Origin of the sequence: Streptomyces sp. TP-A0356 (assembly GCF_001417775.1) — a bacterium.
Taxonomy (GTDB): domain Bacteria; phylum Actinomycetota; class Actinomycetes; order Streptomycetales; family Streptomycetaceae; genus Streptomyces.
Genome location: NZ_BBZJ01000013.1, coordinates 282,297 through 397,639, shown reverse-complemented (window position 1 = coordinate 397,639; position 115,343 = coordinate 282,297). Strand labels below are relative to the sequence as shown.

Below are 115,343 nucleotides of genomic sequence, written 5' to 3'. Positions count from 1 at the left end.
GCGCCGGTGACCGGTCGGCGGTGCACTGGTGACCGGCCGACGGTGCGCGGATGACCGGCCGGCGGTGCACTGGTGACCGGCCGGCGGCGGGGCCGCGTTGTCAGTGGCACATGGGATGCTTTCGGTGATGGCCAAGAAGACCGCGAATGACGACCCTCTCGCCCCCGTCACCCTTGCCGTGGGCCAGGAGGACCTCCTGCTCGACCGTGCCGTGCAGGAGGTGGTGGCCGCTGCCCGGGCCGCCGACGCCGACACGGACGTACGGGACCTGACCTCGGACCAGTTGCAGCCCGGCACGCTCGCCGAGCTGACGAGTCCGTCGCTGTTCGCCGAGCGCAAGGTCGTGGTCGTACGCAACGCGCAGGATCTGTCGGCGGACACGATCAAGGAACTGAAGGGCTACTTCGCCTCGCCCGCCGAGGAGATCACCCTCGTGCTGCTGCACGCGGGCGCCGCCAAGGGCAAGGGGCTGCTCGACGCCGCGCGCAAGGCGGGGGCGCGGGAGGTGGCCTGCCCCAAGATGACGAAGCCGGCGGACCGGCTGGCGTTCGTGCGCGGGGAGTTCCGGACCCGGGGCCGGTCGGCGACGCCGGAGGCGTGCCAGGCGCTGGTCGACGCGATCGGCAGCGATCTGCGGGAGCTGGCGTCCGCCGTGTCACAGCTCGTGGCGGACGTCGAGGGCACGATCGACGAGGCGGTGGTCGGGCGGTACTACACAGGGCGGGCCGAGGCGTCGAGCTTCACGGTCGCGGACCGGGCCGTCGAGGGACGGGCGGCGGAGGCGCTGGAGGCGCTCAGGTGGTCGCTGGCGACGGGGGTGGCGCCGGTGATGATCACGAGCGCTCTGGCGCAGGGCGTGCGGGCGATCGGGAAGCTGTCGTCGGCTCGTGGTGGGCGTCCCGCGGATCTCGCCCGGGAGCTGGGGATGCCGCCGTGGAAGATCGACCGGGTGCGGCAGCAGATGCGGGGCTGGACGCCGGACGGGGTGGCGGTCGCGCTGCGGGCGGTGGCCGAGGCCGACGCGGGCGTCAAGGGCGGCGGGGACGATCCCGGGTACGCCCTGGAGAAGGCCGTGGTGACCATCGCGCGGGCGGCACGATCGAGGGGGCGGGCGTAGCACGGGGTGCGCCCTGCGCGCACGCGTAGCACGGGGTGCGCCCTGCGCGCGCCGAAGGCCCCGCCGCTCGTCCTGGGGAAGGACGGAGGGCGAGGCCTTCGGTTCAAGCTCGTGGGCTCGTACCCGCGTGGCGAACGCAGGCCGCGTACGAACCCGGGGTGCCGGGTGGGAGCGGATGAGAGAGGGCCCGCTCGGTTCCCTCCGGCGTCAAATCAAGTGTCAGCCCTTGAGGGTCGCGACCTTGGTGGCCAGCGCCGACTTCTTGTTGGCGGCCTGGTTCTTGTGGATGACGCCCTTCGAGACGGCCTTGTCGAGCTGACGCGCGGCGGCGCGCTGGTACTCGGTGGCCTTCTCGACGTCACCCGCGGCAGCGGCCTCGCGAGCCTTGCGGATCGCGGTCTTGAGCGAGGACTTGACGGCCTTGTTGCGAAGGCGCGCCTTCTCGTTCGTCTTGTTCCGCTTGATCTGGGACTTGATGTTCGCCACGAATGAGCCTTTACAGGTTCAGGCACGCGAGACTGGTCGTCCCACGCGCCGGTGATTTCTTGAAGACGTGCCTCTGCTGAGAGGGCAGGAGACACAGCCACCCAGGCTACCAGCCGCCTTCCGGCCCGCCCAAACCGGTCGCAGCCTCCCGCGCGTGGGACCATGGAGGCTACGTATCGATCCGACCCGAGACCGCAGCGACTGCGGACGCCTCAAGAATCAGGACCCTGCGTGCCCGCGACCCCTAGCCATGTGCCCGAGCCGAGCCGTACCGCCCCGGCTCTGATCCGCAACTTCTGCATCATCGCGCACATCGACCACGGCAAGTCCACGCTCGCCGACCGGATGCTCCAGCTGACCGGCGTGGTCGAGCAGCGGCAGATGCGCGCTCAGTACCTCGACCGCATGGACATCGAGCGCGAGCGCGGCATCACGATCAAGTCCCAGGCGGTGCGTCTGCCGTGGGCTCCCACCCACGATCCGGGCAACACGCACATCCTCAACATGATCGACACCCCGGGGCACGTCGACTTCACCTACGAGGTCTCGCGGTCGCTCGCCGCCTGTGAGGGGACCATCCTCCTCGTCGACGCCGCCCAGGGCATCGAGGCGCAGACCCTCGCCAATCTGTACCTGGCGATGGAGAACGACCTCACCATCATCCCCGTGCTCAACAAGATCGATCTGCCGGCCGCGCAGCCCGAGAAGTTCTCCGAGGAGCTCGCCAACCTCATCGGGTGCGCGCCCGACGACGTGCTCAAGGTCTCCGCCAAGACGGGTCTGGGTGTCGAGGCGCTCCTCGACAAGGTCGTCGAGCAGATCCCGGCTCCGGTCGGTGTCGCCGACGCGCCCGCCCGCGCGATGATCTTCGACTCCGTGTACGACTCCTACCGGGGCGTCGTCACCTACGTCCGTGTCATCGACGGGCAGCTCAACAAGCGCGAGCGCATCAGGATGATGTCCACCGGCGCCACCCACGAGCTCCTGGAGATCGGCGTCAACTCCCCCGAGATGATCGCGGCCGACGGGCTCGGGGTCGGTGAGGTGGGCTATCTCATCACCGGTGTGAAGGACGTCCGGCAGTCCAAGGTCGGTGACACCATCACCAGCCAGGCCAAGGGCGCCCAGGAACCCCTGGGCGGGTACAAGGACCCCAAGCCCATGGTCTTCTCCGGGCTGTATCCGCTCGACGGCTCCGACTACCCCGACCTGCGCGAGGCCCTCGACAAGCTCCAGCTCAACGATGCCGCGCTCGTCTACGAGCCGGAGACCTCCGCCGCCCTCGGCTTCGGCTTCCGCGTCGGCTTCCTGGGGCTCCTGCACCTCGATGTGATCCGCGAGCGGCTGGAGCGCGAGTTCGGGCTCGACCTGATCGCCACCGCGCCCAACGTCGTCTACCGCGTGATCATGGAGGACGGCACCGAGCACACGGTCACCAACCCCAGTGAGTTCCCCGAGGGGAAGCTCCAGGAGGTGTACGAGCCGGTCGTACGGGCCACGATCCTCGCGCCCACCGAGTTCATCGGCGCGATCATGGAGCTGTGCCAGACCCGCCGCGGCACGCTGCTGGGCATGGACTACCTCTCCGAGGACCGGGTCGAGATCCGCTACACGCTGCCCCTGGCCGAGATCGTCTTCGACTTCTTCGACCAGCTGAAGTCCAAGACCCGCGGCTATGCGTCGCTGGACTACGAGCCCACCGGCGAGCAGAGCAGCTCCCTGGTCAAGGTGGACATCCTGCTGCACGGCGACAAGGTCGACGCCTTCTCGGCGATCACCCACAAGGACCAGGCGTACGCGTATGGTGTACGGCTCGTCGCCAAGCTGAAGGAGCTCATCCCGCGGCAGAACTTCGAGGTGCCGGTGCAGGCCGCCATCGGCTCCCGGGTGATCGCCCGCGAGACCATCCGCGCCATCCGCAAGGACGTCCTGGCCAAGTGCTACGGCGGTGACATCTCCCGTAAGCGGAAGCTGCTGGAGAAGCAGAAGGAGGGCAAGAAGCGGATGAAGATGGTGGGTTCCGTGGAAGTTCCGCAGGAGGCCTTCATCGCCGTGCTCTCCAGTGATGACAGCGCGGCGCCGGCCAAGGGCAAGAAGTAACCGCGGGTTACCCCGGCAAACCGGGTGGAACAGGGGCTCGTCGCACGAAAGCGCGATGGGCCCCTGTGCGTGCGGGTGGTCGCTCTCTGTAGGAAGCGACAGGCCGCCGCCCCTTACGAACCGGCCGGTCGGGCTCTACCCTGATCTCTGCTCGATAGTTACTCGCGAGTTAAACAACAGCTCGCCAGTGAGAACAGCCGCAATGAGCCAGCCGCAATGAGCCAGCCGCACCGTCGCGGGCCCCGGAGGATGTCGTGAGCGACACACAGACTTTGATCGAGAACCGTCCGCCGTCCGTGGCGGCCCTCTTTCTGGAGCGCGTGACGGCCACTCCGGATGCCGAGGCATACCGCTACCCCGTACCCCCCGCCTCGGGTCAGGGGCCGGACGACTGGAAGTCGCTGAGCTGGGCGCAGGCCGCCGAGCGGGTCTACGCGATCGCGGCCGGACTGATCGAGCTGGGGGTGCGGCCGGAGCAGCGGGTGGCGCTCGCCTCCTCGACGCGGGTCGAGTGGATCCTCGCCGACCTGGGCATCCTGTGCGCCGGCGCCGCCACGACGACCATCTACCCGCAGACGAACGCCGAAGAGTCCGCGTTCATCCTGTCGGACTCCAGCAGCAGGGTGCTGATCGCCGAGAACGCCGAGCAGCTCGCCAAGGCACGCGAGAAGCGTGACGAGCTGCCCGAGCTGACCCATGTCGTGGTGATCGACCCCAGGGGCGTCGAGACCGATGACCGGGTGCTCACCCTCGCCGAGCTGGAGACCCGCGGCGCCGCCCATCTGGACAAGCACCCCGAGCTGATCAAGGAGCGGGTCGGCGCGATCACCAGGGACCAGCTCGCCACCCTCATCTACACCTCGGGCACCACCGGCCGCCCCAAGGGTGTGCGCCTGCCGCACGACAACTGGGCGTACATGGCGAAGGCCATCGCGGCGACCGGGCTGGTCAGCGGCGAGGACGTGCAGTACCTGTGGCTGCCGCTCGCGCACGTCTTCGGCAAGGTGCTCACCTCCGGCCAGATCGAGGTGGGGCACGTCACCGCCGTCGACGGCCGCGTGGACAAGATCATCGAGAATCTGCCGGTCGTGCAGCCGACCTACATGGCGGCCGTGCCCCGTATCTTCGAGAAGGTCTACAACGGGGTCGCGGCCAAGGCACGGGCCGGCGGCGCGGCGAAGTACAAGATCTTCCAGTGGGCGGCCGGGGTCGCGCGCGAGTACGCCAAGGTCTCGCAGGACAACTTCCGCCGCACCGGCACCCACGCCGTGCCCTTCGGCCTCGCCGCCAAGCACAAGACCGCGGACGCGCTGGTGTTCGCGAAGATCCGCGAGGCGTTCGGCGGCAGGCTGCGTGCCTGCGTGTCCGGCTCCGCCGCCCTCGCCCCCGAGATCGGGTACTTCTTCGCGGGTGCCGGCATCCACATCCTGGAGGGCTACGGCCTCACGGAGTCCTCCGCGGCTTCCTTCGTGAATCCGGGCGAGGCGTACCGCACGGGCACGGTCGGCAAGCCGCTGCCCGGCACCGAGGTGCGTATCGCGGACGACGGCGAGATCCTGCTGCGCGGCCCCGGCATCATGGAGGGCTACCACGGGCTGCCGGAGAAGACCGCCGAGGTCCTGGAGGCGGACGGATGGTTCCACACCGGGGACATCGGCGAGCTGTCGCCCGACGGCTATCTGCGGATCACCGACCGCAAGAAGGACCTCATCAAGACATCCGGCGGCAAGTACATCGCGCCCGCCGAGGTCGAGGGCCAGTTCAAGGCGGTGTGCCCGTACGTCTCCAACATCCTGGTGCACGGCGCCGACCGTAACTTCTGCACGGCGCTCATCGCGCTGGACGAGGTCGCCATCCTGGAGTGGGCGAAGGAGAACGGGCTGGAGGGCAAGTCCTACGCGGAGGTCGTCGCCGCGCCCGCCACGGTGGAGATGGTCGACGGCTACGTCAAGCAGCTCAACCAGGGGCTTCAGCGCTGGCAGACCATCAAGAAGTTCCGGCTCCTGCCGCGGGACCTCGATGTGGAGCACGGTGAGATCACGCCGAGCCTGAAGTTGAAGCGGCCGGTGGTGGAGCGGGAGTACCAGCACCTCATCGACGAGATGTACGCCGGCTCGCGCGAGGCATAGGGGACCGTCGTGGGTGCGCCCCCCTCACGAGGCGCAGCCCCCCTCCACCCACTCCCTCAGCTCCCGGACCTGGACGCGCAGTTCCGCCAGGTCCGGGGGACCGTCCCCGGACAGCTGTTTCTCGAGAACCGCCAGACCCGTGCTCAGCCGGGCGCAGTGGGTGCGCTGCCGGGCCAGAGTCCGTTCCAGCTGCTGGGTCTTGCGGTGCAGATCGAGGAACACCGTCACCTTCGCGCGCAGCACCCACGGGTCGAAGGGCTTCGTCAGATAGTCGGCGGCCCCGGTCGCGTATCCGCGGAAGGCGTACCCCGCGTCGGCGTCCGAGCTGGTCAGGAAGATGATGGGGACGTCCTTGGTGTGGTCGAGCCGCTTGATGTGCGCGGCGGTCTCGAAACCGTCCATGCCCGGCATGCGGATGTCCAGCAGGACGACGGCGAAGCGCTGTTGGAGCAGCGCCTTCAGCGCCTCCTCGCCCGAACGCGCCCGCACCAACTGCTCGTTGAAGGACCCCAGGACGGCCTCCAACGCGATCAGGTTGTCCTCCATGTCGTCGACAAGGAGGATGCCGGCGCGGTCGTCGGTCGTTTCCTCAGTACGCATGGTGATGGTGCCTCACTCGGTGATCGGCTCAGCGGCGGGCTCGGCCGGAGCCCTCGTTCCGTCGGTGGCGGAGTCCGCCGTGTCCCGGCCCGCGTCGGCCGCCGTGCTCTTCGGGTCCAGGAGAGCGCAGACGACGGTCAGCAGCCGGTCGACGTCCACCGGCTTCGGTACGTAGTCGTTGGCGCCCCGGGCGATGGACTTCTCGCGGTCCCCCGGCATCGCCTTCGCGGTCAGCGCGACGATGGGCAGGCCCGCCCAGCGGGGCGTGCGGCGGATCGCGGAGATGGTCTCGTAGCCGTCCATCTCCGGCATCATGATGTCCATCAGGACGAGTTCGACATCCGGGTTGCGCTCCAGTGTCTCGATGCCCTCACGGCCGTTCTCCGCGTACAGGACGGGCATGCCGACGCGGCCCAGGACATGGGTGAGGGCGAAGACGTTGCGGATGTCGTCGTCGACGATCAGCACCCGCCGGCCGGGCAGCACCTGGCCGGCCCGCCCCGACTTCCACGCCTCCAGCTTGGCCGGCGCGGGCCAGGCCTCGTCCGTGTCGTGCCCGGTCGGGGGCTCGGTGGACACCTGCTCGGGCACCGGCGCCGGACGGTCCTGCGGTGTGGCCCCGGCCGCATGGTGCCCGGGTCTGACGACGGGCACGTACAGCGTGAACCTCGACCCCTTGCCGGGCACGCTCTCGGCGATGATCTTCCCGCCCAGCAGGCCCGCGATCTCCCGGCTGATGGACAGGCCGAGGCCCGTGCCGCCGTACTTGCGGTTGGTGGTGCCGTCGGCCTGCTGGAACGCCTCGAAGATCACCGGGAGCTTCTCGGCCGCGATGCCGATGCCCGTGTCGGAGACCGCGAACGCGATCATCTCGTCGGTGTCCTCGCGGCTGTGGCGGTGGTCGGGGTCCTTGACGAGGTCGACGGTCAGCTCCACCCCGCCGGTCGCGGTGAACTTGATGGCGTTGGAGAGCAGGTTGCGCAGGATCTGCTGCAGCCGCTGCTCGTCCGAGTACATCTCGCGCGGTACGTCCTTGCCGACCGTCACCTCGAAGGCGAGCCCGCGGTCCAGGGTGAGCGGGCGGAAGGTGGCGTGGACGTAGTCGAGCAGCTTGATCAGCGGCAGCCTCTTCGGGCGTACGTCCATCCGGCCGGCCTCGATCTTCGACAGGTCCAGGATGTCGTTGATCAGTTGCAGCAGGTCGGAGCCCGAGCGGTGGATCGTCGTCGCGAACTGCACCTCCTGGTCCGAGAGATGGCCGTCCGGGTTGTCGGAGAGCAGACGGGCCAGGATCAGCAGGGAGTTCAGCGGGGTGCGCAGCTCGTGCGACATGTTCGTCAGGAACTCCGACTTGTACTGGGAGCTGGTCGCGAGCAGTGCCGCCTTCTCCTCCAGCTCGGCGTTGGAGCGCCGCAGCTCCGCCTGCTGCTTCTGGAGTTCGTCCGAGCGCTCCTGGAGCTGCATGGCCAGCCGCTGGGACTCGCCGAGCAGGGACTCCGTGCGGGAGTTGGCGATGATGGTGTTGATCGCGACGCCGATGGTGTTCACGAACTGGTCGAAGAAGGCCAGGTGGACGTCGGAGAAGCGGGAGAAGGACGCCAGTTCGATGACGCCGAGCAGCTTGTCCTCGAAGAGGATCGGGATGATGACCACGCTGGTCGGGGCCGCCTCGCCCAGCCCGCTGCTGATCTTGATGTAGTCCGGCGGCGCCCCCTCGACGAGGATCCGCTTCTTCTCGCGTGCCGCCTGGCGGACCAGCCCGTGGACCGGGAGGCCGCCGGTCTCGACGGTCGTCTCCTGCGCCGAGCCGTACCCGGCGATGAAGGCGAGTCCCTTCGCGGGAGCGGTGGTGCGCACCGAGGCGCCGTCCTCGTCCTGATCGGCCAGGTAGAACGCCCCGTACTGCGCGTTCACCAGCGGGGTCAGCTCGCGCAGGATCAGGTCGGCGACCTCCATCAGGTCGCGGTGGCCCTGCATCAGCGCGGCGAGCCGGGCCAGGTTGGACTCCAGCCAGTCCTTCGCGCGGGTCGTCTCGCGGAGGTTGGCCACCATGAGGTTGATGTTGTCCTTCACTTCGGCGACCTCGCCGCGCGCCTCCACCGTGATGGAGCGGGACATGTCGCCCTGGGCGACGGCGGAGGCCACCTCGGCGATCGCGCGGACCTGGGTGGTGAGGTTGGACGCCAGCTCGTTCACGTTCGTCGTCAGGCGCTTCCAGGTGCCGTACACCCCCTCGACCCGCGCCTGGCCGCCCAGTTGGCCCTCGCTGCCCACCTCGCGGGCCACCCGGGTGACCTCGGAGGAGAAGGAGGAGAGCGTGTCGACCATCGTGTTGATGGTGGTCTTCAGCTCCAGGATCTCGCCGCGGGCGTCCACGTCGATCTTCTTGGAGAGGTCGCCCTGGGCCACCGCGGTCGCGACCTGGGCGATGTTGCGCACCTGTGAGGTCAGGTTGTCCGCCATGTAGTTGACGTTGTCCGTCAGATCGCGCCAGACGCCGGACACGCCCAGCATCTGGGCCCGGCCGCCGAGCCGGCCCTCGGTGCCGACCTCGCGGGCCACGCGCGTGACCTCGTCGGCGAACGCGGAGAGCTGGTCCACCATCGTGTTCACGGTGAGCTTCAGCTCCAGCAGTTCGCCGGTCGCCTCGACCGTCACCGTGCGGGTCAGGTCCCCGCGCGCCACCGCCGTCGTCACCAGGGCGATGTCCCGTACCTGGGCCGTCAGCCGGGAGGCCATGGTGTTGACCGCCTCGGTCACGTCCCGCCAACTGCCCGACAGACCCCGCACCTTGGCCCGGCCGCCGAGCCGTCCCTCCGTGCCGACCTCGCGCGCGACCCGGGTCACCTCGCCGGTGAACAGCGACAGCTGGTCGACCATCGTGTTCACCGCGCGGCCGAGGCGCCGCAGGTCGCCACGTAACTGGCGGCTGCCGTCGTGCAGATCGACCCGTTGGGTCAGGTCGCCGCCGGCCACCGCGTCCAGCACGCGCGTCGCGTTGGCCGCCGGGGCCACCAGGGCGTCCAGCACCTGGTTGACGTCGTCGACCCGGGAGGCCCAGGCGCCCTGGCCCGGGCTCGCGGAGACCCGTTCGTCGAGCCGGCCGTGCCGTACCAACTCCCGCTTCACACGCCGCAGTTCCGAGGTGAAGTGCGCACTGCGGTCCATGATCTGGTTGAACACAGCGCCCAGTTCGGCCACCGGGCCGTGGCCGGTCTCCGGCATCTTCGTGAAGTCGCCGTCCCGGGCCGCGGTCATCGCCGCGAGCAGAGGACGCAGATCCGATGCTTGAATCTGTCCGTCTTCGACCACATCTGTAGCGGTGTTCTCACTCATGACGGCCCACTTCGGTAACTCGGCGCTTATGGGCGGGGTCAGTCTGTCACTCTGTCCGCATCGTCAGAGGCGTATTCGTCCGAACTCCTCGGGGAGCTGTCCATGGGGGTCATTCCGACGCAACGGGAGACCTTGTCCCGTGCCCCTGGTATGCCTGCGCCCGACCGTGCGGTGGCGCGTACGACGCTGCCCGGAGGCCCGCTCGCGCCCGGCGCCGCCCGCCGGTTCGTGCGTGCCGCCCTCACCGAGTGGGCCCGGTCCGCCGGGCCCGACGCCTTCACCGAGCGGCTGGCCGACGATGCCCTGGTCGTCGTCAGCGAACTCGTCACCAACGCCGTGGTGCATGCGGGCACGGACGTCGACGTGGTCTGCCGGCTGGAGGACGCGGAGGACGAGCCGGCCGCGGTCGTCGTCGAGGTCTCCGACCACCACCCCTCGCGCGTGGTGAGGGACGACGGCACCGAGCGCCCCTACGGCATACCCGAGTACGGGCGCGGACTGCGGCTGGTCTCCACGCTCGCCACCGCCTGGGGGATCACCTACCGCACCGGCGCCAAGACCGTCTGGGCACTGCTGCCCCTGGACGGCGCCCTGGACGCCGAGGAGCAGATCGAGGCGTACGCCGCCGAGAGCGCCCTGCAGCGCGGGCTGAGCGCGGCCGAGATACTCGGGCCCGAACTCTCCGCCTTCGCCGAGTCCGGACGCGGCGCGCACGACCGTGACTGGCGGGGCCGCGGCGCTCTCTCGTTCCTGGCCGAGGCCTCCGACCTGCTCGCCGGGCAGCTCGACGAGGACCTGGTCGCCGCGCTCACCGGCCAGCTCCTGGTGCCGCGGCTCGCCGACTGGTGCGCGGTGTGGCTGGAGGACGAGGCGAGCGGCTGGCACGGGCCCGACTCGGTGATCGCCGCCGGGCCGCGCCTCGCCCGCGTCTGGCACGGCAGCGAGAACCGCATGGAGGAACTGCGCCGGGCACTGGAGAAGGACCCGCCCCGGCTGCCCGAGTCGGTGCGCTCCCGGGCTGTGCCCGTGCCCTGGCCCGGTGAGGCGCTGGGTACGCGCGGCGCGTCCGGGGCGGCGCTCGCCTACCGGCTGATCGCCGGCGGCCGGCCGCTTGGCACGCTCGTCATCGGGCGGGCGGGACTGCTGCGCTTCCCCGACGAGGTCACCGGGCTCGTCGAGGACCTCAGCCGCCGGGTGGCGCTGGCCATCGGGGCGGCCCGGCAGTACGCGCGCCAGGCCACCATCAGCCGGGTGCTGCAGCGCGGGCTGCTGCCCGGCGCGGTCGCCGAGATCCCCGGGGTGCGCAGCGCGCTCGTCTACGAGCCGTGCGACAAGGGCGGCCCGAGCGGCGACTTCTACGACCTCTTCCCGGCCGGCGACGGACGGTGGTGCTTCGCGCTCGGCGACGTCCAGGGCAAGGGCCCGGAGGCGGCGGTCGTGATCGGGCTCGCCCGGCCCTGGCTCAGGCTGCTGGCCCGCGAGGGCTACGCGGTCCCCGACGTCCTGGACCGCCTCAACCAGCTCCTCCTCGACGACGCCACGGAGGCCTCGGACGCCGCGGCGCGGGCGCTGATCGCGGCGGGCACGCCGGTACCGGTCGCCCACGACGGCCCCCACGCCCGCTTCCTCTCCCTCCTCTACGGCGAGCTGGTCCCCTTCGACGGCGGGGTGCGCTGCACGCTCGCCGCCGCCGGGCATCCGCTGCCGCTGCTGCTGGGCCCGGACGGCGACGTACGGGCCGTGGCGCAGCCGCAGACGCTCCTCGGGGTCGTCGAGGACGTGACGTACACGTGCGAGACCTTCGAGCTGCACCCCGGCGACACGCTCCTGTGCGTCACGGACGGGGTCACCGAGCGGCGCAGCGGGTCGCGCCAGTTCGACGACGGGGACGGGCTGGCGGCCGCGCTCGCCGGCTGCGCCGGGCTGAGCGCGCAGCTGATCGCGGAGCGGATCAGGACACTGGTGCACGAGTTCGGCGGGAGGCCGCCGGAGGACGATCTGGCGCTGCTGGTGCTGCAGGCGGAGTGAGCGGGGGAAACGCCGGAGTCCCGGCGGTACGGGACAATGGAGGACATGCCTTCCGCACTTCCCGACGGCGAGCCCGTCCCCGACGACGGGGCGCTGCCCACGCACGCCCTGGCCGGGGCCGCCGAGCGGCCCCTCGGGTTCTATCTCCACGTGCCCTACTGCGCCACACGCTGCGGCTACTGCGACTTCAACACCTACACGGCGACGGAGCTGCGCGGCACGGGCGGGGTGCTGGCGTCCCGCGACAACTACGCGGAGACCCTGATCGAGGAGGTCCGGCTGGCCCGCAAGGTGCTGGGCGACGACCCGCGCCCGGTGCGCACGGTCTTCGTCGGGGGCGGCACGCCGACGCTGCTGGCCGCCGGCGACCTCGTACGGATGCTGGCCTCGATCCGTGACGAGTTCGGTCTCGCGGACGACGCCGAGGTGACGACGGAGGCGAACCCGGAGTCGGTCGGCCCGGAGTATCTCGCCACCCTCCGCGCGGGCGGCTTCAACCGGATCTCCTTCGGCATGCAGAGCGCACGTCCGCACGTCCTGAGGATCCTGGACCGTACGCACACGCCCGGCCGCCCCGAGGCCTGTGTGGCGGAGGCGCGGGCGGCGGGCTTCGAGCATGTGAACCTGGACCTGATCTACGGCACCCCGGGGGAGTCGGACGACGACTGGCGGGCGTCGCTGGACGCGGCGCTGCGCGCGGGCCCCGACCATGTCTCGGCGTACGCGCTGATCGTGGAGGAGGGCACGCAGCTGGCCCGTCGCATCCGCCGGGGCGAGATCCCGATGACGGACGACGACGTCCACGCGGACCGCTACCTGATCGCGGACGAGGTGCTCGGATCGGCGGGCTACGACTGGTACGAGGTCTCGAACTGGGCCACGTCGGCCTCCGGTCGCTGCCTCCACAACGAGCTCTACTGGCGCGGCGCCGACTGGTGGGGCGCGGGCCCCGGCGCCCACAGCCATGTGGGCGGCGTGCGCTGGTGGAACGTGAAGCACCCGGGCGCCTACGCGGCGGCGCTGGCGGAAGGCCGCTCCCCGGGAGCCGGGCGGGAGGTCCTGTCCGAGGAGGACCGCCGGGTGGAGCGGATCCTGCTGGAACTGCGTCTGCGGGAGGGCGTGCCGCTGTCGCTGCTGCGGGAGGCGGGCCTCGCGGCCTCGCGTCGGGCGCTGGCGGACGGGCTGCTGGAGGAGGGGCCGTACCGGGAGGGGCGGGCCGTTCTGACGCTGCGGGGGCGGTTGCTGGCGGACGCCGTGGTGCGGGACCTGGTGGACTGATCATCCTCCCGCGGGTGAATGGGCGCGGAACGCCGGTTCGCTCCCCTGACCTGGTTCCTAGGCGGCCGCCGACAGTGCGCGGCGGATCTGGAGGGCATGGAGACGACCGCTGTGGACGCCGAGACGGCGAGCCCCACTCGACACCAGCGGGCTCGGCACTCTTCCGCCGCTCACGGCTGCGCCGTGACGAAGTCGATCAGTTCCTCCACCCGGCCCAGCAACTCCGGCTCCAGGTCCTTGTAGGAGCGCACCCGGGACAGGATCCGCTGCCACGCCTCGCCCGTGTTCTGCGGCCAGCCCAGTGCCCGGCAGACGCCCTTCTTCCAGTCCTGACCGCGCGGGACCCGGGGCCAGGACTCGATCCCCAGTGACGAGGGCTTCACCGCCTCCCAGATGTCGATGTACGGGTGGCCCACCACCAGGGCGTGCTCGCTCGTCACGGACTCCGCGATGCGCCACTCCTTCGTACCGGGGACCAGGTGGTCCACCAGGACGCCGAGACGCGCGTCGGGGCCGGGGGAGAAGGCCGAGACGATCGACGGCAGGTCGTCCACGCCCTCCAGGTACTCCACCACGACTCCCTCGACGCGCAGGTCGTCGCCCCACACCTTCTCGACCAGCTCCGCGTCGTGACGGCCCTCCACGTAGATCCGGCCGGCGCGGGCCACGCGCGCGCGTGCGCCGGGGACGGCCACCGAGCCGGATGCCGTACGGGTGGGCCGCGCCGGCGCCTTCGACGGGCGCACCAGCGTCACCACCCGCCCCTCAAGGAGGAAGCCCCGCGGCTCCAGGGGGAACACGCGGTGCTTGCCGAAGCGGTCCTCCAGGGTCACCGTGCCCGCCTCGCAGCGGATCACCGCGCCGCAGAAGCCGGTGCGCGGCTCCTCGACCACCAGACCGGGCTCGGCCGGTACCTCCGGCACGGGCTTGGGCTTCTTCCACGGCGGGGTCAGGTCCGGCGAGTACTGGCGCATTCGGATGACGATAGGAGAAGCCCGGCCGGCAAGGGCGTACGAACGCCTACGACACGCCGAATCGGGCCGCCAGTTCGTCGCGCTGGGACCGGACGAACGCCGCGTCGACCACCGCACCGTGCCCGGGCACGTACAGCGCGTCCTCGCCACCCAGCGCCAGCAGCCGGTCCAGGGCCGCGGGCCAGTGCGAGGGCACCGCGTCCGGGCCCGCCTGAGGCTCGCCGGACTCCTCCACCAGGTCCCCGCAGAACACCACCTCCCGCTCCCCGGGGACGAGGACCGCCAGGTCATGGGCGGTGTGGGCCGGGCCGACGTTGGCCAGCAGCACCGTCACCCCGCCCAGGTCCAGCGTCCACTCGCCCGCGACCTGGTGGTGCGGGTGGACGAGTACGTCCGCGGCCTCGGCCGCCACGGGCGGGTCCAGACCGTTGCGCACCGCGTCCGCGACCAGCTCGTCGCGCTCGTGGACGAACACCGCGTCCATGCCCACCGCCCCGAACACCTCCACGCCCGCGAACGCCGCCGCCCCGAGGACATGGTCGAAATGGGGGTGCGTGAGCGCGAGATGCGTCACACGCCGGTCCGCGCCCAGGGGTGCGAGCAACCGCCGCGCCTCGGTGCGCAACCGCGCTCCCTCGCCCAGGCCCGACCCCGCGTCGATCATCAGCGCCCCGCGCTCGCCCACGACCAGTCCGGCGGTGCAGTCCCAGCCCGGAAGCCGGGTCCGCCCCGCCCCCGGACCGAGCGCCTCCCACCCGGAGTCTTCCCACAAGACCGTCATACGAGCGACGCTATCCCCGGGCGGCCGTCATGGGCGACGACGCCGTCCCGGGCGGCCGGGCCGGCGGACACCCCGGGACAGGTCGGTACACCTCGCCACGGCGGCGGGGTCCGCCCTTGCCGGGGGCGTACCCCGCCGCCGTACACTGACTCGGGGATGCTGGCACTCACACGCGAAGAGTGCCAGGGGAAGCGCCAAGGGGACGTCGACCGCTGGAGGTGTGCGCGATGCTCAGTGAACGCAGGCTCGAAGTGCTGCGCGCCATCGTCCAGGACTACGTCGGCACCGAGGAGCCGGTGGGCTCCAAGGCGCTCACCGAGCGGCACAACCTCGGTGTCTCCCCGGCCACCGTCCGTAACGACATGGCCGCGCTGGAGGAGGAGGGCTACATCGCCCAGCCGCACACCAGCGCCGGACGCATCCCCACGGACAAGGGCTACCGCCTCTTCGTCGACAAGCTCGCGGCCGTCAAGCCGATGACCCCGCCCGAGCGCCGCGCGATCCACAACTTCCTGGAGGGCGCCGTCGACCTCGACGACGTGGTGGCGCGTACGGTACGACTGCTCGCCCAGCTCACCCGGCAGGTCGCCGTCGTGCAGTACCCGTCGCTGACGCGCTCGACCGTGCGGCACGTGGAGCTGTTGTCGATGGCGCCCGCGCGCCTGATGCTCGTGCTGATCACGGACACCGGCCGGGTCGAACAGCGCATGATCGACTGCCCGGCGCCGTTCGGAGAAACGTCTCTTGCGGATCTGCGCGCGCGGCTCAACAGCCGGGTCGCGGGCCGTCGCTTCGCGGACGTTCCGCAGCTTGTACAGGACCTGCCCGAGGCCTTCGAGGAACCGGAGGACCGCGGTACGGTCGCGACGGTGCTCTCCACCCTTCTGGAGACGCTCGTGGAGGAGACCGAGGAGCGGCTGATGATCGGCGGCACCGCCAATCTCACCCGTTTCGCGCATGACTTCCCTCTCACCATCCGCCCCGTCCTGGAGGCGCTCGAGGAGCAGGTCGTGCTCCTCAAGTTGCTGGGCGAGGCGAAGGATCCGGCCATGCGGGTGCGTATCGGCCATGAGAACGCCTATGAGGGACTCAACTCCACGTCCATCGTCTCCGTCGGCTACGGTTCGGGCGGCGAGGCAGTAGCCAAACTCGGCGTGGTCGGACCGACCCGCATGGATTACCCGGGAACGATGGGAGCGGTACGAGCGGTGGCACGGTACGTCGGACAGATCCTGGCGGAGTCGTAAGTGGCCACGGACTACTACGCCGTACTCGGCGTGCGCCGCGATGCGTCGCAGGAGGAGATCAAGAAGGCGTTCCGCAGGCTCGCCCGCGAGCTGCATCCGGACGTCAACCCCGATCCCAAGACGCAGGAGCGGTTCAAGGAGATCAACGCCGCGTACGAGGTTCTCTCGGACCCGCAGAAGAAGCAGGTCTACGATCTCGGCGGTGACCCGCTGTCCCAGGCGGGCGGCGCCGGCGCGGGCGGCTTCGGCGCGGGCGGCTTCGGGAACTTCTCCGACATCATGGACGCGTTCTTCGGTACGGCGTCGCAGCGCGGTCCGCGTTCGCGCACCCGCCGGGGCCAGGACGCCATGATCCGGCTGGAGGTCGAGCTCGACGAGGCGGCCTTCGGCACGACGAAGGACATCCAGGTCGACACGGCCATCGTCTGCAACACCTGCAACGGCGAGGGCGCCGCGCCCGGCACCACCGCGCAGACCTGTGACATGTGCCGCGGCCGTGGTGAGGTCTCGCAGGTCACGCGGTCCTTCCTGGGCCAGGTCATGACGTCCCGGCCGTGCCCGCAGTGCCAGGGCTTCGGCACGATCGTCCCGAACCCGTGCCCGGAGTGCGCGGGCGACGGGCGGGTGCGCTCCCGCAGGACGCTCACCGTCAAGATCCCCGCCGGTGTCGACAACGGCACGCGGATCCAGCTCGCGGGCGAGGGCGAGGTCGGCCCCGGCGGCGGGCCCGCCGGTGACCTGTACGTCGAGATCCACGAACTGCCGCATCCGACCTTCCAGCGCCGCGGCGACGACCTGCACTGCACGGTCACCATCCCGATGACGGCGGCGGCCCTGGGCACGAAGGTCCCGCTGGAGACACTGGACGGCCTGGAGGATGTCGACATCCGTCCCGGCACCCAGTCCGGGCAGTCGATCCCGCTGCACGGCCGCGGCGTCACACATCTGCGCGGTGGCGGCCGGGGCGATCTGGTCGTCCATGTCGAGGTGCAGACCCCTTCCAAGCTGGACCCGGAGCAGGAGCGGCTGCTGCGCGAGCTGGCGAAGCTGCGCGGCGAGGAACGGCCGCAGGGGCAGTTCCAGCCGGGGCAGCAGGGGTTGTTCTCGCGGCTGAAGGATGCGTTCAACGGGCGGTGACGTCTGTTGCGCGCGGGGTTGGGGTGGCACCCGGCGGGAAGCGGCTGTCGGGCTGTCTGGAATTCGCCGGTCGGGGGACCCTCCCACCGCCCTGACCCGCTGCCCCTTCCCCTGGCTCATGCCAGGGGAAGGCCGGATTCGGACTTGTTCGGAGGACGTGACAACATGCCGTCATGTCCTCCGCGCTGACCGATCTTTTCCGTCATCCGATCGTGCAGGCCCCCATGGCGGGCGGCGTCTCTGTGCCGCGGCTCGCGGCCGCCGTGTCCGAGGCCGGTGGCCTGGGATTCCTCGCCGCCGGGTACAAGACCGCCGACGGCATGTACCAGGAGATCAAGCAGCTCCGCGGGCTCACGGGCGCCCCCTTCGGCGTGAACCTGTTCATGCCGCAGCCCGACTACGCCGACCCCGCCGCGGTCGAGGTCTACGCCAACCAGCTCGCCGGTGAGGCCGCCTGGTACCACACCGAGCTCGGCGACCCCGACAGCGGCCGTGACGACGGTTACGACGCCAAGCTCGCGGTCCTCCTCGACAACCCGGTGCCGGTGGCCTCCTTCCACTTCGGCGTCCCGGCCCCGGACGTCCTGGACGCCCTGCGCCGGGCGGGCACCCTCACCCTGGTCACGGCGACCACCGCCGAGGAGGCCCTCGCCGTGCAGGACGCGGGCGCCGACGCGGTGATCGTGCAGGGCGTCGAGGCCGGCGGCCACCAGGGCAGCCATCGCGACATCGCCGAGAACGACGGCGCCGGCATCGGCCTGCTCTCGCTGGTCGCCCAGGTCCGCGAGACCGTCCGGATCCCCATCGTGGCGGCGGGCGGCCTCATGCGCGGCGGCCAGATCGCCGCGGTGCTCGCGGCGGGTGCGAGCGCGGCCCAGCTCGGCACCGCGTTCCTCGCCACGCCCGAGTCCGGCGCGAACCCGCTGCACAAGCAGGCGCTGACCGACCCCCGGTTCGTCCGGACCGAGCTGACGCGCGCGTTCTCCGGCCGCCCGGCGCGCGGTCTGGTCAACCGGTTCATGCGGGAGCACGGCCCCTACGCGGCCGCCGCCTACCCCGAGATCCACCACCTCACCTCGCCACTGCGCAAGGCGGCCGCTCAGGCCGGCGACCCCCAGGGCATGGCACTGTGGGCCGGGCAGGGCCACCGTATGGCCCGTGAACTGCCCGCCGGGCAGCTGGTGGAGGTGCTGGCGGCGGAACTCCGGGCGGCCATGACAGCGTTGTCGACGGGAGGTGCCGGGCGATGACGGCGCCTGTGTTCGTCGTCGACCAACTCGACGGAATCGGGCGGGAGTTCGTGCTCGACGGGCCCGAGGGCCGGCACGCCGTCTCGGTGAAGCGGCTGCGGCCGGGCGAGGACGTGGTCCTCACGGACGGCCGGGGGCGGTGGACCGAGGGCGTGGTGAAGGCCGCCGAGGGCAAGGACCGCCTGGTGGTCACGGACCTTGAGCCCCCGCACGAGGAGCCGCCGGCGTCCCCGCGCATCACCGTCGTCCAGGCCCTGCCCAAGGGCGACCGGGGCGAACTGGCCGTGGAGACCATGACCGAGGTGGGGGTCGACGCGATCGTCCCCTGGTCGGCCTCCCGGTGCATCACCCAGTGGAAGGGCGAGCGCGGGCCGAAGGCGCTCGGCAAGTGGCGGGCGACCGCACGGGAGGCGGGCAAGCAGTCCCGCCGTGTGCGCTTCCCGGAGGTCGCGGACGCGGCGACCACCAAGCAGGTTGCCGCACTTCTCGCCACAGCCGACTTCGCCGCGGTGCTGCACGAGAGCGGCGAGGGGCCCCTGGCCGCCGCGGAACTTCCCACCGAGGGCGAGATCGTGCTCGTCGTCGGGCCCGAAGGGGGCGTCGCGCCCGAGGAGTTGGCGGTGTTCGAGGAGGCGGGCGCGAAGGTGCTGCGGCTGGGGCGTACCGTCCTGCGTACATCGACCGCCGGAACCGCGGCGGCCGCGCTGCTGCTTGGTCGCACGGGCCGCTGGTCCTGACGCCCCGGGGGACGCCATGGAACTCGCCCAGGTACGGCTGCTGGTCTCGGACTTCGCGGCCTGCTACCGGTTCTACGCCGAGGTCCTCGGCCTCAGGCCCCAGTCGGGGGCCGTGGAGGGCCCGTACGAGAAGTTCAGTCCCGCCACCGGCTCGGCGGGCATCGCGCTGCAGGACCGGGCGGTGATGGCCCGGGTCCTGGGCGAGGTGGGCGACGCGGCAACCGGCCACCGTTCGCTGGTCGTACTGCGCGTGGACGACCTGGACGCCTACTGCGAGCGGATCACCTCCCGCGGCGCGACCCTGCTGCACGGCCCGGCCCCCATGACCGACCGCATGCGTGTCGCCCACCTCAAGGACCCCGAGGGCAACCTGGTGGAACTCCAGGAGTGGCTGCTGCTGCGCGGCTGACCGCCCCGCCCGTTGGCGATCCGGGGAGTGCGCCATGGCCGTATGCGCTCTACCGTCGTGGCCGGGAGAGTGGCACGCTGCCCTCCATGGGGGCATCGAGGCGGATTTGGTGGCGGCCGAAGGGGCCGCGGCTCGCGGCGGTGACCGTGCTCGTGGTGGTCTCCGTGGGCGGAGCGGTGGCGTGCCAACCCGGTGACATGAGTTCCGTGTCGGTGGCGTACACCACCGACCAGACCGCGACCCGCGAACTGGAACGGCAGCATGTGAACGTGGGTTGGCTCAGCTGCACGGGCAGCTACGGCAACGGCACCAGGACCGCCGCCTCCGGCAGGACGCCCACGCCGACCGAGACCACCGTCGTCGCCGTCGACTGCCAGGGGCGGACCAGCGACAACAAGGCGATCATCGTCAAGGGCCGGGTCACCCGCGCCGTGGACGGCAAGTGCGTCCGCGGGGACCTCAGGGGCACCGTGGGCGGCAAGGAGTTGTTCCACGTCAGCGGCCTCGGCAACTGCGACGCCGGTACGCCGGTGAACACACCGCCCGCCACGTACCGGCCGATCACCCCCGGGCAGCCCCGGCCCACCGTCACCGTGACGAAGACCATCTGGTGCCAGGGCGACCCCACCTGCTGGCCGGTCCAGGGCAAGTGACGTGTGCGCGGTAAGGGGCGAGTGGGAGAACCCTGGTCAGCGCACCTGCTTGCTGCTTAGGGTGACCTGGTGACTCAGTCCGCATCGCCCGCGTATCTCCGCTTCCCGCATCTGCACGGCGAGTTGGTCGCCTTCACCGCCGAGGACGACGTCTGGGTCGCCCCGCTCGACGGCGGCCGCGCCTGGCGGGTCAGCGCCGACAACGTCCCGGTGAACCATCCGCGCATCTCCCCGGACGGTACGACCGTCGCCTGGACCTCCACCGTCGACGGCGCTCCCGAGGTGTACATCGCCCCGATCGACGGCGGCCCCGCCAAGCGCCTGACGCACTGGGGCAGTTCGCGAACCCAGGTGCGCGGCTGGACCCCCGAGGGACATGTGCTCGCTCTCAGCACGGTCGGCCAGGCCTCGCTGCGCCGCACCTGGGCGCACGCCGTGCCACTCGACGGCGGACCCGCCACCACCCTGCCCCACGGGCCCGTCGGCGAGGTCGCGTACGGGCCGCGCACGGTGCTGCTGTCCGCGCCCATGGGCCGCGAGGCCGCCTGGTGGAAGCGGTACCGGGGCGGCACGGCGGGGAAGCTGTGGATCGAGGGGGACACCGGCGACGGGGAAGGGGCCGGGGCAGGACCCGCGGAGTTCGTACGCCTGCACGAGGACCTCGACGGCAACATCGAGTACCCGGTGTGGGTGGGGGTGGGCGCCCCCCAAGGCCGAGGGGAGCCGAGACCTGGGGGGAGGATCGCCTTCCTCTCCGACCACGAGGGCGTCGGCGCGCTGTACTCGTCGCTGCCCGACGGGTCGGATCTGCGGCGCCACACTCCGCTCGACGGTTTCTACGCCCGCCACGCGGCCACCGACGGCATCCGGGTCGTGTACTCCTCCGCCGGTGAACTGTGGCTCCTGGACGACCTCGACGGGGCCGAGCCCCGGCGGCTCGACATCCGGCTCGGCGGGCAGCGCGTCGACCTTCAGCCGTACCCGGTGAACGCGGCCCACTGGTTCGGGGCCGCCTCGCCCGACCACACCGGGCGGGGCAGCGCGATCTCCGTGCGCGGCGCCGTGCACTGGGTCACCCACCGCTCGGGTCCCGCCCGCGCCCTCGCCGCCGAGCCCGGCGTGCGCGCACGGCTGCCGCACACCTTCCGCGCGGACGGCGAGGAGTGGGTGGTGTGGGTGACGGACGCCGAGGGCGACGACGCGCTGGAGTTCGCGCCCGCCACCGGCGTCGCGCCCGGCGCCATCCCGCGGCGGCTCGCGGCCGGACAGCTCGGCCGGGTGCTCGGGCTCGCGGTGGCGCCCGACGGCAGCCGGGTCGCGGTCGCCGCGCACGACGGGCGGGTGCTGCTCGTGGAGCGGGACAGCGGCGAGGTGCGCGAGGTCGACCGCGGTGAGGACGGCGAGGCCAGCGGGCTGGTCTTCTCGCCGGACTCGGCATGGCTGGCCTGGTCCCACCCCGGCCCGCGCCCGCTGCGTCAGCTCAAGCTCGCCAACACGGCCGACCTGTCGGTGACGGAGGCCACACCGCTCCGCTTCCAGGACTACGCACCGGCGTTCACGCTGGACGGCAAGCACCTGGCGTTCCTCTCGGCGCGCTCCTTCGACCCGGTCTACGACGAACACGTCTTCGACCTGGCGTTCGTGGGCGGCTCCCGGCCGTACCTGATCACGCTCGCCGCGACCACCCCGTCGCCCTTCGGCCCCCAGCGGCACGGTCGCCCCTTGGAGGCGCCGGAGAAGGACGAGACGCCCGACAGCGAGGGCGCCCCCACGACCCGTATCGACCTGGACGGCCTCGCCGACCGGATCGTGCCCTTCCCGGTCGAGGCCGCGCGCTACTCCGGGCTGCGGGCCGCCAAGGACGGTGTGCTGTGGCTGCGGCATCCGGTGCGCGGTGTGCTCGGCGCGTCGCGTGCCACGCCCGACGACCCCGATCCCAAGACCGAGTTGGAGCGGTACGACCTCGTCCAGCAGCGCATCGAGCACCTCGCCGCGGACGCCGACCACTATTCGGTCACCGGCGACGGCAAGCGGGTGCTGCTGTGGACCGACGGCAAGCTCAAGGTCGTACCGAGCGACCGGCGCGCGCCGAAGGACGACGACAGCGACGCGAACATCACCGTGGATCTCTCGCGCGTACGGCAGACCGTCGACCCCGCGGCCGAGTGGCGGCAGATGTACGACGAGACCGGCCGCCTCATGCGGGACAACTTCTGGCGGCCCGACCTGGGCGGGGTCGACTGGGACGGCGTCCTGGACCGGTACCGGCCCGTGCTCGCGCGCGTCGCCACCCACGACGACCTCGTGGACCTCCTGTGGGAGGTGCAGGGGGAGCTGGGCACCTCGCACGCGTACGTCTCGCCGAGCGGTCACGGGCCGGACGCGGACCGGCGGCAGGGGCTGCTCGGGGCCGACATCTCCCGGGACGCGGACGGCAGCTGGCGCGTCGCCCGGGTGCTGCCCTCGGAGACCTCCGACCCCGCCGCGCACGCTCCGCTGGCCGCGCCCGGCGTCGCGGTACGGGCCGGGGACGCGATCGTCGCGGTGGGCGGACGGCCGGTGGATCCGGTGACGGGGCCCGGACCGCTGCTGGTCGGGACGGCGGGCAAGCCGGTGGAGCTGACGGTCTCTCCGGCGGGCGGGGGCGATCTGCGGCACGCCGTCGTGGTCCCGATCGCGGACGAGGAGCCGCTGCGGTACCACAAGTGGGTGGCCGACCGGCGGGCGTACGTGCACGAGAAGTCCGGCGGGCGGCTCGGGTATCTGCACGTGCCGGACATGGTGGGCTCCGGGTGGGCGCAGCTCCACCGCGACCTGCGGATCGAGGTCGCCCGGGAGGGGCTGGTCGTGGACGTCCGGGAGAACCGGGGAGGGCACACCTCCCAGCTGGTCGTGGAGAAGCTGGCGCGGCGGATCGTGGGATGGGACCTGCCGCGCGGGCTACGGCCCTACAGCTATCCGGAGGACGCGCCGCGCGGGCCCGTCGTCGCCGTCGCCAACGAGTTCTCCGGCTCGGACGGGGACATCGTGAACGCGGCGGTCAAGGCGCTCGGGATCGGGCCGGTGGTGGGCACGCGGACGTGGGGCGGGGTTGTCGGCATCGACAGCAAGTACCGGCTGGTCGACGGGACGCTGGTGACGCAGCCGAAGTACGCGTTCTGGCTGGAGGGGCCGGGCTGGGGCGTCGAGAACTACGGCGTCGATCCCGACGTGGAGGTCGTACAGGCACCGCAGGACTACGCGGCCGGGCGGGATGTGCAGCTGGACGAGGCGATCCGGCTGGCCCTGGCGGCGCTGGAGGAACACCCGGCCAAGCGCCCCCCGGAGCTGCCGCCGCTGTGAACCACCGCCGCCGAACCCCCCGCTCGGCGGCTACGCCAAGAGACAAGAGCGCACGCCGGGTCACCTGCTTCTGGCCGCCCGGCGCCGGCGGGCGCCCGCCGACGCTCCGCGCCGCGCCCGGTTTGTGTCCGGTGGCCGGGCGTCGGCGGGCTTGCCTGCCGTCCGTTCGCGCCGCGTGCGCCTGTCCTTCCCGCGCCCGGTTTGTGTCCGGTGGCCGGGCGTCCGCGCGCCGCTTGCCGTCCGTTCGCGTGCCGCGCGTGCTCGCCGTCTTCGGCGCCTTGTCGTCGGTCCGTTGTGTGCGGTGGCCGGGCGTCGGCGCGCCTGTTTGCTGTCCGTTCGCGCCCTGCGCGCCTGCTTGCCGTCTTCGGCGCCCTGCCGTCGGCCTGCTCGTTTCCGGTCGCCCGGCGTCGGCGCCTGTCTGTCGGTTCGTCCGTGCCGCGCGCGCCTGTCGGCCGTCAGTTCGCGTGCCGCGTGTCCGCTCGCCCGGCCGTTGCTCGTCCCTTCGGTTGGTGTCCGTCCGTTCAGGCGCCGCGCGCGCACGCTCGTCTGCCGTGCCCGTTCGGACGCGGCACCCTGGCCGTCGGTGTGTTCGCCCTTCAGGGCGGGCGGGTGGGGAAGGCCGATACCATGCCGACGTAGTGATCAGTCCGTGGGAGGAGACACGCACATGGCGGGAGAGCCGCAGGACGACTGTCTGTTCTGCAAGATCGTGGCGGGGCACATCCCGGCGACGATCGTCCGTGAGACCGACACCACCGTCGCCTTCCAGGACATCAACCCCCAGGCGCCGACCCATGTGCTGGTCATCCCCCGGGTCCACTACCCGGACGTCGCCGCCCTCGCCGCCGCCGAGCCGGCCATCGCCGCCGACGTGCTCCGCGAGGCCGGAGAGATCGCCGCCGAGCACAAGCTGGAGAGCTACCGCGTGGTGTTCAACACCGGCCCCGGCGCCGGCCAGACCGTCTTCCACGCCCATGCCCACCTCCTCGGCGGCCGCGGCCTGCAGTGGCCGCCCGGGTAAGGCGCCGTGTCCGTGCGTGAACTGGTGGTGCTCGGCACCGCCAGCCAGGTCCCGACCCGCCACCGCAACCACAACGGCTATCTGTTGCGGTGGGACGGCGACGGCATCCTCTTCGACCCCGGCGAGGGCACCCAGCGGCAGATGCTGCGCGCCGGAGTCGCCGCCCACGATCTGCGCCGCATCTGCGTCACGCACTTCCACGGGGACCACTCCCTCGGTCTCGCCGGTGTGATCCAGCGCATCAACCTCGACCAGGTGCCCCACAAGATCACCGCGCACTACCCGAAGTCGGGCCAGCGGTTCTTCGAGCGGCTGCGGTACGCGACGGCGTACCGCGAGACCGTCCGGCTGGCCGAGGCACCGGTCGAGGCCGACGGAATCCTCGCCGTCACCCCCGCGTACACCCTGGAGGCGCGCAGGCTCTCCCATCCCGTCGAGTCCTTCGGCTACCGGCTCGTCGAGCCCGACGGGCGCCGCATGCTGCCCGAGCGGCTGGCCGCGCACGGCATCGAGGGGCCCGACATCGGGCGGCTGCAGCGCGAGGGCTCCCTCGGCGGCGTCTCGCTCGACGACGTCAGCGAGGTGCGGCGCGGGCAGCGGTTCGCCTTCGTCATGGACACCCGGCTGTGCGACGGCGCGTACGCCCTCGCGGACGGCTGCGACATGCTCGTCATCGAGTCGACCTTCCTGGACGAGGATGCCCGACTCGCCGCCGATCACGGTCACTTGACGGCGGGGCAGGCGGGGCGCGTCGCCGCGGACGCCGGTGTGCGCCATCTCGTCCTCACCCACTTCAGCCAGCGCTACTCCGAGCCCGAGGAGTTCGAGCGGCAGGCGCGGGCGGCGGGGTTCGAGGGGGAGCTGACCGTCGCGCACGACCTGATGCGGGTGTCTCTGCCGAAGCGGCGGTGACGGCGGGGACGGCGGGGACGGCTGAGGGTGGCGGGAGAGAAAGCGATGCAGGCCCCCGTACGATGTTTCGATGCCCCTCCCCAAAGCTGAACTGCACCTGCACATCGAAGGCACCCTCGAACCCGAACTGGCCTTCGCGCTCGCCGAGCGCAACGGCGTCGAGCTGCCCTATGCCGACACGGAGCAGTTGCGCAGGGCGTACGCCTTCGAGGACCTGCAGTCCTTCCTGAACCTGTACTACGAGCTCATGGCCGTGCTGCGGACCGAGCAGGACTTCGAGGACCTCGCCAACGCGTATCTGGAGCGGGCCGCCGCGCAGGGCGTGCGGCACGCCGAGATCTTCTTCGATCCGCAGGCCCACATCGCCCGGGGGGTCGGTATGGGCACGGTCGTCGAGGGGCTGTGGCGGGCGCTCGGGCGCAGCGAGGAGAACCACGGCGTCTCCACCCAGCTGATCATGTGCTTCCTGCGCGACGAGTCCGCCGACTCGGCCCTGGAGACGCTGGAGGCCGCGAAGCCGTACCTCGACCGGATCGTCGGCGTCGGCCTGGACTCGGCCGAGGTCGGCCACCCGCCGGTCAAGTTCCGCGAGGTCTACGAGGCCGCCGCCGCCCTCGGGCTGCGCCGGGTCGCGCACGCCGGTGAGGAGGGGCCGCCGGAGTACATCACCGAGGCCCTCGATGTGCTCGGCGTGGAGCGCGTCGACCACGGACTGCGCTGCATGGAGGACCCGGCGCTCGTCGAGCGGCTGGTGCGCGAGAGGGTGCCGCTGACGCTCTGCCCGCTCTCCAACGTCCGGCTGCGCGCGGTGGACGTGCTGGCGGAGCACCCGCTGCCCGCGATGCTCGACGCCGGGCTGCTGTGCACCGTCAACTCCGACGACCCGGCGTACTTCGGTGGGTACGCGGGGGACAACTTCGATGCCGTGCGCTCCTCACTCGGCCTGAGCGAGGAGCGGCTGCGCGAGCTGGCCCGCAACTCCTTCCTCGCCTCCTTCCTGGAGCACGACGAGGAGCGGCGGGCACGCTATGTCGCCGAGGTGGAGGCGTACGAGTTCTCGTAGCGGCCTGGCGGCCTGGCGGCCTGGCGGCCTGGCGGCCTGGCGGCCTGGCGGCCTGGCGGCCTGGCGGCCTGGCGGCCTGGCGGCCTAGCGGTCCCCGGGCCCCGGTGCGGCGTTCGCCTGTCGCGGTCCCGCCGTGTCGTAGGCCTGCCGGGCCGCGACGGCCGCACCGTCGAGCGGGATCTCCACGACCGGCTGCTCCGGCGCGCCGACCGGCGGGACCGCCCCCGAGGGCGTGCCGGTCGCCGCAGCGACCACGGCGGCCGGGGCGCCACCACGGCGGCGCACCGCGCCCGGCAGGAGCGGCCGGCCGCCGGTGTGCAGGGCGACCGCGGTCAGCGGGAGCGCTATGGCGAGCAGGCCGGTGGCGAGGATGGCGCCCATCCCCGGGAAGCCCGCCTGGGCGGAGAGCACACTGCCGGTGAGGGGGCCCGCCGCCGTGCCGAGCGAGGACGCCGAGCCGACGAGGACCGCCCAGCGGCCGCGCTGGTCGAGGGAGGCGGCGAGGCCGATCAGATACGACAGCACGATCGGGTAGAGCGTGTTCCAGGCGATCTCGCCGGTCGCGAAGGTGCCGAGGCCGCTGGCGCGGGCGCTGAGCGCTATGCAGCCGGCGATCAGCGCGGTGCCCGCGCCGATCGGGAGCGCGCGGCCGAGGCGCGGGCCGAGCATGCCCGCGCCGATCACGCCGAGCAGCCCGGCGCCGAGCGCAGTCGCGAAGACCACGCCGACGGTGACCTCCGTGAGGTGCGCCTGGTTGAGGCCGATGCGTCCGCTCACGCCCCACAGGGAGTTCTGGGCGAGGGACCAGCACAGGATGCAGGAGGCCAGGACGAGGCCGGATCGCAGGTGAGGCAGGCGGCCGGTCCCGCGGGGAGTCGTGGCCGCCGGTGCGGCGGTGGAGAGGCGGCCGGTCGCGGGCCACACCAGCAGTGCGGTGAGCGCGATCGCGGCGAGCGGGAGACCGTGGCCGGGGCCGAGGTGGGGGACCGTCAGATAGACCACTCCCGCGAGCGCGGAGACGCCCAGCAGACCCAGTGTGGAGGCGCGGTGGGGGTCGCGCTGGGCGGCGATGCCGGTCGCGGCGACCGTGGTGACCGTACCGGATCCGAACCCGCCGGCGACCGCTCCCGCGACGACCACGGGGATGCTCTCGCTGAGGGCGGCCGTGCCGTATCCGGCGGCGGCCAGCAGGATGCCGGCGCGGGCGAGGCGGCGGGGGCCGACACGGTGGACCTGGGCGGCGAGCAGGAAGCCCGCAACGGCCGAACTCAGCAGCAGGGCGCTGCCGATGGAGCCGGCCTCGGTGGCGGTGAGCCCGAGGCCGGAGGTGAGCCTGCCGACGGTGGTGGGCAGGAGGTAGGCGGCGAGGTACCCGGCCGTGAAGAGGGCGACCAGGGGCCAGGGCGGGGCGGTGCGGGAGGACACGGGCGTTCCCAGGGCATGCGGAAGGGCGGCTCGGAAGAGGGGGGTTGGGGCGCCGTCCGTCGACCGACAGGAACGCGCGGGCAATTTGTATCAAGCACGCGGTTCGAGAAGAAGCGCGGGGTGTGTGATGTGAGTCACATAGAGGTTTGGTGCTGGTGAGGCCGGGTAGAAGGGCGCGCGCCTTTCGGGTGGCCGGTTCCCTTCCCGGGTCCGCCTCGGCGCCAGTGAGCGCCTCGTAGGGACCCTCCGGCAGCGCCTCGTACGGACCCTCCGGCAGCGCCTCGTACGGACCCTCCGGCAGTGCCTCGGCGGGCCGTCCCGCGGCGGCCATTGACGGGTCACTGTTCGCTTACCTAATCTCTGTCCTCATATGTGGATGGCGTCTATATGAGGAGATCAGTCATGGCGCAGGGGGCCGGGACCCGTGACCTGTCCATCGCCGAGGTACGGGTGACGCCGATCCTGGTCGCCGATCCGCCGCTGCTGAACACCCAGGGCGTCCACCAGCCGTACACGCCCCGGCTGATCGTGGAGGTGGTGACGGCCGACGGTGTCACCGGGGTCGGTGAGACGTACGGCGACACCAAGTACCTGGAACTCGCCCGGCCCTTCGCCGCCGAACTGACAGGGCGACAGGTCTCCGACGTCAACGGGCTGTTCACCATCGCCGACGAGCTCGCCGTGGACGGGTCGCGGGTCGAGGGCCGGGTCGACGTCGGCGGACTGCGCGGTGTCCAGACCGCCGACAAGCTGCGCCTGTCCGTCGTCTCCGCCTTCGAGGTCGCCTGCCTCGACGCCCTCGGCAAGGCGCTCGGCCTGCCCGTGCACGCGCTGCTCGGCGGCAAGGTGCGCGACGAGGTCGAATACAGCGCGTACCTCTTCTACAAGTGGGCCGACCATCCCGAGGGCGTGGTGTGCGAGAAGGACGACTGGGGCGCCGCCCTGGATCCGGCCGGGGTGGTCGCGCAGGCCCGGATGTTCAAGGAGCGGTACGGCTTCACGTCCTTCAAACTCAAGGGCGGGGTCTTCCCGCCCGGCGAGGAGGTCGCCGCGATCCGCGCCCTCGCCCAGGCCTTCCCCGGGCATCCGCTGCGCCTGGACCCGAACGGCGCCTGGTCCGTGGAGACCTCGCTGGAGGTGGCCCGGGAGCTGGGGGACGTCCTCGAATACCTGGAGGACCCCGCGCTCGGCACACCCGCCATGGCCGAGGTCGCCGCGGGCACCGATGTGCCGCTCGCCACCAACATGTGTGTGACCACGTTCGCCGAGATCGAGGAGGCGTTCACGCGCGGCGCCGTCCAGATCGTCCTCTCCGACCACCACTACTGGGGCGGGCTGCGCAACACACGCGAACTCGCCGCCGTCTGCCGCACCTTCGGGGTCGGGGTGTCCATGCACTCCAACACGCACCTCGGCATATCCCTGGCCGCGATGACCCACGTCGCCTCGACCGTGCCCGGCCTGCACCACGCCTGCGACACCCACTACCCCTGGCAGTCCGAGGACGTCATCACCGAGCGCCTCGCCTTCCGGGGCGGCAGGATCGCCGTACCGGACGCACCCGGCCTCGGCGTGACGCTGGACCGCGACAGGCTGGCCGCCCTGCACGAGCGCTGGCTCGCCGACGACGGCGCCCTGCGCGACCGCGACGACGACGCGGCGATGCGGGTCGCGGATCCCGAGTGGGTCACACCGGCCGTGCCCCGCTGGTAGCGGTCGCCCGCCGGCGGACCCCGCTCCGGGGCACATGGACGTACGGCGGTGGTCCGCGCTCCGGGCCCAACGGGCGTGCGGCGGTGGTCCGCGCTCCGGGCCCAACGGGCGTGCGGCGGTAGTTCGCGCTCCGGCGCCGGAAGCGTTCGGCGGCGGTCCCCGTTCCGGGGCACATGGGCGTGCGGCGGTGGTCCGCGCTCCGGGCCCAACGGGCGTGCGGCGGTGGTCCGCGCTCCGGCGCCGGAAGCGTATGGCGGTGGTCCGGGCGCCGGTGCTGGAAGCGTGCGGTGGCGGACCCGGCTCCGGGGCACATGGGCGTACGGCGGTGGTCCGGGCTCCGGTGCCGGAAGCGTGCGGCGGTGGTCCGCGCTCCGGGCCCAACGGGCGTGCGGCGGCGGACCCGGCTCCGGGGCACATGGGCGTGCGGCGACGATCCCCGCTCCGGGGCCGGAAGCGTTCGGCGGCGGTCCGCGCTCCGGCGCTGGAAGCGTGCGGCGGTAGTTCGCGCTCCGGCGCTGGAAGCGTTCGGCGGCGGTCCCCGTTCCGGGGGGGGGGACATGGGCGTGCGGCGGTGGTCCGGGCTCCGGTGCTGGAAGCGTTCGGCGGCGGTCCGCGCTCCGGCGCTGGAAGCGTACGGCGGTAGTTCGCGCTCCGGCGCTGGAAGCGCCCGGCGACGGTCCCCGCTCCGGGGCACACGGGCGTACGGCGGCGGCCCCCGCTCCGGTGCCGGAAGCGTTCGGCGGCGACTCCCGCGCCGGGAGGCCACGGCGGCTCCGGCGCGACCCGCGCACTGCGCAGGGACGGTTGGTGCACACTGGCTGAATCCGTACCATGCCAGGGAGCCACCGTGACCGCGCCCATCGGACAGGGACCGTACTGCCATCCCCATCTCGACCCGCTGTCAGCGCTGCGCGCGCCCGGAGACCCGCCCTGGGACGTCTACCTCACGGGGACGGTCTTCCTCGACATCGTCTTCACCGGGCTCGACTCCGCGCCGGTGCGCGGGACCGAGTCCTGGGCGCGCGGGATGGGGTCGAGCCCCGGCGGCGTCGCCAACATGGCCACCGCGCTGGCCCGCCTCGGCCTGAGGACCTCCCTGGCGGCGGCCTTCGGTGACGACCACTACGGCGAGTACTGCTGGGACGAGCTGGAACAGGGCGAGGGCATCGACCTCTCCGCGTCGCGCAGGGTCCGCGGCTGGCACTCCCCGGTCACCGTCTCCATGGCCTACGAGGGGGAGCGCACCATGGTCTCCCACGGCCATGAGCCGCCGCCGGAGGAGCCCGCTCCCGCCTGCCCGCCCCGTGCCCGGGCCGCCGTCGCCTCGCTGACCCCGGGTCGGCGCGCCCCCTGGATCGGCGAGGCCGCGGGACGCGGCACCCGTATCTTCGCCGACGTCGGCTGGGACGACACCGGAGCCTGGGACCTGGCGGCCCTCGCCGACCTCGAACACTGCGAGGCGTTCCTGCCGAACGCGCAGGAGGCCATGCGGTACACGGGCACCGACTGCCCGCGCGCCGCCGCGCACGCGCTGACCGAATACGTATCCCTGGCCGTCGTCACCCTCGGCTCGGACGGGGCGTACGCGGTGGACCGGCGGACCGGGGAGACCGCCAGTGTGCCGGCGATCGCCGTCGAGGCCCTGGATCCCACCGGCGCGGGTGACGTCTTCGTGGCCGGCTTCGTGACCGGCACGCTGGCCGAGTGGCCGCTGGCCGACCGCCTCGCCTTCGCGGGCCTGACGGCCGCCCTCTCCGTGCAGGAGTTCGGCGGGTCGCTCTCGGCGCCCGGCTGGTCCGAGGTCGCGGCGTGGTGGCGCAGGGTCCAGTCGTACGAGGACCAGGATCCCGCGGCGCTCAGCCGGTACGCGTTCCTTGAGGAACTCGTTCCGGAGGCGAGCGTCGAGCCGTGGCCGCGGCGCAGGGCCGTGCCGACCATCGGGTTCCGCCGGTCGGCCTGAACCAGGCGGCCCCCGCCCGCCCCCATCCCGTCCATGGGTCGGCCCGTCAACTTCCGGGACCCGAGCGACCGTTGGCCCCTGTCCGTAAACGTCCGCCGTATCCGCCCCCAAGCGGAACCCGGCATTGACAGGTGACAGTTCCTGCTCAATCATCGGCGGAATCAAGCACGATTGTGCACAGGACAGGTGCCACCGCACTCCCCGACCCATGGCTCCCTCCGTCGAAGGACATGCGTCGTGCGCAGACCATCTCGCGGCCGCAGAGCGCTGCTCGCCGCCTTCTCCCTGACCCTGGCCCTCCCCGTCGCCCTCACCTCGCAGGCGCAGGCCGTTCCCACGCCCCGCGCCGTCGACGTCACCCCGTCCGCCGGGGGACTGACCCTGACCGTCCCGCCCTCGGGGAACGCCCCCGGCTACTCCCTCGATGTGACGACCCATCAGCTCTCGCTCGCCACCCGCCGAACGGGCGGCACCCGCGTCCTGGCCACCGCGGGCGGCGGCACCGGCGCCCTGCGCTTCCGCGCCGCCGGGACCTGGCAGCACGCCACCGAGGTCACCGGTTGGACCTGGAGGCACGGCGTCCTCGGTCTCACCGCCGAGACGACCGCACCCGGTGTCACCGTCGAGGCCCGCGTCACGCCGTCCGCGGACCGTTACCGACTCGACTGGAACGTCCAGGGAGCCGCCCCCGACCGCCTCGGGCTCGCCTACGACCTGAGGTCCGCCGGGCACTGGTACGGGCACGGCGAGGCCGAGACCCCGCGGGGCGGCCCCGGCACCGACCAGCCCTGGCCGCTCGACAGCGGAGAGGTCGTGCACCCGGCCTTCGGCCCGGCCTCCTACAGCATGATCGACCCCTTCTGGTACACGTCGAGCGCCGCCGGGCTGCGCGTGGAGACCGGGCACGTCATGGACGTGGCGATCAACCAGGGCAAGGACGGCCTCGGCCGCTTCGACGTCGAGTCCGCCGACCCCTACCGGGCGACCGTCTTCGTGGAGTCCACCCCGCTCGACGTCTACCGCGACTACGTCGGCATCGTGGGCAGACCGGCGAAGAGCGACGCCACGTACGCGCAGTACGCACGGCCCGCATGGAACTCCTGGGCACAGTTCTACACCCACGTCGACCAGGCGAAACTCCTCGAGTACGCGCGGAAGCTGCACGACAACGGCCTCGACGGGCACACCCTCCAGCTCGACGACAAGTGGGAGTCCCACTACGGGAACATGACCTTCGACCCGAAGGCCTACCCCGACCCCAAGGCCATGTCCCGGACGATCCACACGCTCGGCTTCGACTTCGGCCTCTGGGTCACCCTGTGGATCAACCTCGACTCCGACCAGTACACGTACGCGGCCGGTCACGGCTACCTGCTCAGGGACGCGGCCGACACCTCCAAGCCGTGCACCGTCAGCTGGTGGAACGGGACCGCCGGGATCGTCGACCTCGCCAACCCCGACGCCAGGGCCTGGTACACCGGTCGGCTCAGGACGCTGATGAGCGACTACGGAGTTGACGGACTGAAGTTCGACACCCGTTTCTTCGACGACAAGTGCGCCCCGCACGACGGCTACAAGCCCACCGACTACCAGCGGCTCGGCGCCGAACTCGCCGACGGATTCGACCTCCAGGGCGTCGGCATCCGGGTGCACTGGGAGACGACGGCACACCGCGCGGGCTTCGTCACCCGGCAGATCGACAAGGGCACCGACTGGGGGTCGCTGCGCGCCTCGGTGACCCAGAACCTGGCGATCTCCACGATCGGCTACCCCTTCGTCGCCACCGACATGATCGGCGGCTCCGGCGGCCGGCCCGCCCCTGGCAAGCGGGTGCTGGTGCGCTGGGCGCAGTCCGCCGCCCTTCAGCCGCTGATGTACTCCTCCACGTCACCCGTCGACACCATCGACGTGACGACCGGGCGGAAGGTCGTCTACGACAAGGAGACCACCGACCTCTACCGCGCCGCGATCAAGCAGCACGAACGCCTCGCGCCCTACCTCTGGGACCAGGTGCAGCAGACCTTGAGGACCGGCGACCCGATCATGCGGCCCCTCTTCTTCGACTTCCCTCAGGACCGGGCGGGTTACACCATCACCGACGAGTGGATGCTGGGCCCCGCGGTCCTCGCCGCCCCTCAGCTCGGCGACCGCGCGACCCGTACGGTCCATCTGCCGCCGGGCGAGTGGTACGACGTCCGCCACGGCACCGTCATCCGCGGGCCCAGGACCCTCACGGGCTACGGCACACCCCTCGGCGTCGCACCCGACTTCGTGAACGTCCGGGCCAAGGGTGCCGACAAGGCCCTGCGCGCCCTGCGGCCCTGAGCGCGGGTCCGGGTCCGGGTTCCGGGCCCAAGTCCGGGCCCAAGTCCGGGCCCGGGTTCGGTTCCGGGCCCGGGTTCGGTCAGAAGCCCAGCCGACGCAGCTGCTTGGGGTCCCGCTGCCAGTCCTTCGCCACCTTCACATGGAGGTCGAGGAACACCGGGGTCCCGAGCAGCGCCTCGATGTGCCGGCGGGACTTGATGCCGACCTCCTTCAGCCTCTTGCCCTTCGGCCCGATGATGATGCCCTTCTGACTGGGCCGCTCGATGTAGACGTTCGCGTGGATGTCGAGCAGCGGCTTGTCCGCCGGGCGGTCCTCGCGGGGCAGCATCTCCTCCACGACCACCGCGATCGAGTGCGGCAGTTCGTCCCGCACGCCCTCCAGCGCCGCCTCCCGGATCAGCTCCGCGACCATGACCTGCTCGGGCTCGTCCGTCAGGTCGCCCTCGGGGTAGAGCGCGGGTCCCTCGGGCAGCAGCGGGATCAGCAGATCCGCCAGCAGCTCCACCTGCTTGTCGCCGACCGCCGACACGGGGACGATCTCCGCCCACTCGATCCCGAGCTCCTTGCCCAGCTGGTCGATCGCGATCAGCTGCTCGGCCAGGGCCTTGGGGTCCACGAGGTCTGTCTTCGTGACGATCGCGACCTTCGGGGTCTTCCTGATCCCCGCCAGTTCCTTGGCGATGAATCGGTCACCGGGGCCGAGCTTCTGGTCAGCGGGCAGACAGAAGCCGATCACGTCGACCTCGGCCCAGGTCGTCCGTACCACGTCGTTCAGCCGCTCGCCCAGCAGCGTGCGCGGCTTGTGCAGACCGGGGGTGTCGACCAGGATCAGCTGCGCGTCCGGCCGGTGCACGATGCCCCGTACCGTGTGCCGCGTCGTCTGCGGCCGGTTCGAGGTGATCGCCACCTTCTGCCCGACCAGAGCGTTCGTGAGGGTGGACTTGCCCGCGTTGGGACGGCCGACGAAACAGGCGAAGCCCGCCCGGTGGGCGGCCTCGGTCGGCTCGGATGACTGCTTGCGAACGCTCATGGCGCCCATTCTCCCTGATTCACGGAGCCGCACCGAACGGCCGGATCCGGTGAGGTTCCGGAAACTCCGGCGCAACACGAAACGTCATGGAAACACACCCGTACGCGACAGGAAACGCACGGCGGTGACCCTCTGACGAGCCCCGTACCCCGAGGAGACCCTTCCGTGGAGACCGTGTTCCTGGCCGCCGGAAAGACCCCTGCCCTCGACACCGGCGACACCGCCTGGCTGCTCGCCGCCACCGCCCTCGTCCTGCTGATGACCCCGGGCCTCGCCCTCTTCTACGGCGGCATGGTCCGCACGAAGAGCGTCCTCAACATGCTGATGATGAGCTTCGTGTCGATCGCCCTGGTGACGGTGGTGTGGCTGGCCGTCGGGTACTCGCTCGCCTTCGGCGACGACAGCGCGGGCGGGCTGATCGGTGGTCTGAAGTACACCGGCATGGCGGGACTCGGCCCCGGCAGCCTGCACGGCACGGTCCCCACCGTCCTCTTCGCCACCTTCCAGCTCACCTTCGCGATCATCACGGCCGCCCTCGTCAGCGGCGCGGTCGCGGACCGCGCGAAGTTCGGGGCGTGGCTGGTCTTCGTGCCCGTGTGGGCGCTGCTCGTATACGTTCCGGTCACCCACTGGGTGTGGGGCCCGGGCGGCTGGATCCTCGCCCGCCTCGGCGCCCTGGACTTCGCGGGCGGCCTTCCCGTCGAGATCACCTCCGGCGCCTCCGGCCTCGCCCTGTGCCTGGTGCTCGGCCCGCGCCTGGGCTTCAAGAAGGACGCCATGCGTCCGCACAACCTGCCGATGGTGATGCTGGGGGCCGGTCTCCTCTGGTTCGGCTGGTTCGGCTTCAACGCCGGCTCGGCCCTCGGCGCCAACGGACTGGCCGCCGCGGCGTTCCTCAACACCCTGGCGGCCGGCTGCACCGGCCTGCTCGGCTGGCTCTTCGTCGAGCAGAAGCGCGACGGCCACCCCACCACGCTCGGCGCGGCCTCCGGCGCGGTCGCGGGCCTGGTCGCCATCACCCCGTCCTGCGGCACGGTGTCCCTGCTCGGCGCGCTGGTCGTGGGTCTGGCCGCCGGTGTCGTCTGCTCGTACGCCGTGAGCTGGAAGTTCAAACTGAACTACGACGACTCGCTCGACGTCGTCGGCGTCCACCTCGTGGGCGGCATCATCGGGACACTGCTGATCGGCGTCTTCGCGGTCAGGGAGATGACCGGCGGAAGCGAGGGCCTGCTGTACGGCGGCGGGCTCGCCCAGCTCGGCAAGCAGCTGGTGGCCGTGGCAGCCGTCGGCGCCTACGCGTTCGCCGTGACGTACGGCATCGGCAGGCTGATCGACAGGGTGATGGGCTTCCGCGCGAGCGAGGAGCAGGAGGACACCGGCCTGGACCTTACGGTGCACGCCGAGACCGCCTACGATCACGGAGTCCTGGGCCATGGCGCCCCGGTCGCCCACTCCGTCCCCGCCACCACGCAGAAGGTCACCTCCCAGGCATGAAGCTCATCACCGCGATCGTCAAGCCGTTCCGCCTCGACGCGGTCAAGACGGCGCTGCAGGAACTCGGCGTGCACGGCCTGACCGTGACCGAGGCGAGCGGCTACGGCCGCCAGCGCGGCCACACCGAGGTGTACCGCGGCGCCGAGTACCGGGTCGACCTCGTGCCCAAGGTCCGGATCGAGGTCGTGGTCGAGGACGCGGACGCCGACGCGGTGATCGACGCGGTGGTGAAGGCCGCGCAGACGGGGAAGATCGGCGACGGCAAGGTGTGGGCGGTGCCGGTGGAGACGGTCGTACGGGTACGAACGGGCGAGCGCGGCCCCGGCGCGCTCTGAGCAGCGGGGCCGCGCCCGTCTCGGTCACGAGTCAAGGGTCCCGAAGCGGCCGAAGTCGTGCGGAGCTCTCAGCCTGCCGTCAGCGTTGCGCGCACCGTGCCGTCCGGCCCGGCCACCAGTACCGGCGTCTGCGGCCCCCCGAGGTCCCGTACCGCCGCCCGGTCCTCCGCGGACGCGGACTCGGCCTCGGTGACCACCGCAGCCGCCTCCAGCGACTTCGCGCCCGAGGCCACCGCCATCGCCACCGCGGTCCGCAGTGCGCTGAGCTTCAGGGAGTCCAGGGACACGGTCCCGGCCACATACGTACGGCCCGTCTCGTCCCGCACGGCGGCCCCCTCGGGCACCCCGTTGCGGGCCCGAGCCGAACGGGCCAGGGTGACGATCTTGCGGTCCTCGGGGTCGAGCGCGTTGCTGTCGGTCATGCCCCGAGCATACGAAGTACCGTCACCGCCGCCGGGTCAGGGTCGGTCGAGACGGAGCCGGTCGGCCCGCGGCAGTCCGGCGACGACCAGGTCGTAGGAGTCCTCGATGAGCTCCCGGACCAGGCGGTCCGGGAGCGCGCCGTCGACCGTGACGGTGTTCCAGTGGCGCTTGTTCATGTGCCAGCCGGGGACGATGAGGCCCTCGTGGTCGTCCCGGAGCCGCGCCGCGTCCTCCGGGTCGCACTTGAGGTTCACCTTCAGTGGCCGGGCGCCCAGGTTCGTCAGGGCGAACAGCTTGCCGCCCACCTTGAAGACGGACGTCTCGGGGTTGAACGGGAAGTCCTCCACCGCGGCGTTGAAGGACAGGCAGAAGGCGCGCAGCTGCTGAGGGGTCACTGCGGTTTCGTCCCCTCCTGCGGGGCTTCGACGGGGCCCACCGGCTCCACCAGCACGGTCACGATCTTGTTCCGGCGGCCGGCCGAGGCCTCCGCGGTCAGCCGCAGCTCGCGCCCGTCGGGCAGCTCGACGACCGACGACGCTCCCGCGATCGGCACCCGGCCGAGCGCCTTCGCGAGCAGTCCGCCGACCGTCTCCACGTCCTCGTCGTCGTACGCCTCCAGCCCGTACAGGTCGCCGAGGTCGCCGATGTCGAGGCGGGCGGTGACCCGGTAGCGGTCCCCGCCCAGTTCCTCCACCGGCGGCAGTTCGCGGTCGTACTCGTCGGTGATCTCGCCGACGATCTCCTCCAGGATGTCCTCGATCGTGACGATCCCGGCCGTGCCGCCGTACTCGTCGATGACGACGGCGACGTGGTTGCGCTCCTTCTGCATCTCGCGCAGCAGGTCGCCCGCGTTCTTGGTGTCGGGCACGAAGGTCGCGGGCCGCATCGCGGTGGACACCAGCTCGTTCTCGGCGTCCCGGCTGATGTGCGTCTTGCGCGCCAGGTCCTTCAGATACACGATGCCGACGATGTCGTCCTCGCTCTCGCCGGTGACCGGGATGCGTGAGAAGCCGGACCTGAGCGCCAGGGTGAGCGCCTGGCGGATGGTCTTGTGGCGCTCGATGACCACCAGGTCCGTCCTCGGGACCATCACCTCGCGCACGAGAGTGTCGCCCAGCTCGAAGATCGAGTGCACCATGCGGCGCTCCTCGGCCTCGATGAGGGACTCCTTCTCCGCGAGGTCGACGAGGGCGCGCAGCTCCGCCTCGGAGGCGAAGGGGCCGTGGCGGAAGCCCTTGCCGGGAGTGAGGGCGTTGCCGAGGAGGATGAGGAGGGAGGGGATCGGCCCCATCACCCGGGCCAGGGGCACCAGGGCGTAGGCCGCCACCGTCGCCGTGGTCAGCGGGTGCTGGCGGCCGATGGTGCGCGGGGAGACGCCGACGGCGACGTACGACACCAGGACCATGACCGCGATGGCGACCACGAGGGCCTTGACGGTGCCGTGGATGCCCTTGAGACAGGCGTAGGTGACGAGCGCGGCGGCGGCCATCTCGCAGGCGACGCGGACGAGCAGGGCCACGTTGAGATAGCGCGTCGGGTCCGCGGCGACCTGGGCGAGCTTGGCGCTGCCGCGCCGGCCGCCGCGCACGGCCTCCTCGGCGCGGAAGCTGGAGACGCGCGCCAGGCCCGCCTCCGCGCAGGCGGCGAGCCAGGCGACGACGATCAGGGCGATCGCCCCGACGATCAGTTGCGGGCTCATGACACGGTCGGGGCCGGGGACGGGCCGGTCAGGCCCTTCTCCGCCCGCCAGCCGTCCACGATGGCGGCCTGGAGGCCGAACATCTCGGCCTTCTCGTCGGGCTCCTCGTGGTCGTAGCCGAGCAGGTGCAGCACGCCGTGGACGGTCAGGAGCTGCAGCTCCTCGTCCATGGAGTGCTGCGTGGGTGCCTCGGCGCCCTGCCGGGCGGCGACCTCCGGGCACAGCACGATGTCACCGAGCAGGCCCTGCGGCGGCTCGTCGTCGTCCTTCGACGGGGGCCGCAGCTCGTCCATCGGGAAGGACATGACATCCGTCGGGCCCGGCAGGTCCATCCACTGGATGTGCAGCTGCTCCATGGCGTCGGCGTCCACGACGATCACCGAGAGCTCGGAGAGCGGGTGGATGCGCATCCGCGCGAGTGCGTAGCGGGCGATGTCGAGGATCGCCTGCTCGTCGACCTCGGTGCCGGATTCGTTGTTGACGTCGATCGACATGGTGGTGCTGTCTACTTCCCCTTGTGCGCGTGTCCGGCCTTGCCCCGGGCCCTCTGCGTGCCGTTCTCGGTGCCGTACTTGCTGTCGTACTTCTCGTAGGCGTCGACGATACGGCCGACGAGCTTGTGCCGTACGACATCGTGGGACGACAGCCGGGAGAAGTGGACGTCCTCGACGCCTTCCAGGATCTCCTGGACCTGGCGCAGGCCGGACTTCTGGCCGTTGGGCAGGTCCACCTGGGTCACGTCACCCGTGATCACGATCTTCGAGTCGAAGCCGAGGCGGGTGAGGAACATCTTCATCTGCTCGGGGCTCGTGTTCTGGGCCTCGTCGAGGATGATGAAGGCGTCGTTGAGCGTACGGCCGCGCATATAGGCGAGCGGGGCGACCTCTATCGTCCCGGCGGCCATGAGCCGCGGGATCGAGTCGGGGTCGAGCATGTCGTGCAGCGCGTCGTACAGCGGGCGCAGGTAGGGGTCGATCTTCTCGTACAGCGTGCCGGGCAGGAAGCCGAGGCGCTCGCCCGCCTCGACGGCCGGGCGGGTCAGGATGATGCGGTTGACCTGCTTGGACTGCAGCGCCTGCACGGCCTTGGCCATGGCGAGATAGGTCTTGCCGGTACCCGCGGGGCCGATGCCGAACACGATGGTGTGCTTGTCGATCGCGTCCACGTAGCGCTTCTGGTTGAGCGTCTTGGGGCGGATCGTCCGGCCGCGCGAGGACAGGATGTTCTGCGTGAGGACCTGGGCCGGCGTCTCCTCGGGACCCTCCCCGCCCTCGCTCGCCCGGAGCATGGCGATCGAGCGTTCCACTGCGTCCTCCGTCATCGGCTGTCCGGTGCGGAGCACCAGCATCATCTCGTCGAACAGTCGCTGGATCAGGGCTACTTCCCGGGGGCCGCCGACCGCGCTGATCTCATTGCCCCGGACATGGATGTCGGCCGCCGGGAAAGCCTTCTCTATCACGCGCAGGAGGGAGTCTCCGGACCCCAGCACGGTCACCATGGGGTGCTGGGCGGGGACGGTGAACTGCGCTCGTGCCTGTCCCTCCGCGGGGCTGTGCGCTGTGGGTGTCTGAGTCATGGGCCGGCTCTGTAGGCCTGCGATTCCTCCTCCGTAGGGCCGCGCAGCTGAGAGCGGCCTCGCGGTTTCAAGGGTACGACGAGGGGCTGACAGAGCCGTAGGGCTTTTCACCGTGCACTTGTACGACCTCCCCGCGCCGGCGCGACCTCCCGGGGCCTGCGCAGGCCCCGGCGGTGGCCGCACGTCCGGCCCGGGGTGTGGACCGGTCACTCCACGCCCCGGATCCGCCCCACCAGCACCGCCCCCGCCAGGCCGATCACCGCGGCCACCAGGTACAGCACGCGGTAGCCGCCCAGATGGGTCACGATCGGGGCGGCCAGGGCCGGCGCCGTGACCTGGGGGAGGGCATTGGCGACGTTGATGACCCCCAGGTCCTTCCCGCGGTCCAGCGCCTTCGGCAGCACGTCCGTCATCAGGGCGAAGTCGACCGAGGTGAAGACCCCGAAGCCCACGCCCAGCACCGCCGCCGCCAGGATCGCGCCGGGCCAGGTCTGCCATGCCGACAGGGCCGCCGTCGCCGCCGCCATCAGCACCCCCGACCAGAGCACGAACGGTTTGCGGCGGCCCACCCGGTCCGACCAGGCGCCGCCGACGACGACCGTGGCGAGGAGCGTCACGCCGTTGACCGCGGTGAGGACCAGCACGCCCTGCTCGGGATCGTGGTGGAGGACGCGGTCGCGCAGGTAGTACAGCAGGTACAGCAGCACCAGCGAGTTGCTGAGGTTGATCAGGAAGCGGGTCAGCCACGCCCAGCCCAGATCGGGATGGCGGCGCGGGCTCAGCCAGAACCCGGCGAGGAAGGCCCGCCAGGACCAGAGCGGCCGGGCCGGCACCGGCAGCCGCAGGTCCTCGTACGCCAGGACGTACGGCAGCACGCCCACCACCGTGAACACCGCGCACGCCGCATAGCCCGCCCCGACGCCCCCGGCCGCCGTGGCCAGGCCCGTCCCGCCGACCACGCCCAGGATCTGCGCCGCGCCCAGGCAGCCGCCCACCGAGCCCCGCTGCCCCCGCGGCACCCGGTCCGGCACCGCCGCCGTCACCGCGGCGAAGGCCGCGTTCAGCGTCAGCTGCACCAGGCACCAGCCCAGCGCCATGGTCCACGGGCCGCCCGCCCCGGCCAGCAGGAGGAGTGACAGCGCCCCGCCCGCCGTTCCCGCCACGATCCACGGTGTACGGCGGCCCCGGCGCGCCGTCGTACGGTCCGAGAGCGCGCCGAAGAGCGGGTTCGCGACCAGCGACACCACCGCGCCCGCGCCCGTGACCCAGGCCAGCATCGTCTCCTTGGACATCCCCGAGCCGGGCGCGAAGTCCTTCGCCTGCGAGGCGAGCAGGATCTGCAGCGGGCCGTACCAGCCCACCCAGATCGCCCCGTTGGCGAGCGAGAGGGCCGAGGTCCAGCCCCGGCCGACGCGTTCGACGGGCTCGGCGAGGGCCTCCGAGGGCCGCGGCAGCGGAGGGTCGGCCGCCGTCATCTCTGCGCCCGCAGCACGTCCCGCAGCCATGCGTACGACGCCTTCGGGGTCCGCTCCAGCGTGTCGTGGTCGATGTGCACGAGCCCGAAGCGGCGCGCGTACCCCTCTGCCCACTCGAAGTTGTCGAGGAGCGACCACACGAAGTAGCCGCGCACGTCGACGCCCGCCGCCACCGCCCGGTGCAGCGCCCGGATGTGGCCGTCGAGGTAGGCGATCCGGTCCTGGTCGTCGAGCCCCTCGTAGGAGCAGCCGTTCTCGGTGATCACGACCGGCGGGAGCCGGTCGCCGTACCGTTCGCGGAAGCCGGTCAGCAGCTCGGTCAGGGCCTCCGGCACCACCGGCCAGCCGAAGTCCGTCACCGGACGGTCCTCGATCTGCCGTACGGAGAAGGGCAGGTCCGCGGGCATGGTGATGCCGCCGAACTCGATCTCACTGCCCTGCGGTGCCCCCACCCTCGTCGGCGCGTAGTAGTTGATGCCGTACCAGTCGATCGGCTCCGCGATCACCTTGAGGTCGGACTCGATGTCCTCGGCGGCACCCGGCATCAGCTCGCCGATGCCTTCCGGGTAGTGGCCGAGGATCAGCGGCTCCGCGAACAGCCGGTTCAGCAGGATGTCGTAGAAGTCCGCCGCCTCCACGTCCTGCGGCCTCCGGGACGCCGGCCACGTCGGCCCGTGCGAGTTGGCGATCCCGATGTCACCGGCCCCGGCCGCGCGCAGCGCCCGTACGGCCAGACCGTGGGCCAGCAGCTGGTGGTGGGCCACCGGCAGCGCGTCGAACATCAGCCGTCCGCCCGGGGCGTGGACGCCGAGCGCATGGCCCAGCAGGGTGTGCTCGGCGGGCTCGTTGAGAGTGATCCACTTGGCGACGCGGTCACCGAGGCGCCCGGCGACGACCGACACGTACTCGGCGAACCGGGTCGCCGTGTCCCGCTCCAGCCAGTCCAGCCCGACCGGCAGGTCCCAGTGGAAGAGCGTCGCGACCGGCCGTACGCCCGCCGCGCACAGCTCGTCGACCAGGCGGTCGTAGAAGTCGAGGCCGCGGGTGGAGTTCACCCGGGGCCAGGAGACCGAGAAGCGGTACGCGTCCACGCCGAGGCCGGCCAGGAGCGCCACGTCCTCGCGGTAGCGGTGGTAGTGGTCGCAGGCCACCACGGCCGTCGAGCCGTCCTTCACCCGGCCCGGCTCGGCGGTGAACGCGTCCCACACGGAGGGTTCGCGCTCGTCGGCCGCCCCCTCGATCTGATGGGCCGAGGTCGACACGCCCCACAGGAAGCCGGCCGGGAACTGAGGTATCGGGTTCGTCGCCATGCGCCGGATCATCCTTACCGCCGGTAACGGAAGTCAACGGGCAGGCGCGAACTGCCCGTTGCGGCGCGGGAGGGCGGAAGGGCCCGGCTCCGGGAGGCGCTCAGGCTCCTTCCTTCAGCACTCTGGAGACCAGCATCCGCTGCTCCTCGGTCAGCCAGGGGTCCGCGCAGTACACGGTCCTGCCGTCCACGGAGATCTCGTAGCTGAAGCCGTCCGGCACACCCGCGGGCGGCGCGCCCCGGCCGGCGGCGAGTGCCCGCTCGGCAAGTGCGCGCCACTCCTGGGCGTCGGCCCGGCCCGAGGTCTCCACCTCGGCCCGGCGCTCGATGCCCGCGAACCCGCCCGTGCGCCTCACCCGAATACGCATGGGACCTGTCTAGTACGAGGGCGGCCCCCGGGGCTACGAGGTCGGCACCCCGACCTGCTCCCAGGCCTTGAGGACGGCGTCCCGCTCCTGGTGCCCGTCGTAGCGGGACCCGGCCGCCGCCACCGTCAGCTTCGCGAAGTCCGCGAAGGTCGCCTGCGGCTGCAGCCGCCCGCCGGTCAGCACGTCGTACCAGATCTGCCCGGCCCGCTCCCAGGCGTGCCCGCCGAGCGCGGTGGCGACCAGGTAGAACGCGTGGTTGGGGATGCCGGAGTTGATGTGCACGCCGCCGTTGTCCTGGCTCGTGCGCACATAGCCGTCCATGGTTCCCGGCTGCGGGTCCTTGCCGAGCACGTCGTCGTCGTACGCGCTGCCCGGCTGCTTCATCGAGCGCAGTGCCGTGCCGGTGACCCGCGGGGCGAGCAGCCCCGCGCCGATCAGCCAGTCGGCCTCGGTGGCGGTCTGGCCGAGCGCGTACTGCTTGATCAGCGAGCCGAAGACGTCCGAGACCGACTCGTTGAGGGCGCCGGACTGGCCGAAGTAGGCCAGGTTCGCCGTGTACTGGGTGACGCCGTGGGTGAGTTCGTGGCCGATGACGTCGACCGGGATGGTGAAGTCGAGGAAGATCTGGTCGTCCCCGTCGCCGAACACCATCTGCTCGCCGTTCCAGAAGGCGTTGTCGTAGTGCTCGCCGAAGTGCACGCTCGCGTCCAGCGGCAGCCCCTTGCCGTCGATGGAGTCGCGGCCGTACGCCTTCCGATACAGCTCGAAGGTGGCGCCGAGGCCCGCGTACGCCCGGTTGACCGTGGCGTCCCTGCCGGGACCGTCGCCCTCGCCGCGGACCTTGGTGCCGGGCAGGCTCTGCTGGTGCCCGGCGTCGTAGATGGTGCGGTGCGGCTGGTCGGCTGCGTCCCTGGGCGGTGTCGCCGTGGGAGCGCCGATGACCGTGGTCAGCCGGCGGCGGGTGCGCTCCAGGGCGTCGCGCTCCAGGGTGCGGCGCGCGGGAGTGGCGAGCGCGGTGTCCTCGTGCTGGGCGAGCTTGTCGAGGACATGCGGTGGCACGATGGTGCAGAAGACGGGCTCGTGGCCCCCGTTGCTGGTCATGACCGGCACCATTGCACTGCGTCACGAATCTGTCACTAGCTGCAATCATGATTGGTGAAATGCGGCGGGAGGGAGTCGTGGGTTCCGCGAGGAAGTGATATGAGGGCCTCCGGGCGTTTCCAAACGCCATGTGAGCTGAAGAACTCTTTGCCCAGAATGTCACCCCGGTCCCGCATACTGATACGGGCTCTCGCACCCGGCGTGGCTCGGCTAGCATGCGGAGCATCATGCGTTTCGGGCTGCTCCTCCTTAGCTGCCGCGGCGAGGGCCTGTAGTCGAGGCCGACCCCCTCCCCGCGGAGCTCGGCGTTGCGTCGTCGGCCGTCCTTCCGGACATCCTGAGGAGCCCACGCGATCATGGCGAACCGCCAGCAGCCCACGTCCATGCCGATCCACAAGTACCGCCCGTACGAGCAGGTCGACATCCCCGACCGCACCTGGCCGAACCAGCGGATCACCCAGGCCCCGCGCTGGCTCTCCACGGATCTGCGGGACGGCAACCAGTCACTGATCGACCCGATGTCGCCGGCGCGCAAGCGCGCGATGTTCGACCTGCTGGTGAAGATGGGCTACAAGGAGATCGAGATCGGCTTCCCGGCCTCCGGCCAGACCGACTTCGACTTCGTGCGCTCGATCATCGAGGAAGAGGGCGCGATCCCCGACGACGTGACGATCTCCGTGCTGACCCAGGCCCGCGAGGACCTGATCGAGCGGACCGTCGAGTCCCTGAAGGGCGCCAGGCGCGCGAACGTCCACCTCTACAACGCCACGGCCCCGGTCTTCCGCCGGGTCGTCTTCCGCGGCTCCAAGGACGAGATCAAGCAGATCGCCGTGGACGGCACGCGGCTGGTGGTGGAGTACGCGGAGAAGCTGCTGGGCCCCGAGACCGAGTTCGGCTACCAGTACAGCCCCGAGATCTTCACCGACACCGAGCTGGAGTTCGCGCTGGAGGTCTGCGAGGCGGTCATGGACGTCTGGCAGCCCGGCCCGGGCCGCGAGATCATCCTCAACCTGCCCGCCACCGTGGAGCGTTCGACACCCTCCACGCACGCGGACCGCTTCGAGTGGATGCACCGCAACCTCTCCCGGCGTGAGTACGTCTGTCTGTCGGCCCACCCGCACAACGACCGCGGCACGGCCGTCGCCGCCGCGGAGCTGGCCGTGATGGCCGGCGCCGACCGTGTCGAGGGCTGTCTGTTCGGCCAGGGCGAGCGCACGGGCAACGTGGACCTGGTGACGCTGGGCATGAACCTCTTCTCCCAGGGCGTCGATCCGCAGATCGACTTCTCCCACATCGACGAGATCCGCCGTACGTGGGAGTACTGCAACCAGATGGAGGTCCACCCCCGTCACCCGTACATCGGCGACCTCGTCTACACCTCCTTCTCCGGCTCCCACCAGGACGCCATCAAGAAGGGCTTCGACGCCATGGAGGCCGACGCGGCGGCCCACGGCAAGACGGTCGACGACATCGAGTGGGCGGTGCCGTACCTGCCGATCGACCCCAAGGACGTCGGCCGCTCCTACGAGGCGGTCATCCGTGTCAACTCGCAGTCCGGCAAGGGCGGCATCGCGTACGTCCTAAAGAACGACCACAAGCTGGACCTGCCGCGCCGGATGCAGATCGAGTTCTCGAAGATCATCCAGGCCAAGACGGACGCCGAGGGCGGCGAGGTCACGCCGACGGAGATCTGGAGCGTCTTCCAGGACGAGTACCTGCCGAACCCGGACAACCCGTGGGGCCGCATCCAGGTCAGGGCGGGCCAGACGACCACCGACAAGGACGGCGTCGACACCCTGACGGTCGAGGCCACGGTCGACGGCGAGGACACGGCCCTGACCGGCACCGGCAACGGACCGATCTCGGCGTTCTTCGACGCCCTGCAGTCCATCGGGATCGACGTACGCCTGCTGGACTACCAGGAGCACACGATGAGCGAGGGCGCCTCCGCGCAGGCCGCCTCGTACATCGAATGTGCGATCGACGGGAAGGTCCTGTGGGGGATCGGCATCGACGCGAATACGACACGTGCCTCTCTGAAGGCGGTCGTCTCCGCGGTCAACCGTTCCGCCCGCTGACCGTCTGACCGGCACGTTCACGGCCCCGTCCGCCCTTGGAGGCGGACGGGGCCGCGTCATGGACCGGCCATTTCGGCCGAAGATCACGGAGAGGTCTCGTCCGGGGTACTGACTCCGCATCAACAATGTGGCTAACATCACGCAAGCAGCGGCGATGTTGCCGCGGCGTGAGGAGGTGCGACGTGCTGCCAGGACGGGGACACAACGGCCGAGGAGTCCGCAAGGGCCGTGTATCGCAGGTCCTGGGCATCCGTACCGCGTGGACCGCCGTCGCCGACGGCGAGTTCTTCTGCCCCGGTTGCGGGGGCGACCGCAACTACCAGCGCCTGACCGGACGCCGCCGCCTCACCCTCGTCGGCGTCCCCCTCCTCGCGCGCGGCGAGACGGGCCCGGTCGTGGAATGCGCGGCCTGCCGCCACCACTACGGCACCGATGTCCTCGACCACCCCACCACCACCCGCTTCTCGGCGATGCTGCGCGACGCGGTCCACACGGTGGCCCTCGCGGTCCTCGCCGCGGGCGGCACCTGCTCCCGTACGTCCCTGGAGACGGCCGCCGCCACCGTCCGCTCCGCCGGCTTCGACGACTGCACGGGGGACGGGCTCAGCGCCCTGGTCGATGCGCTGGCCGCCGACACCGGACGCGTCTGCGGCGAACCCGGCGGCGCCAGCCTGGCCATAGAGCTCCACGAGGCCCTGGACCCCCTGGCGCCCCACCTCGCCCCCACGGGCCGTGAGTCGATCCTCCTCCAGGGCGCCCGCATCGCCCTGGCCGACGGCCCGTACACGCCCGCGGAACGCGACGTCCTGGCCACGGTGGGCGCGGCCCTGACCATCTGCTCGGACGACGTGACCCGGCTGCTGGCGGCGGCGCGCACGCCGTCGTAGTCACCCACACCGGTGAGGCGTTGGTGGCCCAGGGGTCAGCAGCGGCAGCAGTGGGGAGCATGTGACCGTCAACGGTCACCGTCCCACGAGGGACGAAACCCCATCAGGGAGAGGGATGACACCCCTGAGCCGTGCCCTCCTCGCCACCGCCGTGCTCCTCGCCCCGCTCGCGGTCACCACGCCCGCCGCCGCGTCCCCCGGCTGCACCTCCTCCGTGCCCTACACCGCCGGCCGGGACGGGTACGCCGCCTACCGGATCCCGGCCACGGTCACGACCAGGACGGGGACCGTGCTCGCCTTCGCGGAGGGGCGGCGGCGCGGCACGGGCGACACCGGGGACATCGACGTCGTGCTCAGACGCTCCTTCGACGGCGGTTGCACCTGGGACCCGCTGACGGTCGTCGCGGCGGGCAAGGGGGACACCCGGGGCAACCCGGCGCCCGTGGTGGACCCGCGGACCGGGCGGATCGTCCTGGTCACCTCCTACAACAGCGGTGCAGTGACCGAGGCGCAGATCATGCGCGGTGAGGTGACCCCCGCGCAGGGGCGTCGCGTCTTCGTGCAGACGAGCGGTGACGAGGGGCGGCACTTCACGGCCCCCCGGGAGATCACGGCGCGGGTGAAGCGCCCGGACTGGCGCTGGTACGCCACGGGTCCGGGCCATGCGGTCGCCCTCACCCGCGGGCCGCACGCCGGCCGCCTCGTCGTTCCCGCCAACCACTCCGCCGCGCCGCCCAAGGGCTCGTCCGACACCGGGCGGGAGGCCAAGTACTACGGCGGGCACGCGATCTACTCGGACGACGGCGGCCGGACCTGGCACCTCGGCTTCGTCGACGGCGCCTACGACGGACACGCCAACGCCAACGAGTCCAGTGCCGCCCAACTCCCCGACGGAACGCTCTACTTCAACGCCCGCAACCAGAACGGCACGAACCCGGGCCACCGCCTCGACAGCTACTCCGGCGACGGCGGCGAGACCCTGGACCGCCCGTACGCCGTGCAGCACACCCTGGACGACGTCCCGGTCGTCCAGGGCAGCGTCCTCCAACTCCACGGCCGCCACGCACCCTTGCTCTTCTCCGGGCCCTCCGTCCCCACCGCGCGCCGGGCGATGGCGATCTGGCGCAGCACGGACCGGGGGGCGACCTTCACCAAGGCGCTGACCCTGTCCCGGCAGCGGGCGGCCTACAGCGACGTGGTGCAGCTCGCCGACGGCCGGATCGGCGTCCTCTACGAGACCGGCACCACCGGGACGTACGACAGGATCGAGTTCCGCCGGATCCCGCTCCCGGACGTCGAGTGAGGGCTGGTGAATGCACCTAGTGCTGTGGCCGGAAAGGTTTGCCGGGAAGCTCGCGGCGTCCGGTGCGGTGCATCGCAAGGCTGAGCGTCGCCCGCGTACTGGATGTACTCGGGCGATGCGACAACGCGGCGAGGTGCCGTGCCGGGCGTCGCGAGCCGGTGAACCTTTCCGGTCGCAGCACTAGAGCAGTCCGGCCGCCGCCAGGAACTTGCCCACCCGTTCCGTCTCCGTCTCCGACAGCGGCACCTGGGGGTCGGCCGTCGCCGGGCAGGCGATCACACCCCGTAGGTGCAGCGCCGCCTTGAACGCGCCCAGGCTCGACGAACTCTGGCCCATCCGGGCCGGGTCGCCCACGCCGACCATGCCGTACAGCGCGCACAGCCGCTCCTGCTCGGCGCGGGCCGCGTCCCAGTCGCCCGCCCGGCACAGGCGGTACAGGCGGACGTAGCCTTCGGGGTCCACGTTGGCCAGCCCCGGTACCGCCCCGTCCGCGCCCAGCGCCAGTGCCGAGTCCACGATCAGCTCCGAACCCGTCAGCACACTGAAGCCCGTGATCGCGGGGTGCGAGCGGGCGCCCGTGACGATCGCGCGGAAGCCGGCCAGATCGCCGCTGGAGTCCTTCAGCCCGGCGAGGGTCCCGTCCGCGGCCAGTTCCAGGATCAGTTCCGGGTCCGGCTTGGTGTGGACGGCGGCGGGGATGTCGTAGGCGAGGACCGGCACGGGGGAGCGCTCGGCGATCAGGCGGTAGTGGCGGGCGATCTCCGCGGGGTGCGTGCGCGCGTAGAAGGGTGCCGTCACGACCACCGCGTCCGCTCCCGCACCCGTCGTGTACGCCACGTGGTCCAGCACCCGCGGGGTCGTCATGTCGATCGCCCCGGCCAGCACCGGGACCCGGCCCGCCGCATGGGCCACCACCGTCTCCACCACCAGCAGCCGCTGACGGTCCGTCAAGAAGGCTGCCTCCGAGGAGGACCCCAGCACGAACAGGGCGTCGACCCCGGCCGCGACCAGATGGTCCACGAGCCTGGTGAGCGAGGGGACGTCCACCTCGCGTTCCGGTGTCAGGGGGGTGCAGACGGGCGGGACGACACCGGTCAGCGGGGCGGGGATCTTCATCAGGGCTCCCGGGCGTGCTTCTGTTCGGGCAGGACGTCGGCCATGGCGGTGGCCGGGGAGGGCCGCGCCGCCTGGCGCACGAGGTCCCGTGTCGGCTCGCCCTCCTGCACAGGATGGTGACAGCGGAAGCGGTGCCCCGCCGCCGACGCGCCCGAGAAGTCCGGCATCGCCGCGGCGCACTCCTCGTCCGCCTTCCAGCAGCGGGTACGGAAGGGGCACCCGCTCGGTGGCCGTGTCGCCGACGGCACCGGGCCGGCCAGCGGGATCGGGTCGATCGGGTCCAGCAGACCGGGGGTGGCGGAGAAGAGGGCGCGGGTGTACGGGTGCCGGGCGTGGCCGGTGACCCGGTCGGCCGGAGCCTCCTCGACGATCCGGCCGAGGTACATCGTGATCACGCGGTCGCTCATCCGCCGTACGGTCTGGATGTCGTGCGAGACGAAGACCAGCGCCAGGCCCAGGCGTTCCCTCAGGTCCAGCAGCAGATTGAGGATCTGCGCGCGAACCGACACGTCCAGCGCGCTCGTCGGCTCGTCCGCCACCACCAGGTCCGGCTCCAGCGCCAGGGCCCGGGCGATGGCGACGCGCTGCCGCTGGCCTCCGGAGAGCTGACCGGGCAGCCCGTCGGCGAGGGCGCGGGGGAGGCCCACGAGGGACATCAACTCCGCCACGCGCGCCTCCCGTTCGGCCGGTGTGCCGCGCCGGTGCACGTCCAGGGGGTCCCGCAGGATCCGGCGCACGGTCAGCCGTCGGTTCAGAGCCGTCGACGGATCCTGGAAGACCATGCCGGTGCTGGAGCCGACCGCGGCCCGGCGTTCGGCGGGCGGCATCGACCACAGGTCCCGGCCCCGGAAGAGCACCGTGCCGGACGTGGGCCGTTCCACACCCACCAGCACCTTCGCCAAAGTCGACTTCCCACAGCCCGACTCGCCGACCACACCGACCGTCTCACCGGGCGCGACGGTCAGGTCCGCGCCGGTCAGGGCGTACACCCTGTCCCGGGTGAACAGGCCGCCGCTGCGGGCCCGGTGGACGACATGGGCGTCGGACAACCGCACGATCGCGTTCACTTGACCGCCTTGCTCTGCGTCGTCACCAGGTCGACCGCCGGATGGTGACAGGCTGCCGTGTGCGTCCGCGTCCCCACCGCAGCGGGCGCCGTCGTCCGGCACACCTCGCTCGCCAGCGGGCAGCGGTCCGCGAAGCGGCAGCCCGCGGGGAAGTCCGCGGGGGCGGGCACGACACCCTTGATCTGCGTCATCCGCTCGGCCGCCGACTCCAGTGACAGCACGCTGCCGAGCAGCCCGCGTGTGTAGTGATGGGCCGGTGCCTCCACCAGGTTCGCGGTCACGCCCGTCTCGACGATCTGCCCGCCGTACATCACGGCCACCCGGTCCGTGACGTCCGCGACCAGCGCCAGGTCGTGCGAGACGAGGATCAGCGCGAAGCCCAGCTCCTCCCGCAGCCCAAGCAGCAGGGAGATGATCTGTGCCTGCACCGTCACGTCGAGCGCGGTCGTCGGCTCGTCGGCGACGATCAGCTTGGGGTCGCGCGAGAGCGCCATGGCGATCAGGACGCGCTGACGCTGCCCGCCGGAGAGTTCGTGCGGGTAGCTGCGCAGGGTGCGCTCGGGGTCCAGTCCCACCAGGGTCAGCAGCTCGGCGGGGGCGCGCCGACCGCCCCGCCGTACGACCTGTTTGAGCTGCGCCCGGATCGTCATCGCCGGATTCAGCGACGACAGGGCGTCCTGGTAGATCATCGCCATCTCGTGGCCCAGCAGCCCCCTGCGCACCCGCATCGGTTCCCCCACCAACTGCCGCTGCCCGAACCGCACCTGGCCGCGCACCTGGGCACCCTTGGGCTCCAGGCCCATCACCGCGAGGGCCGTCAGCGACTTGCCGCAGCCCGACTCGCCCACCAGGCCGAGGACTTCGCCGGGGCGCACCTCGAAGCCGATACCGTCGACGACGTCCACGCCTCGGTGGCGCCCGGGGAAGGAGATGGCGAGGTTCTCCACCGCCAGCACCGGCCGGCCGCCGGGCAGGGGGCGGGCACGGGAGCGCAGCCGCCGCGCCGCCTCGGTCAGGCCGGGCAACGGCACCACCTCGCCGCTGCCGGGCTCCGGCGCCGCCAGGCGGTCGTCGCGCACGTCCACGTCCCGGGCCGGCGGAGCCGCCCACGCGTCCGAGACGCCCTCGGACAGGATGTTCAGCGAGAGGACCGTGATCAGCATCAGCAGCCCTGGGCAGACCGTCGCCCACCAGCCGCCGGTCAGGACCATGTTCTTGCCGTCCGCGATGACGCTGCCCCAGGACGGGTCCGGAGGGCGCACGCCCGCCCCGATGAAGGACAGCGACGCCTCGAACACGATGGCCTCGGCGACCTGGACCGTGCAGAACACCAGAACGGGCGCGGCGCAGTTGACCGCCACGTGCCGCAGCACGATGTGGGGCGTCCGGGCGCCGATGACGCGTTCCGCCGTCACATAGTCCTCGCCGTACTGGTCGAGGACGTTCGCCCGTACGACCCTGGCGACCGGCGGGGTGAACAGGAACGCGATCGCGCAGATCAGCACCGTGATGCCACCGCCGAAGACGGCGACGAGGACGGCCGCGAGCGCGATGCCGGGGAACGCCATGACGATGTCCAGGCAGCGCATCAGCGTCTCGTCGACCGCCTTGCGGGAGGTCGCCGCGACCGAGCCGAGCAGGGCGCCCACGACCAGGGCGAGGGCGGTCGCGCCGAGCCCGATGGCCAGGGACCAGCGGGCGCCGTACATCAGCCGGCTCAGGATGTCGCGGCCGAGGCTGTCCTGGCCCATCCAGTGGGCGGCGGACGGATGCCCGCTGCCGTCGACGGGTTCCTGCTGGTCGAGCGGGTCGTGCGGGGCGATCAGCTGCGCGAGCACCGCCACCAGGACGACGACCGCCAGGAAGCACACCGCGGCCTTCGACAGCGGCGGCAGCCGGCGCCATCCCCGCAGCCGGATGCCGGAACGGGAGAGGGCCTCGGTGAGGCTCTTGCGCCCGATCATCGGGCCGCATCCCTCAGTCGCGGATTGACCAGCAGATACAGGATGTCGATGACGAGGTTGACGACCACGAAGCCGGTCGCCGTGGTCAGCACCACGCCCTGCACGACGGCCGGATCGCCGTTCTGGACGGCGTCGATCATCAGCTTGCCCATCCCGGGCAGGGAGAAGATCGTCTCGATGACGACCGCGCCGCCCAGCAGATACCCCACGCGCAGCCCCAGCACCGTCAGGGGATTGATCAGGGCGTTGCGCAGGACGTTCCGCCCTACGACCACCCGCGGCGGCAGCCCGCTGCCGATCGCCGTCCGTACGTAGTCCTTGTCCAGCTCCTCCACCACGGCCGTCCGCACGATCCTGGTCAGCTGCGCCGCCACCGGCAGCGACAGCGCGAAGGCGGGCAGCGTCATCGTCCGCAGCCAGCCGGTGAGGGAGTCGGCGGGATTGACGTAGCCGCCGGTCGGGAACCAGCCCTGGTCCACGGCCAGGTACTGGATCATCAGCAGCGCCAGCCAGAAGCCGGGGGCGGCGACCCCGGTCAGGGACACCACCCGGATGATCTGGTCCGGCAGCCGGTCCCGATGGATCGCGGCCGTCACTCCGCCGAGCAGCGCCAGCACCACCGCGATGACGAGCCCCAGGAAGGTGAGCTGGAGGGTGAGCGGCAGGGCGGTGGTGACCTGGTCGACCACCGGCGCCCGGGTCAGCGCGCTGGTGCCCATGTCGCCGTGGAGCAGATCGCCCACGAAGTGCGCGTACCGCACCGGCAGCGGATCGAGCAGGCCGTTGCGCTGCCGGAAGTCGTGCAGTTGCCCCGGTGTCGGGTTGGCGCCCTGGAAGAACGCGGACGCCGGGTCCACGTCCGAGAACCGCATCACCAGGAACACGAACAGCACGATGCCCAGCAGCAGCGGCACCAGCAGGAGGACGCGGCGGGCCAGGATCCTGGCGATGGCGAGCACGGATGCAACTCCCCTGTCGCTAGACCCAGGAGGCCTGGAGGAGGTTGACGCCCGGGTAGGGCTGGGCCCTTGTCCCCGTGAGCTTCTTCGGGTCCCAGGCCGTCATCAGCTCGTTGTGGACGACGGGGTAGAGCACGGCCTGCTCGGCGACGACGTCGATGTAGTCCTGGATCATCGCCTTCTTCCTCTCCGGGTCCGACTCCCGGGTCGCCCGGTCCATGTCCTGGAAGAGCTTCCTCGCGACGGGGTCGTCGGCCCAGCGGGCGTACTGCATCCACAGGTTCTGCGGGCCGTAGTTGTAGTGCATGATCAGGTCGGCGTCGAGGCCGAACTGGTTGGGGTTCGAGGCGGCGGCGACGACCTGGTAGTCCTGCTTCTGGTCCATCTTGGTGAAGACGGCCGTGGTCTCCTGCGGCGACAGCGTCGTCTCCACGCCGATCGCGTCCCAGGACGCCTTGATGGTCGGCAGGCAGTCGACGATCCAGCTCACGTTCACGGCCAGGACGTCGATCTTCAGCCCGCTGACCCCGGCCTCCTTCAGGAGCCGCTTCGCCTTCTCGGGGTCGTGGTCGTAGACGGTCCTCGCCCGCCGGTAGCCCGGATTGCCCTCGTTCAGGAAGGAGCTCGAAGGCTTCCCGTGCCCCTTGAGGGCAACCTGGACCATCTTGCCGGTGTCGATCGCGTAGTGCAGTGCCTGCCGGACGCGGATGTCGTCGAAGGGCTTGTGCCGGGTGTTGAACATCAGGAACAGGTTGTTCATCCCGGCCCCGCCCTCGACCGTGAGACCACCCTTCCTGAGCTGTTCGATGTTGGCGTACGGGATGTTGTCCGCGATCTGCGCCCCCGCGTCGGTCCCGGAGATCCTGGCGACGCGGGACGCGGCATCGACGATCGTGAGCCAGTTCATCCTCTTGAAGGCGGGCCTGCGTGGCCCGTTGTAGTCGGCGAACGCCTCGAAGGTGGTGTTCGACTTGGGATGGTGTGCGGTCTGCCGGTACGGTCCGGAGCCGACCGCCTTGCCCTTGATCGCGTCGTCCCAGGCGCCGGGCCTGGAGAAGACGTGCTTCGGCATGATCTTCGCCAGCGTCAGCCGGGCGATCCCCTCAGGGAAGGGGAACTTGAGCACCAGTTCCACGTTCCGCTCGTCGATCCCGCGGACTTCCCTCAGCCAGCTCGCGAAGAACCCCTTGGCCAGGGTCTGGGTGTTCGGGTCCAGGATCCGGTCGAAGACGAAGACGACGTCGTCGGCCGTGACCGGCTGTCCGTCGTGGAACTTCGCCCCCGCCCGCAGAGTGAACCTCCAGGACGTGCCGCCGAGGTCCTTCGGCACCTCGGTGGCGAGCGCCGCGTACGGCTTCCGCGTGATCGGGTCGGTGTCGAGCAGGCCTTCGTAGATGTGGTTGTTGGCGGCCATGCAGAAGGCGGAGGCGGTCTGCGTGGGGTCCCAGCTGCCGTCGTTGCCGTAGCCGATGACCGCCGTCAGCGTCCGGTCGCCGCCGCCCCCGCTGCCGGTGTCGTTGGTCGACTCCGGGCCCGAGGAACAGGCGGCCAGCGACGAGGAGAGGGCGGCGGCCGCGCCCAGCGCGCCGGAGTACTTCAGGAACGCCCGGCGGGCCGGCGCCGGTACGTCGGGGGTCACGTCGCGCACGGTTCCTCCAGCAAAGGTGGTCCGAGGGAAGGCTTCGGACAGGGCTCGACGATGGCGGAGATACGACGTCCTACGTCATGGGCGGCAGCGTGACCATAGGAGGGGGCGCGGGGGCGGTCAAGGGCCCTTACACGAATGGCGTAGCCGCCAAAGGTACGACCAATGGAGCCGTGAAATCGGGGTAGTTGGCGGTATATCCGTCCCGGGGGCAGAGACGTCCGACAGCCGCGCGCGTACGATGCGGCGCATGTCTCAGGAGCCCGGGAACCGGCGCAGGACCGCGCGGCGTGTGAGCAGCCGGATTCAGCGTGAGGTCATGCAGCTCATCCTCGATCGCAAACTCCGGCCCGGTGCGCCGCTGCCCACCGAGTCGGAGTTGATGGAGGACCTCGGGGTGAGCCGCAACTCCGTCCGCGAGGCGCTCAAGGCCCTCCAGGCGCTCGACATCGTGGAGATCAGACACGGATACGGGACGTATGTGGGGCAGGCGTCGCTGACCCCGTTCGTCGATGGGCTCACCTTCCGCACGCTCACCCGGCCCGACGACGAGGTGGACGCCCTGAGCGAGATCCTCCAGGTGCGCGAGGTGCTGGAGGAGGGGTTGATCCGCAGGGTCGCCATGACGCTGTCCGAGCCGGAGCTGGACCGTCTGGATGCGGTGGTGGCCCGGATGGAGGCGGCGGGGCGCGAGGGCCGCTCGTTTCCCGAACTCGACCGGGAGTTCCACGAGTTGCTGTACGGCTCACTCGGGAACGCGCTGGTGCCGCAGCTGCTGGGCGCGTTCTGGACGGTGTTCAGACGGGTCGCCCGGGCCCGGGACTGGTCGGACGGCGCCACCCCGGTCCTGACGGCCCGCCGCCACCGCGACATCGTCACCGCGCTGCGGGCGCGGGACGTCGAGGGGGCGGAGCGGGCGATGACGGAGCACTTCCGGGGGATCGAGGCCCGAACGGCCCAGGAGTACGGGGAGCCTTCGGGCCTCTGAGCGGCACGGCACTCCGCTGTACGGCCGCCACGAGCTCAGCGTGTGACGTCACGGATGAACTGCGTCCAGGCCGCCGGACGGATGAGGAGCACGGGACCGCCGGGCACCTTGCTGTCACGGACGGGGACGACTCCGGGGACTCCGTCGGCGACCTCGACGCAGTCGCCTCCGTTGTCGTCGCTGTGGCTGCTCTTGCGCCAGCGGGCGTTGCTCAGGTCGTACCCGCGCATCGTCTGTGGTCCTCCGCCGCCGACTCGATCAGGGCCAGGGACGCCTTCAGCGGCAGCGCGGCGGCCCTGAGCAGATCGTATGCCCCCTGCACACGCTTCACCAGGGCCGGATCGTCGAGCAGGTTCCCCGAATACACCGCCTCCGTATAGGTGGTTGGGGGCGCGTCCTCGAACTCGAAGAGCCTGACCATCCGGCCCATGAGCGGGTACGCGCCCACACTCGTCGGCAGCACCTGCACCAGGACCCTCCGCTGCCGTGCCAGTTCCGCGATGTGGTCCAACTGGGCGGCCATCTTGGCCTCACCCCCGACCGGAATGCGCACCACGTGCTCGTGCAAGATCGCCCAATACACGGGCCGTGCAGCGTCGGCCAGGATCTGGGCCCGCTCCACGCGGGCCGTCACCTTCTCCTGGATGTACTCCTCGGTGACGAACGGGTTGCTCGCCAGCGTCACCGCCCGCGTGTACTCCGCGGTCTGCAACAGCCCCGGCACCAACGTCGGCGCGAACTCGCAGATCTTCGTGGCCAGCCGCTCAAGCTCGACCACCTCCGCGAAATGGTCCGCATACCGCTTGTCATCAATCAGCTTTCGCCACGTTCGCTCGAAAAAGCCCTCGGTTTGCAGGACCTCGTCGATCCGCTGGGCGACGTCCAACTGCGGCTTGCGAATTGCCTGTTCGAATTGGCCGATGTAGCCGCCGGAGACGAATACCCGGGCGCCCAGCTCCACTTGAGTGAATCCCGCGTTCTCCCGCCGTCGTTTCAGCTCCGCGCCGAAGAACTCCCACGCCGCCTGGCGTGCACCGTTGGCCATGGCCCAACGCCCCTCCGCTGCCACGCACTTGTAGAGCACAGACACCTGCCGAGTGTAGATGCAGAGCGTCACCATGGAGAGACGAAGCGTAAAAGTCGAAAGGGAAGGGGAGCACGGTGGCTGCAGTACACGTATCACTCGGGGGACGACACTCGGCGCGCTGCGTCGAAGAGGCGGAGGAAGCAGTGAAGGAATTACGGGCGGCGCTCGCGGACGCCGGAATCACGTTGCCGTCCCTCCGGCTCGACCCGGCGAGTCTGGCGCGCGAGGCTCCCTGTCCGCTGGTGGAATTGGGCGGCTGTTCCGTCGATGTCGCCGCACGGCTCACGGCGGCCCTGCGCCCGCAGCGGGCGAGGGAGGTGGGATGAAGCCGCCGATCGGGTCGTACGCCGTGGACATCCGGACCGGAAGGGTGGGCGTGGTGATGGGGCACGAGGGCCCGTACGTACAGCTGAGACCGTACGGCGGAGGCAAGGAGTGGGACGTGGAACCGGAGGCCGTGCGCGTCGCCACCCAGGCGGAACGCCTCAGGGCCGCCACCGCGTACGCCAACGCCCGCAGCCGCGGTGAGGTGCCTTGAAGGAGATGGAGGCGGGACCGAAAGGGGCCGGCCCGGCCCGGGGCGCGCCCGCCGTAGGCGAGAATGGCTCCCATGAGTCTGTTCCGCGACGACGGCATCGTGCTGCGCACCCAGAAGCTGGGTGAGGCGGACCGGATCATCACGCTGCTCACGCGCGGTCACGGACGCGTACGCGCCGTGGCCCGCGGCGTGCGCCGCACCAAGTCGAAGTTCGGGGCCCGGCTGGAGCCCTTCTCGCACGTGGACGTGCAGTTCTTCGCGCGCGGAAGTGAGCTGGTGGGGCGCGGGCTGCCGCTGTGCACGCAGAGCGAGACCATCGCCCCGTACGGCGGCGGGATCGTGACCGACTACGCGCGCTACACGGCCGGGACCGCCATGCTGGAGACCGCCGAGCGGTTCACCGATCACGAGGGCGAGCCGGCGGTCCAGCAGTATCTGCTGCTCGTCGGCGGGCTGCGCACCCTCGCCCGGGGCGAGCACGCGCCGCATCTCGTGCTGGACGCGTTCCTGCTGCGCTCCCTCGCGGTCAACGGCTACGCGCCCAGCTTCAGCGACTGCGCGAAGTGCGGCATGCCCGGTCCGAACCGGTTCTTCTCGGTCGCGTCCGGCGGGGCCGTCTGCGCCGACTGCCGGGTGCCCGGCAGCGTCGTGCCTTCACCGGGAGCCCTGGAACTGCTCGGCGCGCTGCTGACGGGAGACTGGGAGACCGCGGACGCGTGCGAGCCGCGGTACGTCCGGGAGGGCAGCGGACTGGTGTCGGCGTATCTGCACTGGCACCTGGAGCGCGGACTGCGCTCGCTTCGGTACGTGGAACAGTAGAGCGACAGCGGATCGCGACAGCACATCGAGGGAGACGAGAGCACATGGCCGTACGCGGGATCCTGGGGCGCCAGCGCCGCGAGTACAGGACGCCGGAGCCGCATCCGTCCGGTGCCCGCCCGCCCAAGCTGCCGGGCGAGCTGGTCCCGAAGCACGTCGCGATCGTCATGGACGGCAACGGCCGGTGGGCCAAGGAGCGGGGGCTGCCGCGCACCGAGGGTCACAAGGTGGGCGCCGAGCGTGTGCTGGACGTGCTCCAGGGCGCGATCGAGATGGGTGTCGGGAACATCTCCCTGTACGCCTTCTCCACCGAGAACTGGAAGCGCTCGCCGGACGAGGTCCGCTTCCTGATGAACTTCAACCGTGACTTCATCCGCAAGACCCGCGACCAGCTCGACGAACTGGGCATCCGGGTGCGCTGGGTCGGCCGTATGCCCAGGCTGTGGAAGTCGGTGGCCAAGGAGCTCCAGGTCGCCCAGGAGCAGACCAAGGGCAACGACCGGCTCACGCTGTACTTCTGCATGAACTACGGCGGCCGTGCCGAGATCGCGGACGCGGCGAAGGCCCTGGCGGAGGACGTGAAGGCGGGCAGGCTCGACCCGTCGAAGGTCGACGAGAAGACCCTCGCGCGGTACCTGTACTACCCGGACATGCCGGATGTGGACCTGTTCCTGCGGCCGAGCGGCGAGCAGCGCACCTCCAACTACCTGATCTGGCAGAGCGCCTACGCCGAGATGGTCTTCCAGGACGTCCTGTGGCCCGACTTCGACCGCCGCGACCTGTGGCGGGCGTGCGTGGAGTTCGCCTCCCGGGACCGCCGCTTCGGCGGGGCGATCCCGAACGAGGAGCTGCTGGCGATGGAGGGACGGCAGGAGGGCGACTGAGCCCTGCCGGGTCGGCGGCGGAGGGGTGTCGCCCCCTCCGCCCTTGGCCGGAAGTCCCGTCTGCGCCGGCCCCGGTGGTCAGTCGCCGGAGGCGGACGCGCACTCCGCGCACGTGCCGAAGATCTCCACGGTGTGGGCGACGTTGACGTAGCCGTGCTCCGCGGCGATCGCCTCCGCCCACTTCTCCACGGCCGGGCCCTCGACCTCGACCGCCTTGCCGCAGACGCGGCAGACCAGGTGGTGGTGGTGTTCGCCCGTCGAGCAGCGGCGGTACACCGACTCGCCGTCGGAGGTGCGCAGGACGTCGACCTCGCCCGCGTCGGCGAGGGACTGCAGCGTGCGGTAGACGGTCGTCAGACCCACCGAGTCGCCCTTGTGCTTGAGCATGTCGTGGAGCTCCTGGGCGCTGCGGAACTCGTCGACCTCGTCGAGCGCCGCCGCTACGGCGGCACGCTGGCGGGTGGATCGTCCCCGTACGGGCTGGCCGGCGGTCGTCACCGTTGCCTCCTCACGTCTGCGCCTTGCCGGGCCATTGTGCCAGCCCGGCCCGGGCGCAGTCAGATTCCGACCTGGTCGGTCGTCCCCCGGGTGGCTGGAATCGCGCACTCCACCGGGTCCCCGGTGCCCTGCGCGGCGGCCAGCGCGCGCGCCCGCCGTCGGGCCAGCGGCGTCGCCAGCGCGGTCAGTGCGATGAACGCGGCGATCGTCAGGAGCACGATCGTCGCGCCCGGCGGCACGTCCTGGTAGTACGACGTGATCGTGCCGCCGAGGGCCACGGCCACGCCGATGGCGACCGCGATCGCGAAGGTCGCCGCGAAGCTGCGGCCGAGCTGCTGCGCCGCCGCCACCGGGACCACCATCAGCGCGGAGACCAGGAGCAGACCGACCACCCGCATCGCGACCGTCACCGTCACCGCGGCGGTGACCGCCGTCAGCAGGTTCAGCGCGCGGACCGGCAGGCCGGTCACCCGCGCGAACTCCTCGTCCTGGCTGACCGCGAAGAGCTGACGGCGCAGGCCGAGGGTGACCAGGACGACGAAGGCCGCCAGCAGGCAGATCGCCAGGACGTCCGACTGGGAGACCGTCGACAGCGAGCCGAACAGGTACGACGTCAGGTTCGCGTTGGAGCCGCCCGGCGCGAGGTTGATGAACATCACGCCGCCGGCCATACCGCCGTAGAAGAGCATCGCGAGCGCGATGTCGCCGCGTGTCCTGCCGTACCAGCGGATCAGTTCCATCAGGACCGCGCCGAGGACCGAGACGGCCGTCGCCATCCACACCGGTGAGGTCGACAGCAGGAAGCCCAGGCCGACGCCCGTCATCGCCACATGGCCGATCCCGTCGCCCATCAGGGCCTGACGGCGCTGCACGAGGTAGATGCCGACGGCAGGCGCGGTGATGCCGACCAGGACGGCGGCGAGCAGCGCCCGCTGCATGAAGGCGTAGTTCAGGAAGTCCATCAGCTCAGCAGTCCCGTACGGCTCGGTTCGGCGCCCGCCGTCGCGTGCGGGTGTACATGGTCGTGGCCGGGCAGCGCATGCTGGCCCACGGCCTTCGGGGGCGGTCCGTCGTGCAGGACGCAGCCGTCGCGCAGGACGACCGCCCGGTCGATCAGCGGCTCCAGGGGGCCCAGTTCGTGCAGCACCAGCAGCACGGTGGCGCCCGTGGCCACCTGCTTCCGCAGCGTGCCCGCGAGCACCTCCTGGCTCGCCAGATCGACGCCCGCCATCGGCTCGTCCATGATCAGCAGTTCGGGCTCGGAGGCCAGGGCGCGGGCGATCAGCACGCGCTGGTGCTGGCCGCCGGAGAGCGCGTTGACGGAGTCCTTCGCCCGGTCGGCCATGCCGACGAGGTCCAGCGCCCGCCGTACGGCGTCGTGGTCCGCCTTGCGCAGGATGCCGAAGCGGGCCCGGGAGAGCCGACCGGAGGAGACCACTTCCGTCACCGTGGCGGGCACTCCGCCCGCGGCCGTCGTGCGCTGCGGCACGTATCCGACGCGCCGCCAGTCGCGGAAGCGGGCCAGCGGGGTGCCGAACATGTGGATCTCGCCGGCGCCGACCGGCACCTGTCCGATGATGCTGCGCACGGCGGTCGACTTGCCCGAGCCGTTCGCCCCCAGCAGCGCGACGACCTCACCGCGGTGCACGGTGAGGTCGATGCCGCGCAGGACGGGGCGCGAACCCAGGTCGGCGCGTACGCCGCGCAGGGATATGACGGGCTCGCCCATGGCGTCCTCCGTAATGATCACTTGGTTCCCAGGCCCGTCTGCAGCGCCTTGAGGTTGGCCTCCATGACCTGGAAGTAGTCGCTGCCGCGGGACTTGGACGTGATGCCCTCGATCGGGTCGAGGACGTCCGTCTTCAGGTTCGCGTCCTTGGCGATGGTCTTCGCGGTCTTGTCGCTGACGAGCGTCTCGTAGAACACCGTCGTGACGCCGTCGGCCTTCGCCATCCTCTCAAGGTCGCGCACCCGCGCGGCACTGGGCTCCGACTCCGGGTCCAGGCCGTTGATGGCATCCTCGGTGAGGCCGTAGCGCTCGGCGAGGTAGCCGAAGGCGGCGTGCGTGGTGATGAAGACCTTGCCCTTGGCGGTCTTCAGGCCGTCGGTGAACCGGGTGTTGAGCGCGTCGAGCTTCTTGACCAGCGCGTCCGTGTTCGCCTTGTACGCGTCCGCATGCCCCGGGTCCGCCTTCTCCAAGGCCTTGCCGACGCCCTTGGCGACCTCGGAGTACTTCACCGCGTCCAGCCAGATGTGGGGGTCCTTGCCGGACTCGCCCTTCTGCGTGTCGTGGGCGGCCGCGTGCCCGCCGACCTCGTTGCCGTGGTCCTCCAGGGAGGTCAGGGAGCCGGCGTCGACCTTCGTCTTGATCTCGGACTGGGCCACCGCGTCGTCGACGGAGGGCTGGAGGCCCTTGAGGTAGAGGACCGCGTCGGACTCCTGGAGCTGCGCGGTCTGCTTCGCGCTGATCTCCAGGTCGTGCGGTTCCTGGCCGGGCTGGGTGAGACTGGTGACGTGGACGTACTTGCCGCCGATCTGCTCGGCGAGGAAGGCCATCGGGTAGAACGACGCCACGACGTTGAACTTGCCTCCGCTGCCGCCCGCCGCGCTCGAGGAGGAGCAGGCGGAGGTCGCCGCGAGGGTCAGCGCGCTGACCCCGGTCAGGGCGGCCGTGGATATGAGGCGTCGTCGTACGTTCATGACAGTCATTTTCAACAAATATGGAAACCGTTGTCAACAAACCGGCTGGGAGGCCGGGGGCGGCACCGATTTGGTTGAGGGGGAGCCCCCGCCGGTACCCTGAAGCATTCGCTCTGAAGCATCTCGCTTCGTCGCCCGTCGTCGTAATGAAGAGAGCACCGTGGCCGCCGACAAGATCGACACCATCGTCAGCCTGAGCAAGCGCCGTGGCTTCGTATTCCCGTGCAGCGAGATCTACGGCGGTCAGCGTGCCGCCTGGGACTACGGACCGCTGGGTGTCGAGCTCAAGGAGAACATCAAGCGCCAGTGGTGGCGCTACATGGTGACGTCGCGCGAGGACGTCGTCGGTATCGACTCGTCGGTGATCCTGGCGACCGAGGTCTGGGTGGCCTCCGGTCACGTCGCCACCTTCACCGACCCGCTCACCGAGTGCACCTCCTGTCACAAGCGTTTCCGCGCCGACCACCTGGAAGAGGCGTACGAGGCCAAGCACGGCCGCCTGCCGGAGAACGGCCTCGCGGACATCAACTGCCCCAACTGCGGCAACAAGGGCCAGTTCACCGAGCCCAAGCAGTTCTCGGGTCTGCTCTCCACCCACCTCGGCCCGACCCAGGACAGCGGCTCGATCGCGTATCTGCGCCCCGAGACCGCGCAGGGCATCTTCACCAACTTCGCCCAGGTCCAGCAGACCTCGCGCCGCAAGCCGCCCTTCGGTATCGCGCAGATGGGCAAGTCGTTCCGCAACGAGATCACGCCGGGCAACTTCATCTTCCGCACCCGCGAGTTCGAGCAGATGGAGATGGAGTTCTTCGTCAAGCCGGGCGAGGACGAGAAGTGGCACGAGTACTGGATGCAGGAGCGCTGGAACTGGTACACGGGCCTCGGGCTGCGTGAAGAGAACATGCGCTGGTACGACCACCCCAAGGAGAAGCTCTCCCACTACTCCAAGCGCACGGCCGACATCGAGTACCGCTTCCAGTTCGGCGGCTCGGAGTGGGGCGAGCTGGAGGGTGTCGCCAACCGCACCGACTACGACCTCTCCGCGCACTCCAAGGCCTCCGGCCAGGACCTCTCCTACTTCGACCAGGAGGCGGGCGAGCGCTGGACCCCGTACGTCATCGAGCCCGCCGCGGGCGTGGGCCGCACCATGCTGGCCTTCCTGCTGGACGCCTACGTCGAGGACGAGGCGCCGAACGCCAAGGGCAAGATGGAGAAGCGCACGGTGCTGCGCCTGGACCACCGGCTCGCGCCCGTGAAGGTCGCGGTGCTGCCCCTGTCGCGCAACCCGGAGCTGTCCCCGAAGGCCAAGGGCCTGGCCCAGGCCCTGCGCCGGCACTGGAACATCGAGTTCGACGACGCGGGCGCCATCGGCCGTCGCTACCGCCGCCAGGACGAGATCGGCACGCCGTACTGCGTGACGGTCGACTTCGACACGCTGGACGACAACGCGGTGACGGTGCGTGAGCGCGACTCGATGAAGCAGGAGCGGGTGTCCCTCGACCAGATCGAGGGCTACCTCGCCGGGCGTCTCCTCGGCGCGTAGCCGGTCGCCTTTCGGAACGCCGGGTGGGCTGGAGCGATCCAGCCCACCCGGCGTTTCTGCGTCCGGCGGCGGCGATGCGTCCGACGGCGATGCGTCCGGCGGCGGCCATGCGTTCCCGCGCGATGTGCCTGACAGATGACAAGTGACAGATGTTGAATTCTGTCAGTCGCCATGCGAGGGTTGATACAGGCACGGCACATCCAGGAGTCATCTAGGAGTTCTCATGCGCACCCGCTCCCTCGGTACCACCGGCCCCCAGGTCTCCGCCCTCGGTCTCGGCTGCATGGGCATGTCCTCGTTGTACGGCGACGCGGACCGGACCGAGTCCATCGCCACTCTCCACGCCGCCCTGGAGGCGGGTGTGACCCTGATCGACACCGGCGACTTCTACGGCATGGGTCACAACGAGATGCTGATCGGCGAGGCCCTGCGCGCCGCCCCCGCCTCCCGTCGTGAACAGGCCCTGGTCAGCGTCAAGTTCGGCGCGCTGCGCGACCCGGTCGGTGGCTGGGGCGGTGTGGACGGCCGGCCCGCGGCCGTGAAGAACTTCGCCGCGTACTCGCTCCAGCGCCTCGGCGTCGACCACATCGACGTCTACCGCATCGCCCGTCTCGACCCCGATGTCCCGATCGAGGAGACGGTCGGAGCGATCTCCGAGCTGGTGGAGAAGGGGTACGTCCGGCACATCGGCCTGAGCGAGGTGGGCGCCGACACCATCCGCCGGGCCGCCGCGACCGCCCCGATCGCGGACCTCCAGATCGAGTACTCGATCATCACGCGCGGCATCGAGGACCGCATCCTGCCCACCACCCGCGAGCTGGGGATCGGCATCACGGCCTACGGCGTGCTGTCCCGCGGTCTGATCTCCGGCCACTTCACCCGCGACCGGCAGCTCGCCGCGAACGACTTCCGCTCCTTCTCGCCCCGCTTCCAGGGCGAGAACCTCGATCACAACCTCGGCCTGGTCGACGCGCTGCGGAAGATCGCCGAGCAGAAGGGCGTGAGCGTCGCGCAACTCGCGATCGCCTGGGTGCTGTCGCGGGGCGAGGACATCGTGCCGCTGGTCGGCGCCCGCACCCGGCAGCGGCTGTCGGAGGCCCTCGGCGCGCTGGAGGTGACCCTGGACGAGGCGGACCTGGCGGCCGTCGAGACGGCCGTACCGGCGGACGCGGCGGCCGGTGACCGCTACCCGCAGGCGCAGATGACCCACCTCGACAGCGAGCGCTGACCACACCGCCGGGTACGGTCTGGCCATGGCACCGACCAGCGAGACACTGACCGCCGAGCGCATCCTGGAGGCGACCGAGGAGGTGCTGCGCCGCCACGGCCCGGCCAAGGCCACCGTGGTGGACGTGGCCCGCGCGCTCGGCGTCAGCCATGGCAGCGTGTACCGCCACTTCCGTACGAAGACGGCGCTACGGGAGGCGGTCACCCAGCGGTGGCTGGACCGTACGGCGGCGGCGCTGGCCGGGTACGTCGGCGAGGGGCGGGATCCCGAGGCGCGGCTGCGGGACTGGCTGAGGGCGCTGTTCGAGGCCAAACGGCACAAGGCGGGCGACGACCCGGAACTGTTCGCCACCTTCAGCGTGCTGACCGGGGAGAGCAGCCGGGTCGTGGACCAGCACATCGCGGACCTCGCCGGTCAGCTCACGGCGATCGTCCGCGACGGCGTCGCGCGCGGCACCTTCGCGGCGACCCTGGACCCCGCGGTCACGGCCCGCGCGATCTTCCAGGCGACCGGGCGTTTCCACGACCCCGCGTACGCGGAGGAGTGGCGGCGGCCGGGCGTGGACGAGGAGTTCGAGGCCGTGGTGGATCTGCTGATGCGCGGCCTGCGGGCATCTGACGGCGGAGGCTCTCGCTAGCTCGGCCGGCACGCTTCAAGCCAAGTAATTTGATTCATTGACAACTTCCGGCGAAACTCTGCAAACCGGCTACCGGGTTCCCGCCGCCGCGCCCTATGGGCGGTGCGATGTAGTGTTGGTCATTGGGGGAGAAGAGCAGGGAAATCCGAAGAAATACGGTACTCGTAATGCTCGGAAAGAACGCTCATCGTCAAGGAATCAATCGGGGTGCTGGGCTGAGCGCTGCCACCGTGCTGGCTGTCGGCGCGCTCCTCGGCGGCGCCGGCACAGCGCTGGCGAGGCCGGCTTCGACCCCGTCAAGTGCCGTAACGGTAGGGGCTTTCCAGCGTATGCCGAGCCAAGGCGGCGGTGACTACGGCTGGGAAGACGGCTACAACAGCGGCACGAGGTGTGAGACTCTCTCTTCCACCGAGGGGGCTCCACTACCACCGGTCCTGGCCGAGAACGTCACGAAAGCCAGGGCTAGTAACGACCCAACTGCTATAAGGCTCGCGCAAGATGCGGCGTTGGCTTACAAGGTGAACTTCGATCGAGGGCATAAGGCAGGCGTGGCCAAGGTCGGTTGTCCGAAGACCGGCCCATCGAGCCCATCGAGTACACCCTCCACATCGTCTGCGCCGTCGACAGCGGTGACCACGCCGTCTGCGCCGTCGACACCGGCGACTACGCCGTCTGCGCCGTCGACACCGGCAACTACGCCGTCTGCGCCATCCACACCGGAGACCACAGTGCAGGCTCCGTCCACGACCAGTCCATCCGTCACGGCCCCGTCCGAGCCCTCGAACCCCGCCTGTGGTCCGCAGGTATGCGGCACCTCGACGACCCCGACGGAACCGCCCGTGGACACCTCGACGACCCCGACGGAACCGCCCGTGGACACCTCGACGACCCCGACGGAACCGCCCGTGGACACCTCGGCGGCGCCCATCGCCTGATGACGAGGGGACAGCCGAGTCAGGCCACGCAGAATTCGTTGCCCTCCGGGTCCCGCATGACCCACCAGTGTCCGGCCGGGCCCCTGTCCAACTCCTCGACGCGGGTCGCGCCCAAAGACTCCAGGCGTGCGACCGTCGCGTCACGGGAGTCGGGGCCCGCGTGGACGTCGATGTGCAGGCGGTTCTTGGCCGACTTCGGCTCGGGGACGTCCTGGAACAGGATGCGGCGGCCCCGCCCGATGCCCGTCTCCTCGTCGTACGGGTCGTCGGGGTGCCGGATAGCCGCGAAGCCCCGGAAGGTACGGGTGCCGTGGTGCTTGCGGACCGCCGCCTCCGGCAGCCGGCCGGCGGCCAGCAGGCCGTCGATCAGCGGGCTGTTGTCCTCCACCTCGTACCCCAGCGCCGCGGCCCAGAAGTCCGCGAGGACGGGCGCGTCGCGGGTGTCGACCACCAGCTTCCAGTTCAGTGCGGTCATGCCATCACTTATAGCCGGACCCGCCCGTCGAGCGGGCGGTCATGCGTCCGCCGGGTCCGCCGGGTCCACCGTGGCCTGATGGGCCTCGGCGAGGTGTTCCTCCGCCTTCAGCCAGGGCAGGAACTGCGCGTTCCTGCGCCAGCCGCACGTGTCGCAGCTGATCGTGCGCTGCACCCCCGCCCGCTGGACCCGCACGACATGTTCTCGGCCGTGCTGGTCCCAGCGGCTGACCTTGCTCGTGTTGATCTGCAGCATGACGCCTCCAGGGAGTACTGTCCGCTCGCGCAGCAAGGAGTGTGCAGCAACCCGAAGATCAACGGGGGTTCTTCGACGGCGAGTTCGCGCGTCGCCTCAGCTGATCCGGCGCGGCAGGCGCAGACTCAGCGCCACCGTCAGGGCGATTCCGGCCAGTTGGACCAGGAGCGTGGTCACCAGCGCGTCCCGCATGCCCATGCCGGGCACCAGCGCCAGGAACAGGGAGCCGAGTGTCGCGACACCCAGCGCCAGCGCCGACTGCTGAGTCGTGATCATGACCCCGCCGCCGACGCCCGCGCGGGCCGGCGGAACCTCGGACAGGACCAGCCGCAGGACGATCGGCAGCTGCAGCGCCTGGCCCGCGCCGGCCACCGCCGCACCCGGCAGCATCTCCGCCACGCCCAGGCGGGGCCAGGACTGCCAGGCGGCGAGCGCCAGGAGCGCCACGCCGACCGCCTGGATCAGTCCGCCGACGGTCACCACCCGGGTGCCGAAGCGGGCGACCAGCCGCGGCCCGCACAGCGAGACGACGAAGAACGTCACCGCCATGGGCGTGAGCGCGAGCCCCGCCGCGACCGGGCCGAGCCCGGCACCCCGTTGCAGCGCCACCGCGATCACGAACATGAACCCGCTGAAGCCGATCGAGAACGGCACGATCATGACCAGTCCCCGACGCAGCGACACCAGCGAGAACAGGCTCGGCGGCACCAGCGGCGTACGGCCCCGCCGGTCCGCGCGGCGCTCCACCGCGTAGAAGGCCCACGCGGCGAACGGGAACGCGGCCAGTGCCAGCCAGGTCCACAGCGGCCAGCCCGCCGCACGGCCCTCGGTGAGCGGCGCGAGCAGGGTCAGCAGCGACACGGCGAGCAGGACGGTGCCGGGGCCGTCCACCGGCTCCGGATGCTGCGAGCGGGTCTCCGGCACGGCCCGCGCGGCCAGGAACAGTCCGACGACCACGGCCGGGACGTTGACGAGGAACACCGAGCGCCAGCCGGTGCCGGCGATGTCCGCGGCCACGAGCACGCCGCCGAGGATCTGCCCGGCCACCATGGAGAGCCCGGCGGTCGCGCCGTACAGGCCCATCGCCTTGGCGCGACGCTGACCGCTGGTCGCCGCCTGGATGGTGGCGAGCACCTGCGGCAGCATCGCCGCGGCCGCCGCGCCCTGCGCGACGCGCGCCGCGACCAGCGTCCAGGCGTTCGGCGCGAGCCCGCACGCCAGCGAGGTCAGCCCGAAGGCCGCCATCCCGCCGAGGAAGAACTCGCGTCGGCCGAAGAGGTCGCCCAGCCGGCCGCCGAGGACGAGCAGGACGGCGTACGAGAGCCCGTACCCGGCGACGACGAGTTCGAGGACGGCCTCGCCCGCGTGCAGGTCCCTGCCGATCGTCGGAAGGGCGACGTTGACGATGAAGAAGTCGATGAGCGGCAGTGCCGCGGCCAGCAGCACCGTGAACAGTCCGAGCCCGCCCAGCTGCGGTGCCGCCACCGGCGAGCGGACGGTACGGGAAGTGAGAGTTTCGGTCACGCCATCGAGGCTCCGCCGAATCCCAGGGTGGTACCAGAGTCTTCTTATCCTGGTAGCAGCACTACCTGGAAACAGGGTCCGTCAGACGGCAGGCTGGGGGCATGGCGACCATGGTGCAGGAGACGGCGGCGGTCCGGGAGATCCGGGAGATCCGGGAGCCGGAGGCGCCCGAGACGCGCGCGTCCGAGATCCGGCGGCACGAACTGGCCGCCTTCCTGCGGCACCGCCGCGAGCACATCACCCCCGAGCAGGTCGGACTGCCCCGCGGCCGGCGCCGCCGCACACCGGGTCTGCGCCGCGAGGAGGTCGCTCAGCTCTCCGCGGTGGGGGTCACCTGGTACACCTGGCTGGAACAGGCCCGGGACATCCAGGTCTCCGTCCAGGTCCTCGACGCCCTCGCCCGTACCCTGCTGCTCGACGCCAGCGAGCGGGCGCACCTGTTCAACCTGGCCGGGGCCGTCGACCCCGCGCCCGGCGCGCACTGCCCGTCGGTCACCGACGCCCAGCGCATCCTGCTGGAGCAGCTGGAGCCGCTGCCGGCGTGCATCTCCAACAGCCGGTACGACATCCTCGCGTACAACCGCACCTACGGGCTGCTGCTGTGCGACCTCGACGCCATCGCCCCGGTGGACCGCAACTGCATGGTGCTGTGCTACACGAACCCGGACTGGCAGGCGGCGATCGTCCAGCTGGAGGAGACCATGCGGCTGATGGCCGCCAAGTTCCGCGCGAACATGGCCGACCATCTCGGCGAGCCCGCCTGGAAGATGCTGCTCAAGCGGCTGACGGCCGAGTCCGCCGCGTTCCGCGAGGCCTGGGAGCGGCACGAGGTGGTCGGCTCACGCAGCAAGCGCAAGCAGTTCCGCAACGCCCACGTGGGGTTGCTGACCCTGGACCACACGGACCTGTGGCTGGGGCCGCACAACGGCCCGCGGATGGTGACCTACGCGCCGGCCGACGAGGCGTCCCGCAGGGGGCTGGAGAGGCTGCGGGCCATCGCGGTGGAGAGGGAGCTGCACCGGGGTGGTGCGCCCGTGTAGGGCGCACCCCTACGCACCCACGCCCGCCGCGTCCCGCACCTCGGGCTCCTGAAGCCCCCGCGCCGTGCGTTCCGCCGTCGCACGGGCCCAGCGGCCCGTCGTCAGGGCGCCCAGGAGCAGGACCGCGAGGCCGCAGGCGGTGAGGATCCACCAGCCGGTGCGCGCGGCCGGGACGAAGACCTCCTTGTACGGGCCCGAGTGGATGCCCGCGGCCAGGACCGCGCCGATCACCGCGACGCCCAGCGTGCCGCCGATCTGGCGGCTGGTGGAGGCCACCGCCGCGGCGACACCGGCCTGGGCCCGGGGCATCCCGGAGACGGCCGTGTTGGTGATGGGCGCGTTCACGAAGCCGAAGCCCAGGCCGAAGAGGACGTAGCCGATCGACAGGGTGACGTTCGAGGTCTGCGCCTCGAAGGCCCCGAACAGGACACCGCTCGCCGTCATCGCGATCCCCGCCGTGAGCAGCGAGACGCGGGGGCCGCGACTGCCGACCAGACGGCCCGAGAGCGGGGCGCACACGGCGCACATGACGGCCATCGGCAGCATCCACAGACCCGCGTGCAGCGCGTCCAGACCGCGCACGTTCTGCAGGTACAGCGTCGACAGGAACAGGAAGCCGCTGAGCGCCGCGAACGCGCTGATCGCGATGACCGTGGCCCCGCTGAACGGCACCGAACGGAAGAAGCGCAGGTCGATCAGGGGTTCGGCGCGCCGGGGCTCGTACCACAGCAGGGCGAGCAGCGCGGCGAGCGCGACCGCGCCGTAGGCCAGGGTGTGCCCGGCGCTCGTGTTCGGTGCCTCGATGATCGCGTAGGTCAGGGAGCCCAGCAGGGCGATCACCAGGAGCTGGCCCACCGGGTCCGGGCGGCGCGCCCTGGGGGCGCGGGACTCCGGCACGTACAGGAAGGTGAGCAGCAGCGCGGCGACGCCCACCGGCAGGTTGATCCAGAAGATCGAGCGCCAGCCGACCGAGTCGACCAGCAGACCGCCCACGATCGGGCCCGCCGCCATCGATATGCCGACCACACCGCCCCAGGCGCCGATCGCGCGGGCCCGCTCGCGGGGGTCGGTGAAGGTGTTGGTGATGATCGACATCGCGACCGGGTTGAGCATCGAACCTCCCACGGCCTGCACCATGCGGAAGACGACCAGCAGGGTGAGGCTCGGGGCGAGGGAGCACAGGACCGAGCCGATGGTGAAGAGCACCAGGCCGGTCTGGAAGACCTTGCGGCGGCCGATGCGGTCCGCCGTCGAACCCGCGAGCATCAGCAGCGAGGCCAGCACGAGCGTGTACGCGTCGATCGTCCACTGCAGGCCCGCCACGCTCGCGTGCAACTCCCTCTGCATCGAGGGCAGCGCGACGTTCAGAACGGTGTTGTCCAGGCTCACGATCAGCAGGCTCATACAGCAGATCGCGAGCACCAGAAGACGTCGTCGATGGCTGAGCTCGGGCATACGGCCATCGTACGCCCATGTCGATAGTGCGGTTAACTAATGACCGCTACATGATCGGCGTGTCGAGTACCTCTCGGCGTGCGTGACAATGGGGGAATGTCCACGCCCACGATGAACTCGACCTTGCGGATCGGTCCGCACGCCGTCCAGCCACCCGTCGTGCTCGCGCCCATGGCCGGGATCACGAACGCGCCCTTCCGCACGCTGTGCCGGGAGTTCAGCGGCGGCAAGGGGCTGTTCGTGAGCGAGATGATCACGACCCGGGCGCTGGTCGAACGCAACGACAAGACCATGCAGCTGATCAAGTTCGACGCGAGCGAGCAGCCGCGCTCGATCCAGCTGTACGGCGTGGACCCGGCGACCGTCGGCAAGGCCGTCCGCATGATCGCGGAGGAGGACCTGGCCGACCACATCGACCTCAACTTCGGCTGCCCGGTGCCCAAGGTCACCCGAAAGGGTGGTGGGTCCGCCCTCCCGTACAAGCGGAACCTGCTGCGGGCGATCCTGCGCGAGGCCGTGAGCGGCGCCGGCGACCTCCCGGTCACCATGAAGATGCGCAAGGGCATCGACGACGACCACCTCACCTACCTGGACGCCGGGCGGATCGCCGTCGAGGAGGGTGTGACGGCCATCGCGCTGCACGGCCGTACGACCGCCCAGCACTACGGCGGTACGGCGGACTGGGACGCCATCGCGCGGCTGAAGGAGCACGTCCCGGAGATCCCGGTGCTCGGCAACGGCGACATCTGGTCGGCCGAGGACGCCCTGCGGATGGTGCGCGAGACGGGCTGCGACGGGGTCGTCGTCGGCCGCGGCTGCCTGGGCCGGCCGTGGCTGTTCGCGGATCTGGTGGCCGCCTTCGAGGGGCGGGACGACGACTTCCACCGGCCCACCCTACGGGAGGTCGCGGACGTCATGGTCCGGCACGCCGGCCTGCTCGGCGAGTGGATCGGCGACGAGTCGCGGGGCGTCATCGACTTCCGCAAGCACGTGGCCTGGTATCTGAAGGGCTTCTCGGTCGGCTCGGAGATGCGCAAGCGGCTCGCGATCACCTCCTCGCTCCAGGAGTTGCGGGCCGGGCTTGGGGAGCTCGACCTCGACCAGCCCTGGCCGGCCGGCGCCGACGGACCCCGCGGCCGTACGTCCGGCAACAACCGGGTGGTGCTGCCGGACGGCTGGCTGAGGGACCCGTACGACTGCGCGGGGATCGGCGAGGACGCGGAACTGGACACGTCCGGGGGCTGAGAGCTCCGCCCGGGGTCAGCCCTTCGACGGGTGCGGGGTCGAGCCGTACGCCGTCAGGAAGCGGTCGCGGAACGAACTCATCTTCCACACGGGCGCGTTGTGGGCGGGCCGCAGGCCGTCGGACCAGCCCCAGTCGGCGACCTTGTCGAGCACCTTCGGGTCCTTGGCGACGATCGCGCACGGCACGTCATGGCTGGCGTGGTTGCCGCTGACGTGGGCGTTCGCCTGGTGGTCGCCGAGGAAGACGAGCACGGTGTCGTCGTTGCCGTAGCGCTCCAGGAACTGGGTCAGGCTGGTGACGGAGTACTGGACGGACTTGCCGTACTCCTCCTTCGCGTGGGTGTCGTTGGTGTAGGTGTAGTCGGGCGTGTTGCCCGCCTTCTCGATGGAGCCGAAGATCGAGCCGTTGCCCAGCTGGTCCCAGCCGACCATCTTGGGGATCGGGGCCCAGGGCGTGTGACTGGAGGTCAGGATGATCTCCGACATCAGCGGCTTGTCGCGCTTCTTGCCGTGCACCAGGCGCTGGAAGGCCTCCAGCGTGTACTGGTCGGGCATCGTCGACCAGCTGAACTTCGGCCCCTGGTAGCCCAGGTGGGCGGCGTCGTAGACCTTGTCGAGGCCGTAGAACTTCGCCTCGGGCCAGCCCTTCGTCACACCGGGCATGACGCCGACCGTGTCCCAGGCGCCGGTCCTCTTGAAGGCCTTGGTGAGGCTGAGGTGGTCGCTCGCGGTCACGGTGCGGTAGCGGTTCTGGTTGTCGATCCACAGACCCGACAGGAACGTGGAGTGGCCGAGCCAGCTGCTGCCGCCGTACGTCGCCGAGGTCAGCCAGCCGCTCTTGGCGTGGAAGCCCGCCTTGGCGAGGGCCACGGTGCTGTCGTCCAGCGTCTTGTCGACGCCCGGTGCCATGATCGGGTCCTCGATGGCGCTGCGGCCGTAGCTCTCGATGAAGGTGAAGATCATGTCCTTGCCGCGCAGGCCGGGCACGAGCTGGGAGCCCGGGGTGTTGCCGAAGGCGTCGACCCTGGCGGTCTTCGAGAACGTCCGCTCGTCACGGACGGTCGCCGCGATGAGGTCGGAGCGGTACTGGACCATCGTGACGGTGCGCTCGGCGGCCAGGGGGATGCCGTTGACGAACTGGAGGCTGAGGGACTGGCAGGTCATCCAGACCATGCTGAGGACGAGGATGGTACGGGTGGCGTGGGTGCGGTGCCGGGCCATGAGGTTGCCGAGCCGGACGACGGCGAGCGCCGAGAAGGTCAGGACGACCAGGACGATCGTGATGGCCGCGACCACGACGCCGAGGGCGCCCAGGCGGCCGAGCGTGTCCTCCAGGTAGGACTCGGCGTCGCTGAAGAGGGGCCAGTCGAAGATGACGTTGAACCCGCGGCCCAGGTACTGGTTGAAGCCGATGTCGAGCAGGTTGAGGATGGTCAGCACGCCGAGCGCGATCCCGCCGAGCGAGGCCGCGACCAGCCGCGGTCGGCGCGGCAGCGCGGTCAGCACGACGGCGCCGATCAGTGCCTCCACCGGGAGCCGCGCGAACTGGGCGAGCCGGATGTCCTGGGGCTGGTTCGGCAGCACGAGCGAGAAGACGACGAGGGCGGCGGCGAGCAGGGTGACGGCGACCCCGAGGATGCGGGCGGCGAGGGGGTGGTCGGCACGCCAGGTACGCCAGGGGCGGCGCCGAGCGGGGGCGGCGGCCGGGGCTCCGGTGCCGCGGTCGCCCCCGGGCGCCTCGCCTCGGGCGTCGGCTGCGGTGCCGGTGTCGGCTTCCGGGTCGGTGGCGCGACCTTGGGTGGGGGGTGCGTCGTCGGTGTCGGCTTCCGGGTCGGTGGCGCGGCCTTGGGCGGGGGCTGTGGTGTCGGTGTCGGCTTCCGGGTCGGTGGCGCGGCCTTGGGCGTCGGCTGCGGTGTCGGTGTCGGTTTCCGTTTCGGTGGTGGGTGTCTTGCCTTCGGCGGGGGGTGGGGTGTCGGCTTCGGCTTCGGTGGGGGTCTCGGCTTGGGCGTTGGTGGGGGTCTCGCACGGGGCGTTGGTGGGGGCGGTCCTGGGTTCGGCCGGGGCGGCGCTGCCGGCTTCGCCGTCGGTCCCCTCGATGCGGGCGTCGTCCGTGGCTTGGCGCGTGCCCCCCGGGGCTCTCGACTCCGCCGAGCCGTCGGCCGCCGGACCGCCGACACCGCGCCCCCGGTCGTGCGCTGCCGCGGAGCCGTCCCCCCGGTCGTGTGCCGCCGGGGTACCGGTCTCCGGCTCGTGTGCTGCCGCGGAGCCGTCCCGTGCCGCCGGGGTGCCGGTCTTCGGCTCGTGTGCTGCCGCGGAGCCGTCCTCCCGGTCGTGTGCCGGCGGGGTGCCCTCCCGTCGGTCCTCTGCCGCCGGGGTGCCGGTCTCCGGCTCGTGTGCTGCCGCGGAGCCGTCCTCCCGGTCGTGTGCCGCCGGGGTGCTCTCCCGTCGGTCGTCTGCCGCCGGGGTGCCGGTCTCCGGTTCGTGTGCTGCCGCGGAGCCGTCCCCCCGGTCGTGTGCCGCCGGGGTGTCGTGCTTCGGTTCGGGCTTCGCCGTGGTGCCGGACGCCGACTCGGCATCCCGGGTGGCCGGTTGGGGTTTCTTCGCCGGTGCGGTACGGGCCGCCGGTTGGGAGGGTTCGTCCGGGGTCGGCTGCGCCATGTCCTCGGCCGCCGCACCGGCGCCCTGCTCGGACGCATCCGCCGCCGCGGGCCGCTCCTCCTCCGCCGACAGGAGCCCGTCCTCGGCCGCCCCAGCGTTGTCCGTCGTCTGTGGTGCGCGTGTGTTGAGAGGCAACCCGAGGGTCCTTCCGTGCGAAGCCCGTGGTGGAGGGGCGGGCCACGCTGGGGAGGCTGGGCCCGCCGTCATCCCGTACGGGCCGTCGCGCACGTGCGTTCAACCGGAGAGCCCATGCGCCCGGCAAACACCCGGCAAATCCGAGGTCAACCGGCCCCGGTCGGCACGCTACGCCCCGCCCACCGCGGTGAGCAGCGCGAGGGGTGTCGCCGCCGACCGGGACTCGCGCGTGCAGGCGTGCGGATACGGCACCGGCTCCGGATGCGAGTCGCGGCCGTAACCGGCGAGCACCTCCGGCAGCCGGTGCCCGGTCGCCGTCGCCGCGTCGACCAGCGCGTGCGCGACCGTACGGGCCTCGTCGTGCAGCCCGTAACGCGCGAGTCCCAGGGTGATCAGCGCGTTGTCGTGCGGCCAGACCGAGCCGCGGTGGTACGACATCGGGTGGTACGCCGCCTGGTCCGCCGCCAGTGTGCGGACGCCCCAGCCGGAGAAGAAGTCCGGTTCCAGCAGGCGCCGGCCGACCAGCGCGCCGTACTCCTTGTCCAGCAGGCCCGACCACAGCAGATGGCCCGCGTCCGACGCGAGCGCGTCCACCTGGCGGCCCTCGCCGTCGAGCGCCAGCGCCGGGAACGCCCGGTCGTCCATCCAGAAGTCCCGCTGGAAGCGGTCGCGCAGATCCCCGGCCGCCTGTTCGAGCAGCGCCGCGTACACGTCGTCGTCCCACACCGTGCGCGCCAGCTGCGCGGTGCGCCGCAGCGCGTCGTAGGCGTACCCCTGCGCCCCCGCCGCCATCACCGGCCCGCTGGGACGGCTGCCGTCGGCACAACAGATCGCGCCGGGGGAGTCCTTCCAGTTCTGGTTGGCGAGGCCGCCCTCGTCGGCGCGGTAGACGAGATAGCCGCGGGAGGTGAGCCCGCCGTGGTCCAGCATCCAGCCGATCGCCGCCCGGGCGTGGGGTTCCAGGCGGCGGGCCATGGCCGCGTCACCGGTCTGCTCGACGTACGCGCCGAGCAGCACCAGGAACAGCGGGGTCGCGTCGACCGAGCCGTAGTACCGCCCGTACGGCACCTGCCCGAAGTGCGCCAGCTCCCCGTGCCGCACCTCGTGCACGATCTTCCCCGGCTGGGCCACCGACCGCGTGCCCACCTCGGTCGCCTGGGTCGCGGCCAGCGCGGGCAGCGTGGCCGCGGCCAACCGGGGGCGGTAGGGGAGCGCGAAGAGGGAGGTGAGCAGCGCGTCACGGCCCAGCAGCGTGAGGAACCAGGGGGCGCCGGCCGCGGGCACGCTCAGTTCCTCGCCGTCGGGGCCCGTCGCCGGGACCTGGAGCGCGGCGAGGTCGGACAGGCCCCGCGCGCAGGCCGTGGCCAGCTCGGGCCATCCGGTGGGGAAGGCCACGCCCTCCATGAACTCGCCCTCCAGCGCGAGGAGCTGGTCGTTGGCGACGGTGGGCGAGGCGGGCACCGGCGGGTCCTGCGCCGCGCCGTGCGGCCGGGCCGCGACCCGCAGCGCCAGTTCCGCCGAGCCGTGCGGCTCCAGGTCCAGCGTCCACACCAGGCGGCGGGCGCCCGTGCCCGTCTCCTCCACCCCGTCCGGCGGGGGCTCGGCGGTCACGATCGTACGGGACCGCCACTCGCCGCGCCGGTAGCTGAACTCCACGCCGTCCTCCAGGACTTGGCGCGAGCGCACGGCGCCCGTCTTGGCGTACGTACGGTGGTCGGAGCGCAGCTCGAACTGGTCCGTGAAGTCGGCGTCCGCGGTGACCGCGACGCGGACCGTGGTCGGCACCGGGCGGTTGCTGGTGACCCGCAGCGACTCCACGAACGCGCCGTCCGCGACGGCCTGTTCGCGGAAGACGGTGTGCGCGGGCGGCTCCTGACGGCCACCGCGCGGCACCAGGACGCAGCGGGCCGTGTCCCCGCCGGCCACCGGTGCGAGCGTCTCCGGTACGGCGCCGTCGACGGTGAGCTGCCAGCGGCTCAGATGCCGTGCGTCGCGTACGAACAGCCCTTCCGGGGAGCCGCCGCCGCGCACCCCGCTGATGTCCCCGCTGTCGCTCACGGCGGCGAACGTCCCACCGCGCACGAGCAGATGATGCCGGTCCGTCATCCCCGGTCCCCTCCCTTGTCACTCCTGTCGAACGTGCCGACGCCCATGGGGGACACGCCGTCCCCGCAGCGTGCGTGGAGCAGGTCGAGCGTGAGCGCGGCGGTCCAGCCGAATCCGAGCGCCCCGCACGCCCGGCCGGTGTACGGGTCGACGTACTCCGCGAAGTCCGAGGCGTCCGCCGTCTGCAACAAGGCCTCGCGCAGCGCGTCGGCCTCCGCCCGCTTCCCGTGCGCCCGCAGGCCGCGCTCCAGCAGCCAGCCGGTGTTGAACCAGGCGGGCCCGCGCCAGTAGCGGTGTGGATCGAACGCCTCGCCGAGCAGGTCGTAGCTCGGTACGAGCCGGGTGACGCCGCCGAGCCCGAAGTGCGGCCCGCGCAGCGTCCTTACGAGCGCGGCCGCGATGTCACGGGGCAGCGTGGGCAGCAGCAGCGGCACCAGTCCGGACACGGTGCGTTCGGGCACGAGGGCGCCGGGCGCGGCACCGTCCCGCACGTCCCGGCAGAAGAACATCCCTTCCGCCGGGTCCCAGAGCCGGTCGACGAGGACCGTCGTCAGGCGCTCCGCGCGGGCGTGCCGGGCCGTGCCCGTCGCGCCCAGTTCGCGGGCCATACGGGCCAGCGCGTGCTCCGACGCGATCAGCAGCGCGTTGAACGCCGGGTCCTCCACCGCGAACTCGCCCGCCCCGGCCCCGTACCTCCCGTCGGACCCATCCCTGTATCCCCGGTCGCGGTAGTCCGTCGCCAGTCGCACGTAGCGCCCGTAGTCCAGATCCGTCGGCCGGTCCTCGGGTGCCCCGTGGTCGAGGTCCGCGCGGCGGAAGGAGCGGGCCGGGGCCGGGGTGACGCGGGACAGCGGCGCGTCCCAGGCGGGGCTGTTGTCCATGCCCTGCTCCCAGGGGTGCACCACCGAGACGAGCCCGCCGCCGCCCAGGTCGCGGCGGTGCAGCAGATAGCGGTGCCAGGCCGCCAGGCGCGGGTACACACGGGGCAGGAAGCCGCGCGCCCGGGACAGCCCCGGGTCGGCGAGGTGCACCAGCCAGGCCGCCAGCGCGTGCACCGGTGGCTGCACGATGCCCGAGGTCTGTACGGTGCGCGGTGCGCCCGCGGCGCGTCCCGCGGACGAGGAGCGCCAGAAGTCGGGGCTGGGGAAGTACGCGTCCAGTGGGACGGAGGAGTTGAAGACGATGTGCGGGATCCGCCCGTCCGCCCACTGGGCGGCAAGCAGCGTCTCCAGCTCCGTCTGCGCCCTCAGCGGCGACAGATGGCGCAGTCCGATCGCGATGAACGCCGAGTCCCAGGACCACTGGTGCGGGTACAGGCCGCGCGACGGCACCGTGGACGCCCCCGTCCAGTTGCCGTCCAGCACCTTCGCCGCCCTGACGTGCAGCGATCCGGCGGGCCCGGCCGGATCGTATACAGGGCTTCCGGGAGAGACGGTCTCGCCCGGACCGGACCCCGGGGGCGCGCCCGAGGTGCGCACGGGACCCGTGAGTTCCATGCGGCGGGCGGTGAGTTGGGTAGTGCGGTCCACTCAGGTCTCCCCGAAAGACGTCCGGCCGACCGGTTCGGCGGTGGCTACCGTAGAGTTACGTCTATTTAACACGCAAAACTCAATATGTAATGCAGAGTTGGTGAACGCAAGGGGGTGCGCATGAGTGGGAGAACCGGGAAGTCCGGCGCTCAGGCCGGCGCCGGAGATCTGCTCGAGCTGGTGCGCAGTGGCCGCGCCACGACCCGGGGTGCCCTGCAGCAGGCCACGGGCCTGTCGCGGGCCACGGTCGGCCTGCGTCTGGACCGTCTCTTCCGGGCCGGCTGGCTGCGCGAGGGCGCGGGCGGTCCGGTCGACTCCCCGCTCGGCGGCCGCCCTTCGATCACGCTGGAGTTCGACGACGCCCATGCGGTGGTGCTCGCCGCCGACCTCGACACACGGCACGCCCGCGCCGCCGTCCTGTCCCTGACCGGCGAGATCCTGGCCGAGCACGGCGGCACCCTGGTGATCGAGGACGGCCCGGACGCCGTACTCGGCGAACTGGGCCGCTGGTTCGCCGAACTGCTCGGGAAGGCCGGCCATCTCGCGCACGAGGTCTGTGGGATCGGGCTCGCCGTCCCCGGACCCGTGGACAGCGACACCGGCCGGGTCGTCCAACCGCCGATCATGCCGGGCTGGGACGGCTACGACATCCGGGCCCGCCTCGGCCGCGCCTTCGCGGAGCACGCGCACGGCCCCGCCGACGTGCCGGTGCTGGTCGACAACGACGCGAACCTGATGGCGTACGGCGAACAGCGCACCGGACATCCGGACTGCTCGGCGTTCGTCCTGGTCAAGGTCTCCACCGGCATCGGCGCCGGCGTGGTCGTCGGCGGCCGCATCTACCGCGGGGTCGACGGCGGCGCCGGGGACATCGGGCACATCCGCGTGCCGGAGGGCGCCGACGCGCTGTGCCGGTGCGGGTCCTACGGCTGTCTGGCCGCGGTCGCGAGCGGGGGCGCCGTGGCACGCCGGCTCGCGGGGGCGGGGGTGCCCGCCGCCTCCGGCTCGGACGTGCGGGACCTGCTGACCGCCGGACATCCGGAGGCCGCCGCGCTCGCCCGGGAGGCCGGGCGGCGGGTCGGGGACGTCCTGGCGACCGTGGTGACCCTGCTGAACCCCGGGGTGCTGATGATCGCCGGAGATCTGGCCGGAACACCCTTCCTCACGGGTGTGCGGGAGTTGCTGTACCAGCGCGCGCTGCCCCGCTCCACGGCGCACCTCGACGTGGTGACCTCGCGGCTCGGGGAGCGGGCGGCTCTGGTCGGGGCGGGTGCGCTCGTCGTCGAGCATCTCTACGCCCCCGAACGCGTGGAGGAGCGCCTGCTCGCGCTCGGTGTGTGAGGGGCCGTGACCTCCCTGTGACAGCCGTGTTTCCGTCCGAAGATGCGTCCGTATGGTGAAATCCGGGCGTCTCGCATAGCGTGATTCTCGCCACCCTTGATAGGGGTTACGCTCAGATGAGCGGATCATGAGCGACTGCACTTCTCCAAGGGGTGGCACTGAGTGCCACCCCTTGATCGTTCATCGATCGAAATCAGACGTGCCGAAACTCGCTCACATGAGCGATGTGCGCGGGCCTCGGACATCGATGCGTTCAAGAAGTGAAAACATGCGCTCGGGGCGACTTGCCAAGCCTTGACTTTCGATCCAGTGGCGGACGAGTGGTTACGTGCGCATGACGCGCAAGTGGACGTACCCAGGCGCCTTTGATCTGGGTATGTTCCTCGCCGTCAGGGCAGCCACCGCGTCCTCGAGGAGTCGAGACCGTGTCGGAAAACAAAGATCGCCACGTAACTGAAAACGGCGTCGAGGGCGTGAAGTTCGTTTACGACTTCACCGAGGGCAACAAGGACCTCAAGGACCTCCTCGGCGGCAAGGGCGCGAACCTCGCCGAGATGACCAACCTGGGTCTGCCCGTCCCTCCGGGATTCACCATCACCACCGAGGCCTGCAAGGTCTACCTCGACAGCGGCGAGGAACCCGCGGCACTGCGTGACGAGGTGAGCGCTCACCTCGCCGCGCTGGAGGAGCGGATGGGGAAGAAGCTCGGACAGACCGACAACCCCCTGCTGGTTTCGGTGCGTTCGGGTGCGAAGTTCTCGATGCCGGGCATGATGGACACCGTCCTGAACATCGGCCTCTCCGACAAGTCCCTGCAGGGCCTGGCGAAGCAGGCCGGCGACGAGCGCTTCGCGTGGGACTCCTACCGTCGCCTCATCCAGATGTTCGGCAAGACGGTCCTGGGCGTGGACGGCGAGCACTTCGAGGACGCGCTCGAGGCGGCCAAGGAGGCCAAGGGCGTCTCGGTCGACACGGAGCTGGAGGCCGCGGACCTCAAGAAGCTGGTCACCAAGTTCAAGAAGATCGTCAAGACCGAGGCCGGGCGCGACTTCCCGCAGGATCCGCGCGAGCAGATGGACCTCGCCATCAGGGCGGTGTTCGACTCGTGGAACGGCGACCGCGCGAAGCTCTACCGCCGTCAGGAGCGCATCCCGCACGACCTCGGCACAGCGGTGAACGTCTGCTCGATGGTCTTCGGCAACCTGGGCCCCGACTCGGGCACGGGCGTGGCCTTCACCCGGGACCCGGCCTCCGGCCACCAGGGTGTGTACGGCGACTACCTGCAGAACGCGCAGGGCGAGGACGTGGTCGCGGGCATCCGCAACACCGTCCCGCTGGCCGAGCTGGAGCGGATCGACAAGAAGTCGTACGACCAGCTGATGCAGATCATGGAGACGCTGGAGAACCACTACAAGGACCTCTGCGACATCGAGTTCACCATCGAGCGCGGCCGGCTGTGGATGCTGCAGACCCGCGTCGGCAAGCGCACGGCGGGCGCGGCCTTCCGCATCGCCACGCAGCTGGTGGACCAGGGCCTGATCGACGAGGCCGAGGCACTGCAGCGGGTGACCGGCGCGCAGCTGGCGCAGCTGATGTTCCCGCGCTTCGACGAGCAGGCGAAGGTCGAGCAGCTCGGCCGGGGCATCGCCGCGTCGCCCGGTGCGGCCGTCGGCAAGGCGGTCTTCGACTCGTACACGGCGATCAAGTGGTCGCGCTCGGGCGAGAAGGTGATCCTGATCCGCCGCGAGACCAACCCCGACGACCTGGACGGCATGATCGCCGCGGAGGGCATCCTGACCTCGCGCGGCGGCAAGACCTCGCATGCCGCGGTGGTGGCCCGCGGCATGGGCAAGACCTGTGTGTGCGGCGCGGAGGAGCTGGAGGTCGACACCAAGCGCCGGCGTCTGACGGCGCCGGGCGGCGTGGTCGTCGAGGAGGGCGACCTCGTCTCGATCGACGGCTCCTCCGGCAAGGTGTACCTCGGCGAGGTCCCGGTCGTGCCGTCCCCGGTGGTCGAGTACTTCGAGGGCCGGATGCACGCGGGCGCGGACGACGCCGACGAACTGGTGGAGGCCGTGCACCGGATCATGGCGTTCGCCGACCGCAAGCGGCGCCTGCGGGTGCGCGCGAACGCGGACAACGCCGAGGACGCGCTGCGCGCACGGCGCTTCGGCGCCCAGGGCATCGGGCTGTGCCGTACGGAGCACATGTTCCTCGGCGACCGGCGTGAGCTGGTGGAGCGGCTGATCCTCGCGGACACGGAGGTGGAGCGGGAGGACTCCCTCAAGGAACTGCTTCCGCTGCAGAAGCAGGACTTCGTCGAGCTCTTCGAGGCGATGGACGGACTCCCGGTCACGATCCGCCTGCTGGACCCGCCGCTGCACGAGTTCCTGCCCGACATCACCGAGCTGTCGGTGCGGGTGGCGCTGGCGGAGTCCCGTCAGGAGCCCCACGAGAACGAGCTGCGCCTGCTCCAGGCCGTGCACCGCCTGCACGAGCAGAACCCGATGCTGGGCCTGCGGGGCGTGCGGCTCGGCCTGGTCATCCCGGGTCTGTTCACCATGCAGGTACGGGCCATCGCCGAGGCGGCGGCCGAGCGCAAGGCCGCGAAGGGCGACCCGCGCGCCGAGGTCATGATCCCGCTCGTCGGCACGGTCCAGGAGCTGGAGATCGTGCGCGAGGAGGCGGACCGCGTCATCGCGGAGGTCGAGGAGGCCACCGGGACGCAGCTGAAGCTGGCGATCGGCACGATGATCGAGCTGCCGCGCGCCGCCCTCACGGCCGGCCAGATCGCGGAGGCCGCCGAGTTCTTCTCCTTCGGCACCAACGACCTCACCCAGACGGTGTGGGGCTTCAGCCGGGACGACGTCGAGGCGAGCTTCTTCACGGCCTACCTGGAGAAGGGCATCTTCGGCGTCAGCCCCTTCGAGACGATCGACAAGGACGGCGTGGGCTCCCTGGTGAAGGCCGCCGCCGAGGCGGGCCGCGCCACCCGCCCCGACCTCAAGCTCGGCGTCTGCGGCGAGCACGGCGGCGACCCCGAGTCGGTGCACTTCTTCCACGAGGTGGGGCTGGACTACGTGTCCTGCTCCCCCTTCCGGATCCCGGTGGCCCGTCTGGAGGCGGGACGCGCGGCGTCGCAGTCGACGGGCAGCGACCACCGCTGACGGCCCCGCGAGAACCCCGGAGCCGTCGTCGGTCCCCGACCCTCACCGACGATGACGACTCCGGTGCACCAGGAGGGGCGGCACCCTGTGCGGGGGTGCCGCCCCTTCGCATGCCGTCAGCTCTCGCAGGCCGGTGCGCGGCTCCGGGACGCCTTCGAGCGGCTGACAGGGGGTGACGTAGGACGCCCTGAAGGCCTGACGGGACGGCGTACGGTCACGCCGTGCTCCGCACGTCGTACGCCGCCACCCGCACCGTCTCGTCGTCCAGGCACTGGCCCGACAGCAGGTCGAAGCGCTGCTTGAGAAGGGGTGAGGCGACGAACGGGCGGCCCTGGTGCGTGCCCGTCAGGCCGCGGGAGAGGACCGCCGCGCCGGTGAAGGGATCCCGGTTGTCTATGCCGTACGTACGGCCCGCGCGGTCGCGGAAGAGCGCCGCCTGGCGGCCGTCCGGCAGCAGCGCCGCCACTCCGCGGCCCGGGATCAGCAGCCTCAGGTCGCAGACCGTGAACCAGCCGTCCTCCAGCCGGAGCTGGACCTTCAGATCGGTCGTCTCGGGTGCCAGGGTCATCGCTGGGCGCTTCCTTCCAAGGGCCGTGTGCCGATCGCCAGCAGGGGCAGGTCGGGCTTGATCTGGTCGCGTTCGGGGACGAAGCCGACGACCGGATCGGGGGTGTCGGGGGCGTTGACGAACGAGACGAACCGGGCGAGCTTCTCGGGGTCGTTGACGGTCTCGGCCCACTCGTCGCGGTAGCCCGCGACATGGGCGGCCATCAGGGCCTCCAGCTCCCCGCAGATGCCGAGCGAGTCATGGACGACCACGTCGCGCACATGGTCCAGGCCGCCGGGGATCCGCTCCAGCCAGACCGAGGTGCGCTCCAGGCGGTCGGCCGTGCGGATGTAGAACATCAGGAAACGGTCGATCAGCCGCACGAGCTCGGCGTCCGTCAGATCCTGCGCCAGCAGGTCGGCGTGGCGCGGGGTCGCGCCGCCGTTGCCGCCGACGTACAGGTTCCATCCGCCCGCCGTCGCGATCACGCCGAAGTCCTTCGACCGGGCCTCGGCGCACTCACGGGCACACCCGGAGACCGCTGACTTCAGCTTGTGCGGGGACCGCAGCCCCCGGTAGCGCAGCTCCAGGTCGATCGCCATACGGACGGAGTCCTGGACGCCGTAGCGGCACCAGGTCTGGCCGACGCAGGACTTCACCGTACGGAGCGCCTTTCCGTAGGCGTGTCCGGACTCGAAGCCCGCGTCCACCAACCTGGCCCAGATCAGCGGGAGTTGCTCGACCCGGGCGCCGAACATGTCGATCCGCTGACCGCCGGTGATCTTCGTGTAGAGACCGAAGTCGCGGGCGATCTCACCGATCACGATCAGCTTCTCCGGGGTGATCTCGCCGCCGGGGATGCGCGGTACGACCGAGTACGAGCCGTTCCTCTGCAGGTTGGCCAGGAAGTGGTCGTTGGTGTCCTGCAACGCGGCCTGCTCCCCGTCCAGGACATGGCCGTCGGCGCCGATCGCCGGGGCGAGCGAGGCGATGACCGAGGCGACCGCCGGCTTGCAGATCTCGCAGCCGTCACCGCCGCGCGCCTCCCGGCGACCGTAGCGGTCCAGCAGCTGCTGGTAGGAGCTGATGCGCAGGGCGAGGACGATCTCGTACAGCTCCTCGCGGGTCTGCGCGAAACAGCCGCACAGGCCCTTGTCGACCTCGACGCCGCTCGCCTCCAGTTCGGCGTCGACCAGTTGGCCCAGCACCTTGACGCAACTGCCGCAGCCGGTACCGGCCCTGGTGCACTTCTTGACCTGGGGCACGGTGGTGCACCGGTGCTCGGTGACCGCGCCGCGGATCGTGCCCTTGGTGACGTTGTGGCAGGAGCAGACGACCGCCTCGTCCGGCAGGGCGGACGGGCCCAGCTCCGCCGGGGCGCCGGACCCCGCGGGCAGCACCAGCCGCTCGGGGGCGACGGGCGGTACCGAGCCGGTGAGGGCGCGCAGGGTGCCGTATGCCTCCGCGTCACCGACCAGGATGCCGCCGAGCAGCTCCCCGTCGCGGCCGATGACCAGCTTCTTGTACGTGCCCGAGCGCGAGTCGGCGTAGACCACGTCGAGACAGTCGGCGGTGGTGCCGTGCGCGTCGCCGAAGGAGGCCACGTCGACGCCGAGCAGCTTCAGCTTGGTGGACAGGTCGGCACCGGTGAAGGCGGCCTCGTCGGCGGCGAGCGTGGCCGCCGCCGTCTCCGCCATCTCATAGCCCGGCGCGACCAGGCCGTACACCCGGCCGTCGGCCGCCAGCGCGCACTCGCCGATGGCGAACACACGCGGGTCGGAGACGGTGCGGCACCGCTCGTCCACCATGATGCCGCCGCGCTCACCGACGGCGAGCCCGCACGCGCGGGCGAGCTGGTCCCGGGGGCGGACACCGGCCGAGAACACGACCAGGTCCGTGGGAAGTTCGGAGCCGTCGGACAGCCTCATGGCCGTCACCGCGCCTTCCTCACCGACGACGATCTCCTGGGTGCCCGTGCCGGTGTGCACGGTCAGGCCCATGTCCTCGATGGTGCGCAGCAGCGCGGCGCCACCGCCCTCGTCGACCTGCACCGGCATCAGTCGCGGCGCGAACTCCACGATGTGGGTGGCCAGGCCCAGCCCCTTGAGCGCACCGGCCGCCTCCAGGCCGAGCAGACCGCCGCCGACCACCGCGCCGGTGGTGGCCCGCGCTCCCGCGTACTCCTCGATGGCGAGCAGGTCCTCGATGGTGCGGTAGACGAAGCAGCCCGTCGCGTCCTTGCCGGGGACCGGTGGGACGAAGGGGTAGGAGCCGGTGGCCAGGACGAGCGTGTCGTAGGAGACGGTGAGCCCGGAGCGTGCGGTGACCGTCCGGGCCTGCCGGTCGATCGTCTCGGCCGGATCGCCGAGGTGCAGCTCGATCCCGTGCCTCTCGATGAACTCCCCGTCGGTCATGGACAGTTCCTCGGGTGTGGTGCCCGAGAAGTACGAGGTGAGCTGGACCCGGTCGTAGGCGGGGCGCGGCTCCTCGCACAGCACGACGACGCGGTGCGCGGCGGTCAGGCCGCGCTCGGCGAGCGCTTCGAGGAAGCGCTGGCCGACCATGCCATGGCCGACGAGCACGATCGTGGGGGTGTCCGTGGACATCAGGAGCCTCCGTCGTTGGTGAGCAGGTGGAGCAGCGGGGCGCCGTCCGCGGGGAGCGGCTCCGCTCCCTCCCAGGCGCGGGCGAGCGCGCCGACGGTGCCGAGTTCGCCGACGAGCACGCCGCCGACCAGCCGGTCGTCGCGGACGACGACCTTGCGGTAGGTGCCGCGGGTGGCGTCGGCGAGCTGCACCACGTCGTCGCCGGGGCGGGCGTCCGTCTCGCCGAAGGCGGCGAGGTCGAGGAAGTCCTGCCCGGCGAGGGTGAGCCGGGTCAGGGAGCGGGTTCCGGTGTAGCGGGCGCCCGGGTCGCCCGCGCCGCCGGACTCGCGTGCGAGCAACTCGGCCAGAACCTCGGCCTGTTCGAGCGCCGGGGCGGCGAGCCCGTACACGGTTCCGGCGTGCTGGGCGCAGTCGCCGATCGCCCGGATGTTCCGGTCGCAGGTGCGCAGTTCGTCGTCGACGAGGACGCCCTTGTGGACGGCGAGGCCCGCGTCCTGGGCCAGGCCCACCCGGGGACGGACGCCGCAGGCCAGTACCACGAGGTCGGTGTCGAGGGCGTAGCCGTCGGCCAGCTCCACCGAGCGGACCGCGCCGCCGAGCGTACGTATGCCGCGGACGCGGGCCTCGGTGTGGACCTCCACGCCCAGACCGGTGAGGTGGCGGCGCAGCAGCCGGGAGGCGGCAGGATCGAGCTGACGCTCCATCAGGCGCTCGGCCTGCTGGGCCAGGACGACCTGGGCGCCGCGGGCCGCGAGCGCGCGGGCGGCGGAGACGCCGAGGAGCCCGCCGCCGATCACGACGGCGCGCACCCCTTCGCGTACCGCCTTGGCGAGTCCCAGGCAGTCGTCCATGGTGCGGAACGCGTGGACGCCCTCGGGGAGTTCGGTTCGGCCGGCGGTGAACAGACCGCGCAGGGGAGGGAGCACGGCGTTCGAGCCGGTGGCGAGGACGAGCGTGTCGTATGCGATCGCCGAGCCGTCCGAGCAGCGGATCTCGCGGGCCCTGCGGTCGATCAGGGTGACCCGGGCGCGGACGAGGCGCTCCGGGGCCGGGAGGGAGATCACCTCGGACGCGTACCGGCCGGCCAGGACGTCGGCGAGCAGGACGCGGTTGTACGGGGGGTGCTCCTCCTCCCCGACGAGCAGTGCCGACGCGCCGAGCTCGCCGAGCCGCCGGGCGAGACGGACGCCCGCGAGCCCGGCGCCGATCACCACCACACGCGTATTCGAGGTCATGCATGGCAGCGTGCGGTGCCGACGTTACCCGGCCGCATCATGACTGTTTCCCGCCGGGAACGCTGCCCTCAGCGGGGGTGGGGCGGTGGTGTGAGGGGTCGTCGCCGCTCGGCCGACGAGGTGTCCGGTGTGCTCAGCGACTGCCCGTCAGGTGGGCGAAGACGACCACGTTCCCCTGGTAGCCCGTTCTCTTCGAGTAGCCGCCGCCGCAGGTGATCACGCGCAGTTCGGGGCGTTTCGCCGCCCCGTACACCTTGTCGTCGGGGAAGTCGCTCGCCGCGTAGACCTCGACCGCGTCGACCGTGAAGAGGGCCGTCGTGCCGTCGCGGCGGTCGACCTCGATGACGCTGCCCTTCTTCAGCGCGCCGAGGTCGTAGAAGACGGCCCGGCCCTGGGAGTTGTCCACGTGTCCGGCGACGATCGCCGTGCCCGTCTCGCCGGGCATGGTGCCGGCCTCGTACCAGCCGGCGAGGTTCTTCTTCTCCGCGGGCGGCACGTCCAGGCTGCCGCTGCTGGTGAGGCCGAGGCCCATGAGGGGGGCGTTCACGCGGATCGAGGGTATGCGGATGCGGTCGGGCGGGGAGGGGGCGAGCGCGGACGCGGCGGACCCCTGGTGGTCGGGGTCCACGGCCGCCTGCGCGGCCGACGGCTGCGGCGGTGCCTGGCTCTGGGCGCCGCTGCTCAGCAGCCATATGCCGGAACAGAGGGCGACCACCGTGACGGATGCTATGGCGGCGTCACCGACCGCACCGGACCTGCCGACCTTGCGCACGGGAGCCTCCTTCCTGGATGCCGGTGTGCGGGTGCCCCCTCCGGGCCGCGAGGGGCAGTCGGACCCGGAGGGGGAGCTGATGGCGGTACCGGCGGACGGACAGCGCAGGCGGCCGTCAGATGCCGTCGCCTCTCGCCCGGCGATGCAGGAGCCAGGTACCGCCCGCGGCGGCGACGGCGAGGGCCGCCACACCGGCCGCGGTGTTCACCGGGTCGGGGCCCAGTGCGCCGCCGACCCCTGTCTTCACGCTTCCTCGCGGCTGCGCCGGATCCTTGGCCGCGGTCGCGGTCAGGGCGACCACCAGATCGCCGGCCACGGTCGCGTGCTTGCCGCCGGCGCACTTGGCGACGATCTCGTACGTTCCCGGCTGCGCGCTCGGCGGCACCCGGAACCGTCCGATCACATCCTGCTCGTGCGTGCTGGGCGCGAGAGTGAAGGTGCCGCCACCGACCGCGGTGGCGTCGCCCGCCGCCGAGCCGTCCGCGCCGCACGCCGCCGTGTTGACGGTGACCTCGGCTCCGGGCACGACCGTGGAGGGGAAGACCTCCAGTCGCCCGGTGTCACCGCCGAACGCGGGCGCGGCAACCATCGTCGCCGCGGCGATGGCGAGCGCGCTACCGCTCAGCAGACGGGCCGTACGTCGCATCGTGGTGCTCCTCCGAGAGGGCACGGCCCGCGGCACCCACGGCGGGCCGCTGCGTCGGTCGTACCCCTGCCCTTCCGAGGAAAGGGGCACTCGGCCCGGACCGCTCGCTGACGGAGTGTCAGAAGTGTGGCGAACGGGTGTGGGCCGGGGTGTCCCACGGGTGGTCGCCACGGCGTTTCAGCAGCTCACGGGCGTGCGGTCGGTGACGCATGGAGGAGAATCCGAAGGGTGCGGGGGTGTGCTGCGAACGGGTGACGCAGGGGAGACTGGCCCAGCCCCGGTCGTCATGGCTCCCGGCCGGCGAGTCACTCCCCGGGGTCCGCGCCCACGCGCTCCAGCCGCACCACGCACACCTTGAACTCCGGCATGCGGGAGACGGGGTCGAGGGCCGGGTTGGTCAGCGCGTTGGCGCGGCCCTCGCCCGGCCAGTGGAAGGGCATGAAGACGGTGTCGGGCCGGATGGCGTGGCTGATCCGCGCGGGTGCGACGGCCCGACCGCGCCGCGACACCACGGCGACCGCGTCCCCGTCCGCCGCGCCGAGCCGCTCGGCCAGCCGCGGATGCATCTCCACGTACGGGCCGGGCGCGGCGGCGTTCAGTTCCCCGACCCGTCGTGTCTGCGCCCCGGACTGGTACTGGGCGACGACCCGCCCGGTGGTCAGCAGCACCGGGTAGGCGTCGTCGGGTTCCTCGGCGGCACCCCGGTACGACACGGCGGCGAACCGCGCCCGCCCGTCCTCGGTGGCGAACCGGTCGAGGAAGAGGCGCGGGGTGCCGCGGTGGGGGACGGCCGGTGAAGCGTCGTGCGCCGGGTCGTCGGGGAGCACCTCCGGCGGGGCGTCCTCGCCGTTCTGCGCGGTGGCCGGCGCCGGACACGGCCAGAACACCCCGTTCTCCTGCGCCAGCCTCCGGTAGGTGATGCCCGAGTAGTCCGCGGGGCCGCCCTCGCTCGCGCGGCGCAGTTCGTCGAAGACCTCCTCCGGGTCCGTGGGGAAGCCCTTCTCCACGCCCAGGCGTGCGGCCAGTTCGTGCAGGACCTCCAGATCGCTGCGGACCCCGGGCGGCGGGGTCAGCGCACGGCGGCGCAGCAGGACCCGCCCCTCCAGACTGGTCGTCGTGCCCGTCTCCTCCGCCCACTGCGTCACCGGCAGCACCACGTCCGCCAACTCGGCCGTCTCCGACAGGACCACGTCGCACACCGCCAGGAAGCCGAGCGAGCGCAGCCGGTCCTCGATGTGCGCGGCGCGCGGAGCCGACACCACCGGGTTGGAGCCCATCAGCAGCAGCGCGCGGATGTCCGTGCCCAGCGCGTCGAGGAGTTCGTACGCGCTCCTGCCCGGCCCCGGCAGCGCGTCCGGGTCCACCCCCCACACCCCGGCCACGTGCCGCCGCGCCGCCGGGTCCGTGAGCTTGCGGTAGCCGGGCAGCTGGTCGGCCTTCTGGCCGTGTTCGCGGCCGCCCTGTCCGTTGCCCTGGCCGGTCAGGCAGCCATAGCCGGACCGCGGGCGGCCCGCACGGCCGGTCGCCAGGCACAGGTTGATCCACGCGCCCACCGTGTCCGTGCCCTTGGACTGCTGCTCGGGCCCGCGCGCGGTCAGCACCATCGCGGCCTCGGGCGCGCAGAACAGCCTTACCGCCGCCCGCAGTTGCGGCACGGACACACCCGTGATCCGCTCCACGTGCTCCGGCCAGTGCGCCATCGCCGCCGCCCGGGCCTCCTCCCAGCCGCTCGTGCGCTCCCGGATGTACGTCTCGTCCGTGCGTCCCTCGGCGACGATCAGATGCAGCAGCCCGAGCGCCAGCGCCAGGTCCGTACCCGGCCGCGGTGCCAGATGCAGATCGGCCTGCTCGGCGGTGCGCGTGCGGCGCGGGTCTACGACGATCAACGTTCCGCCGTTCTCCTTGAGTTCGGTCAGATAGCGCACCGCGGGCGGCATCGTCTCCGCGAGGTTGGAGCCGACGAGGATCACGCACCCGGTCCTGGGGATGTCCTCCAGCGGGAACGGCAGCCCCCGGTCGAGGCCGAACGCCCGCAGACCCGCGGCCGCCGCCGACGACATGCAGAACCGACCGTTGTAGTCGATCTGCGAGGTGCCGAGCACCACACGGGCGAACTTCCCGAGCGCGTACGCCTTCTCGTTCGTCAGGCCGCCCCCGCCGAACACCCCGAGCGCGTCCGCACCGTGCTCCGCGCGCGTGCGGGAGAACTCCCCGGCGATACGGTCGAGGGCCTCGCCCCAGGTGGCGGGCGCAAGGACGCCCCGGGAGCGCACCAGTGGCGAGGTCAGCCGCACCCCGGGCGCGAGCAGCGCCGGAGCCGTGCGGCCCTTGCCGCACAACGCGCCCCGGTTCACCGGGAAGTCCGGGCGCTCGGTCACCTCGACGCCTCCGTCCGGCAGGGGCGTCAGGTTCATCCCGCACTGGAGGGCGCAGTACGGGCAGTGGGTGGGGGTCGAGGTGGTCCGCATGCCGTTCAGCGTGCTTCGGCCGTATTACGTGCCGTGAGGTCTCCCGGTTACGCGGCCGGGACCAGGACCTCCCCGCCGCGCGTGAGGCGGTGTGAGGGCAACCGGACGGTGCGCGCGTCGTCGTCGCCAGGACCCAGCCGGTGGCGATCAGCAGATACGACAGCCACCCGTACCAGCCCCGCGATGCGAACCTGATCTCTCAGCCCCGCGCCGACGCGAGGGCCTTCGCGACCCCCTGCTCCCTGGGGCCGAGGAACGTCGGATCCGGGTGGAACAGCGCGTTCAGCGCGGCCTTGCCCGCCGCGAAGATCTCCCGGGTGCCGCCGTAGTACCAGGTCATGTCGTGCTCGGCGTCGACGCCGACGCCGTAGGAGGTCACGCCCGCCGCCTGGCACAGGGCGACCGCCCGGCGGATGTGGAAGCCCTGGCTGATCAGGACCGCGCGGTCCACGCCGAAGATCTTCTTGGCCCGGGCGCAGGAGTCCCAGGTGTCGAAGCCCGCGTAGTCGCTGACGATCCGGGACCCCGGCACTCCGTGGTTCGTCAGATAGGTGCGCATCGCGTCCGGCTCGTCGTAGTCCTTGCGGCTGTTGTCACCGGTGACGAGGACGACCTCGACACGGCCGGCCCGGTACAGCCGCGCCGCCGCGTCGAGACGGTGGGCGAGGTACGGCGACGGCTCGCCGTCCCACAGGCCCGCGCCGAAGACGACGGCGACCTGTGTGCGCGGCACGTCCGCGGTGGTGCGCAGCCGGTCGTCCGTGGCCAGGAACAACCATGTCGTCGGCAGCAGCGCCAGCACGCACAGCAGCACCAGCCCCTGCACGGCCCGCCGCTGCCCGGCGCGTGTGCGCGGCAGTCTCGGTGCGCGGATCCTCAGGCGCGGCAGGCTCATCGCGGCATCCCCCGGTTGTGGCTTCGTGCGGTGTCGCCAGTGGGGACGCGGCGCACGGTGATCCGGTTCGCACGGAACGCGCGGGGACGCGGCGCACGGTGATCCGGTTCGCACGGAACGCGCGGGGCGCACGGAACTGCTCGCGCGCCCCTCACACGATCTGCCCCGGCGTCGTGAAGCCCCGGAAAACACCCGTCACGGTCACGCAACGGCCCGGCAACGTCGTACCGCCAGGATCGGCCCATGACGGCGTCGAACCCTCCTCGCGACGACTCCCACGCCCGCCCCGGCGGCCCGCCGCTCCTTGGCGCCCACCTCGACAGTACGGCGCAGCTCATGAACCGGATCACCAGCCAGCTCGACAGCCAGCTCGGCCTCGTCTCCCGCAACGGCGCCCGGCGCCCGGCCCCGCCCACGCTCGTCCTCGTGGCGCACGGCAGCCGTGACCCGCGCGCCCTGGCCACCGTGCGCACCCTTGTCGAACGGGTCGGCGAACTGCGCCCGCACCTGCCCGTGCGCCTCGGCCACATCGAGCTGAACGAGCCCCCGCTGCCCGACGCGCTCGCCTCCCTCGGCGCGGGCCGCGCCGTCCTCGTACCGCTGCTCCTCAGCCGCGGCCACCACGTCAAGCGGGACATCCCCGAGGCGGTGGCCGCCGCGCGGGCGCACATCCGTGTGGCCGCGCCGCTCGGTCCGCACCCCCTCCTCGTGGAGACCCTCTACGCCCGGCTCGTCGAGGCGGGCTGGCGGACGGCACAGAGCGACGCCCAGCGCCGTGCGAGCGCGGTCGTGCTCGCCGCCGCCGGCTCCCGCGACCCCGACTCGGCGGTCGACACCCGGCGCACCGCGCAGCTCCTCGCCGAGCGCCTGGGCGTCCCGGTCGTCCCCGCCTACGCCTCCGCCGCCTCGCCCACCGTCCGGGCCGCGGTGCGCGCGCTCGCCGCCCGTGGCCGCCACCGGGTCGCCGTCGCCTCCTGTTTCGCCGCGCCCGGCCGCTTCGCCACCGAGTGCGCCGGGGCCGCCCCCTGGATCGTCGGGGCCCCGCTCGGCGCCCACCCGGCCATGGCCCGCCTCGTCCTGCACCGCTACGACCAGGCGCTCGCCGCCTCCGAGCCGGCCGCCGAACCGGCCCTGGCCTCCGCCTGAGGGACCCGCCGAGCGGCGCGAAACGGCCGGGCGGGAAACGGACGCCGACATCCCGATTGTCACCGGCTGCGTCTACTGTCGGGTCATGGACGGGACCGCACCGAAGGCCTACGAGACTCCCGCGCCGTACGAGAACGGCTGGGCGGCCGGCTCGGCGTACGACGACGCGGCCGTCGAGCGCTGGGCGCCCGAGCCCGACAAGCGCCCGGGCCGCACCGCCTTCCAGCGCGACCGCGCGCGCGTGCTGCACTCGGCCGCCCTGCGCCGTCTGGCGGGCAAGACCCAGGTCGTCACCCCGGGCACCCGGAGTCAGGTCTGGGACGCCAGCCCCCGCACCCGACTCACCCACTCGCTGGAATGCGCCCAGGTCGGCCGCGAGCTGGGCGCCGCCCTCGGCTGTGACCCCGACCTCGTCGAGGCCGCCTGTCTCTCCCACGACCTCGGCCACCCGCCCTTCGGACACAACGGCGAACAGGCGCTGAACGAGTTCGCGGAGGACTGCGGCGGCTTCGAGGGCAACGCCCAGTCCCTGCGCCTGCTCGCCCGTATCGAGCCGAAGCGGTTCGTCCCCTCGGAGCGGACGGGCGAACTCATCAGCGTGGGCCTGAACCTGACGCGCGCCGCCCTCGACGCCGCCACCAAGTACCCCTGGCCGCGCGGCGCCCACCCCACCGACCCCGGCTCCCCGAAGTTCGGGGCCTACGAGGACGACCGCCCCGTCTTCGACTGGGTCCGCAAGGACGCCCCCGGCCACCGCGCCTGCTTCGAGGCCCAGGTCATGGACTGGTCCGACGACGTGGCCTACTCGGTGCACGACTTCGAGGACGGTCTGCACGCCGGCCACATCGACCCGAACTGCCTGCACGCCGAGCCGGAGCGACAGGCGGTCTTCGCCGTCGCCCTCGGGCGGTACGTGCCCGCGGACACCGACCCCGAGGAGCTCGCCGAGGCCCTCGACCGGCTCCTCGACCACGAGTGGTGGCCGCACGGCTACGACGGCTCCGCGGTCGCCCAGGCCCGGCTGAAGGACGCCACCAGCCAGCTCATCGGCCGCTTCTGCCTGGCCGCCGAGGGCGCGACCCGGGAGGCGTACGGCGGCGGGCGCCTCACGCGGTACGCGGCGGAGCTCGTGGTACCGCGCGGCACCCGTACCGAGTGCGCGGTCCTCAAGGCCGTCGCCGACCGTTATGTGATGCAGCGCGCCGAGCAGGAGCAGTTGCGCGCCGACCAGCGCGTCGTCGTCGCCGAGCTGGCGCGGGCGCTCACCGACCGCGCACCGGACGGGCTCGATCCGCAGTTCCGGGCGCTGTTCGCCGAGGCGGCCGACGACCGTGCCCGCAAGCGTGTGATCGTCGACCAGATCGCCTCGCTCACGGACGCCTCCGCCCGCTCCCTGCACGCGCGACTGACGGAGAACCCATGACCCGGACGTGACCCAGCGTGGCCTGATCGGGCCACTCCCTCTTCCCGCACCACGCCGCGTGCGGGACGCTCCCATGTGACGACATCCTTAAGAGGAGGCATCAAGTGGTCGACGCGGATCAGACATACGTCATCGTCGGGGGAGGTCTCGCCGGCGCGAAGGCGGCCGAGACGCTGCGTGCGGAGGGCTTCACCGGCCGCGTGATACTGATCTGCGACGAACGCGACCACCCCTACGAGCGGCCTCCTCTCTCCAAGGGCTATCTGCTCGGCAAGGAGGAGCGCGACAGCGTCTTCGTCCACGAGCCCGCCTGGTACGCGCGCAACGACATCGAACTGCACCTCGGCCAGACCGTCGACGCCATCGACCGGGCCGCGAAGACGGTCCGCTTCGGCGACGACGGCACGCTCGTGCACTACGACAAGCTGCTGCTGGCGACCGGGGCCGAGCCCCGCCGCCTCGACATTCCGGGCACGGACCTCGCCGGCGTCCACCATCTGCGGCGTCTCGCCCACGCCGACCGCCTCAAGGGCGTCCTGGCCGCGCTCGGCCGGGACAACGGCCACATCGTGATCGCCGGCGCCGGCTGGATCGGCCTGGAGGTCGCGGCGGCGGCCCGCGAGTACGGCGCGGAGGTCACCGTCGTCGAGCCCGAGCCGACCCCGCTGCACGGGGTCCTCGGCCCCGAGCTGGGCAACGTCTTCGCCGAGCTGCACCGCGAGCACGGCGTCCGCTTCCGCTTCGGCGTCCGGCTCACCGAGATCGTCGGCCAGGACGGCATGGTGCTGGCCGCCCGCACCGACGACGGCGACGAGCATCCCGCGCACGACGTGCTCGCCGCGATCGGCGTGGCTCCGCGGGTGGGTCTCGCGGAGGCAGCGGGACTGGAGCTGGCCGACCGTGCGCAGGGGGGCGGCATCGTGGTGGACGCGCGGTTGCGCACGTCCGACCCCGACATCCACGCGGCCGGTGACGTGGCGTCCTTCCCGCACGAGCTGTTCGGCACCCGGCTGCGCGTCGAACACTGGGCCAACGCGCTCAACGGCGGACCGGCGGCGGCCCGGGCGATGCTCGGCCGCGAGGTGACGTACGACCGGGTGCCGTACTTCTTCTCCGACCAGTACGACGTGGGGATGGAGTACTCGGGGTGGGCGCCGCCCGGGTCCTACGACGAGGTGGTGATCCGGGGCGACGCCGGGAAGCGGCACTTCATCGCGTTCTGGCTGAAGGAGGGGAGGGTGCTGGCCGGGATGAACGTGAACGTGTGGGACGTCACAGACGCCATTCAGCGCCTGATCCGAGAGCAGAGGGTGGTTGACCCGGAGGCTTTGGCCGACCCGGCGGTGGCGCTGGAGAGTCTGTCCGCGTAGGTGTGCTGTCCGGGCAGGTGCGGGCGCTGCGCGGCTGGTCGCGTCCACGCGGCGGAGCCGCACGAGGTCACAGCCCGGCGCCCCTCCCGGGACGCCGCACGGGCCCCATGGCTGTCGGTCCGCCCCCGTAGAATCTCCCCGTGGCAGGACGGATCAACGACGAGGACGTGAAGGCGGTACGGGACGCGGTCCCGATCGACTCCGTCGTGTCCGAGTACCTCCAGCTGCGCAACGCGGGCGGCGGAAACCTGAAGGGGCTGTGTCCCTTCCACGACGAGAAGTCCCCCTCCTTCCAGGTCAGCCCCGGCAAGGGCCTGTTCCACTGCTTCGGCTGCCAGGAGGGCGGCGACACCATCACGTTCGTGATGAAGGTCGACCACCTCTCCTTCTCGGAGGCGGTCGAGCGCCTCGCCGCCCGGGCGGGCATCACGCTGCGCTACGAGGAGGGCGGGTACAACCCCACCCACCAGCGCGGCGAGCGCATCCGTCTGGTCGAGGCCCACCAGATCGCCGCCCAGTGGTACGCCGAGCAGCTGGGCACCAGCCCCGAGGCCGAGACGGGACGGAAGTTCCTGGCCGAGCGCGGCTTCGACCAGGCCGCCGCGGTCCACTTCGGCGTCGGCTACAGCCCCCAGGGCTGGGACCACCTCACCCGTTATCTGCGCGGCAAGGGCTTCAGCGACAAGGAGCTGCTGCTCTCCGGCCTCTCCCAGGAGGGCCGCCGCGGTCCCATCGACCGCTTCCGGGGCCGGCTGATGTGGCCGATCCGCGACATCGGCGGGGATGTGGTGGGCTTCGGCGCCAGGAAGCTGTACGAGGTGGACAACGGCCCCAAGTACCTCAACACCCCCGACACGGCGATCTACCGGAAGTCGCAGGTCCTCTACGGCATCGACCTGGCGAAGAAGGAGATCGCGAAGACGAGCCGGGCGGTCGTGGTCGAGGGGTACACCGACGTCATGGCCTGCCATCTCGCGGGTGTCACCACGGCCATCGCGACCTGCGGCACGGCCTTCGGCGGCGAGCACATCAAGATCCTGCGGCGGCTGCTGATGGACAACGGCTCGGCGCGGGTGATCTTCACCTTCGACGGTGACGCGGCCGGTCAGAAGGCGGCCCTGCGTGCCTTCGAGGACGACCAGAAGTTCGCCGCCGAGACGTACATCGCGGTCGCGCCGGACGGCATGGACCCCTGCGAGCTGCGCCTCGCCAAGGGCGACGAGGCGGTCACCGACCTGGTCGAACCCCGCACACCCCTCTTCGAGTTCGCGCTCCGCCAGATCGTCAGCCGCTATGACCTGGAGACCCCGGCGGGCCGCGCCGCCGCGCTCGACGAGGCGGCCCCGGTCGTCGCCCGCATCAAGAACAGCGGCGCCCAGCACGAGGTGGCGGTCCAGCTCGCGGGCATGCTCGGCATCCTCGACACCCAGTTCGTGGTCAAGCGGGTGGCGCAGCTGGCCCGTTGGGCGCGCGACCGGGGCGGCAGGGGACCCGCGCCGACCGGGCAGCGCGCCCCCCAGCCGTACCAGGCGGCTGCGCGCCCGGCCGTCCCGGGTCCGGCGCTCAACCTCCGCAACCCGGTCTACGCGACCGAGCGCGAGCTGCTCAAACTCGCCCTGCAGCAGCCGGAGCTGGTCTCACCGGCATTCGACGCGTACGGGGTCGACGAGTTCACGGCGGCGCCGTACGCGGCGGTCCGCCAGGCGATCCTGGAGGCGGGCGGCGCGGAGTACGGCGCGCAGGATCCGCAGGAGTACCTCGTCCGGGTCCGCGAGGCGGCCCCCGACGACACGGTCCGTGCCATGGTCACGGAACTGGCGGTCGAGGCGATCATGCGCCGGACGGTGGACGAGGTGTACGCGGGCACCGTCCTCGTCACGGTCCGCCGACGCGCCGTCGAGCGCCGCGTCCGTGACGTCCAGAGCACCCTGACCCGCCTGGGCCACCAGGCCGACCCGGCCCACCTGTCCGCCGTACAGAACGAACTGTGGGTCCTCCAGCAGTACGACCAGGCATTGAGGGAACGGGGAGCGGCGGCGCTGTAGCGTCCCGCGCGGCGTCGCCAGGGCCATCCCGCGCGGCGTCGCCAGGGCGCTTCCGACGGATCTCCGCGGCGCCCTGGCTGTCCGGCGTCGGCTGAGTAACCGCCCGGTCACGCACCGGACTCAGAAAATGGTCGCACGCCCCTCGTGACAGAGATGTGTCGTACCCCACACTGGGTTCCGGTGCCTGAGTCCTCGGAGCGCGGCCGACCCGCCCACGGCGGGTCCGACACCCCCGCGATTCCGCTCAATGACTACGGGATGGCCGGTGGGCGGACCACCGGCGCCATCCCCGACGTACCGCTGCCGCACGCCTCAGCAGCGACATTCATGGAGGTCGCCCCCGTGCAGACCCAGACCCTCGTAGAGACCGGGATCGCCAACGACGAGCCGGACGCGGAGACCGATGTCCTCGCGGCGATGCCCCCACGGCGCCGGCTCGCGCACCACCCCGAGACGCAGACGGAGACGGAGACGGAGCCCGAGGGCTCGCCCGAGCCGGACGAGCCGCCTTCCGACGCCGTGGAGTCCGTCGAGTCCGGCGAGGCGCCCGAGTCCGTCGACCCCCTCCGTGGGCGCGCCGACACCGGCGGCCCCACCTCGGACCTGTTCCGCCAGTACCTGCGCGAGATCGGCCGCATCCCCCTGCTCACGGCCGCCGAGGAGGTCGAACTCGCCCGCCGCGTGGAGGCCGGCCTGTTCGCCGAGGAGAAGCTCGGCAACGCCCCCGACCTGGACACCCAACTCGCCCTGGACCTCGACAGGCTGGTGGTGCTGGGGCGGATGGCCAAGCGGCGGCTGATCGAGGCCAACCTGCGGCTCGTCGTCTCGGTCGCCAAGCGGTACATCGGCCGTGGGCTGACCATGCTCGACCTCGTCCAGGAGGGAAACCTCGGCCTGATCCGGGCCGTCGAGAAGTTCGACTACGCCCGGGGCTACAAGTTCTCGACGTACGCGACCTGGTGGATCCGACAGGCCATGTCCCGCGCGCTGGCCGACCAGGCCCGCACCATCCGCGTCCCGGTGCACGTCGTCGAGCTCATCAACCGCGTCGTCCGCGTCCAGCGCCGCATGCTCCAGGAACGCGGCTACGAACCCACGCCCGAAGAGGTCGCCACGCATCTGGACCTGCCCGCCGAGCGCGTCACCGAGGTGCTGCGGCTCGCCCAGGAGCCCGTCTCGCTGCATGCCCCCGTGGGCGAGGAGGACGACGTGGCCCTCGGCGACCTGATCGAGGACGGCGACGCCACGAGCCCGGTGGAATCCGCCGCGTTCCTGCTGCTCAGGGAGCATCTGGACGCGGTGCTGTCCACTCTCGGCGAGCGGGAGCGGAAGGTCGTACAGCTCCGCTACGGGCTCGTCGACGGACGCCCCCGCACGCTGGAGGAGATAGGCCGCATCTTCGGCGTGACCCGCGAGCGGATCCGCCAGATCGAGTCGAAGACCCTCAACAAGCTCCGCGACCACGCGTTCGCGGACCAGCTGAGGGGCTACCTGGACTGAACAGGGGCCGCCCGCACGAGCGGCCCCCGGGGGCTCAGTCGACCTCGGCCACCGCCTGGGCGAACTGTGCCTTGTACAGGCGCGCGTACGCCCCGTCCGCCGCCAACAGCTCGGTGTGCGACCCCTGTTCGACGATGGACCCGTTCTCCATCACCAGAATCGTGTCCGCGTCCCGGATCGTCGACAGCCGGTGCGCGATGACGAACGACGTCCGCCCGTGCGCCAGCTTCGCCATCGCCTTCTGGATCAGCACCTCGGTACGCGTGTCCACCGAGCTGGTCGCCTCGTCCAGCACGAGGATCACCGGGTCGGACAGGAACGCCCGCGCGATCGTGATGAGCTGCTTCTCGCCCGCGCTGACCCCGGTGCCCTCGTCGTCGATCACCGTGTCGTAGCCGTCCGGCAGCGTACGGATGAACCGGTCGGCGTGCGCCGCCCGTGCCGCCTCCTCGATCTCCCCGCGCGTGACGTCGCGCGCGGCCCCGTAGGCGATGTTCTCCGCGATCGTGCCTCCGAACAGCCAGGTGTCCTGGAGCACCATCCCGATCCCGGCCCGCAGTTCGTCCCGGGACATCTTCGCGATGTCGACCCCGTCGAGCGTGATCCGGCCGCTCGTGACCTCGTAGAACCGCATCAGCAGGTTCACCAGCGTCGTCTTCCCGGCTCCCGTCGGGCCGACGATCGCCACCGTGTGCCCCGGCTCCACCTTCAGCGACAGGTCCTCGATCAGCGGCCGCTCGGGGTCGTAGCGGAACGACACGTTCTCCAGCGCGACCCGGCCGCGCAGCTCCTCCGGCCGCAGCCCCGGCTCGGGGTCCGCCGCCTGCTCCTCCGCGTCCAGCAGTTCGAAGATCCGCTCCGCCGAGGCGACGCCCGACTGCACCAGGTTCGCCATCGACGCGACCTGCGTCAGCGGCATGGAGAACTGCCGCGAGTACTGGATGAAGGCCTGCACGTCGCCGATGGACAGGGCACCCGACGCGACCCGAAGGCCACCGACCACGGCCACCAGCACGTAGTTCAGGTTGGACACGAACATCATCAGCGGCTGCATCACACCACTGTTGAACTGCGCTCTGAACCCGGCCTCGTACAGCTTCTCGTTCTGCTCGGCGAACTGCCGCGCCGACTCGTCCTGGCGCCCGAACACCTTCACCAGCGTGTGCCCCGTGTACATCTCCTCGATGTGCGCGTTGAGCTTGCCGGTGGTGCGCCACTGCTGCACGAAGTGCGGCTGCGAACGCTTGCCGACCCGGGTGGCGACGACGAAGGAGAGCGGCACGGTCACCAGCGCGACCAGCGCCAGCAGCCACGACACCCAGAACATCATCGCCAGCACGCCCACGATGGTGAGCAGCGAGTTGACGAGCTGCCCCATCGACTGCTGCAGCGTCTGCTGGATGTTGTCGATGTCGTTGGTGGCGCGGCTGAGCACCTCACCGCGCTGCCGCTTGTCGAAGTAGGACAGCGGAAGCCGCGACAGCTTCGCCTGCACTTCCTCGCGCAGGCGGAACACGGTCTTGTTGATGGCCCGGTTGGAGAACCGGGTGGAGACCGCCATCAACAGGCCGGCCAGCAGGAACGCGCCGAGCGCGAGCAGCAGCACATTGCCGACGGCACCGAAGTCGATGCCCTTGCCCGGGGTGAAGTCCGTCCCGGAGAGCATGTCCGCGATGCCGCCCTGACCCCGCTTCCGCATGGAGTCGAGGACCTGCTCCTTGCTCACCCCCGACGGCATGTGCCGACCGATGATCCCGGCGAAGACCAGGTCGGTCGCCTTGCCGAGGATCTTCGGTCCGACCACGGACAGGCCCACGCTGAGCACACCGCAGACCAGCATCGCGATCATGGTGGCGCGTTCGGGCTTGAACTGGGCGAGGAGCCGCTTCCCGGACCCCTTGAAGTCCATCGAGCGCTGGTCGGGGCCGCCCCCGGCCATCATGCGTCCCATGGGCCCGGCCATCAGGCAGCCTCCGCTTCCGTGAGCTGGGAGAGCACGATCTCCCGATAGGTCTCGTTGCTCGCCATCAGCTCGTGGTGGCGGCCGGTGCCGACGACCCGGCCCTCGTCCAGGACCACGATCCGGTCGGCGTCCCGGATGGTCGCCACCCGCTGGGCCACGATCACCACGGTCGCCTCGGCGGTCTCCTGCGACAGCGCCGCGCGCAGCGCCGCGTCGGTCGCGTAGTCGAGCGCGGAGAAGGAGTCGTCGAAGAGGTAGATCTCCGGGCGCTGCACCAGCGTGCGCGCGATCGCGAGCCGCTGCCGCTGGCCGCCGGAGACGTTCGTACCGCCCTGCGCGATCGGGGCGTCGAGGCCGCCCTCCAGCTTGGAGACGAAGTCCTTGGCCTGCGCCACCTCCAGCGCGTGCCACAGCTCCTCGTCGGTGGCGTCCGGATTGCCGTACCGCAGATTGGTGGCGACCGTGCCGGCGAACAGATACGGCTTCTGCGGGACGAGCCCGACCGTCTTCGCCAGCAGCGTCGGGTCGATCTCCTGGACGTTCACGCCGTCCACGAGCACCTCGCCCTCCGTGGCGTCGAAGAGGCGGGGGATCAGCCCGAGCAGGGTCGACTTGCCGCTGCCGGTGGATCCGATGACGGCCGTGGTCTCGCCGGGCCGCGCCACCACGTCGATGGCCTTGAGCACCGGCTCCTCGGCACCCGGGTAGCGGAACCCCGCCCCGCGGATCTCCAGGTGCCCGTGCCGCCGCAGTTCGACGACGGGAGCGGAGGGCGGCACGACACTGGACTCGGTGTCGAGGACCTCCTGGATCCGCTCGGCGCACACCTCCGCGCGCGGCACCATGATGAACATGAAGGTGGCCATCATCACGGACATCACGATCTGCATGAGGTAGGTGAGGAACGCGGTCAGGTCGCCGATCTGCATGCCGCCGCTGTCGATGCGGTGCGCGCCGAACCAGACCACCGCGATGGAGGACAGGTTCACCACGGTCATCACCATGGGGAACATCAGCGCCATGGTGCGGCCGGTGCCCAGGGACACCTCGGTCAGATCGGTGTTGGCGCCCCGGAATCGGTCCTTCTCGTAGTCGTCCCGGACGAAGGCGCGGATGACGCGGTTGCCGGAGATCTGCTCGCGCAGCACCCGGTTCACCCTGTCGAGGCGGACCTGCATGGTGCGGAACAGCGGTCGCAGCCGGCGCACGACCAGCGTCACGCAGATGCCGAGCACGGGCACCACGGCGACCAGGACGCCGGACAGCGGCACGTCCAGACCGAGCGCCATGACGATGCCGCCCACGCACATGATCGGCGCCGACACCATCAGCGTGAACGTCATCAGGGCGAGCATCTGCACCTGCTGCACGTCGTTGGTGGTGCGGGTGATCAGCGACGGCGCCCCGAAGTGGCCCAGCTCACGCGAGGAGAACGACTGCACGCGGTCGAAGACGGCGGCCCGCATGTCCCGGCCGATGGCCGAGGCCGTGCGGGCGCCGAAGTAGATGGCGCCCGTGTTGCAGACGACCTGGCCCAGCGAGACCCCGATCATCAGGCCGCCGAACGTCAGGATGTAACCCGTGTCCCCCGTCACCACACCGTTGTCGATGATGTGCGCGTTGAGGGTGGGCAGATAGAGCGTGGCGCACGTCTGCAGGAACTGCAGCAGCACCAGCAGAGCGATGGGTCTCTTGTACGGGCCCAGATGGGCCCTCAGAAGTCGTATGAGCACGCGAGGTCTCTCGGGGTCGTCGACGGCAGGGGCGGTCGGTGATGCACCACCCCCTATCGTCGGACACTCCACCCGCGTTACCTCAACCGATTAACCCAACAGCGGGCCATGTATGACTCGGCCTCAGCCGCGGGGACTAGGCCGATCGGTGGCTGACGGGCGTTGTCGCGAATCCGTGTGACGTATACGACACCACGGTCGCCCAGGGGATTTCCGGCCGGCATCCCCGGGCTCGCTACGACCGGAACGCCCCCGGATGCGTCTGCTCGCGGACCGACACGTACTGCTGGCGCACGGCCTGGCCCACCGCCAGTTCCTCGCCCGGCTCCAGGACCTGCGCGACAGCGCCCCGCCAGGCGGGCGGGGTGCGCGGGTCGAGAGTGCCCTGCGAGACACCGAGCGACCAGGCCGCCTGCCGGGCCGCGCCGATCGCCGCGTAGTCCGCGGGCTGCGGCACCACGACCTGCACGCCGAACAGCGCGGGCGCCGCCGCCTGTACGGCGGACAGCTCCGCGGCGGCGCCGAGCAGGAAGATCCGCCGTACCTCGACCCCGCGCCCGCGCAGCACGTCGAGCGCGTCCGCGAGCCCGCACAGCATGCCCTCGAACGCGGCCCGCGCCAGGTGCTCGGGCTTCATCGACTCGCGTCGCAGCCCGGCCAGGGTGCCCGCGGTGTGCGGCAGGTTCGGGGTCCGCTCGCCCTCCAGGTAGGGCAGCATGACGAGCCCGTGCGAGCCCGGCGTCGACTTCATCGCGAGGTCGGAGAGGGAGTCCAGGTCGGGTACGCCGAGCAGTTCGGCGGTGCCGCGCAGGGTGCGCACGGCGTTGAGGGTCGTCACCACCGGCAGATGCATGCCCGTCGCGTCCGCCAGCGAGGTGATCATCCCGGAGGAGTCCACGAGCGCCTCGGGGTGCACGGCCATCACGGACCCGGAGGCGCCGAGCGAGACGACCGCGTCGCCCAGCCCGATGCCCAGGCCCAGGGCGGCGGCCATGGTCTCGCCGGTGCCCGCGGAGATCAGCAGCCCCTCCGGGGTCGTACCCGCCGCGTCCGACGGACCGAGCACCTCGGGCAGCATGGCCTGGTGGCCGAGCGCCAGCTCGACGAGGTCGGAGCGGTACGCGCCGGTCGCCGCCGACCAGTACCCGGTCCCCGAGGCACCGCCGCGGTCCGTGGTCCGCCGCGCGGGCCGTCCGAGCAGCTGCCACACGAGCCAGTCGTGGGCCTGTATCAGCGCGGCCGTCCGCCGGGCGTTGTCGGGTTCGGTCTTGGCGAGCCAGCGCAGCTTGGTCACGGGCTGCGCGGCCTGCGGTACACAGCCGACGGCCTCGGCCCAGGCCTGCCGGCCGCCGAGGGCGTCGACGAGGTCCGCCGCCGCGACCTGCGCCCGCCTGTCTCCGCCGACCAGGGCGGGCCGCACGGTGGAGCCCTGGGAGTCGAGGGGGACCAGCGCGTTCTGCTGCGCGGAGACGCCGATGGCCTGCACGCCTTCGAGGAGTCCGCCGCCGGCCGCCTCCCCGAGGGACAGCAGCCAGGCCTGCGGATCGACGTCGGAGGGACGGCCGCCTCCCTCGGTGCTCTCCACCGGGTGCGGCGCATACCCCTGCCTGAGCACGGCCCCCGTGTCCGTGTCACAGACGACGATACGAGTGAAATCGGGTGAGCTGTCCAACCCGGCGACTATCCCCATGGTGGAAATTCTGCCGTACCGAGGCGGGTGAGCGCGCCGCCCCGGGAGGTGCCGCCCATGGCTCTCCCGGGTCGGCGGCGGTCAGGTGTTGCTGGTGCCCCAGTCGTCCTCGCCGGTGCCGTTCGCATTGCGTTCCCGCAGGGAGCGCACGCGGCCCGCCACCGAGTCGGGCATACGGTCGCCGACCTTGTCGCTCACCGCGTGGAAGGCCTTGCCCGCGATCTCGCGACCCTGCTGGGCGGCCGTCTCCGCGGTGTTGCGCACGGCGGGGTTCTGCGCGACGAGGCGGGCGGTCTTCTTCAGTTGCTCGTAACGTTCACGCCCGGCCCGCGTGCCCAGCACGTAGCCCAGGACCAGTCCGGCGACGAACGTGAGCCGATAGCGCATGGCGGCCACCCTTCCCTTGCGTCTGCGTCGTCCCTTGCGTGGGCATCGGTCGCGGGGAGTACTGATTGGCGGAGCACCCCCCTGCTTGCGCTAATGTATGTGTCGCAGCGAGCGCGCGCCCCTTGGCGGATACCCAAGGAGGTACGTTCGATGCGACGAGGCATTCCTCCGTAGCTCAATTGGCAGAGCAGCCGGCTGTTAACCGGCAGGTTACTGGTTCGAGTCCAGTCGGGGGAGCTCGGTCCTCCGTAGCTCAATTGGCAGAGCAGCCGGCTGTTAACCGGCAGGTTACTGGTTCGAGTCCAGTCGGGGGAGCACGCTGAACGAGGACCCCGTAGGGGTCCTTTTTCATGTCCGCAGGAACCGCCGCGCCCATGGTGGAGTCCTCAGGGGCGTGCGAAGCCGACCATCCGAAGCAGGAGATCGTATGAGCGGCTATGCTGCGGCAGACGGCGCGCACACATGTACGCGACGCGCCGTAATGGGGCGGTAGCTCAGCCGGTTAGAGCAGCGGACTCATAATCCGTCGGCCGTGGGTTCGAGTCCCACCCGCCCCACCAGGCGCTACACGCGCAGAAGCGTTTCTACCCGGGACTACGCAACGATGGGGCACGCCACGCCAGTTGGCGGTCCTCAGTCACTCGTCCGGATCAAGATCAAGCGGCCCCGCGGTGGCCCGGACGGACCAACCGTGGCCCTCATGGCTCAGAGGCGGCCCGGTCGATGTCCCCCTGGGCCTCGCTGCCGGCCTGAAGGCGTGGGTGGGGGCGGGCGAAGGGCTTCTCGCGGGTCCGGGCGACGGCCGAATGCGCTTCGGCATACGCGGGGCGGTGGCGAGGTGTTTCTCGATTGCGGACCCGCTCTCGGTGTCCCTACGCTTCCGGGCAACGCGTTGACGGAGACGAGTAGCCAGGGATCACGCGAGCCGAGAGAGCCGCCGGAAGCTGGGAAGGCGGTCTCGCGCCCCGGGTGAAGACCCTCCCGAGCGCGGGGAGGAACGGCCCCCCTGTCTGGTGGCCCGATGCCCCGCCGGCCGGCCCCCGTCACCGGGCCCGAACGAGGCCGCCATCCTGTGGCGGCGAAAGCGCGGTGGCACCGCGAGTTGCCCTTCTCGCCCGCGCTCCCAAGGGATCATGCCGATGTCCTGCGGAGGACCCGCAATGATCCAAAACCGCGTACACGTCTGCGACCTGCGAGAACACCTCGGTCGTACCGTCACCGTCTGCGGATGGGTGAACACCCTGCGCCTGATGAGCAAGGTCCAGTTCCTCATCGTCCGGGACAACAGCGGCCTGGTGCAGGTGACCCACCGGCGTGACGGCGGGCCGCTGGAGGCCCAGCTCGAAGCCCTCACCCCGGAGTCCGCGGTCAGGATCACCGGCCGGGTCCTGGACGCCGCCCAGGTGAAACTCGGTGGCCTGGAGCTCGTCCCGGAGGCGGTCGAGGTCCTGAACCTGGCCGCCACGCCGCTGCCGATCGACGAGCACACCGGCATCGAGCACCGGCTGGACTGGCGCTTCCTGGATGTGCGCCGCCGTCCCGCCCCCCAGCTGATGTTCGCCGTGCAGACCACCCTGGAGCAGGGGATGCGCGAGTACGCCTACGCGCAGGGTGCCACGGAGATGCACACCCCCAAGCTCATGGGCACCGCCTCCGAGTCCGGAGCGGAGGTGTTCGAGCTCGGCTACTTCGGCCGCAGCGCCTATCTGGCGCAGTCGCCGCAGTTCTACAAGCAGATGGCGATCTCGGCAGGCATCGAGAAGGTCTTCGAGATCGGCCCCGTCTTCCGCGCCGAGCCGTCGTTCACCTCCCGGCACGCCACCGAGTTCACCGGCGTCGACGTCGAACTGGCCTGGATCGACGGCGTCGAGGACGTCATGGCGTTCGAGGAGCAGATGCTCGCCCACGCGATCGCCAAGGTCGCCGACGCCCACGGCGAGGCCGTCCGAGAGCGGTTCGGCGTGCAGATCACTGTCCCCACGACGCCCTTCCCTCGTATCACCATGGCCGAGGCGCACGAGATCCTGAACCAGGGCGGTTGGGACCCGGAGGGGACCAAGGAGGATCTGGACCCGGAGGGCGAGCGGAGCATCAGTGCCCACATCCGGCAGGCCACCGGTCATGAGTTCGTGTTCATCACGCACTACCCGGTGAGCATCCGGCCCTTCTACCACATGCGGCCGGCCGAAGACCCGAGCGTGACCCTGAGCTTCGACCTCCTGTGGAGGGGGCTGGAGGTCACCACCGGCGCACAGCGCGAGCACCGGTACGACGTGCTGCTGAGACAGGCCGCCGAGAAGGGCATGAGCCACGAGCCGATGCGGGACTACCTGAACGCGTTCCGGTACGGGTGCCCGCCGCACGGCGGTCTGGGCCTGGGCCTCGGACGGGTGCTGATGGTGATGCTCGGCATCGACTCCATCCGCGAGGCCACGTTCCTCTTCCGCGGGCCCAACCGGCTCACCCCGTAGCGGCCACTGTCAGTGGGATCCGGAGGGACTTTGACGGGGAGTCGTCATCTCGGCGCGGGCCGGACGGGTCAGCCGTTGTAGGGGGCGGTGACGTCCAGGACCCAGGTGACGCCGAAGCGGTCGGTGAGCATGCCGTACAGCAGCGCCCACGGTGCGGCTTCCAAGGGGCGTACCACCGTCGAGCCCTCCGACAGCCTCTGCCACAGGGCGCTGATCTCGGCGGCGTCGTCGCCGCGCACGGAGACGAAGAAGGGGTTCTCGCCCCGGTTCCAGGGCAGCTGGGAGGGCACGTCGTAGGCCATGACGTGGAAGCCGTTGTCCCCGGCCACCTCGCCCCACATCAGCCAGTCCGCCTCGTTCTCGTTGTGCACGTTGCCGGTGTCCTTGTAGGTGACGGCGGCGGTGCGTCCGCCGAAGACGGACTGGTAGAAGTCCAGCGCCTGGCGCGCGTCGCCCCGGAAGTTCAGGTGGGTGGTGGTCGTGACGGACATATCTGCTCCTTGCTTTCGGTTCGTTCGTCGCTTTCGGTTCGTTCGTCGCATGTGCGCCGCCGCGGTGGAACCCGGGCCCGGCGCGGCCACCGTGACCGGGGGCGTTGCTCCCTCGGTGGCTCTGATCCCACCATCGCAGAGGTAGCGGACAGGTTGTGTCCTGTACTGCGGGCAGAATGATGGACATGCACAGAACGTCCTCGCGACTGCTCGCGCTGCTCTCACTGCTCCAAACGCGTCCTGACTGGTCCGGCGAGGACCTCGCCGAGCGGCTCGACATCACCCCGCGCACGGTTCGCCGCGACGTGGATCGGCTACGGGAACTCGGCTACCCGATCATGGCCTTCAAAGGACCCTCCGGCGGATACCGCCTGGATGCCGGCACGCATCTGCCCCCACTGCTGTTCGATGACGACCAGGCCGTCGCCCTGGCCCTGGCCCTGCAGACCGCCGCTGCCGGCACCACGCTCGCCGAGGACGCGGCCCGCGCCCTCGCCACGATCCGCCAGGTCATGCCGCCCCGACTACGCCACCGCATGGACAGGATGCGCATCACAGCCGTCCACCCACCGGGGAGCGGGGACACCCCACAGGCCGACGCCCACGTCCTCACGGACCTGAGCACCGCCATCCACACCCATGCGGAACTCCGCTTCGACTACGCCGCAGACGGCACCGCGACCACCGGGCAGCGCCGCCGAGTACAGCCCCACCACCTGGTCACCCGGCGCGGCCGCTGGTACCTCCTGGCCTGGGACCTCGACCGCGAGGACTGGCGGACCTTCCGCGTCGACCGCATACAGCCGCGCACACCCACCGGCCCCCGCTTCACCCCACGGGAACTCCCCGGAGGCGACGTGGCCGCCTTCGTCATGAGCCGATTCCGCGGCTCCGACGCCACCACCGACTGGCCCTGCCAAGGCCAGGTCGTCCTCAACCTCCCCGCCACCACTGTCGCCCCCTTCGCCCAGGACGGAATCGTCGAAGAACTCGGCCCCGACCACTGCCGGCTCACCCTTGGCTCCTGGTCATGGACCGGCCTGGCCGCCGCCATCGGCCGCTTCGACACCGACATCGAGGTCATCGGCCCACCCGAACTCAACGACGCATTCGCACACCTCGCCACCCGCTACGCCAACGCCGTCCGCAAGACCGTCGAGTCCTGACCCCGAGCACGGGTGAGGTCAGGCCGCCAGGGGGTTGAGGGTCAGGGGCTGGATCCTGCCCTCCAGCATCTCGCCCAGGCCCTGGACCGCGCAGATGTCCGGTCGTTCCGCGATGTGCACGGGCATGCCGGTCGCCTGGCGCAGCATCTGGTCGAGTCCCGGTAGCAGCGCGCTGCCGCCGACCATCATGATCCCGCGGTCGGCGAGGTCGGCCACCAGATCGGGCGGGCAGTCGCGCAGCACCTTGCCGATGCCGTCCAGGACGGCGGTCAGCGGCGTCTGGATGGCCACCTTCAGGGCCGCCGTGTCGACCTGTACGGAGCGCGCGAGCCCGGTGGCCACGTCCCGGCCCAGGATCTCGGTGGAGGTGGGGCCGTGGGGGGCGAGCCCGTTGCCGGACAGCGCGAGCCGCAGGGGCCGTACGGACTGACTCGGCAGCATCAACTCGTGCTCGTGCCGCAGGAGTTGGACGATCGCGCGATCGACGGCCTCGCCGCCCACCGGGACCCGCTCGGCGGTCACGATGTTCCCCAGCGACAGCACGGCGATCTGGGTGGCGGCGGCCCCGCACACCATGATCATGGAGGCCTCGGGCTGCTCGACGGGCAGTCCGCACCCCACGGCCGCGGCGACGAGCGTGTCGACGAGCTCGACCCTGCGGGCCCCCAGGCCGACCAGGGTCTCGATGGTCGCGCGCTGGGCCAGCGGATCCGCGTCGTGCGGGGTGCAGGCGGCGGCCCGCAGCCGGGGCTTGCGGCGCAGGGCGCGGCGCAGCTTCTCGCCGAGCAGATGGCGCAGCATGCGCTGGGCCATCTCTATGTCGACGACGGTGCCGCCCGACACGGGCCGTACGACACGGATGTACGCGGGGGTGCGCCCCGTCATCTTCTCGGCGAACTCGCCGACCGCGATCAGCGCGCCCGTCCGGGTGTTCACGGCGGCGGCGCTGGGCTGGTCAACCACCAGTCCCGCGCCCTTGACGTACACACGGGTCCTGGCAGCCCCGAGGTCGACGGCGAAGTGGCAACGGCGCAGCTGGTCCAGGCTGACGGTCATGGCGGTACCTCCCGAGAACATCGTGTGCCATGGAGAGGCGCCGCGCCCGTCGGGAGGGGCCGGGCGAGGCTCGGCCGAACGGGTGAGACCCGAGCGCGTCGGGCGCTCATAGTGCAAGGACCCCTAAGGCTCCCTAAGCGGCGTCACCGCCGACGATCCCCCGTACCACCCCCAGGGCCACCAGGTCCTGGGGGCGGAGGCGGAGCTGGTGCGCCGTCGCCCGCACCTGGTCGGCGGGGCGCTTGAGGATCGCGGCGGCGAGCTCCGGCGCGATGACGGAGAAGTAGCTGTCCGCCGTGGCCCAGGTGTTGCCGGGCGCGGCCAGGGCGAGGGCCCCGCCGGAGCCGCCCTCGCCGATCACCAGGGTGGTCAGCGGAGCCCGGGCGGTGGCGACCGCGGCGAACAGCTCCGCGATGGCGGCGCCCACGCCCTGCCGCTCGGCCTCGGCGTCGTTGGCGGCGCCCGGCGTGTCCACCAGCGTCAGCACGGGCACGGAGAGGGTGTCCGCCAGATGGATCAGACGGGCGGCCGCACGGTATCCCGCCGGCCGGGTCGCGGTGCCGGTCTGGGCGGCGTACGCGATCGTACGGCCGTCGTGGAGGCCGAATCCGCACAGCATGCCGTCGTCGCTGCCGCCGCGGCGGTCGCCGTTCAGGGCGGCCCGCTCGGTGAAGTACGCGTCCAGGTACGCCCGGGCGCGCGGGCGCCCGGGATCCCGGGCGCGCCGGACGGCGTCCCAGCCGGTGGCGGGGAGGTCCATGGCCGCGAGGGCGGCGGGGACGGGCGCGGGCGCGGGGCGTACCCGGGGGGAGGGCGCGGGCTCGTTGGTGGTGGTGGAGGGTGTGGGCTCGGTGGTGGTGGCCGTCGGCCGGTCAGGGGTGGTGGGCGCGGGGGTCCGCGAGGCCCCCCGTGCCGTTCCGCTCGTCAGCAGCCGCAGCCACAGTCCCAGCGTCTCCCGCAGCTTCTCGGGCCGTACGACGGCGTCGACCGCGCCCGCCGCCAGCTGCGCCTCCGCGGTGTAGGCGGCCGGGTCCGCGTCCGGCGGGCGCACCCGGGAGCCCGCGAAGCCCACCTGGACCCCCGGCAGGGCCAGCACCACGTCGGCGCCCGCGCCCAGCGTGGCCCAGCCGCCGCCGGTCGTCGGGTCGCGCAGGACCGCCAGCTGCGGCAGCCCGGCCGCGCGGGTGAGCGCCGACTGCCGGGCCACGCGCTGGAGCTGGGTCAGCGCGAGCATGCCCTCCTGCATCCGGCTGCCGCCCGTCGCGACGAGCGAGACGAGCGGAAGCCGGTGCTCACGGGCGTACGCGTGCGCCGACTCCAACCGGTCGCCGGTGCGCTCGCCGAGGGAACCGCCCATGAAGCCGAACTCGAACGCGATCAGCACCGCGCGCGTGCCCTCGACGCGCGCGGTGCCGCACACCACCGACTCCTCCTCGCCGGTGCGCGCGGCGGCACGGGCGCGCGAGGCGTCGTAGCCCGGCCACTCCAGCGGGCCGTCCGGCACGGAGGGCCGCGTCCAGTACGGGAGTTCGCGGAAGTCGTCGGTGACCAGGGCGAGGGCCTCCCGCGCGGTCAGGCGCTCAGGCATCGCCCAGGGCCCGCTTCATGATCTTCCCCATGTCGTTGCGGGGCAGGGCGCCGAGATGGCGTACGACGCGCGGGCGCTTGTGCGGGGCGAGACGGCGGGCCACGTGGTCGGCCAGCTCCTCGGCACCGGGCGGGGCCTCGGGATCCGCCGGCACCACCCAGGCGACGATCCGCTCGCCCAGGTCGTCGTCCGGCTCCCCGGTGACGGCGGCCTCCCGCACCCCCGGGTGTTCGAGCAGCGCGTTCTCGATCTCGCCCGCCCCGATCTTGTACCCGCCGCTCTTGATCAGGTCGGTGGCCCTGCGGCCCACGATGCGCAGGTAACCGTCGGACTCGCGCACCGCCATGTCGCCGGTGCGGAACCAGCCGTCGGGGGTGAAGGCGGCAGCCGTGGCATCGGGCCGGTTGAGGTACTCGGTGAACAGGTTCGGGCCGCGGACCTGGATCTCGCCCACCGTCTCGCCGTCGTAGGCGGTGATCGGCGAGCCGTCGTCCTCGACGAGCCGCAACTCGACCCCGGGCAGCGGCACGCCGACCGTGCCGGGGCGCGGCTCCCCGTCCGCGCGCACGCTGGTGTTCATCAGCGTCTCGGTCATTCCGTACCGCTCGATGACCCGGCGCCCGGTCGCGGCGGCGATCCGCTCGTGGTCGTGCACCGGCAGCGCGGCGGACCCGGAGACCAGCAACCGGGCCCCGCCCAGCGCCTTGGCCAGCTCTGGATCGGTGGTCAGGGCCTCGGCGAGGCGGTGGTACATCGTGGGCACGCCGAACAGCATGGTCGCCCCGGCGCCCAGCTCACGGGTCACGCCCTCCGTGCCGAACCGGCCCAGATGGCGTACGGCTCCGCCCCGGCGCAGCGGCCCGAGGACGCCGAGGACCAGCCCGTGCACATGGAACAGCGGCAGCCCGTGCACGAGCACGTCGTCGGCGGTCCACTGCCAGGCGTCCGCGAGCGCGTCGAGCGTGGCGGCCACGGCACGGCGGGGGATGACGGCGCCCTTGGGCGGGCCGGTGGTCCCGGAGGTGTAGACGACGAGGGCGGGTTCCTCGTCGGCGGCCTCGGCGGGCGCGCAGGCGCCCCGGCCGCGCACGTCGACGTCCACACGCTCCAGCTCCGCCACCGGCGCGGGCAGTTCGTCCCCGGGAGCGGCCAGCACCAGCGACGGCGCGCTGTCCGACAGGATGTGCCCCAGCTCGCCCTCCCCGGACCTGGGGTTGAGCGGGACGACGGACACACCGGCGGTCAGTGCGGCCACCACCCCGACGGCGGTCTCCAGGGAGGGCGTGGCCCACAGGGCCACCCTCCCCGCGCCGCCGATCCGCCCGGCGAGCGCACCGGCCGCCGCGGCCAGCTCCGCATACGTCAGGGCCCGCTCACCGAAGCGCAGGGCGGACCGCCGCGCGGCCTCGGGGTCGGTCAGGGCCGGAAAGAGGGAGGGCACGCGGACACTCCTCGCGTCGAAGGACGTACGGACATCAGGACCGTTCCTACCCCTCCCGGGGCCCG

At 71.6% G+C, this 115,343-nt stretch carries 92 protein-coding genes and 3 tRNA genes; 45 read left to right on the top strand and 50 right to left on the bottom strand.

The features are described from left to right. The first annotated feature begins 127 nt into the window (after positions 1-127). A complete protein-coding gene (holA, locus tag ASC56_RS05090) occupies positions 128-1,117 on the top strand; it encodes a DNA polymerase III subunit delta (RefSeq protein ID WP_199835918.1) in 990 nt (329 codons plus the stop codon). Between the two features lie 219 nt (positions 1,118-1,336). On the opposite strand, the gene rpsT is transcribed toward holA, so the two are convergent. Continuing rightward, entirely contained in the window at positions 1,337-1,603 is a 267-nt protein-coding gene (gene rpsT, locus ASC56_RS05085) for a 30S ribosomal protein S20 (RefSeq protein WP_055489968.1), read from the bottom strand. Positions 1,604-1,834: 231 nt separating this feature from the next. Here rpsT and lepA point away from each other — a divergent pair, with 231 nt between their 5' ends. Further along, positions 1,835-3,703: a translation elongation factor 4 gene (gene lepA, locus ASC56_RS05080; protein ID WP_055489967.1), complete on the top strand. Its 1,869-nt coding sequence runs from the start codon at positions 1,835-1,837 to the stop codon at positions 3,701-3,703. A gap of 254 nt (positions 3,704-3,957) precedes the next feature. Next, a complete protein-coding gene (locus ASC56_RS05075; RefSeq protein WP_055489966.1) occupies positions 3,958-5,832 on the top strand; it encodes a long-chain fatty acid--CoA ligase in 1,875 nt (624 codons plus the stop codon). Positions 5,833-5,856: 24 nt separating this feature from the next. On the opposite strand, the gene ASC56_RS05070 is transcribed toward ASC56_RS05075, so the two are convergent. Then, positions 5,857-6,432: a two-component system response regulator gene (locus ASC56_RS05070; protein WP_055489965.1), complete on the bottom strand. Its 576-nt coding sequence runs from the start codon at positions 6,430-6,432 to the stop codon at positions 5,857-5,859. Between the two features lie 12 nt (positions 6,433-6,444). Further along, entirely contained in the window at positions 6,445-9,690 is a 3,246-nt protein-coding gene (locus ASC56_RS05065) for a HAMP domain-containing protein (RefSeq protein WP_234376846.1), read from the bottom strand. Between the two features lie 180 nt (positions 9,691-9,870). Between ASC56_RS05065 and ASC56_RS05060 the strand changes: the two genes are divergently transcribed. Together ASC56_RS05060 and hemW are read left to right on the top strand one after the other, a co-directional pair. Next, positions 9,871-11,796: a SpoIIE family protein phosphatase gene (locus tag ASC56_RS05060; protein ID WP_055489963.1), complete on the top strand. Its 1,926-nt coding sequence runs from the start codon at positions 9,871-9,873 to the stop codon at positions 11,794-11,796. Between the two features lie 45 nt (positions 11,797-11,841). After that, positions 11,842-13,074 (top strand): radical SAM family heme chaperone HemW, encoded by a 1,233-nt coding sequence (hemW, locus tag ASC56_RS05055; protein WP_055490177.1) that lies wholly within the window; start codon positions 11,842-11,844, stop codon positions 13,072-13,074. A 170-nt stretch (positions 13,075-13,244) separates the two neighbouring features. Here hemW and ASC56_RS05050 read toward each other — a convergent pair whose 3' ends face one another. Together ASC56_RS05050 and ASC56_RS05045 are read right to left on the bottom strand one after the other, a co-directional pair. Then, on the bottom strand, positions 13,245-14,048 hold the full coding sequence (locus tag ASC56_RS05050; protein WP_055489962.1) for a DUF3097 domain-containing protein: 804 nt from the start codon (positions 14,046-14,048) through the stop codon (positions 13,245-13,247). Positions 14,049-14,094: 46 nt separating this feature from the next. Beyond that, positions 14,095-14,829: an MBL fold metallo-hydrolase gene (locus ASC56_RS05045; RefSeq protein ID WP_055489961.1), complete on the bottom strand. Its 735-nt coding sequence runs from the start codon at positions 14,827-14,829 to the stop codon at positions 14,095-14,097. Positions 14,830-15,056: 227 nt separating this feature from the next. Here ASC56_RS05045 and hrcA point away from each other — a divergent pair, with 227 nt between their 5' ends. From hrcA to ASC56_RS04995, 10 genes are all read left to right on the top strand, one after another. Continuing rightward, positions 15,057-16,076, top strand: coding sequence for a heat-inducible transcriptional repressor HrcA (hrcA, locus tag ASC56_RS05040; RefSeq protein WP_055489960.1), 1,020 nt, complete (start codon positions 15,057-15,059; stop codon positions 16,074-16,076). Further along, positions 16,077-17,213, top strand: coding sequence for a molecular chaperone DnaJ (gene dnaJ, locus ASC56_RS05035; RefSeq protein ID WP_055489959.1), 1,137 nt, complete (start codon positions 16,077-16,079; stop codon positions 17,211-17,213). It begins immediately after the preceding gene. Between the two features lie 173 nt (positions 17,214-17,386). Beyond that, positions 17,387-18,463 carry a nitronate monooxygenase gene (locus ASC56_RS05030; protein WP_055489958.1) on the top strand — a complete coding sequence of 359 codons (1,077 nt, stop codon included), beginning with the start codon at positions 17,387-17,389 and terminating at the stop codon, positions 18,461-18,463. Continuing rightward, positions 18,460-19,200 (top strand): 16S rRNA (uracil(1498)-N(3))-methyltransferase, encoded by a 741-nt coding sequence (locus tag ASC56_RS05025; RefSeq protein WP_055489957.1) that lies wholly within the window; start codon positions 18,460-18,462, stop codon positions 19,198-19,200. The genes ASC56_RS05030 and ASC56_RS05025 overlap by 4 nt, the downstream gene beginning before the upstream one ends. 16 nt (positions 19,201-19,216) lie before the next feature. Further along, positions 19,217-19,609, top strand: coding sequence for a VOC family protein (locus ASC56_RS05020; RefSeq protein WP_055489956.1), 393 nt, complete (start codon positions 19,217-19,219; stop codon positions 19,607-19,609). 86 nt (positions 19,610-19,695) lie between these two features. Continuing rightward, positions 19,696-20,262, top strand: a complete 567-nt coding sequence (locus tag ASC56_RS05015; RefSeq protein ID WP_055489955.1) for a hypothetical protein — start codon at positions 19,696-19,698, stop codon at positions 20,260-20,262. Positions 20,263-20,331: 69 nt separating this feature from the next. Continuing rightward, a complete protein-coding gene (locus ASC56_RS05010) occupies positions 20,332-23,604 on the top strand; it encodes a S41 family peptidase (RefSeq protein WP_055489954.1) in 3,273 nt (1,090 codons plus the stop codon). Positions 23,605-24,271: 667 nt separating this feature from the next. Beyond that, complete coding sequence (locus tag ASC56_RS05005; RefSeq protein ID WP_055489953.1) at positions 24,272-24,625, top strand: histidine triad nucleotide-binding protein; 354 nt, start codon at positions 24,272-24,274, stop codon at positions 24,623-24,625. A 6-nt stretch (positions 24,626-24,631) separates the two neighbouring features. After that, entirely contained in the window at positions 24,632-25,537 is a 906-nt protein-coding gene (locus ASC56_RS05000; RefSeq protein WP_055489952.1) for a ribonuclease Z, read from the top strand. Between the two features lie 70 nt (positions 25,538-25,607). Beyond that, on the top strand, positions 25,608-26,600 hold the full coding sequence (locus tag ASC56_RS04995; RefSeq protein ID WP_055489951.1) for an adenosine deaminase: 993 nt from the start codon (positions 25,608-25,610) through the stop codon (positions 26,598-26,600). Between the two features lie 84 nt (positions 26,601-26,684). Here the strand turns inward: ASC56_RS04995 and ASC56_RS04990 are convergent, their stop codons facing one another. Beyond that, on the bottom strand, positions 26,685-28,025 hold the full coding sequence (locus tag ASC56_RS04990; protein WP_055489950.1) for an MFS transporter: 1,341 nt from the start codon (positions 28,023-28,025) through the stop codon (positions 26,685-26,687). 402 nt (positions 28,026-28,427) lie between these two features. On the opposite strand from ASC56_RS04990, the gene ASC56_RS04985 reads away from it, so the two are divergent. The 3 genes from ASC56_RS04985 (at position 28,428) to ASC56_RS04975 (ending at position 34,023) form a co-directional block, all read left to right on the top strand. Then, positions 28,428-29,738 carry a glucarate dehydratase family protein gene (locus tag ASC56_RS04985; RefSeq protein WP_055489949.1) on the top strand — a complete coding sequence of 437 codons (1,311 nt, stop codon included), beginning with the start codon at positions 28,428-28,430 and terminating at the stop codon, positions 29,736-29,738. Between the two features lie 847 nt (positions 29,739-30,585). Then, complete coding sequence (locus ASC56_RS04980) at positions 30,586-31,698, top strand: carbohydrate kinase family protein (RefSeq protein ID WP_199835917.1); 1,113 nt, start codon at positions 30,586-30,588, stop codon at positions 31,696-31,698. A gap of 237 nt (positions 31,699-31,935) precedes the next feature. Then, positions 31,936-34,023: a glycoside hydrolase family 31 protein gene (locus ASC56_RS04975; RefSeq protein WP_055489947.1), complete on the top strand. Its 2,088-nt coding sequence runs from the start codon at positions 31,936-31,938 to the stop codon at positions 34,021-34,023. 79 nt (positions 34,024-34,102) lie between these two features. Here the strand turns inward: ASC56_RS04975 and era are convergent, their stop codons facing one another. Further along, the gene (gene era, locus ASC56_RS04970) at positions 34,103-35,062 is read right to left on the bottom strand and encodes a GTPase Era (protein WP_079102293.1); all 960 of its coding nucleotides are present in this window, start codon (positions 35,060-35,062) and stop codon (positions 34,103-34,105) included. A gap of 156 nt (positions 35,063-35,218) precedes the next feature. Between era and ASC56_RS04965 the strand changes: the two genes are divergently transcribed. Further along, complete coding sequence (locus ASC56_RS04965; RefSeq protein ID WP_305793664.1) at positions 35,219-36,547, top strand: ammonium transporter; 1,329 nt, start codon at positions 35,219-35,221, stop codon at positions 36,545-36,547. After that, positions 36,544-36,882, top strand: coding sequence for a P-II family nitrogen regulator (locus ASC56_RS04960; RefSeq protein ID WP_055489945.1), 339 nt, complete (start codon positions 36,544-36,546; stop codon positions 36,880-36,882). Before ASC56_RS04965 ends, ASC56_RS04960 begins: the two co-directional genes overlap by 4 nt. Before the next feature lie 68 nt (positions 36,883-36,950). Here ASC56_RS04960 and ASC56_RS04955 read toward each other — a convergent pair whose 3' ends face one another. From ASC56_RS04955 to ASC56_RS04915, 9 genes are all read right to left on the bottom strand, one after another. Next, positions 36,951-37,304 carry a hypothetical protein gene (locus ASC56_RS04955; protein WP_055489944.1) on the bottom strand — a complete coding sequence of 118 codons (354 nt, stop codon included), beginning with the start codon at positions 37,302-37,304 and terminating at the stop codon, positions 36,951-36,953. A 36-nt stretch (positions 37,305-37,340) separates the two neighbouring features. Continuing rightward, positions 37,341-37,700, bottom strand: coding sequence for an MmcQ/YjbR family DNA-binding protein (locus ASC56_RS04950; protein ID WP_055489943.1), 360 nt, complete (start codon positions 37,698-37,700; stop codon positions 37,341-37,343). Further along, positions 37,697-39,004: a hemolysin family protein gene (locus tag ASC56_RS04945; protein ID WP_055489942.1), complete on the bottom strand. Its 1,308-nt coding sequence runs from the start codon at positions 39,002-39,004 to the stop codon at positions 37,697-37,699. Before ASC56_RS04945 ends, ASC56_RS04950 begins: the two co-directional genes overlap by 4 nt. Next, positions 39,001-39,498 (bottom strand): rRNA maturation RNase YbeY, encoded by a 498-nt coding sequence (gene ybeY / locus ASC56_RS04940; RefSeq protein ID WP_055489941.1) that lies wholly within the window; start codon positions 39,496-39,498, stop codon positions 39,001-39,003. The genes ASC56_RS04945 and ybeY overlap by 4 nt, the downstream gene beginning before the upstream one ends. Positions 39,499-39,509: 11 nt before the next feature. Continuing rightward, on the bottom strand, positions 39,510-40,580 hold the full coding sequence (locus ASC56_RS04935) for a PhoH family protein (protein WP_079102292.1): 1,071 nt from the start codon (positions 40,578-40,580) through the stop codon (positions 39,510-39,512). A gap of 206 nt (positions 40,581-40,786) precedes the next feature. Further along, the gene (locus ASC56_RS04930) at positions 40,787-42,055 is read right to left on the bottom strand and encodes an MFS transporter (protein ID WP_055489939.1); all 1,269 of its coding nucleotides are present in this window, start codon (positions 42,053-42,055) and stop codon (positions 40,787-40,789) included. Then, positions 42,052-43,377 (bottom strand): GH1 family beta-glucosidase, encoded by a 1,326-nt coding sequence (locus tag ASC56_RS04925; protein WP_371330033.1) that lies wholly within the window; start codon positions 43,375-43,377, stop codon positions 42,052-42,054. The genes ASC56_RS04930 and ASC56_RS04925 overlap by 4 nt, the downstream gene beginning before the upstream one ends. Before the next feature lie 88 nt (positions 43,378-43,465). After that, on the bottom strand, positions 43,466-43,732 hold the full coding sequence (locus ASC56_RS04920; RefSeq protein WP_055489937.1) for a protealysin inhibitor emfourin: 267 nt from the start codon (positions 43,730-43,732) through the stop codon (positions 43,466-43,468). 33 nt (positions 43,733-43,765) lie between these two features. Beyond that, on the bottom strand, positions 43,766-44,833 hold the full coding sequence (locus tag ASC56_RS04915; RefSeq protein ID WP_055490175.1) for a M4 family metallopeptidase: 1,068 nt from the start codon (positions 44,831-44,833) through the stop codon (positions 43,766-43,768). Between the two features lie 356 nt (positions 44,834-45,189). Between ASC56_RS04915 and leuA the strand changes: the two genes are divergently transcribed. The 3 genes from leuA (at position 45,190) to ASC56_RS04900 (ending at position 49,101) form a co-directional block, all read left to right on the top strand. Continuing rightward, entirely contained in the window at positions 45,190-46,911 is a 1,722-nt protein-coding gene (leuA, locus tag ASC56_RS04910) for a 2-isopropylmalate synthase (RefSeq protein WP_055489936.1), read from the top strand. A gap of 182 nt (positions 46,912-47,093) precedes the next feature. Next, on the top strand, positions 47,094-47,798 hold the full coding sequence (locus ASC56_RS04905; RefSeq protein WP_055489935.1) for a TerB family tellurite resistance protein: 705 nt from the start codon (positions 47,094-47,096) through the stop codon (positions 47,796-47,798). 115 nt (positions 47,799-47,913) lie between these two features. Further along, complete coding sequence (locus ASC56_RS04900) at positions 47,914-49,101, top strand: exo-alpha-sialidase (RefSeq protein WP_055489934.1); 1,188 nt, start codon at positions 47,914-47,916, stop codon at positions 49,099-49,101. A 180-nt stretch (positions 49,102-49,281) separates the two neighbouring features. Here the strand turns inward: ASC56_RS04900 and ASC56_RS04895 are convergent, their stop codons facing one another. Genes ASC56_RS04895 through ASC56_RS04875 form a run of 5 tightly spaced genes read right to left on the bottom strand, consistent with a single transcriptional unit; the run spans position 49,282 to position 55,855 of the window. Next, positions 49,282-50,217 (bottom strand): dihydrodipicolinate synthase family protein, encoded by a 936-nt coding sequence (locus ASC56_RS04895; protein WP_055489933.1) that lies wholly within the window; start codon positions 50,215-50,217, stop codon positions 49,282-49,284. Continuing rightward, on the bottom strand, positions 50,217-51,284 hold the full coding sequence (locus ASC56_RS04890) for an ABC transporter ATP-binding protein (RefSeq protein WP_055489932.1): 1,068 nt from the start codon (positions 51,282-51,284) through the stop codon (positions 50,217-50,219). Before ASC56_RS04890 ends, ASC56_RS04895 begins: the two co-directional genes overlap by 1 nt. After that, positions 51,281-53,248, bottom strand: coding sequence for a dipeptide/oligopeptide/nickel ABC transporter permease/ATP-binding protein (locus ASC56_RS04885; protein ID WP_055489931.1), 1,968 nt, complete (start codon positions 53,246-53,248; stop codon positions 51,281-51,283). The genes ASC56_RS04890 and ASC56_RS04885 overlap by 4 nt, the downstream gene beginning before the upstream one ends. Further along, a complete protein-coding gene (locus tag ASC56_RS04880; protein ID WP_055489930.1) occupies positions 53,245-54,207 on the bottom strand; it encodes an ABC transporter permease in 963 nt (320 codons plus the stop codon). Before ASC56_RS04880 ends, ASC56_RS04885 begins: the two co-directional genes overlap by 4 nt. A 19-nt stretch (positions 54,208-54,226) precedes the next feature. After that, entirely contained in the window at positions 54,227-55,855 is a 1,629-nt protein-coding gene (locus tag ASC56_RS04875; RefSeq protein ID WP_055489929.1) for an ABC transporter substrate-binding protein, read from the bottom strand. Positions 55,856-56,093: 238 nt separating this feature from the next. On the opposite strand from ASC56_RS04875, the gene ASC56_RS04870 reads away from it, so the two are divergent. After that, positions 56,094-56,840 (top strand): FadR/GntR family transcriptional regulator, encoded by a 747-nt coding sequence (locus ASC56_RS04870; RefSeq protein WP_199835916.1) that lies wholly within the window; start codon positions 56,094-56,096, stop codon positions 56,838-56,840. A 35-nt stretch (positions 56,841-56,875) separates the two neighbouring features. Here ASC56_RS04870 and ASC56_RS04865 read toward each other — a convergent pair whose 3' ends face one another. After that, on the bottom strand, positions 56,876-57,070 hold the full coding sequence (locus ASC56_RS04865; RefSeq protein WP_055489927.1) for a DUF397 domain-containing protein: 195 nt from the start codon (positions 57,068-57,070) through the stop codon (positions 56,876-56,878). Then, a complete protein-coding gene (locus ASC56_RS04860; protein ID WP_055490174.1) occupies positions 57,052-57,885 on the bottom strand; it encodes a helix-turn-helix transcriptional regulator in 834 nt (277 codons plus the stop codon). The genes ASC56_RS04865 and ASC56_RS04860 overlap by 19 nt, the downstream gene beginning before the upstream one ends. 185 nt (positions 57,886-58,070) lie before the next feature. Here ASC56_RS04860 and ASC56_RS04855 point away from each other — a divergent pair, with 185 nt between their 5' ends. The 4 genes from ASC56_RS04855 to ASC56_RS04840 all read left to right on the top strand — a co-directional run bounded on the left by ASC56_RS04855 (position 58,071) and on the right by ASC56_RS04840 (position 60,168). After that, the gene (locus ASC56_RS04855; RefSeq protein ID WP_055489926.1) at positions 58,071-58,253 is read left to right on the top strand and encodes a hypothetical protein; all 183 of its coding nucleotides are present in this window, start codon (positions 58,071-58,073) and stop codon (positions 58,251-58,253) included. Further along, positions 58,250-58,465: a hypothetical protein gene (locus ASC56_RS04850; RefSeq protein ID WP_055489925.1), complete on the top strand. Its 216-nt coding sequence runs from the start codon at positions 58,250-58,252 to the stop codon at positions 58,463-58,465. Before ASC56_RS04855 ends, ASC56_RS04850 begins: the two co-directional genes overlap by 4 nt. Before the next feature lie 72 nt (positions 58,466-58,537). Next, positions 58,538-59,284: a DNA repair protein RecO gene (gene recO, locus ASC56_RS04845; RefSeq protein WP_055489924.1), complete on the top strand. Its 747-nt coding sequence runs from the start codon at positions 58,538-58,540 to the stop codon at positions 59,282-59,284. A 44-nt stretch (positions 59,285-59,328) separates the two neighbouring features. Further along, positions 59,329-60,168 (top strand): isoprenyl transferase, encoded by an 840-nt coding sequence (locus tag ASC56_RS04840; RefSeq protein ID WP_055489923.1) that lies wholly within the window; start codon positions 59,329-59,331, stop codon positions 60,166-60,168. A 78-nt stretch (positions 60,169-60,246) separates the two neighbouring features. Here ASC56_RS04840 and ASC56_RS04835 read toward each other — a convergent pair whose 3' ends face one another. The 4 genes from ASC56_RS04835 to ASC56_RS04820 are packed head-to-tail and all read right to left on the bottom strand — an operon-like array spanning position 60,247 to position 63,366. After that, positions 60,247-60,666: a Fur family transcriptional regulator gene (locus ASC56_RS04835; RefSeq protein ID WP_055489922.1), complete on the bottom strand. Its 420-nt coding sequence runs from the start codon at positions 60,664-60,666 to the stop codon at positions 60,247-60,249. Positions 60,667-60,725: 59 nt separating this feature from the next. Continuing rightward, on the bottom strand, positions 60,726-61,628 hold the full coding sequence (locus tag ASC56_RS04830; RefSeq protein WP_055489921.1) for a metal ABC transporter permease: 903 nt from the start codon (positions 61,626-61,628) through the stop codon (positions 60,726-60,728). After that, positions 61,628-62,395, bottom strand: a complete 768-nt coding sequence (locus ASC56_RS04825; RefSeq protein WP_055489920.1) for a metal ABC transporter ATP-binding protein — start codon at positions 62,393-62,395, stop codon at positions 61,628-61,630. Before ASC56_RS04825 ends, ASC56_RS04830 begins: the two co-directional genes overlap by 1 nt. 17 nt (positions 62,396-62,412) lie before the next feature. Then, positions 62,413-63,366 carry a metal ABC transporter substrate-binding protein gene (locus ASC56_RS04820; RefSeq protein ID WP_055489919.1) on the bottom strand — a complete coding sequence of 318 codons (954 nt, stop codon included), beginning with the start codon at positions 63,364-63,366 and terminating at the stop codon, positions 62,413-62,415. Between the two features lie 160 nt (positions 63,367-63,526). On the opposite strand from ASC56_RS04820, the gene ASC56_RS04815 reads away from it, so the two are divergent. The 3 genes from ASC56_RS04815 to ASC56_RS04805 all read left to right on the top strand — a co-directional run bounded on the left by ASC56_RS04815 (position 63,527) and on the right by ASC56_RS04805 (position 66,774). After that, positions 63,527-64,909: a glycine--tRNA ligase gene (locus tag ASC56_RS04815; RefSeq protein WP_055489918.1), complete on the top strand. Its 1,383-nt coding sequence runs from the start codon at positions 63,527-63,529 to the stop codon at positions 64,907-64,909. A 223-nt stretch (positions 64,910-65,132) separates the two neighbouring features. Then, positions 65,133-66,137: an aldo/keto reductase gene (locus ASC56_RS04810; protein ID WP_055489917.1), complete on the top strand. Its 1,005-nt coding sequence runs from the start codon at positions 65,133-65,135 to the stop codon at positions 66,135-66,137. Between the two features lie 25 nt (positions 66,138-66,162). Beyond that, positions 66,163-66,774, top strand: coding sequence for a TetR family transcriptional regulator (locus ASC56_RS04805; protein WP_055489916.1), 612 nt, complete (start codon positions 66,163-66,165; stop codon positions 66,772-66,774). A gap of 511 nt (positions 66,775-67,285) precedes the next feature. Here ASC56_RS04805 and ASC56_RS04800 read toward each other — a convergent pair. The 4 genes from ASC56_RS04800 to ASC56_RS04785 all read right to left on the bottom strand — a co-directional run bounded on the left by ASC56_RS04800 (position 67,286) and on the right by ASC56_RS04785 (position 69,963). Then, a complete protein-coding gene (locus tag ASC56_RS04800) occupies positions 67,286-67,702 on the bottom strand; it encodes a hypothetical protein (RefSeq protein WP_055489915.1) in 417 nt (138 codons plus the stop codon). A 26-nt stretch (positions 67,703-67,728) separates the two neighbouring features. Beyond that, positions 67,729-68,184 (bottom strand): VOC family protein, encoded by a 456-nt coding sequence (locus ASC56_RS04795; RefSeq protein ID WP_055489914.1) that lies wholly within the window; start codon positions 68,182-68,184, stop codon positions 67,729-67,731. Between the two features lie 39 nt (positions 68,185-68,223). Then, positions 68,224-68,439 carry a hypothetical protein gene (locus ASC56_RS04790; RefSeq protein ID WP_055489913.1) on the bottom strand — a complete coding sequence of 72 codons (216 nt, stop codon included), beginning with the start codon at positions 68,437-68,439 and terminating at the stop codon, positions 68,224-68,226. A gap of 96 nt (positions 68,440-68,535) precedes the next feature. Continuing rightward, a complete protein-coding gene (locus ASC56_RS04785) occupies positions 68,536-69,963 on the bottom strand; it encodes an MFS transporter (protein WP_055489912.1) in 1,428 nt (475 codons plus the stop codon). A gap of 101 nt (positions 69,964-70,064) precedes the next feature. Between ASC56_RS04785 and ASC56_RS04780 the strand changes: the two genes are divergently transcribed. Then, positions 70,065-71,003, top strand: coding sequence for a helix-turn-helix transcriptional regulator (locus ASC56_RS04780; protein WP_079102290.1), 939 nt, complete (start codon positions 70,065-70,067; stop codon positions 71,001-71,003). 9 nt (positions 71,004-71,012) lie between these two features. On the opposite strand, the gene ASC56_RS04775 is transcribed toward ASC56_RS04780, so the two are convergent. Then, positions 71,013-72,458: an MFS transporter gene (locus ASC56_RS04775; protein ID WP_055489911.1), complete on the bottom strand. Its 1,446-nt coding sequence runs from the start codon at positions 72,456-72,458 to the stop codon at positions 71,013-71,015. Between the two features lie 111 nt (positions 72,459-72,569). Here ASC56_RS04775 and dusB point away from each other — a divergent pair, with 111 nt between their 5' ends. Then, positions 72,570-73,703 carry a tRNA dihydrouridine synthase DusB gene (dusB, locus tag ASC56_RS04770; RefSeq protein WP_199835932.1) on the top strand — a complete coding sequence of 378 codons (1,134 nt, stop codon included), beginning with the start codon at positions 72,570-72,572 and terminating at the stop codon, positions 73,701-73,703. 15 nt (positions 73,704-73,718) lie between these two features. Here dusB and ASC56_RS04765 read toward each other — a convergent pair whose 3' ends face one another. The 3 genes from ASC56_RS04765 to ASC56_RS04755 all read right to left on the bottom strand — a co-directional run bounded on the left by ASC56_RS04765 (position 73,719) and on the right by ASC56_RS04755 (position 80,131). After that, positions 73,719-75,800 carry a hypothetical protein gene (locus ASC56_RS04765; protein WP_371330038.1) on the bottom strand — a complete coding sequence of 694 codons (2,082 nt, stop codon included), beginning with the start codon at positions 75,798-75,800 and terminating at the stop codon, positions 73,719-73,721. 864 nt (positions 75,801-76,664) lie between these two features. Beyond that, the gene (locus ASC56_RS04760; RefSeq protein ID WP_055489909.1) at positions 76,665-78,602 is read right to left on the bottom strand and encodes a glycogen debranching N-terminal domain-containing protein; all 1,938 of its coding nucleotides are present in this window, start codon (positions 78,600-78,602) and stop codon (positions 76,665-76,667) included. Next, positions 78,599-80,131, bottom strand: coding sequence for a hypothetical protein (locus tag ASC56_RS04755; protein ID WP_055489908.1), 1,533 nt, complete (start codon positions 80,129-80,131; stop codon positions 78,599-78,601). Before ASC56_RS04755 ends, ASC56_RS04760 begins: the two co-directional genes overlap by 4 nt. A 120-nt stretch (positions 80,132-80,251) precedes the next feature. Here ASC56_RS04755 and ASC56_RS04750 point away from each other — a divergent pair, with 120 nt between their 5' ends. Together ASC56_RS04750 and ppdK are read left to right on the top strand one after the other, a co-directional pair. After that, positions 80,252-81,472, top strand: coding sequence for an ROK family protein (locus ASC56_RS04750; protein ID WP_199835915.1), 1,221 nt, complete (start codon positions 80,252-80,254; stop codon positions 81,470-81,472). Between the two features lie 425 nt (positions 81,473-81,897). Further along, positions 81,898-84,639, top strand: coding sequence for a pyruvate, phosphate dikinase (ppdK, locus tag ASC56_RS04745; protein ID WP_055489906.1), 2,742 nt, complete (start codon positions 81,898-81,900; stop codon positions 84,637-84,639). 214 nt (positions 84,640-84,853) lie between these two features. Here the strand turns inward: ppdK and nirD are convergent, their stop codons facing one another. The 7 genes from nirD to ASC56_RS04710 all read right to left on the bottom strand — a co-directional run bounded on the left by nirD (position 84,854) and on the right by ASC56_RS04710 (position 93,808). Then, positions 84,854-85,207 (bottom strand): nitrite reductase small subunit NirD, encoded by a 354-nt coding sequence (nirD, locus tag ASC56_RS04740; RefSeq protein ID WP_055489905.1) that lies wholly within the window; start codon positions 85,205-85,207, stop codon positions 84,854-84,856. After that, entirely contained in the window at positions 85,204-87,792 is a 2,589-nt protein-coding gene (gene nirB / locus ASC56_RS04735) for a nitrite reductase large subunit NirB (protein WP_199835909.1), read from the bottom strand. Before nirB ends, nirD begins: the two co-directional genes overlap by 4 nt. Next, positions 87,792-89,027, bottom strand: a complete 1,236-nt coding sequence (locus ASC56_RS04730) for an NAD(P)/FAD-dependent oxidoreductase (protein WP_055489904.1) — start codon at positions 89,025-89,027, stop codon at positions 87,792-87,794. Before ASC56_RS04730 ends, nirB begins: the two co-directional genes overlap by 1 nt. Before the next feature lie 133 nt (positions 89,028-89,160). Then, positions 89,161-89,799, bottom strand: a complete 639-nt coding sequence (locus tag ASC56_RS04725; RefSeq protein ID WP_055489903.1) for a class F sortase — start codon at positions 89,797-89,799, stop codon at positions 89,161-89,163. Positions 89,800-89,914: 115 nt separating this feature from the next. Next, a complete protein-coding gene (locus tag ASC56_RS04720) occupies positions 89,915-90,445 on the bottom strand; it encodes a hypothetical protein (protein WP_055489902.1) in 531 nt (176 codons plus the stop codon). A gap of 305 nt (positions 90,446-90,750) precedes the next feature. Then, complete coding sequence (locus tag ASC56_RS04715; RefSeq protein ID WP_055489901.1) at positions 90,751-92,913, bottom strand: molybdopterin oxidoreductase family protein; 2,163 nt, start codon at positions 92,911-92,913, stop codon at positions 90,751-90,753. A gap of 199 nt (positions 92,914-93,112) precedes the next feature. After that, positions 93,113-93,808: a vancomycin high temperature exclusion protein gene (locus ASC56_RS04710; protein ID WP_199835907.1), complete on the bottom strand. Its 696-nt coding sequence runs from the start codon at positions 93,806-93,808 to the stop codon at positions 93,113-93,115. 243 nt (positions 93,809-94,051) lie between these two features. On the opposite strand from ASC56_RS04710, the gene ASC56_RS04705 reads away from it, so the two are divergent. The 5 genes from ASC56_RS04705 (at position 94,052) to ASC56_RS04685 (ending at position 101,292) form a co-directional block, all read left to right on the top strand. Further along, complete coding sequence (locus ASC56_RS04705) at positions 94,052-94,954, top strand: sirohydrochlorin chelatase (protein ID WP_079102289.1); 903 nt, start codon at positions 94,052-94,054, stop codon at positions 94,952-94,954. An 85-nt stretch (positions 94,955-95,039) separates the two neighbouring features. Beyond that, positions 95,040-96,377, top strand: a complete 1,338-nt coding sequence (locus tag ASC56_RS04700; protein WP_055489900.1) for a deoxyguanosinetriphosphate triphosphohydrolase — start codon at positions 95,040-95,042, stop codon at positions 96,375-96,377. A gap of 104 nt (positions 96,378-96,481) precedes the next feature. Continuing rightward, complete coding sequence (locus ASC56_RS04695) at positions 96,482-97,747, top strand: NAD(P)/FAD-dependent oxidoreductase (protein ID WP_055489899.1); 1,266 nt, start codon at positions 96,482-96,484, stop codon at positions 97,745-97,747. Positions 97,748-97,887: 140 nt separating this feature from the next. Continuing rightward, on the top strand, positions 97,888-99,792 hold the full coding sequence (dnaG, locus tag ASC56_RS04690) for a DNA primase (RefSeq protein ID WP_055489898.1): 1,905 nt from the start codon (positions 97,888-97,890) through the stop codon (positions 99,790-99,792). A 180-nt stretch (positions 99,793-99,972) separates the two neighbouring features. Continuing rightward, the gene (locus tag ASC56_RS04685) at positions 99,973-101,292 is read left to right on the top strand and encodes an RNA polymerase sigma factor (RefSeq protein ID WP_055489897.1); all 1,320 of its coding nucleotides are present in this window, start codon (positions 99,973-99,975) and stop codon (positions 101,290-101,292) included. A gap of 34 nt (positions 101,293-101,326) precedes the next feature. Here ASC56_RS04685 and ASC56_RS04680 read toward each other — a convergent pair whose 3' ends face one another. The 4 genes from ASC56_RS04680 to ASC56_RS04665 all read right to left on the bottom strand — a co-directional run bounded on the left by ASC56_RS04680 (position 101,327) and on the right by ASC56_RS04665 (position 107,065). Further along, positions 101,327-103,255, bottom strand: a complete 1,929-nt coding sequence (locus tag ASC56_RS04680; protein WP_055489896.1) for an ABC transporter ATP-binding protein — start codon at positions 103,253-103,255, stop codon at positions 101,327-101,329. Then, positions 103,255-104,988, bottom strand: coding sequence for an ABC transporter ATP-binding protein (locus ASC56_RS04675; protein ID WP_055489895.1), 1,734 nt, complete (start codon positions 104,986-104,988; stop codon positions 103,255-103,257). Before ASC56_RS04675 ends, ASC56_RS04680 begins: the two co-directional genes overlap by 1 nt. A 235-nt stretch (positions 104,989-105,223) precedes the next feature. Next, positions 105,224-106,678 carry an FGGY-family carbohydrate kinase gene (locus tag ASC56_RS04670; protein WP_079102288.1) on the bottom strand — a complete coding sequence of 485 codons (1,455 nt, stop codon included), beginning with the start codon at positions 106,676-106,678 and terminating at the stop codon, positions 105,224-105,226. Positions 106,679-106,759: 81 nt separating this feature from the next. Beyond that, positions 106,760-107,065 (bottom strand): hypothetical protein, encoded by a 306-nt coding sequence (locus ASC56_RS04665; RefSeq protein ID WP_055489893.1) that lies wholly within the window; start codon positions 107,063-107,065, stop codon positions 106,760-106,762. A 164-nt stretch (positions 107,066-107,229) separates the two neighbouring features. Between ASC56_RS04665 and ASC56_RS04660 the strand changes: the two genes are divergently transcribed. The 4 genes from ASC56_RS04660 to aspS all read left to right on the top strand — a co-directional run bounded on the left by ASC56_RS04660 (position 107,230) and on the right by aspS (position 109,536). Continuing rightward, positions 107,230-107,302: transfer RNA gene (locus ASC56_RS04660), tRNA-Asn, on the top strand. Positions 107,303-107,307: 5 nt separating this feature from the next. Then, a tRNA-Asn gene (locus ASC56_RS04655) sits at positions 107,308-107,380 on the top strand. A gap of 168 nt (positions 107,381-107,548) precedes the next feature. Further along, positions 107,549-107,625, top strand: a tRNA-Ile gene (locus ASC56_RS04650). 600 nt (positions 107,626-108,225) lie between these two features. Beyond that, entirely contained in the window at positions 108,226-109,536 is a 1,311-nt protein-coding gene (aspS, locus tag ASC56_RS04645; protein ID WP_055489892.1) for an aspartate--tRNA(Asn) ligase, read from the top strand. Between the two features lie 68 nt (positions 109,537-109,604). Here the strand turns inward: aspS and ASC56_RS04640 are convergent, their stop codons facing one another. Continuing rightward, positions 109,605-110,027: a VOC family protein gene (locus ASC56_RS04640; RefSeq protein WP_055489891.1), complete on the bottom strand. Its 423-nt coding sequence runs from the start codon at positions 110,025-110,027 to the stop codon at positions 109,605-109,607. A gap of 185 nt (positions 110,028-110,212) precedes the next feature. Here ASC56_RS04640 and ASC56_RS04635 point away from each other — a divergent pair, with 185 nt between their 5' ends. Then, entirely contained in the window at positions 110,213-111,193 is a 981-nt protein-coding gene (locus ASC56_RS04635) for a YafY family protein (protein WP_055490168.1), read from the top strand. 18 nt (positions 111,194-111,211) lie between these two features. Here the strand turns inward: ASC56_RS04635 and ASC56_RS04630 are convergent, their stop codons facing one another. The 3 genes from ASC56_RS04630 to ASC56_RS04620 all read right to left on the bottom strand — a co-directional run bounded on the left by ASC56_RS04630 (position 111,212) and on the right by ASC56_RS04620 (position 115,278). Next, complete coding sequence (locus ASC56_RS04630) at positions 111,212-112,249, bottom strand: rod shape-determining protein (protein WP_055489890.1); 1,038 nt, start codon at positions 112,247-112,249, stop codon at positions 111,212-111,214. Between the two features lie 133 nt (positions 112,250-112,382). After that, positions 112,383-113,837 (bottom strand): carboxyl transferase domain-containing protein, encoded by a 1,455-nt coding sequence (locus ASC56_RS04625; RefSeq protein WP_055489889.1) that lies wholly within the window; start codon positions 113,835-113,837, stop codon positions 112,383-112,385. Next, a complete protein-coding gene (locus tag ASC56_RS04620; protein WP_055489888.1) occupies positions 113,830-115,278 on the bottom strand; it encodes an acyl-CoA synthetase in 1,449 nt (482 codons plus the stop codon). The genes ASC56_RS04625 and ASC56_RS04620 overlap by 8 nt, the downstream gene beginning before the upstream one ends. Positions 115,279-115,343 lie beyond the last annotated feature (65 nt).

Coding starts and splice junctions, on each gene's coding strand:
- holA (WP_199835918.1), top strand. CDS start 128: ATGGCCAAGAAGACCGCGAATGACGACCCTCTCGCCCCCGTCACCCTT.
- ASC56_RS05070 (WP_055489965.1), bottom strand. CDS start 6,432: ATGCGTACTGAGGAAACGACCGACGACCGCGCCGGCATCCTCCTTGTC.
- ASC56_RS05065 (WP_234376846.1), bottom strand. CDS start 9,690: ATGACCGCGGCCCGGGACGGCGACTTCACGAAGATGCCGGAGACCGGC.
- ASC56_RS05060 (WP_055489963.1), top strand. CDS start 9,871: ATGGGGGTCATTCCGACGCAACGGGAGACCTTGTCCCGTGCCCCTGGT.
- hemW (WP_055490177.1), top strand. CDS start 11,842: ATGCCTTCCGCACTTCCCGACGGCGAGCCCGTCCCCGACGACGGGGCG.
- ASC56_RS05050 (WP_055489962.1), bottom strand. CDS start 14,048: ATGCGCCAGTACTCGCCGGACCTGACCCCGCCGTGGAAGAAGCCCAAG.
- ASC56_RS05045 (WP_055489961.1), bottom strand. CDS start 14,829: ATGACGGTCTTGTGGGAAGACTCCGGGTGGGAGGCGCTCGGTCCGGGG.
- hrcA (WP_055489960.1), top strand. CDS start 15,057: ATGCTCAGTGAACGCAGGCTCGAAGTGCTGCGCGCCATCGTCCAGGAC.
- ASC56_RS05030 (WP_055489958.1), top strand. CDS start 17,387: ATGTCCTCCGCGCTGACCGATCTTTTCCGTCATCCGATCGTGCAGGCC.
- ASC56_RS05025 (WP_055489957.1), top strand. CDS start 18,460: ATGACGGCGCCTGTGTTCGTCGTCGACCAACTCGACGGAATCGGGCGG.
- ASC56_RS05020 (WP_055489956.1), top strand. CDS start 19,217: ATGGAACTCGCCCAGGTACGGCTGCTGGTCTCGGACTTCGCGGCCTGC.
- ASC56_RS05015 (WP_055489955.1), top strand. CDS start 19,696: ATGGGGGCATCGAGGCGGATTTGGTGGCGGCCGAAGGGGCCGCGGCTC.
- ASC56_RS05005 (WP_055489953.1), top strand. CDS start 24,272: ATGGCGGGAGAGCCGCAGGACGACTGTCTGTTCTGCAAGATCGTGGCG.
- ASC56_RS04995 (WP_055489951.1), top strand. CDS start 25,608: ATGCCCCTCCCCAAAGCTGAACTGCACCTGCACATCGAAGGCACCCTC.
- ASC56_RS04985 (WP_055489949.1), top strand. CDS start 28,428: ATGGCGCAGGGGGCCGGGACCCGTGACCTGTCCATCGCCGAGGTACGG.
- era (WP_079102293.1), bottom strand. CDS start 35,062: ATGGGCGCCATGAGCGTTCGCAAGCAGTCATCCGAGCCGACCGAGGCC.
- ASC56_RS04960 (WP_055489945.1), top strand. CDS start 36,544: ATGAAGCTCATCACCGCGATCGTCAAGCCGTTCCGCCTCGACGCGGTC.
- ASC56_RS04955 (WP_055489944.1), bottom strand. CDS start 37,304: ATGACCGACAGCAACGCGCTCGACCCCGAGGACCGCAAGATCGTCACC.
- ASC56_RS04945 (WP_055489942.1), bottom strand. CDS start 39,004: ATGAGCCCGCAACTGATCGTCGGGGCGATCGCCCTGATCGTCGTCGCC.
- ybeY (WP_055489941.1), bottom strand. CDS start 39,498: ATGTCGATCGACGTCAACAACGAATCCGGCACCGAGGTCGACGAGCAG.
- ASC56_RS04935 (WP_079102292.1), bottom strand. CDS start 40,580: ATGACTCAGACACCCACAGCGCACAGCCCCGCGGAGGGACAGGCACGA.
- ASC56_RS04930 (WP_055489939.1), bottom strand. CDS start 42,055: ATGACGGCGGCCGACCCTCCGCTGCCGCGGCCCTCGGAGGCCCTCGCC.
- ASC56_RS04925 (WP_371330033.1), bottom strand. CDS start 43,377: ATGATCCGGCGCATGGCGACGAACCCGATACCTCAGTTCCCGGCCGGC.
- ASC56_RS04920 (WP_055489937.1), bottom strand. CDS start 43,732: ATGCGTATTCGGGTGAGGCGCACGGGCGGGTTCGCGGGCATCGAGCGC.
- ASC56_RS04915 (WP_055490175.1), bottom strand. CDS start 44,833: ATGACCAGCAACGGGGGCCACGAGCCCGTCTTCTGCACCATCGTGCCA.
- leuA (WP_055489936.1), top strand. CDS start 45,190: ATGGCGAACCGCCAGCAGCCCACGTCCATGCCGATCCACAAGTACCGC.
- ASC56_RS04900 (WP_055489934.1), top strand. CDS start 47,914: ATGACACCCCTGAGCCGTGCCCTCCTCGCCACCGCCGTGCTCCTCGCC.
- ASC56_RS04895 (WP_055489933.1), bottom strand. CDS start 50,217: ATGAAGATCCCCGCCCCGCTGACCGGTGTCGTCCCGCCCGTCTGCACC.
- ASC56_RS04885 (WP_055489931.1), bottom strand. CDS start 53,248: ATGATCGGGCGCAAGAGCCTCACCGAGGCCCTCTCCCGTTCCGGCATC.
- ASC56_RS04870 (WP_199835916.1), top strand. CDS start 56,094: ATGCGGCGCATGTCTCAGGAGCCCGGGAACCGGCGCAGGACCGCGCGG.
- ASC56_RS04865 (WP_055489927.1), bottom strand. CDS start 57,070: ATGCGCGGGTACGACCTGAGCAACGCCCGCTGGCGCAAGAGCAGCCAC.
- ASC56_RS04860 (WP_055490174.1), bottom strand. CDS start 57,885: ATGGCCAACGGTGCACGCCAGGCGGCGTGGGAGTTCTTCGGCGCGGAG.
- ASC56_RS04850 (WP_055489925.1), top strand. CDS start 58,250: ATGAAGCCGCCGATCGGGTCGTACGCCGTGGACATCCGGACCGGAAGG.
- recO (WP_055489924.1), top strand. CDS start 58,538: ATGAGTCTGTTCCGCGACGACGGCATCGTGCTGCGCACCCAGAAGCTG.
- ASC56_RS04840 (WP_055489923.1), top strand. CDS start 59,329: ATGGCCGTACGCGGGATCCTGGGGCGCCAGCGCCGCGAGTACAGGACG.
- ASC56_RS04830 (WP_055489921.1), bottom strand. CDS start 61,628: ATGGACTTCCTGAACTACGCCTTCATGCAGCGGGCGCTGCTCGCCGCC.
- ASC56_RS04825 (WP_055489920.1), bottom strand. CDS start 62,395: ATGGGCGAGCCCGTCATATCCCTGCGCGGCGTACGCGCCGACCTGGGT.
- ASC56_RS04820 (WP_055489919.1), bottom strand. CDS start 63,366: ATGAACGTACGACGACGCCTCATATCCACGGCCGCCCTGACCGGGGTC.
- ASC56_RS04810 (WP_055489917.1), top strand. CDS start 65,133: ATGCGCACCCGCTCCCTCGGTACCACCGGCCCCCAGGTCTCCGCCCTC.
- ASC56_RS04805 (WP_055489916.1), top strand. CDS start 66,163: ATGGCACCGACCAGCGAGACACTGACCGCCGAGCGCATCCTGGAGGCG.
- ASC56_RS04800 (WP_055489915.1), bottom strand. CDS start 67,702: ATGGGCGCCGCCGAGGTGTCCACGGGCGGTTCCGTCGGGGTCGTCGAG.
- ASC56_RS04795 (WP_055489914.1), bottom strand. CDS start 68,184: ATGACCGCACTGAACTGGAAGCTGGTGGTCGACACCCGCGACGCGCCC.
- ASC56_RS04790 (WP_055489913.1), bottom strand. CDS start 68,439: ATGCTGCAGATCAACACGAGCAAGGTCAGCCGCTGGGACCAGCACGGC.
- ASC56_RS04780 (WP_079102290.1), top strand. CDS start 70,065: ATGGCGACCATGGTGCAGGAGACGGCGGCGGTCCGGGAGATCCGGGAG.
- ASC56_RS04775 (WP_055489911.1), bottom strand. CDS start 72,458: ATGCCCGAGCTCAGCCATCGACGACGTCTTCTGGTGCTCGCGATCTGC.
- dusB (WP_199835932.1), top strand. CDS start 72,570: ATGAACTCGACCTTGCGGATCGGTCCGCACGCCGTCCAGCCACCCGTC.
- ASC56_RS04760 (WP_055489909.1), bottom strand. CDS start 78,602: ATGACGGACCGGCATCATCTGCTCGTGCGCGGTGGGACGTTCGCCGCC.
- ASC56_RS04750 (WP_199835915.1), top strand. CDS start 80,252: ATGAGTGGGAGAACCGGGAAGTCCGGCGCTCAGGCCGGCGCCGGAGAT.
- nirD (WP_055489905.1), bottom strand. CDS start 85,207: ATGACCCTGGCACCCGAGACGACCGATCTGAAGGTCCAGCTCCGGCTG.
- nirB (WP_199835909.1), bottom strand. CDS start 87,792: ATGTCCACGGACACCCCCACGATCGTGCTCGTCGGCCATGGCATGGTC.
- ASC56_RS04730 (WP_055489904.1), bottom strand. CDS start 89,027: ATGACCTCGAATACGCGTGTGGTGGTGATCGGCGCCGGGCTCGCGGGC.
- ASC56_RS04720 (WP_055489902.1), bottom strand. CDS start 90,445: ATGCGACGTACGGCCCGTCTGCTGAGCGGTAGCGCGCTCGCCATCGCC.
- ASC56_RS04715 (WP_055489901.1), bottom strand. CDS start 92,913: ATGCGGACCACCTCGACCCCCACCCACTGCCCGTACTGCGCCCTCCAG.
- ASC56_RS04710 (WP_199835907.1), bottom strand. CDS start 93,808: ATGAGCCTGCCGCGCCTGAGGATCCGCGCACCGAGACTGCCGCGCACA.
- ASC56_RS04705 (WP_079102289.1), top strand. CDS start 94,052: ATGACGGCGTCGAACCCTCCTCGCGACGACTCCCACGCCCGCCCCGGC.
- ASC56_RS04700 (WP_055489900.1), top strand. CDS start 95,040: ATGGACGGGACCGCACCGAAGGCCTACGAGACTCCCGCGCCGTACGAG.
- ASC56_RS04680 (WP_055489896.1), bottom strand. CDS start 103,255: ATGGCCGGGCCCATGGGACGCATGATGGCCGGGGGCGGCCCCGACCAG.
- ASC56_RS04670 (WP_079102288.1), bottom strand. CDS start 106,678: ATGGGGATAGTCGCCGGGTTGGACAGCTCACCCGATTTCACTCGTATC.
- ASC56_RS04665 (WP_055489893.1), bottom strand. CDS start 107,065: ATGCGCTATCGGCTCACGTTCGTCGCCGGACTGGTCCTGGGCTACGTG.
- aspS (WP_055489892.1), top strand. CDS start 108,226: ATGATCCAAAACCGCGTACACGTCTGCGACCTGCGAGAACACCTCGGT.
- ASC56_RS04640 (WP_055489891.1), bottom strand. CDS start 110,027: ATGTCCGTCACGACCACCACCCACCTGAACTTCCGGGGCGACGCGCGC.
- ASC56_RS04635 (WP_055490168.1), top strand. CDS start 110,213: ATGCACAGAACGTCCTCGCGACTGCTCGCGCTGCTCTCACTGCTCCAA.
- ASC56_RS04630 (WP_055489890.1), bottom strand. CDS start 112,249: ATGACCGTCAGCCTGGACCAGCTGCGCCGTTGCCACTTCGCCGTCGAC.
- ASC56_RS04625 (WP_055489889.1), bottom strand. CDS start 113,837: ATGCCTGAGCGCCTGACCGCGCGGGAGGCCCTCGCCCTGGTCACCGAC.